Below are 115,343 nucleotides of genomic sequence, written 5' to 3'. Positions count from 1 at the left end.
AGGGCTTCGAAAATCACCAACGGCAAGCACAGCTGGACGATGGCGCCCAGGTTGCGTTGGGTGAAGCGGAAAGAGTCGCGCAATACGTCTAACGGATTCATCAAGTTCATCGCAGGCCTGAAAGCAAGGGCAACACTTTAACCGATCATCACTGGCGGTAAGCAAACGTAAACCTTGAGTAAAGACCATTGAAACAACTCGTAACACCCCCATAACTAGGACGGCGCCTGATTAAAGGCGACACCACGATTTCTACCGGCAATCTAACGAGGTCGCCATGAACAGCGAAGAGCAAACCCTGATCGATGGACTGTTTTCACGGTTGCAGCAAGCCGAAACGGACTCAGCCCCCCGCGACGCCCAGGCCGAAGCGCGGATCAAGGAGCACATGACTCGCCAACCGGCCGCTGGGTACTACATGACCCAGTCGATTTTGGTGCAGGAACACGCGCTCAAGAGTCTCGACGCGCAGAACAAACAGCAGGCGCAGCAGATCCAGCAATTGCAGGATGAGCTGCAACGGGCTAAATCAGCACAACCTGCGCCTTCGAGTGGCGGTGGGTTCTTGTCGAGCATCTTTGGCGGCGGCGGTTCCCGTGACCCGCAACCCGCCCAAAGTGCGCCGACGTCCTCCGGCGGTGGCTGGCGTGAACCGGCACGGCCGTCCTTTGGCCAGCCGGCGCCGCAGCAGAATTATCAGCAGCCGCAACAGGCGCCTGCCGCAGCGCCAGTGGGCAGCGGTTTCCTCGGCGGCGCGATGAAAACCGCTGCCGGCGTGGCCGGTGGTGTGTTGCTGGCCGAAGGTATCAGCAGCCTGTTCAACCACAACTCGCAACAACCGCAAGTGGTGGAAGAAATCATCCGCGAAGAGCCGGCGCCTGCCAGTGACAACGGCAACTGGGGCAATGATGACCAGAAGTTTGCCGGCAACGACAGTTGGGGCAGCAACAGCTCGGACAGCTTCGCCGACAGCGATTATTCCGACGACTCTTCCTCTTTCGGCGATGACGATTCTTTCGTCTGACGCATCTTGGCCGGGGCGCTTCGTCGCCCCGGTCTGATTTTTCCCGGCAACTCACTCGCGGCTGGCATACTGGCACCCTTTCCGGGCCCTGGCGCCTGGCTGTCATGAGGAAGTGCGGTGAAGAAAATTGCAGTGTTCGCCGATGTTCAGAACCTCTATTACACCGTCCGCCAGGCCTATGGTTGCCACTTCAACTACGCCGCTTTGTGGGCTGATATCAGCTCGCGCGGGCAGATCGTCGAGGCGTACGCGTATGCCATCGACCGTGGCGACAGCAAGCAGCAGCAATTCCAGCAGATCCTGCGCAACCTGGGCTTTACGGTAAAACTCAAGCCCTACATCCAGCGCAGCGACGGTTCGGCCAAGGGCGACTGGGACGTGGGCATCACCATCGACATCATGGACGCCGCCGACCACGTCGACGAAATCGTGCTGGCTTCCGGCGACGGTGATTTCGACATGTTGCTCGACCGCATCATCAATAAGCATGGCGTCGAAGCGGTGGCCTACGGCGTACCGGGGCTGACGGCCAACTCGCTGATACGCGCGGCCAGCCGCTACGTGCCGATCGAAGGCGCGCTGCTGCTCAAATAGAGCGCGGCGGCTTAATAAACAGTTAGACGGAGTGGGAACAGGTTTGGAACGTATAGCGGTCATCGACTTTGAAACCACCGGCATTACGCCGAACAGTCATTGCCGGGCCACGGAGATCGCCGTGGTCATCCTTGAGCGTGGCCAGATCGTGGACCGCTACCAGAGCCTGATGAACGCCGGCGTGCGCGTGCCGGGCTTTATCGAACAACTCACCGGCATCAGCAACGCCATGCTGCGCAGCGCGCCACCGGCCGAGCGGGTGATGAACGAAGTCAACGAATTCGTCGGCACCACGCCACTGATGGCGCACAACGCCGCGTTCGACCAGAAATTCTGGGACTACGAACTGGGCCTGATCCGCCGCACCCGCCTGCAAAAATTCGCCTGCTCTTTGCTACTGGCCCGCCGCCTCATGCCGGCCGCGCCCAACCACAAGCTCGGCACCCTCAACGCCTACGCGCAACTGCCCCACACGGGTAAGGCTCACCGGGCGATGGCGGATGCGGAAATGGCGGCCAACCTCACCGCCCATCTGGCCCAGGAACTGCGCCGTACGCACGGCTTGCGCGAACTGTCCCATGAGCTGCTGTGCACCTTGCAGAAAGTGCCGGCGGCGAAGATCAATGAGCACCTGAAGAAGCATCGCGGGTTCTGACCTCGCCACAAATCCGTGTGGGAGCGTGCTTTTGTGTTGAGCGGGCTTGCCCCGCGCTGGGCTGCGAAGCAGCCCCAATTAAGGGCGCCGCGTTCTTTCAGTTAGAACGGGGTATCAGGTTTTGGGGCTGCTCCGCAGCCCAGCGCGGGGCAAGCCCGCTCACCACAAAAAGCCCGCTCACCCCACGCTATCGCGGCTGCACACACTCCAACGCCCGATCCACCACCCCCTTCGCCATCTCCACCGCGCAATGCAGCAAATCCGCCGCATGGGCGAGGGCGTCTTCGAAACTCAGGTTGTCGTTCAGGGCGAAATGAGGTGCGTCCGGGGCGCAGGCTTTGAGGTAGTAGTCGATGGCTCGGCGGTTGAGCAGGGCATCTTCGCTGGGGAAGTTTGCTTGGGGATCAGTTGAGGTTGCTTTGACCATGTTGAATCTCCGGGACTTGTAACTCTCTCCTCCGCCAATTTCGGCTTGCACTTCCGGTCATCGAGGGATCGATGGCGTGGAGAAGACTAGTGGTGGAGTTCGCTCAGAACAAGACATCAAACGTCGCTCGGAAATGTCCTTCAAAAGAACGGGAAGTAGTGAGTCGGTTGACGCCATCGCAGGCTAGCCCGGCGCCCACAGTTGGAATGCATTACAAATGTGGGAGCCGGGCTTGCCCGCGATGGCGGCGGTTCAGCCACCATTTTTCCCATTCCCCTCCAACTGCCCCAACGGCACCCGCCGCTCTATCGCGCTCGACAAAATGATCGACGTCTTGCTGAACCCGAACTTCGCGATCCGGTTGATTAGATTCTCCAACTCCGGCATCGAGCCCACCGCCGCCTGCATGATCACGCACGGGTCACCGGTCACCCGATGGCATTCCGTCAGCTCAGGGATTTCCGCCAATGCGTCATAAACCTTCTGGCTCCCATGATTGGTCAGTCGCAGTTCAATCACGCACTGAATCGGCAAACCCACTTTCGATAAGTCCACCTTGGCTTGATACCCGGTGATCACGCCGCAGGCCTCCAGCTTGGCCACGCGCTCGGCCACGGCGGGGGCGGAGAGGTTTACCGTGCGGGCCAATTGCGCGTAGGACGCGCGGCCGTCTTCGAGCAGGGCGCTGAGGAGCATACGGTCGTATTTGTCCATGATAAGGCTCCAGTTGCGTGCGGCTTTCGAAAACACGGGTTATAGCGTTCATAACCATGCTTTGAAAAGTGTAACGGCGTTTTAAACAGGTTTTGTAACTTATGTTTAACGACCTGCTTTTTTAGAATAAGCCTCCTATCTCATGCCGCAGAGCTACCCAATGCCTGGCCCACGTCGCTTCCCCTTACCGTTGATCGCTGCCTTTTTTGCGTTGTATGTGATTTGGGGGTCCACCTATTTAGTGATTCGCATCGGCGTGGAGTACTGGCCGCCGCTGATGCTGGGCGGGATTCGTTTTCTGGTGGCGGGTGCGGCGATGTACGGGTTTTTGCGCTGGCGTGGAGCGCCGGCGCCGACGTGGGAGCAGTGGAAGGCGGCGGCCAAGATTGGCATTTTGCTGCTGACCTTCGGCAATGGCGCGGTGAGTGTGGCCGAGCACACTGGCGTGTCGTCCGGCGTGGCGGCACTGGCGGTGGCGACCGTACCGCTGTTCACGTTGTTGTGCGGTTATTTCTGGGGCGCGCGCAATACCCGGCTGGAATGGGCGGGCGTGATCTTGGGGATGATCGGCATCGCTATGCTCAATATGGGCAGCACGTTGCAATCGAGCCCGATGGGTGCTGCTTTGCTGCTGTTTGCTGCGGCGTCGTGGGCGTTTGGTTCGGTGTGGAGTCGGCGCCTGCCGTTGCCACCGGGAGCCATGGCCAGCGCTGCGGAAATGCTGGTGGCCGGCGTGACGCTGTTGATCGCCAGCGCGCTCACCGGCGAACGCCTGCAAGCCATGCCGCCGCTGGAAGGCTGGCTGGCCCTGGCGTACCTGGCCGTGTTCGGCTCGATCATCGCCTTCAACGCTTATATGTACCTGCTCAAGCACGTACGTCCCGCAGCGGCGACCAGTTATGCCTACGTCAACCCCGCAGTGGCGGTGTTGCTGGGGATCGTGTTTATCGGCGAGACCATCGGCCTGGAAGAAGCCTTGGCGATGTTGGTGATCATCAGCGCGGTGCTGCTGATCAGCTTGCCCCAGTGGCGAAAGCCCAAGCCGGAAATAAGGTAAACTGCGGCGCATTACGCCCTTGCGCTGAATTTTTCCTACGGTAAACACATGACTTTCGCCACCCTTGGCCTGATCGAACCCTTGCTGCGCGCCCTTGAGACGCTTGGCTACCAGACCCCGACGCCGGTGCAGGCGCAAGCCATTCCGGCGGTGCTGGCCGGTCGCGACCTGATGGCTGCGGCCCAGACCGGCACTGGCAAGACCGCCGGTTTTGCCGTGCCGCTGCTGCAACTGCTGACCACCGAAGGGCCGAAAGTCGCCGCCAACTCGGCGCGCGCGCTGATCCTGTGCCCGACCCGCGAGCTGGCCGAGCAGGTTCATGCCAGCGTCGCCGAGTACGCCCAACACCTGCCACTCACCACCTACGCGGTGTACGGCGGTGTGAGCATCAACCCGCAGATGATGAAGCTGCGCAAAGGTGTCGATATTCTGGTCGCCACGCCTGGCCGCCTGATCGACCTGTTCCGCCAGAACGCGCTGAAACTCAACCAGCTGCAAACCCTGGTGCTGGATGAAGCCGACCGCATGCTCGACCTGGGCTTCTCCGAAGAGCTGGCGAACATCTACCGCATGTTGCCGAAAAAGCGCCAGACCCTGCTGTTCTCCGCGACCTTTTCCGATGAGATCCGCCTGCTGGCCGGGCAGATGCTCAACGACCCGCTGACCATCGAAGTCAGCCCGCGCAACGTCGCCGCCAACACCGTGAAGCAGTGGGTGGTGCCGGTGGACAAGAAGCGCAAGTCGGAGCTGTTTGTGCACTTGATGCGCAAAGGCCGCTGGAAGCAGGTGCTGGTGTTCGCCAAGACCCGTAACGGCGTGGATGCGCTGGTGGATAAGTTGCAAGGCCTGGGCATCAACGCCGACGGTATCCACGGCGACAAACCACAAGCCACCCGCCAACGTGCGCTGGACCGCTTCAAGTCGAGTGAAGTGCAGATCCTGGTGGCCACCGACGTGGCGGCCCGTGGCCTGGACATCGAAGATTTGCCGCTGGTGGTCAACTTCGACCTGCCGATCGTGGCCGAGGATTACATCCACCGCATCGGTCGTACCGGGCGTGCGGGCAACACCGGCGAGGCGATTTCCCTGGTGTGTGCCGATGAAGTGAACATGCTGTCGGCGATCGAGATGCTCACGCGTCAGACCCTGACCCGCAAGATGGAGCCGGACTTCGAACCGGAGCACCGTGTGCCGGACACCGACGCCAGCGGGCAGGTGGTGAAGAAGCCGAAAAAACCGAAGAAGCCTAAAACGTCGGGGGGTGGCGGTAAGCGCAACCTGGGTAAGTGGGTGGACAGCGGGGATGCAGCGCCGGTGGAGCCTTCGATCAAGCCGGTGCGCAAGGTGCCGGTGTTCAATACTGGGCCGCGTAAGAAGAAGTGATTTTTCGGCGCTGCTGATGGCCTCATCGGGGGCAAGTCGAATCGTCGCACCGCCCCTCCCACATTTGACTGTATTCACACATCAAAATGTGGGAGCTGGCTTGCCTGCGATGCCGGCTCTGGATTCACCACACATCTCAGCGCTTAAGCCACTCCAACATCCCCCGCCCAGCCGCCCTTCCGCTGGCAAAGCATCCTGTCAGTAGGTAGCCCCCGGTCGGCGCTTCCCAATCCAGCATCTCCCCCGCACAAAACACCCCCGGCAACTGCTTGAGCATCAAGCGCTCATCCAGCGCCTCAAACGGCACCCCGCCCGCCGTACTGATTGCCTCATCCATTGGCCGTGTCTTCACCAGCGTCAACGGCAAGGCCTTGATATCCACCGCCAGTTGCACCGGGTCATTGAAGTGCTCGGCCGGTGCCAACTCACGCAACAGCGCGGCCTTCACCCCCTCCAACCCCAACTGACTGTGCAAATGCTTGCTCATCGAACGTGAACCCCGCGGCTTGGCCAAGGCGGCCTGGACCTTGTCCAGCGGCTTGCTCGGCAGCAAGTCGATATGCACGGTGGCCGAACCGTTGCGATTGATCGCCTCACGAATAGGCGCCGACAGTGCATAGATCAAACTGCCTTCGATACCGGTCGCCGTGACCACGCATTCGCCCAGCCGAGGCTTGTCATCCGCCAGCCCAATGGCAACGTTCTTCAGCGGCGCGCCGGCGAATTTGCTGACCATCAATTCGCTCCAGGCCGACACCTCGAAGCCGCAGTTGCTCGGTTGCAAGGGGGCGTAGGGCACGCCTTTGTCTTCCAGCAACTTGAGCCAGGCACCGTCGGAACCCAGGCGCGACCAACTGCCACCGCCCAACGCCAGCAGCACGGCGTCGCTGTGGACAACTTTATCGCCGTCCGGGCTGTGGATAAGTAAACCACCCTCTGCATTCCACCCCACCCAACGATGCCGGGTGTGGATAACCGCGCCTTGATCGCGCAGGCGCTTGAGCCAGGCGCGCAGCAGCGGGGCGGCTTTCATATCGGTCGGGAATACTCGGCCGGAGGTGCCGACGAAGGTCTCGATGCCCAGGCCGTGAATCCATTCGCACAACGCCTCGGCGCCAAACCCACGCAGCAGCGGCGCCATGTGCGGCGCACGTTCGGCATACCGCGACAAAAACGCCGGGTACGCCTCGGAGTGGGTGATGTTCATGCCGCCCACGCCGGCCAGCAGGAATTTGCGCCCCACCGAGGGCATGCCGTCGTACAGGTCCACGCGCACGCCCGCTTGGCTCAGGACTTCGGCAGCCATCAGCCCGGCAGGGCCGCCACCGATCAGGGTGACGTGGTGAGGTGAGGTCTGGGGCATGGGCAGGGCTTTGGTGGCTTGAATAGGCCGCGTATTCTACCCGACGACAGCGTGGCTGCCTGATCAAAAAACGTACACTTTCCTACAAGCCTTACGGCAGCTCGCTTTCAGAGGCTTACGCTCAAGTTATCCACAGGTGGTTCCACAGGCAATGTGGGTAACGCCCACGGTTCAGTGACAACCTGATGACGTCCACACCCGTTGCGCACTGTGGTGCAGGATGCCGTGGCGACGGGCCAGGGCGGGGCGGTCCTTGCTGTAGCCGCCGCCGATCACACCCATCACCGGAATATCGCGGCCCAGGCAGTGCCGCATCACGCTTTCGTCGCGGGCGGCGACGCCGGCGTCTGTCAGCTTGAGGTAACCGAGGGCGTCGTCCTTATGCACATCGACGCCGGCGTCGTAGAGCACCAGGTCCGGTTGATACAGCGGCAGCAGGTAGTTGAGCGCGTCGTCCACCACCTTGAGGTAGTCGGCATCGCCCATGCCCATGGGCAGCGGAATGTCCCAGTCGCTCTGGGCCTTGCGTGCGGGGAAGTTCTTTTCGCAGTGCAGCGACACGGTGATGGCATCCGGCGTGTCGTGGAGGATGCGCGCGGTGCCGTCGCCCTGGTGCACGTCGCAATCGAAGATCAGCACGCGGTTGACCCGGCCGCTGGCCAGCAGGTAATGGCTGATCACCGCCAGGTCATTGAAGATGCAAAAGCCCGCGGGGTAATCGTAATGGGCGTGGTGGGTGCCGCCCGCCAGGTGGCACGCCAGGCCGTGTTCCAGCGCCTGTTCTGCCGCGAGAATCGAGCCGCCGACCGCACGCACGGTGCGCCGGGCCAGGGCTTCGTTCCACGGCAGGCCGAGGCGGCGCTGGTCTTCGCGGGACAGTTCGCCACTCATGTAGCGTTCGATATACCCCGTGTCATGGGCCAGGGCCAGAATCTGCGCTGGGCACAGTTGCGGGCGCAGCAATTGGCTGTCCTCGGTCAGGCCACTGTCCACCAGGTGGTCGCGCAACAGGCGGAATTTGTCCATGGGGAACCGATGTTCCGCCGGGAACTCGGGGCTGTAGTCATCGTGGTAGATCAATGGCAAAGGCATGGGATTTTCTGACGGGAACCTGCGAGGGATCTTAACAGCGCGGTACACTCACGCACATGGCAAGGGAGGGGACCCATGGAGCCGATACTTGAATTGGAAAGTGCACGCCTGGTGCTGCGCCAATGGCGCGACAGCGACCTGCTGGAATTTGCACGCATGTGCGCCGACCCGCAGGTGATGCGCTATTTCCCGGCCACGTTGAGCCACCTGGAAAGCGCCGCCTTGATCGGCCGGATTCGCGGCCACTTCGCCGAATACGGCTTTGGCCTGTGGGCGTTACAGCGCAAGGACACGGGTGAATTCATCGGCCTCACCGGGCTGGCGAATGTCAGCTTTGAAACCGACTTTACCCCGGCGGTGGAAATCGGCTGGCGCCTGGCCCGCGAGCACTGGGGCCTGGGATACGCCAGCGAGGCGGCCTGGACGGCGTTGCGCTGTGGTTTCGACCGTTTGCAGTTGGACGAAATCGTCGCGTTCACCACCGAAGCCAATCTGCCATCACAAAAAGTCATGCAGGCCATCGGTATGCATTACGATCCCCTGGCAGATTTTGAACACCCCAAGGTCGCAGCCGATGACCCGCTGCGCCATCATGTTTTGTATCGCATCACCCGCGCCCAATGGTTGGACACGCTGCACGGATAGGCAGCCCGGAATGCCCCGTAGATTTTAGGAGTTGCTCTATGAGCCAAGTATTGGAAGATCTGGTGGACTTGCTGACCCTGGAGCCGATCGAGGAAAACCTCTTTCGCGGCCGCAGCCAGGACCTGGGCTTTCGCCAATTGTTTGGTGGCCAGGTGCTCGGCCAGTCGTTGTCGGCAGCCAGCCAGACCGTAGAAGAAGCGCGGCATGTGCATTCCCTGCACGGTTATTTCCTGCGCCCTGGCGACGCGAAGTTGCCGGTGGTGTACTCGGTGGACCGCGTGCGCGACGGTGGCAGTTTCAGTACGCGCCGCGTGACGGCGATCCAGAAGGGCCACCCGATCTTCACCTGCACCACTTCGTTCCAATACGACGAACAAGGCTTCGATCACCAGACCACCATGCCCGTAGTGGTCGGTCCGGAAAACTTGCCGTCGGAGCTGGAACTGACCCAGCAGCGGGCGCACCTGATCCCCGAGCACATGCGCGACAAGCTGCTGTGCCCCAAACCGATCGAAGTGCGCCCGGTGACCGAGAAAGACCCGTTCAACCCGCAGCCCTCCGACCCGGTCAAATACGTGTGGTTCCGCGCCGACGGCGCCCTGGCCGACACACCTGCGCTGCATAAGTACCTGCTGGCCTACGCCTCGGACTTCGGCCTGCTGACCACCTCCTTGCTGCCCCACGGCAAGACCGTGTGGCAGAAAGACATGCAAGTCGCCAGCCTCGACCACGCGTTGTGGTTCCATGCCGACCTGCGTGCCGATGATTGGCTGCTGTATGCCATGGACAGCCCGTGGGCCGGTAATTCCCGTGGGTTCTCCCGTGGCAGCGTGTACAACCGCGCCGGGCAATTGGTGGCCTCGGTGACGCAGGAAGGTTTGATTCGTCATCGCAAGGATTGGGCATGAGCCTGGCGGACGTCAGGCACTGGGTGTTCGACATGGACGGCACCCTCACGGTGGCCGTGCATGACTTTGCGGCCATTCGCGTGGCGCTGGAGATTCCACCCGAGGACGACATCCTCACTCACTTGGCGGCATTGCCGGCGGAGGTCGCGGCGGCCAAGCATGCCTGGCTGCTGGAGCATGAACGGGAGCTGGCGCAGGGTTCCGTCGCGGCTGAAGGTGCAGTGGAACTGGTGCGCGAGCTGGCCGGGCGTGGTGATCGCCTGGGTGTCCTGACCCGTAATGCGCGGGAATTGGCGCATATCACGCTGGAGGCGATTGGCCTGGCGGACTGCTTTGCCGTCGAGGATGTGCTGGGGCGTGAAGATGCGCCGCCGAAGCCGGACCCGGGTGGTTTGCTGAAACTGGCAGCGGCCTGGGACGTGGCGCCGAGCGAGATGGTGATGGTCGGCGATTATCGCTTTGACCTGGACTGTGGCCGGGCGGCGGGGGCGCGGACGGTGTTGGTGAACCTGCCGGAAAATCCCTGGCCTGAATTGGCGGATTGGCATGCCGAGGATTGTGCGGTGCTGCGCCGGATGATCCAGCCCATACGCTGACAATCAAATGTGGGAGGGGGCTTGCCCCCTCCCATATTTTTAATCCGATTTTGGCAGTTATTTCCCGAAGAGTACTTTCTGGCCTTCCGGCGACGTAAACATCCCATCCCCGTTGTGCCCCACCCCCGGCACCTCCACCAGCCTATGGCTCAACTGCGGATGCCGCTGCTTGAGGTAGTCAAAATAGTTGTGCCCGCGAATCAGGCGATACGCGCCCTGGGTCTCGGCGGCGCAGCTTTTATCCAGCGCGGGATGGTTCGGGTCGGTGTCCTGTTGGCCCAGCAGGTAGGTGATGTTGCGTGACACGTATGTGTTTTCAAGCTGCTCGGCGCGCTGACCTTTGGCGTAATCCGGCAGGTTTTGCATGCCGTATTTCCAGTCGTTGAAGCCGGGGCAACTGGCGGTGTCGAACTTCACCGGGCGCTGCGGGCTGAAGTAGGCGTAGGACGACGGGTTGGCCACCACGTAGCGCAGGCTGATGCCTTCGGTCTGCAGCATCGGGTGGTCGTGGCCCGTGAGGGCGAAACGCTGCACCACCTGGCCGCCGCCGGAGTGGCCGGCGACCACGATTTCTTTCAGCGCCGGGAACAATGTGCGGTTGCCCAGGTGCTTGATAATCTGGTCCAGCGCGCCGTAGGAACTGATTTGGCCCGGTCCGGTCGAGGGCTCGCCGGCCATCCAGTCGTTGCCCTTCCAACGCAGTACCGAGTGGCCCAGGTGGTTGCGCTTCACGTCGGACGCGTTGAGAAACTGCGGCGCGATCACCAGCGTGCTGGCAGTAAGCCCGGCTTGCTCGGCGGCATCTTCACCGCTTTGCAGGTAGGTCTGCGCGTTGCGCAGGCGGCCGTGCACGATGATCAAGGCGCGGGTGACCGTGGGCAGTGGCTGTCGCCAGTCCTGGCTCAAGCCCAGGCTGAGGTCGCCGGCCTCCAGGTGTAAACGATCGGGACTGACTTCTTTGACGCCATGCTCTTTTACGACAGGCTCGGCGGCCAAGGCGGAACAGGTGACTAGCGCACCCAGCAGCAATCCCAATCGTTTATTCATCTAGAGGCTCTTGGCGGCAAAGGTGTCGCATTGAGTGATCTGGCCCTGGGCGAAGCCGGTCTTGAACCAGCGCACGCGCTGCGCCGAGGTGCCGTGGGTAAACGAGTCCGGCACGACGCGCCCTTGACCCTGTTGCTGCAAGCGGTCATCGCCAATGGCGTTGGCCGCATTCAGTGCTTCCTCAATGTCACCGGGTTCCAGCCAGTTCAGGCGCTTTTGCGCACGGTTGGCCCACACCCCGGCGAAGCAGTCGGCTTGCAGCTCCTGGCGCACCAACAGGCCGCCGTCGCCTTGCATCTGGCGGCCTTGCTGGCGTGCGGCCTGGATCTTCGACGAAATGCCCAGCAGTGTCTGCACGTGGTGCCCGACTTCGTGGGCGATCACATAGGCCTGGGCGAAGTCGCCGGCGGCCTGGAAGCGTTGCGACATTTCCCGGAAGAAATCCAGGTCCAGGTACACCTGTTGGTCAGCCGGGCAATAGAACGGGCCACTGGCCGAGGTGGCGCCACCGCAGGCGGAGTTGACCCGGCCACGGAACAGAATCAGTTTCGGGTTCTTGTACGCCAGGCCGTTTTCCTTGAACACCTGGCCCCAGGTGTCCTCGGTATCGCCCAACACGGCCCGTACAAAATCGGCTTGTTCATCGTTGGCCGGAGGCGCCTGGCGCGATTGCGTGCTCACCGAGGGCGCCTGTTCCATCTGGCCGGTCAGTTGGCCGAGGATCTGCAACGGATCCTGGCCGGTCATCCAGCCGATGCCGACGATCAGCACAATCGCGGTCAGGCTCAAGCCTTTACCGCCCCCAAAGCGCATGCCGCCGCCACCCCCGCCACTGTCATCGCGGGCATCCACCACGTTGTCGCTGCGTCGGCCTTTTTTCCATAGCATGGGGCAATCCTCTTGATGAACGGTCCTACAGGGATGTTGGTTGAGTATGGCCGTTATTAGCGGCAATACCCTTCGCCGGTATCGACAATCAGGCAGTCCTTTTTATCCGCCAGCCATTTCAGCCCGGTGGCTTCACCGTCACCGGCGCGCAGCAGTTGTGGGCCGTCCGGACGGTTGAAGGCGATGCCGTCTTCATTGGCCTCACCTTTGAAGGTGCCGGCGTCATCGGCGTCGAGGCCGTATTGCATGGTGAGGAGGTAGTGACCACGGCCGATGCTGTCGTCCTTGGCGATGGTCAGGTACAGGCCTTCGACGCCGATCCACTTGCCCACCCATTTGTCGGTAGGCGGCGTTTGCGGCACGAGGGTCGCTTGTACGGACGCCGGTGCGGGTTTTGGCGCTTCCTTGGATTCCTGATTACAGGCAGCCAGCAGAGCAAGGGCAGACAGAATAAAAAACGTTTTTTTCATAGCGGCAAGGCCTTGGTTAAAAAGTGTACAGCGCGAGGGCAATCGTGCAGCGTTGGACTCGAATCCCGTGATTTAGTGCGCTGTTCGCCCGGTGTTTGGTTATGCTCTTGGGGCAGACTCCGGCCCGGCTGCTAGATTACCGGGTTGAGCGCTGCTTCGTTCAGTGCTCAGCGTTCAGCTCGCCACGCAAGAGAATCCAATGACTGTCAGTACCCCCCTTTCCGGCATCAACCATCCTTTCAAAGGCATTCTGCTGATTGTACTGGCGACGTTCCTGTTCTCCAGCCACGATGCCCTGTCCAAATACCTGGCCGGGTTCTACCCGATCGTGATGGTGGTGTGGGCGCGGTACCTGGTGCACACCTTGTTGATGGCCGGCATTTTCCTGCCGCAATCGGGGTTGCGCGTACTGCGCAGCAAACGGCCGGGGATGCAGGTGGTGCGGGCGCTGTGTCTGCTGGGCACCAGCTTGTTCTTCACGGCGGCGCTGCATTACATCCCCTTGGCTGAAGCCACGGCAGTGAACTTCCTGGCGCCCATCCTAGTGACGGCGCTGTCGGTGCCGCTGCTGGGTGAGCATGTGACACGCGGCCAATGGCTGGCGGTGATCTGTGGCTTTATCGGGGTGCTGGTGATCATCCATCCAGGCGGCGAACTTTTCACGCCGGCGGTGTTGTTGCCGCTGTGTTCGGCGCTGTTCTTCTGCTTTTACCAACTGCTCACGCGCATCTTGAGTAAGTTCGACACCCCCACCACCAGCAACTTCTTTGCCGGGCTGTGCAATACCTTGGTGATGAGCGCCATGGTGCCGTTCTTCTGGCAGATCCCCACGCTGTGGCATGGCGTGTTGATGCTGGCCCTGGGCACGTGCGGCATGACCGCGCACTTGATGCTGACCCAAGCGTTTCGCTTCGCGGCGCCGGCTTTGCTGGCGCCGTTCGGCTATTGCCAGATCGTGTTTGCGGGGTTGTTGGGCTGGCTGGTGTTCAACCATACCCCCGATGTGACCACGGTGGTCGGCATCGGGGTGATCTGCATGAGCGGGTTGGCCGCTGCCTGGCAGCAGCGGCGCAGATAGCTCAGACGGTTGCTCAGACGTCTACGGTAGGGATCTTGCGCGGCGCCATGAAGTACATCCAGGTCAGCGCAATGAAGTACATTGCCGGGATCAGGGTGAACAACACTGTGTAGTTGTTGTTCGTCACGGTGAGGATGTGGCCGACGATCTGGGTCATGAACATACCGCCGATGGCCGCGCACATGCCGCCGAAACCAAACACCGTACTCATCATGTGCTTGGGCGTGTAGTCCATCACCAGGCTCCAGATGTTGGCGGTCCAGGCCTGGTGCGCACCAATCGCCAGGGAGATGGCAAACACCGCGACCCACAGCTGGCTGGAACCGGCGGCCATGATCACGCCGACGATGCAGCAGGCAAACAGCAGCATCGACAGCAGGCGTGCCTTGATCGAGTTCATGCCTCGGCCGATCAGGAACGACGACAGAATCCCACCCCCCACGCTGCCGAAGTCGGCGGTCAGGTAAATGATGATCAGTGGGATACCCATCTGGGTCACGTTGATGCCCAGGTTGTATTGCTGGTTCAGGAACGGCGGCAGCCAATACAGGTAGAACCAGAACACCGGCGCGGTGAGGGCATACGCGATGGCGAAGGCCCAGGTGCCGCGCATCCGCAGGATACGGCTGAAGGGGACGCCCGGTTGTTCCGGCTCGACTTGCTGCTGCACGTAGTCCAATTCGGATTGTTTGACCGAAGGGTGGTCTTCCGGGTTGTAGTACTTCAAACCCCAGAACACCAGCCAGATCGCACCGAGCGAGGCCATGCACAGGAACGCCGCCTGCCAGCCCCACACATGCAGGATCAACGGCAGCAGCATCGGGGTCATCATCGCGCCGACGTTGGTACCGGCGTTGAAGATGCCGGTGGCCACGGCACGTTCACCCGCCGGGAACCACAACCGCGTGGTCTTGACGCACGCCGGGTAGTTGGCGGCTTCGGTCAACCCGAGGATAAAGCGGCAGACCATAAAGCCCACCGCCGAGGTGGCCAGGCCGTGGGCGCCGGTTGCGAGGCTCCACAGCAGTACGGCGAAGAAGAACACGCGTTTGACGCCGACCCGGTCGATCAGGCGGCCTTGCAGCACAAAGCCGACGGCGTAGCCGACCTGGAACCAGAAGTTGATGTTGGCGTAGTCCATCGCCGTCCAGCTCATCTCTTTGGCCAGGATCGGTTGCATCACGCCCAGTGCGGCGCGGTCGATGTAGTTGAGGGTGGTGGCGAAAAACACCAGGGCCAGCATGCCCCAGCGCGTTTTGCCCACGGCCAGGGCGCCGCGGATCTTGTCGCCGATGCCGGCGTGCGGGTTGCCCGGGCGGTCGGCCAGGACGGAGTTTTGCAGAGGCATGTGGTTGTACCCGTTTTTTGAAATTTTTATGGTGTGTTCTGGGTCTTTGTTACTGGATCGATGGTGCGCAGCGCTTAAAAAATCGTCAATTCGCCAAACAGGCATAGTGTTCGATAATCGCACCAAAAACTAACCGGTTCGTACATTTTAATTGCTGTCGACAGTTTAGCGGCCAATAATTTGCCGTAAATAAGACCAGTCTCAAATGCCGGGAGTCGCCCATGCAACGCTCTATTGCCACCGTTTCCTTGAGCGGAACCCTGCCGGAAAAACTCGAAGCCATCGCGGCCGCCGGGTTTGATGGCGTCGAAATCTTCGAAAACGATCTGCTGTATTACGATGGCAGCCCGCGTGAAGTTAGGCAGATGTGCGCCGACCTCGGCATTGCTATCACGTTGTTCCAGCCGTTCCGCGACTTTGAAGGTTGCCGCCGTGACCGCCTGGCGCGCAACCTCGAGCGTGCCGAGCGCAAGTTCGACCTGATGCAGGAGTTGGGCACCGACTTGGTGCTGGTGTGCAGCAATGCCTCGGCCGATTGCGTGGGCGATGAACGCATTCTACTGGATGACTTGAGCCTGCTGGCCGAACATGCTGGCCGCCGTGGCCTGCGTATCGGCTATGAAGCCTTGGCCTGGGGCAAGCATGTGAACACCTGGCAACAGGTGTGGAACCTGGTGCGTCAGGTCGATCACCCCAGCCTGGGCGTGTTGCTCGACAGCTTTCACACCCTGTCGCTCAAGGGCGACCCGAGCGCCATTGCCGACATCCCCGGCGACAAGATTTTCTTCGTGCAAATGGCCGACGCGCCGGTCCTGGCCATGGACGTCCTGGAGTGGAGCCGGCATTTTCGCTGCTTCCCCGGCCAAGGCGAATTCGACCTGGCGGGTTTCCTCGCACCGATCATCAAGAGTGGCTACACCGGGCCACTGTCCCTGGAGATTTTCAACGACGGCTTCCGCGCCGCGCCAACTCGGGCGAACGCAGCGGATGGCCTGCGCTCCTTGCTGTACCTGGAAGAGAAAACCCGCGAGCGCCTGAAACAGGAAGCGCCCGCGCAACCTGCCGAGATTCTGTTTGATACCCCGGCGGCCAGCGAATACGACGGCATCGAGTTCCTCGAGTTTGCCGTTGACGAAAGCCTCGGCGCCAAGCTCACTCATTGGTTGGAACGCCTGGGGTTCGTCAAGGCCGGGCAGCATCGCTCCAAGAGCGTGAGCCTGTTGCGCCAGGGCGATATCAACCTGATTCTCAACTGTGAACCCTATTCGTTTGCCCACAACTTTTTCGAAGCCCACGGGCCGTCGTTGTGCGCCACCGCGATTCGGGTCAAGGACAGCGCGAAGGCGCTGGAGCGGGCGGTGGCGTACAAGGGCCAGCCGTATCGCGGCCTGGTCGGGCCCAACGAGTTGGAGCTGGCGGCGGTGCGCGCGCCGGATGGCAGCCTGATTTACCTGGTGGACCCGAGCGAAGGCGGGCTGTACGACACCGACTTCAACCTGCAGCCCGCCGCTTCAACCAGCGGCGGCTTGTTGCGCATCGACCACATGGCCATGGCGTTGCCGGCCGACAGCCTCGACAGTTGGGTGCTGTTCTACAAGAGCCTGCTGGATTTCGAAGCCGACGACGAAGTGGTGCTGCCTGACCCTTACGGCTTGGTGAAAAGCCGCGCCCTGCGCAGCCGCTGCAGTTCGATCCGCCTGCCGCTGAATATCTCCGAGAACCGCAACACGGCCATTTCCCACGCACTGTCGAGCTATCGCGGCTCGGGCGTGCACCACATTGCCTTCGATTGCGCGGATATTTTCGCCGAAGTGCGCCGCGCCAAAGACGCGGGTGTGCCGCTGCTGGATATTCCGCTCAACTATTACGATGACCTGGCGGCGCGTTTCGATTTCGACGACGAATTCCTCAGCGAGCTGGCGTACTACAACGTGCTGTACGACCGCGACGCCCAAGGCGGTGAGTTATTTCACGTGTACACCGAGCCGTTTGAAGGGCGGTTTTTCTTCGAGATCATCCAGCGCAAGAACGGTTATGCCGGCTACGGCGCGGCCAACGTGGCGGTGCGCCTGGCGGCGATGGCCAAATCGCGCAGCGGTGCGGTGCGCCAGGCGCGTTTATAACGGCTGGCCGGGTGCTTCCTTCGGGAGGCCTCGCGGCCCATAATCAGCGCCTGCATAACACTGGCCGTGAGCGCACCATGACCTCCGAGGCACCCCGCAAGAGCCGGAAGAACAACCCGGAAAAGACCCGCGAAAACATACTCCAGGAAGCCATTGTCGAGTTTGTCCAGCAGGGCCTTTCCGGCGCTCGCGTGGATGCGATCGCCGAGCGCATCCACACCTCCAAACGCATGATCTATTACTACTTCGGCAGTAAGGAACAGTTGTACGTCGAGGTGCTGGAGAAGCTCTACGGTGACATCCGCAACACCGAAACCCGCATGAACCTCACCGCCCTGGAACCGCGTGATGCTATTCGGCGGCTGGTGGAGTTCACGTTTGATCACCACGACCAGAACGTGGATTTCGTGCGCATCGTCAGCATCGAAAATATCCACAATGCCGAATACGTGAAGCGTTCGGATTCGATCAAGGCGATGAACAGCAACATCCTCGAGGCGCTGGGTGCGACGTTGCGTCGTGGGGCCGAGATGGGCGTGTTTCGGGAAGGGTTGGAGCCGCTGGATGTGCACTTGCTGATCAATTCGTTCAGCTTTTACCGGGTGTCCAACCGCCATACGTTCAGTGAGATCTTTCAGATCGAACTGTCGGATGAGGCGATCAAGCAGCGGCACCGCGAGATGATTTGTGAGTCGGTGATGCGCTACTTGCAGGCCTGAGTACTCAGGTTGGAATGCAATCAAATGTGGGAGGGGGCTTGCCCCCGATTGCGGCAGGCCAGTTCCTGATAAGGTGGCTGATCCACCGCCATCGGGGGCAAGCCCCCTCCCACATTTTGCTCCGGTTTCTACCGTCAGGTATTCATGCTTTGGAAGTGCAGCAGCATCCGCTGTGCATCCGGCGCTTCTCCACTGAACAACTCAAACGCCTTCACCGCCTGAAACACCGCCATGTTGCCGCCATCCAGCGTGCGGCAACCCAAGGCGCGGGCGTCGCGCAGCAGTTGGGTTTCCAGCGGGAAGTACACGATTTCGGCGACCCATAATTCAGCCCGCAACAAGGACGCAGGCACCGGCGTGCCGGGCAACTTGGCCATGCCCATCGGTGTGGTGTTGACCAAACCATCGGCCTCGGCCATCGCATTTTCCAAGTGTGTGCCGACCTGCGCACGCCCCGTGCCGAAGCGCTGAGCCAGGTTATCCACAAGGTCGCGCGCTCGGCTGGCGTCCACATCGAAAACACTCAAGTGCTCCACGCCTTCCGCCAGCAGCGCATGGGCCACTGCTGCACCTGCACCGCCGGCGCCCATCTGCACCACGCGTTGGCGGGCGACGTCGTTCAAGTTGCGCCGAAACCCTTCGGCGAACCCAAGGCAATCGGTGTTGTGGCCGATGCGTTTGCCGTCCTTGAACACCACCGTGTTAACCGCGCCAATGCCCCGGGCTTCGTCGGACAATTCATCAAGCAATGGCAGGATTGCCTGCTTGCACGGGTAGGTGATGTTCAGCCCGGTAAAGTGCATGAGCTCGGCGGCCTCCAGCAAGTCGGGCAGGGCATTGATGTCCAGGCGCAGCGGTTCAAGGTCGATCAGGCGATACAGGTAGCGCAAACCTTGGGCATCGCCTTCCTGTTCATGCAGGGCAGGGGTGCGCGAGGCCTGGATGCCGCTGCCGATCAAGCCGGCGAGAATGCGCGGTTTCATCGGGCCGCCCCTTTGAGCAGGTGGCTGAAATGTTCCAGGGCCAGGTGGTAGCCATGGCTGCCGAACCCGGCAAGCACCGACTTGGCGATGGGCGATACGAAAGAGTGATGACGGAACGCCTCACGGGCATGCACGTTGGACAGGTGCACTTCGATCACCGGCACTTCGCTGGCGACCAGCGCATCGCGAATCGCCACCGACGTGTGCGTCCAGGCTGCCGGGTTGATCACAATACCGGCGCAACGGGCGCGGGCGCCGTGGATCCAGTCGAGTAATTCGCCTTCGTGGTTGGTCTGGCGAAATTCGATTTTCAGCCCGAGCTGTTCGGCGCTGCGGCCACACAGGGCAGCGACATCGGCCAGGGTTTCATGGCCATAGGTGGCGGGCTCACGGGTGCCGAGCAGGTTGAGGTTGGGGCCGTTGAGCACCAGCACGATGGGCGGCATAGGGAGGGTCTCCACAGTTATTGTTCGTTGTGGGGATAAAATGTACTGGTTAGTTAATTTGGTCAATTGATGGCAGCGGATCTGTTCGATTATCGAACTGTTAATCAGACCCTTCGCGCGCTGGAATCAGATTAGATATCAATTGAAAATCATTCTCGACAACGCTTAAGATGCCCGCCTGTTTCCTTAACATTCCAGGGAGTCGGTTTGTCGGACGTGGATCTCAAAGGCCTGTTTCTCAAGCACGCCGATACCTTGCGTGGGTATCTGGCACGCAAGGTACGGGACCCGCAGTTGGCCGCAGACCTGGTGCAGGAGAGCTTCCTGCGCCTGGCGGAAAAACCGGCCGGCGAGCGCATCGACAACTCCCAGGGCTATCTCTATCGAACGGCGAGCAATCTGCTGATCGACCATATTCGCCAGGAAGCACGGCGCAAGACAGACTCCGTGCCCCATGAGGCGCTGGCCGAGATTGAAGATGACGTGGCCGGGTTGGAGGCTCAGGCAATGGCGCAGCAACAGCGACAGGCATTGAAGCAGGCACTGGCGGAGTTGCCGGAACGTACCCAGCAGATTTTCCGTCTCAACCGCATCGAAGGCATGACCCACGCCCAGGTCGCCCGGCACCTGGACATTTCTGACAGTTCCGTGCAAAAGCACTTGGCCAAGGCGTTGGCCTACGTGATGCAGCGCTTGCAGGAAGGCGAGGTGGCGCCATCCGACGAATGAATTACCGAAAAATGCCAGGTCAGTCGTCACAGCGTTACATAACGAAAAATTCGAGATTCACACGTGAATAGCCAGGGTCCGCAACAGCACAGCATTACCGAGGCAGCCGCCGAGTGGGCGGTGCGCTTGCACGCCGGTGCCCTGACCGACCAGGAGCAGGCCGAGCTGCAGCATTGGATCGCCTGCGACAGCCGCCACGAAGCGGCCTTGCGCTTTGCCGAACAGACGTGGGCGGCATTGGGTGAGGTGTACAAGGATGAACCGCTGCAGCGTCAACGCCCGCCGGCGGCGACGCTGCCGGTGCGCCGGTCCAAGCGACGCAGGCCATGGCAACGTGCGGCGGCTGTCGCGCTGGTCGTGGTGGTGGCCGGTGTTGGCTGGGTGCGCGGGCCGGACGTGTTGTTGCGCCTGCAAGCCGACTACATCACCCAGAAAGGCGAGGTGCGCACCGTGCACCTGGCCGATGGCAGTACCGTAGAGCTGGATTCCGGCAGTGCCATTCGCCTGGACTACGACGGTGTGCAACGCCGTATCAGTCTGCTCCAGGGCTCGGCGATCTTTGATGTGGCGCCGAGGGTGGGCCAGGAAACCCGGCCGTTTGTGGTGCAGAGCGCCGGGGGGCAAACCCGTGCACTGGGCACGCGGTTTGTGGTGGCGCGCGAGGGCGATGGCCAGGCGTGGGTTGGGGTGCTGGAGCACAGTGTCGAGGTTTCCCTGCAAGCTATCCCGAAAAAAGGTCCGGCCGACAGGGTGCTTAAGGAGGGCCTGGCTGCACGCTACAACCTCCAGGAAGGCATCGTGCCCATCGACCAGCTCGATGTAGAGCGGGCCACCAGTTGGCGCCGCGGTGTGTTGATCTTTGATCGCCAGCCGCTGGCAAAGGTCATCGAGCAACTTAACCGCTACCGTCCTGGGCGTGTGGTGCTGGCGGATTCGGCGCTGGGGGATCGTGAGGTCAGCGGGGTGTTTCGGCTTGATATGCTCGACACTGCCCTTGGCATTCTCACCCAGGAGCTGCACGTGCAGCGTTTGGATCTGGCGGGCCTCAGCTTGATCTATTGATTGTCCTGTAGGTGTGGGCTGGACCTGTGGTGAGTTAGGCCTGCTCCCGCTGGCGGCCTGACAGCTGACCGCGATCCAAATGTGGGAGGGGGCTTGCCCCCGATAGCGGTGTGTCAGTCGATTCATCAGGTGACTGGTTCAGCGCCATCGAGGCATCGGTATCTACACCACCCTGGGTATAGCGCTGGACCTGTGGCGAGGGAGCTTGCTCCCGCCGGCGGCCTGACAGCTGACCATAATCTAACGGTTACCCCGCGATCCAAATGTGGGAGGGGGGCTTGCCCCCGATAGCGGTGTGTCAGTCAATTCATCAGGTGACTGATTCAGCGCCATCGGGGCCTCGGTATCTACACAATTCTGGCTATGGCGCTGGACCTGTGGCGAGGGAGCTTGCTCCCGCTGGCGGGCTGGTAGACGACCAGGATGTTGGATCAGACCGGGTACATATCCGTTATTTAGGTCACGGCCACTATGGGTTCCGCCCTTACGGCGGGTCACTTTTGGAAAAGGCCCAAAAGTAACCAAAAGGCCTTCGCCCCAACACTCGGCACCTCGCCTAGGCTCGGTGTGCCCGTAATCCGCCAGGGATTTGGGGGGCCGCCGCCACGCGCCATCCATGGCGCGGGGCGGCTAAACCGGCATCCCTGCCGGTTTACCCCCCAAATCCCTGTCGAATTACGGCCAGCGTGTTTGATGGGGCGCCTGAGATCAAAAGCACGATCAAGATCAAGAGCGGCTCGCTTCGCATCGTGGTTAGCGTTGGCGTGTCCGTATCTATGGCTATCGCCGGCAAGCCGGCTCAGTTTCCTGCTTGAACCCCTTCGTTAAAAAACTTTTGGAAAAGTCTTACTGACTTCCTGCGCTTCGCACGTCTTGCTAGGTGAGAAGCATTCGCATAAACAAAAAACGCTTAGCGCAGGGAACAATCGAAATGTCAGCACTCAACAAGGGGCGTATCACCGGTAGCCGGTTAGCCCTTTCCATTCACTTGGGCCTGTTCGCCGCAGTGGCGCCGGTGTATGCCGCGCAGCCTCAATCGGGCGCTACCCAACCTGCTGTGTTGACGTTCGATATCCCCGTGCAATCTCTCGGCAGTGCCGTGCTGGCCTTCGCCGACCAGGCTGGCTTGCAGGTGTTGTTTGACAGCCAGCGCCTGCAAGGCTTGAGCAGTACGGCGATCAAGGGCAGTTTCAGCGTGCAGGAAGGCCTGGGCCGTTTGCTCGGTGCCGCGCCGGTGGAGTATCGCTTTACCGGCGAGCGCCAGGTCACGCTCAACCGCGTCAGTGACGATCACGACGGCGCCATGACCGTGGGCACTACCACCATTACCGGTAACACCAATGGCCAGGCCAGCGATTGGGTGTACCAGACCCCAAAGTCCGTGGCAGTCATCAGCCGTGACATGATCGACAAGCGCCCACCCCGTCACGCGGCCGACATGCTGGAGGAAACTGCGGGGGTCTACACCGCCGTTGACCAACGCGACCCTGGTCTTTCCGTGAACATTCGCGGCGTTCAGGACTATGGCCGTGTGAACATGAACATCGACGGCATGCGCCAGAACTTCAACGTCAATGGGCACCAGCAGCGCAATGGCACCATGCTGATTGACCCGGAGTTCATTTCCAGCATCGAGATCGACAAGGGCAGCCAGTCGGGGCAGGGTGGGGCGGCCGTACTCGGCGGGATCGCCTCGTTCAAGACCCTGGAGGCCAGCGAGTTCCTCAAGGACGGTAAAGAGATCGGCGGACGTTTTCGCGCGGGCAGCGGTATCGGTGAGCTGGGCAACGGTACCTACTTCAATGGCAGTGGCGTGTTTGCCTTTGGTGATGAGCGCGGCGATGTGCTGCTCGGCTACAGCGAGCGCCATTTCGGCAACTACCGGGCCGGCACCCACAATGACCAGAACCTGGGCACCAATCTGCGGGCCAGGAAGTATGCCCCGGTCGCCTTCGACGACTGGTTGAACAGCGAAGTCGGTGATACCGGCAGCGTGACCCGGTCGCAGATCGTCAAGTTCGGCCTGAACCTGCCCAACGATCAGCGCGTGCAATTGAGCTACCTGGAAAGCGATACCGACAGCAATGACGCCTGGGGCTACATCAGTGATGATCTTCAGAGCAGCTATTACGTACGCACCGGCAAGAACAACCTCAACGCGAAAAACGCGGCGCTGGACTACAGCTACAGCCCGGATAACGCGCTGATCGATTTCAAGGCCAAGCTCTATTACGTCACCACCCAACTGGATCGTTCCAACGCCGGCAACCTCGCGTCCCTGAGTTCCGGCAACTATACGCCGGCATACACCGACCATTTCCAGACCGATACCTGGGGCCTGCAGGGCGAAAACACGGCGCGCTTCGACCTGGGCCGCGTGGGGCATCTGAGCTGGAACTATGGCCTGGAGATGTATCAGGACACCTTCAAGCCCAGTACCAACAAGATCGAGTCCACCAACACGATCAACTCCGGATCACTGCCCTACACCCCCAGTGCCGACCCGGAAGGCAAGCGCACCATCGCCAGTGTGTTCAATAACCTGCAATACGAATATGACGACTGGCTGACCGTGGATGCCGGGCTGCGTTACGACCGTTATCGGCTGGAGGGTGTCACCGGGATGACGCTGTGGAAGCGCGACCGGTTTTACACCAGTACGACGGGCGCGAAGCGTGTCGAGGACATTTTTGATATCGACCGTGAAGACGGACGGTTTTCGCCGACCTTCGGTATCGGCATCAAGCCTGGGGTCGACTGGCTGCAACTGTATACCCGCTGGGGCAAGGGCTGGCGCCCGCCGGCTGTCACTGAAACCTTTATGAGCGGCCGCCCCCACGGGGGTGGTTCGAATGAACGGGTATTCCCCAATCCTTACCTGAAGCCAGAGGAGTCTCGCGATTGGGAAGTGGGGATGAACGTGTTCAAGGAGTCGCTCTTTTTCAATGACGACCGACTGGGCATCAAGGTGGCGTACTTCGACACCAAGATTAAGAATTTCACCTTCCTCAATACCAGTGTGAGTTTGCCGGAGACGTCCGTTGGGGGTTTCAACGGGATCATGGCGTATACCAACAACCTCAATGACACGCGGTTCAGGGGCCTTGAGTACCAACTCAACTACGACATGGGGCGTGCGTATACCAACCTTAGTTACACGCACATGATCGGCAGCAACGAGTTCTGTTCGAAGAACTACTACCTGGGCGGGGCCAAGAAGGCCGGTCCCAGCACCACCGTTATCGAACGGTTTACCCGGCCCAACGGCACCATCGGTTTCCGCCCTGTGACCCGCTACGAATTGTTGGATGACGAGGCCGCCAATGCCAAGGAAAGCTGCGGCAAGATCATGGGCAACGCCACCTACACCCCTGCTGATCGCGCGTCGTTGACGTTGGGCGCGCGCTTTTTGGACAAGCGCCTGGATACCGGTGTGCGTGTTCGCTACAGCTCGGGTAACGGGGAAAACCTGGACAACCAGGGCTACAACCTGATCGACCAGGCCATGTGGCCCAAATACACCGTGTATGACGTCTACGCCAGTTACTGGATGACCGATCAATTGAACATCGCGTTGGCGTTGGAAAACGCCACGGACGAAGCGTATTTCGTCGCCATGGGCGATGCCAACAACCTCAGCCTGGCTCGCGGCCGGACCTTGAGCGGAATGCTCGAATACAAATTCTGATACCGGTGCCACGGCACCGCATCAACCACGGTTTTGCCCAGGGTTGGGTAAAAAGTGCGCAGCTGCGCATTGATCAATAGCGCTGTAATTATGAGGTTTAGTGATGACTATTTCTGTTAGCTACGAGTCGTACCTGGGCACTACTTCGCTGTCTGACTACCTGTCGGACTGGGCTCTTGGTTTTGCCACGGCAGGTCATGGCACTGGCGGCAACAACGGTGGTTTCAGCAACGGGACCTTCGCCGGTGACCAATACGCGTCCCATGGCGCCAACAACTCCGACTACGCGTTCATCGCCGACAGCGACACCAGCAACGGCCTGCACTACGTGTTCAATCCAACACTGCCGGCCAGCAGCAACTTGAACCACTACCTGTGGGGCGAACTGGATAACGTCGAGCTGGGCACCGGCCTGACCGGCGGCAGTGGCAGCGACTTCGACCTGAGTGCCTACAAAGTCGCCTTCAATGGCCTCGACCTGTCCGCCGCCGAAGGTGCAGGCCGCGTCGGCAACGATGTGCAGAGCGTGATCTACGGCTTGATCCAGGGCAACACCAGTGCACTGGAATCGGCACTCAACGAGCTGCTGGGCGCTATCGACCCGAGCCTGTCGACGGCCAACACCTTCGACGAGATCTCCGCCGGCCTCGCGGCCCACGCGGCGTCCTCGACCACCACCGACGTTGCACTGGTGGGCGTGCAGGACGTGGCCCAGGACTGGGCACTCGCGGCCTAAATCCGCTGCATGAAAAAAGCGAATGGAAGATCGCTCTCCCATTCGCCGCATGACACACCGCCGTTGCCCAAGCCTTCTAACTCTTCAGGCGACGGCGGTGCCGAATTCTGCGCAGCGTCGCATGGCCTGTCAACGCGACGACGCTGCCCGCTCAACCCTTTGAGAATCCCCAGATGCGCCACGCCGGCAACGAAACCCTGGCCGCCCTCACGGCCTATAAAAGTGGCTTCTTCAACATCGGCCTGTTCTCGGCGGTGATCAACCTGCTGATGCTCGCCCCGGCGCTGTACATGCTGCAGGTGTACGACCGGGTGCTAGCCTCGGGCAATCAGATGACCCTGTTGATGCTGACGCTGATGATCCTCGGCCTGTTCGGCCTGATGGGCGCATTGGAGTGGGTGCGCAGCCAGGTGGTGATTCGCCTCGGCACGCAGATGGACATGCGTTTGAACCAACGGGTGTACGACGCGGCGTTCGAAGCGCAACTCAAGGGCGGCACCCAGGCGGCCGGCCAGGCGCTGCATGACCTGACCACGCTGCGCCAGTTCGCCACCGGCCAGGCGTTGTTCGCGTTTTTCGATGCGCCGTGGTTTCCGGTGTACCTGTTGGTGATTTTCCTGTTTCACCCCTGGCTCGGCCTGCTGGCACTGGTCGGCGCGCTGCTGTTGATGACGCTGGCGTGGGTCAACCACCACGTCAGTCAGGCTCCGATGGCCCTGGCCAGCCAACTGTCCATCAGCGCCAGCCAGCAGGCCACGGCCAACCTGCGCAATGCCGACACCATCGAAGCCATGGGCATGCTCGGCACGTTGCGCGCACGCTGGTTCGGCCAGCATCAAGCGTTTTTGGCCCAGCAAAACCTGGCCAGTGAAAAGACCGCAGCCGTCAGCGCCTGGTCCAAGGGCGTGCGCCTCGCGTTGCAATCCCTGGTCCTGGGTTTGGGCGCGTTGCTGGCGGTGCAGGGCGATATTACGCCGGGGATGATGATTGCCGGCTCGATCCTGATGGGCCGGGTGTTGACCCCCATCGACCAACTGATCGGCGTGTGGAAGCAATGGGGCTCGGCGCGGCTGGCGTACGAACGCTTGTCGCAGATGCTGGAGGCCAACCCGGCGCGACCAGTCCCTATGAGCCTGTCGGTGCCTAAAGGCCAGCTGAGCGTCGAGCACATCAGCGCCTGTGCCCCCGGCAGCCGTCGGCCGGCGCTGGCCAACCTCGGTTTTAACCTGGCGGCAGGCGACGTGCTGGGCGTGATCGGGCCGTCGGGCTGCGGCAAATCCACCCTGGCGCGAATACTGGTGGGCGCCTGGGCGCCCCTGGCCGGCAAGGTGCGGCTGGACGGTGCCGACCTGGCCCTGTGGGACAAGCAGCAGTTAGGTCCGCACATCGGTTACCTGCCGCAAGACATTCAATTGTTCGCCGGCAGCATTGCGGAAAACATCGCACGCTTTGCCGAGGTCGACGCGGATAAAGTCCTCGCTGCTGCGCAAATGGCTGGCGTGCATGAATTGATCCTGCAACTGCCCCAAGGCTACGACACGCCATTGGGGGAGGGCGGCGCCGGCTTGTCCGGCGGCCAGAAGCAACGCGTTGCGCTGGCCCGTGCGCTGTACGGCCTGCCTGCGTTGATCGTGCTGGATGAACCCAACGCCAACCTCGACGAGGTGGGCGAGCACGCGCTGCTCCAAGCCATCGGCCAGCTCAAGCAACAGCGCCGTACCGTGATCCTGATCACCCACAAACCCAACGTGCTGAGCCTGACTGACCAGTTGCTGATCCTCAAGGACGGTCAATTGCAGGCGTTAGGCCCTACGGCGCGTGTGTTGGAGGCACGGCAGAAGCCCGCCGCGAGCAAGCCGGTATCGACCCTGAGCATGAGTTACCGCCTCGGTGAAGGAAAACAGGCATGAGCCAGAGCAAACCTGTGTTGGTCAGCGAGGCGCCGAACAACGTGCTGGCGCTGGATGACAAGAAATATTCGCGCATTGGCTGGCTGTTGGTGCTCGGTGGCTTTGCCGGTTTCCTTGGTTGGGCGGCGTTGGCGCCGTTGGACAAGGGCGTTGCGGTGTCGGGCAAGGTCATGGTCTCGGGCCATCGCAAGACCGTGCAACACCCGGCTGGAGGTATCGTCGAGCGCATTGACGTGCGCGACGGTGAGGTGGTCAGTGCCGGCCAGGTGCTGCTGCGCTTGAAGGAAACCCCATTGCGCGGGCAGATGCAGTCCCTGCGCAGCCAATACGTGGCGTCCCTGGCCAGCGAAGCGCGCTTGAGTGCCGAAAGTGAAGGGTTGTCGGCAATCACTTTTGCTCCCGAACTGCTCGACGATCCTGAAGCAGCGGCCACCCTGAACCTGCAACGGCAGCTGTTCAATAGCCGTGCCCAGGCCCTGGCTACCGAGCAACAAGGCCTGCGCGAAACCATCGCCGGCGCCGAGGCGCAGCTGCGCGGCACGCGGGATTCGCAAGCCAGCAAAGTCCAGCAACGTGCGGCGTTGAGTGAGCAACTGCAAGGCCTGCGCGCGTTGGCGCGTGACGGGTACATCCCACGCAACCGCCTGCTCGACAGCGAGCGCCTGTACTCGCAGGTCGATGGCGCCATCGCCGAGGACTATGGTCGTATCGGTCAGTTGCAGCGCCAGGTGCTCGAACTGCGGCTACGCATCCGTCAGCTCGGCGAAGACTTCCAGAAAGACCTGCGCGGCCAGTTGGCCGAGACCCGTACCCGCAGCGACGACCTGCGCAATCGACTGGCCTCGGCCGAGTTCGAATTGGCCAACAGCCTGGTGCGCGCCCCGGCGTCCGGTGTGGTGGTGGGGCTGGATGTGTACACCGAAGGCGGCGTAATCAAGCCCGGCCAGGCGTTGATGGACATCGTGCCCCAGGGCGAACCCTTGCTGGTGGAGGCGCGCGTGCCGGTGCAGATGGTCGACAAGGTGCATCCGGGCTTGCCGGTGGAGTTGCTGTTCTCGGCCTTCAATCAGGCCACCACGCCACGGGTGGCCGGTGAGGTCACACTGGTCTCGGCCGATCGCCAGGTCGATGAACGCACCGACGAGCCTTACTACACGCTGCGCGCCCAGGTCAGCGCGGCCGGCATGCAACAACTGGACGGCGTGCAGATACGTCCCGGCATGCCGGTGGAAACCTTCATCAAGACCGGTGAGCGCTCGATGCTCAACTACCTGTTCAAACCCCTGCTGGATCGCACCCATATGGCCCTGGTGGAAGAATGAAGGCGCTGCTGTTTACCCTGTTTTTCGGTTGTACCTCGGCGGCGCACGCCTTGGGTTTGCTGGATGCCTACGACTTGGCCCTGCGCAATGATCCGACTTTTCAGGCCGCTATCCAGGAGCGTGAAGCCGGTGAAGAACATCGCGTGATCGGGCGTGCGGCGTTGTTGCCGAACCTGTCATGGAGCTATAACAACTCGCGCAACGCGTCTGAAGTGACGGCGGGTGAGGTCACCAGCGACCGTGACTACCGCAGTTACGCGTCGACTCTGACCTTGCAGCAACCTTTGCTGGATTACGAAGCCTATGCGCGGTTTCGCCAGGGCACCGCCCAGGCGTTGATGGCCGACGAGCGCTTTCGCGGCAAGAGCCAGGAACTGGCAGTGCGGGTGCTCAATGCCTACAGCCAGGCCTTGCTGGCGCAAGAACGTATCGAGCTGAGCCGTGCGCAGAAACGCGCGTATGCCGAGCGCCTGCAACTCAATGATCGCCTGCTCAAGGGCGGTGAGGGGACGCGCACCGATGTGCTGGAAACCCAGGCGCGCCTGAGCTTGGCCCAGGCAGAAGAAATCGAATCCCTGGATGCTCAGGACAGCGCCCTGCGCGAGTTGGAAGCCATCGTCGGCCAGCCGCTGCAGATCGAAGAATTGGCACCATTGACGCGCCAATTCGACATCCCGCCCCTGCAGCCCAACCGTTTCGAGACCTGGCGCGACATGGCCATGGCCAATAACCCGGAGCTTAAATCCCAGCACCACGCCCTGGACGTAGCGTCCTATGAAGTGGAGCGCAAACGTGCAGGCCACCTGCCCAAGGTCAGCCTGTACGCCACCAGTCGCCAGACCCGTTCTGACTCGGAAAGCAGCTACAACCAACAGTACGACACCAACAGTGTCGGTATTCAGGTCAGCCTGCCACTGTTTGCCGGCGGTGGGGTGTCGGCCTCCACCCGCCAGGCGGCGAACCAGCTGTCCCAGGCCCAGTACGAGTTGGACGCGCAAACCTCGGCCACGCTGGTGGAGTTGCGCAAGCAGTTCAACCTCAATACCAGCGGCGCCGCCAAAGTGCGCGCCTATGAAATGGCCGTCAGCTCGGCCACTGCCTTGGTCGCCGCGACCCAGAAAAGCGTCACCGGCGGTGAGCGCGTCAACCTCGACGTGCTCGACGCCGAACAACAACTCTTCACCGCCCGCCGCGACCTGGCGAATGCGCGGCATGCGTATCTGCTGGCTCGGATTCAGTTGAAGTATTACGCGGGGTTGCTGAGCGAGCAGGACTTGCGGGCCTTGGCGGGGTATTTCCAGCCCTCGGCATGAGTGGTTACAACCCGGCATTCGCCGGGTTTTTTGTGCTTACTAGTCTGTGAAACAGCTTCGGGAAAATGGAGCCGGTTGTCGGGTGACAGGGGAAAACTGTTACCTGGCGGAAAATAACCTAACTGATGGGTTACGATGAGAGTAGGCGCTTACAAGGGATATGTGATTTCGGTGTTTATCAGGGATGAGCATTGCCCGCCCCATGTGCATGTCAGGGGGAAGGAGTGGGATGCGTGTTTTCGTTTCAGTTTTCTGGATGGTGAAGCAAATCGTAAAAGCCAAAGTCGTACCCTATAAACCGGTCACTGAGGCCGACGTCGAAAAGGCGATAGCCCGAGGGCGCAAGACACGGCACCTTTATGCCCGCGCCAGTTCTGTGCGTTATGAAGACAACTGCCTTTCCATCGGCTTCAGCGACGGCAGTCGCGTTTTACTGCCGGTGGCTGGCCTGCCCGAGTTCGCGGGGTTTTCCTTGGAGGACTTTGAGCAACTGGAAGTCGGCTTTGGCGGCAAGGCGCTGTGCTGTGAGGCCCGGGATTTGGATGTTTCGGTCACGGGCCTGATCGCCACCAGCAAACCGCTCATGGACCTAGCCACCAGTTTGGTTGCGTCGCGCAACGGTCGCAAAAGCAGCGCCGCCAAATCCGCCGCCGCCCGAGCCAATGGCAAGAAGGGCGGGCGGCCACGCAAGAAGGAACCTGAGGACGTTGAACTACCGCCGAGTCAGTAACACACCGGATTCCATATGGTGCGTCCACGGGAACTGGTCAAACATTGCGCACTTCGTAATCCGGTGCGTGTCATGCAATTGCGCGATGTTCGCCGCCAACGTCTCGGGGTTGCAGGAGATGTACAGGATGTTGTCGAAGCGCCGGGTCAGTTCGCAGGTGTCCGGGTCCATGCCGGCGCGCGGCGGGTCGACGAACACGCTGCCGAACTCATAGCTCTTCAAGTCGATACCGTGCAGGCGGCGGAACGGGCGCACTTCATTCAGCGCTTCGGTGAGTTCTTCGGCGGAGAGGCGCACCAGGGTGACGTTACCCACCGCGTTTTCATCGAGGTTGCTCAAGGCCGCATTCACCGAGGTCTTGCTGATCTCGGTCGCCAGCACCTTGCGTACACGTGTTGCCAGGGGCAGGGTGAAGTTGCCGTTGCCGCAATACAACTCGAGCAAATCGTCCGGGCGATCGCCCAGGGCGTCATAGGCCCAGTTGAGCATCTTCTGGTTCACCGTGCCGTTGGGCTGGGTGAAGGCGCCTTCGGGTTGGCGATAGCTGAACGTGCGGCCACCGACCTCGAGTTTTTCCACTACATAGTCGTGGCCGATCACATCGCGCTTGCCCTTGGAGCGGCCGATGATGCTGACGTTCAAGTCGGTGGCGAGCTTATTCGCGGCGGTGTGCCAATGCTCGTCCAGTGGGCGGTGATAGCACAGGGTGATCATCGCATCGCCGGCCAGGGTGGTCAGGAACTCCACCTGGAACAGCTTGTGGCTCAGGGCGGCGCTGGCTTGCCAGGCGGCCTTGAGCTGCGGCATCAATTGGTTGATGCGTTGGCTGGCGATGGGGAACTCGTCGATCAGGATCGGCGTGCGCTTGTCGTCCTGGGAAAACATCGCGTAGTGGCGCTCACCGCCTTCGCGCCACAGGCGGAACTCGGCGCGCAGGCGGAAGTTCTGCAGCGGCGAGTCGAAGACCTGTGGCTCTGGCGCGTCAAACGGTGCCAGCAGGTCACGCAAGCGCGTGACCTTGTCTTGCAGTTGAGCGGTGTAGCGTGCGGCGTCAAAAGTCATGCGTTGAACCAGCCCAGCTTGATTACAAACAGAATCGACAGAATCACCAATGCCGGGTTCAGCTCACGGTAGCGGCCCGAAAGCAGCTTGATGGCGGTCCAGGCGATGAAACCGAAGGCGATGCCGTTGGCGATGGAGTAAGTGAAAGGCATCGCCAGGGCGGTGACCACTACCGGCGCTGCAACCGTGATGTCGTCCCAGTCGATCTCGGCCAGGCCCTGGGTCATCAGCACGGCCACGAACAGCAGTGCCGGCGCAGTGGCGTAGGCCGGCACGCTGGCGGCCAGTGGCGAGAAGAACAACGCCAGCAGGAACAGGATCGCGACCACGATGGCGGTCAGGCCGGTACGGCCACCGGCGCTCACGCCCGCAGCGGACTCGATGTAGCTGGTGGTGGTCGAAGTGCCCAGCAGGGAGCCCGCCATGGCGGCGGTACTGTCGGCGATCAACGCACGGCCCATTTTCGGCATGTGACCGTCCTTGCCCATCAGGCCGGCGCGCTTGGCCACGCCGATCAAGGTGCCGGAGTTATCGAACAGGTCCACGAACAGGAAGGCGAAGATCACGCTGACCAGGCCGATATCCAGGGCGCCCTTGATATCCAGCTGCAGGAAGGTCGGGGCCAGGGACGGTGGTGCCGAGGTGATACCGATGAACGGGGTGAAGCCCAATACGATCGAGGCGATGGTCACCGCCAGGATGCCGATCAGCACCGCGCCGCGTACGGCCAGGGCTTCCAGCGCGACGATCAGCACGAAACCCAGGGTGGCCAGGATCGGCGCCGGTTGTTTCAGGTCGCCCAGGCCCACCATGGTGGCCGGGTTGCTCACCACGATCCCGGCGTTATGCAGGGCGATCAGCGCCAGGAACAGGCCGATACCGGCGGCAATCGCCGAGCGCAGGGGCAGGGGGATGGCGTTGATGATCCACTCACGAATGCGAAAGATCGACAGCAGGAAGAACAGCACCGCCGAGATAAACACCGCCCCCAGCGCAACCTGCCAGGTGTGGCCCATGTGCAGGACCACGGTGTAGGTAAAGAAGGCGTTGAGGCCCATGCCCGGCGCAAGAGCGATCGGGTAGTTGGCGATCAGGCCCATCACGGTCGAACCGATGGCGGCGGCCAGGCAGGTGGCGACGAATACCGCGCCTTTGTCCATGCCGGTCTCGCCGAGGATGCTCGGGTTCACGAACAGGATGTAGGCCATGGCCAGGAATGTCGTGATGCCCGCGAGGATCTCGGTGCGCACGTTGGTGTTGTGTGCCTTGAGTTGAAACAGCTTTTCCAGCATGCCTGCTCCCAGTGACGCTCTGTGGCGTCGTGATTTGTTGACCTCTAAGTCAAAGCACAAACTGCGCCAAGCGCCTGTGGTTTCAGAGAGGATCGGAAAAAGCGGCGCATCATACCAGCAGCCGAGGCCTTGAGGCATACTGCGCCGACGTTTAAACGAAGGTCATCCGCCGCATGAAAAACGCCAGCCCGTGGAGTCTAGCCCTGATCCCCTGTATCAGCCTGTTGCTCGGTGCAGCACCGGCGTGGGGCGCGACTGCACCGCCGTTGAGCGAAGTGCGTGTGTTCAAGGTTGAGTCGGCGCGTTGCACGGAAACCATTCCTGAGCGTGTGAGTACGACCCAGATGTGTACGCACCGTGGGCCGACTAAGGTTTCTGTCATGGAAGTCGGCCTGGGCAATAACCCGGTTGGCCTCTTCAATGGCGCGGTGTTGAACGGCCAGCGCACGCCGGTATGCCAGGTCGGCAACATCAGCGAGGCCTGCAGCGGGGCCGGCACGTTGATGGGCTACATCTATGTGTTTGACCTGAATGTGGAGGCCCAGGGCTGGTTCGAATACAGCAACGCCTCGATCAACCCCCCGCGAAACACCCTGAAAACCCTACTCAATATCCGCTGATCAATCTTCTTGAACGCTCAAAACCACGGGAAGTCGTACCCCTGAGACGGCGACTTTTCTAACGCCGCGGATGTACACCAACCCGTGAGGTGTTTATGAGCGCGACCCCCAATGGCGCGGCGGCCCAGCCGTTCGTCAGCCACCCGATACGCCTGCGCCTCAACGGCCAGGACCGCCAGTTGGACGTGTTGCCCTGGACCACGCTGTTGGACCTGCTGCGCGAGCAACTGGACCTGGTCGGCAGCAAAAAAGGCTGCGACCACGGCCAATGCGGCGCCTGCACCGTCTTGCGCGACGGCAAACGCGTCAACGCCTGCCTGACCCTCGCCGTCATGTGCGACGGCGCCGAATTGACCACCATCGAAGGCCTGGCCGACGGCGACGTGCTCCACCCGATGCAGCAAGCCTTTATCAAGCACGACGCCTTCCAGTGCGGTTACTGCACCCCCGGCCAGATCTGTTCCGCCGTCGGCCTGGTCAATGAAGGCCGTGCCCGCGACACCGCGCAGATCCAAGAGCTGATGAGCGGCAACCTCTGCCGCTGTGGTGCCTACAGCAATATCCGCGATGCCATCGTGGACGTCGTGGGAGGTGAGCAATGAACCCCTTCCATTACAGCAAACCGGCGGATGTACAGGAGGCGGTCCACCTCAGCAGCGCGGCATCGCGCTTTATTGCCGGTGGCACCAACCTGCTGGACTTGATGAAGGAAAACATCAGCCGCCCCGAGCACCTCATCGACATCACCGGCCTGCCGTTGCATGACATTCAGCAAACGGCCGAAGGCGGACTGCTGATCGGCGCCCTGGTGAGCAACGCCGACCTGGCCTGGCACCCGCTGATCGAACAGCGTTATCCATTGCTGTCGCAAGCCATCCTCGCGGGCGCCTCGCCGCAACTGCGCAACATGGCCAGTACCGGCGGCAACCTGTTGCAGCGCACCCGTTGCTACTACTTCTATGACGCCACCGTGCCCTGCAACAAACGTGAACCCGGCAGCGGTTGCCCGGCGCGAACCGGCTTGAATCGCATCCATGCGATCCTCGGCGCCAGTGAAGAGTGTGTCGCGACCCATCCGTCCGACATGTGCGTCGCGCTGGCTGCGCTGGAGGCGCGGGTGCATGTGGAAGGGCGTGGTGGTGCGCGGATCATCGAGTTTGCCGATTTCCATCGCCTGCCCGGTGACGCGCCGCAACGGGACAACCAATTGGCTGACGATGAGCTGATCACCGCGATCGAGCTGCCCGCCGATAACCTGGCGAGCCACAGTCACTACCTGAAAATCCGCGACCGCGCGTCTTATGCCTTCGCCCTGGTGTCCGTTGCCGCAGCGCTTGAACTGGACGGCGACCTCATCGTTGATGCACGCCTGGCCCTCGGCGGCGTGGCCCACAAACCCTGGCGTGACCGCGCCGTGGAAGCCGGCCTGATCGGCCAGGTCGTCAGCCGCGAAACCTTCAGCCACGCCGCCGATGCCCTGCTGCAAGACGCTGAGCCGCTTGCGCACAACGGCTTCAAGATCAAGCTGGCGCGCCGGGCGATCATTCGCGCCCTGAGCGACGCTGCTGTCGCAGGAGAACAGCCATGACCGCTATCGGCAAACCCTTGGACCGGGTGGACGGTCTGCTCAAAGTCACCGGCCAGGCACGTTATGCCGGGGAGTTTCCCGAGCATGGCCTGCTGCACGGTAGCGTGGTGTCCAGCACCGTCGCCAAGGGCCGTGTGCTGCGCATCGATGCTTCCAGGGCGCTGGCCCTGCCGGGCGTGGTGGAGGTTATCCATCACCTCAACCGGCCGAGGATCGCCAGCTACGACGACGCTTTCCAGGACGACGACGCCGCCGATGGCTCGCCGTTCCGCCCGCTATACAACGACCGCGTGCTGTACAGCGGCCAGCCCCTGGCCTTGGTGATCGCCGATAACCTGGAGCTGGCGCGGCATGCCGGTTCCCTGGTGGACATCGAGTACGAAACCGAAGCCTTCGAAACCGACCTGCTGGCCTTGCAGGAACAGGCCCATGCTTCGCCGCAAACCCCGCCGGCGCCGCGTGGCAACTTCCAGGCCGAGTGGGCCGGCGCCGCCGTCAGCCTGGATCTGCACTACAGCACGCCCATCGAACACCACAACCCGATGGAACCCCACGCCAGCACCGTGCTGTATCAACCCGATGGCACCTTGCATATCCATGACAAGACCCAGGGCCCACAGAATTGCCAGGCCTATGTGCAAAAAGTCTTTGGCCTGGATAAAAGCCAGGTGCGCATCTTCGCCGCGTTCGTCGGCGGCGCTTTTGGCTCCGGCTTGCGCCCGCAGTACCAGTTGCCGTTGGCCGTCATGGCCTCCCTGGCGCTCAAACGCTCGGTGCGCGTCACCCTGACCCGCCAACAGATGTTCACTTTCGGCTACCGCCCGCGCACCTTGCAGCGCTTGCAAATGGGCGCCGCCGCCAACGGACGCCTGCTGGCACTCGGACACACCGCTATCGGCCAGACCTCGCGCTTCGAGGATTTCAGCGAACATGTGGTGGAGTGGAGCGGCATGCTCTACCACTGCGATAACGTGCAACTGACCTACAAACTGGTGCCCCTGGATGTGTTCACGCCCATGGACATGCGCGCTCCCGGTGCCGCCCTTGGCGTGATCGGCCTGGAGTGCGCCATGGACGAAGTGGCCTGCGCGCTGGGGATCGACCCGGTGCAACTGCGGCTGATCAACTACGCCGAGCGCAACCAGAACGAAGACAAACCCTGGTCGAGCAAGGCCCTGCGCGAATGCTACAGCGAAGGTGCCGAGCGTTTCGGCTGGAGCCAGCGCAACCCGGAACCGCGCAGTATGCGCGACGGCCGCCAGTTGATCGGCTGGGGCATGGCCGGCGGGGTATGGGAGGCCATGCAGATGAAGGCCAGCGCCAAGGCGCGGATCGACGCGCAGGGCAAGCTGACGGTCAGCAGCGCCACCACCGATATCGGCACCGGCACTTACACGGTGATGACCCAGATCGCGGCCCAGGCCAGTGGTGTGGCGGTCGAGGACGTAGTGTTTATGCTGGGCGATTCGTCATTGCCCACCGCGCCGCTGCAGGGCGGATCGTTTACCGTGTCTTCTGTGGGGACCGCCGTACAGCAAGCCTGCGAGGCGCTGAATGCCAAGTTGCTGGAGATTGCCCGCCAGACTTACCCGGTCTTCAAGGACGCCGAATCCGTACGCTTCGAAGACGGCCAGTTGCATACGGGCGACGTGAGCGTTTCGTTGGCGCAGTTGGTCAAGGACAGTGGCGAAGACGCGCTGGACGTGCAGGTCGACAGCGAGCCCGACAAAAAACGCGAGGGCTACAGCACCGCCACCCATTCGGCGGTATTTGTCGAGGTGCAGGTGGATGAAGACCTGGGCACCATCAAGGTCCGTCGGGTGGTCAGCGCGATTGCCGCCGGGCGTGTGGTCAACCCGAAGATGGCGCGCAGCCAGATCCTTGGCGGTGTGGTGTGGGGTATCGGCATGGCCCTGCACGAAGAAACCCAGATCGACCATCAACTGGGGCGCTACATGAACCACAGCCTGGCCGAGTACCACCTCCCGGTAAACGCGGATATTGGCGAGATCGACGTGGTGTTTGTCGAGGAACATGACGAGATCGTCAACGCCCTGGGGTCCAAGGGGGTTGGTGAAATCGGTATTGTCGGCGTGGCAGCGGCGGTGGCGAATGCGATTTATCACGCCACCGGCAAACGGGTTCGGGAGTTTCCGATCACCTTGGATAAGGTGCTCTGACATGCTCTGGCAAGCACTGATTATCTAAAGGTGGGAGGGGGCTTGCCCCCGATGGGGGGTGTCAGTCAACGATGCTGTGACTGACATGGCGCTATCGGGGGCAAGCCCCCTCCCACATGGGTTATGCGGTGGTTTTTTGAGCGGGCTCTTCCACCGGCACATGCATGCGATCCCGATTCGCCAGGGTCGGGAACAGCTTGATCCACACCCCAGTCACCACCAGCGTCCCGATCCCGCCCATGACCACGGCGGGCACGGTGCCGAACCAGTGGGCGGTAATCCCGGATTCGAACTCGCCCAATTGGTTGGACGCGCCGATGAACAGGCCGTTGACGGCACTGACTCGCCCGCGCATTTCATCAGGTGTTTCCAACTGCACAAACGACGCGCGGATCACCATGCTGATCATGTCCGCCGCCCCCAGCACCACCAGCACCGCCAGGGAAAACCAGAACGACGTGGAGAGGCCGAAGGCAATGGTTGCCACGCCGAACACGCCCACGGCAGTGAACATCACACGGCCTACATGGCGATCCACCGAGAACCGCGCCAACCACAGCGACATCAACAACGCTCCCACGGCCGGCGCCGACCGCAGCAGACCCAGGCCCCAGGCACCCGTCAGCAGGATGTCCTTGGCGAACACCGGCAGCAACGCGGTGGCGCCGCCCAGCAGCACGGCGAACAGGTCGAGGGAGATGGCGCCGAGGATGTCCGGGCGACTGCGGATAAACCGGATGCCGGCCAACAGCGAATCCAGGGTGGCCTTGCCTTTGTTGAGCGGCGTCTGGCGTGCGGGCAGGTTGAGGGTCAGCACGCAGGCAATGAGGTACAGCACCACCGTGGGGCCATACACCCACACGCTGCCAAACGCGTAGAGCAAACCGCCGAGCGCCGGCGCGACGATGGTTGCCAACTGCTGGGCCGACTGCGACGACGCCACGGCCCGTGGGAACAACGCGCTGGGCACGATGCTTGGCAACATGGCCTGGGTGGTGGGCATTTCAAACGAGCGCGCGGCGCCGAGCAGAAAGGCGAGGATAAAGATCATCTCGCGGGTCACGTTGCCGGTCAGGCCGCCAATCGCCAGGCTCAGGGCTATCAGCGCCTGCACGGTCTGGCAGATGGCCGCGACCTTGCGCCGCTCATAGCGATCGGCCACGTGCCCGGTGTGCAACATGAACAGCACGCGCGGCACGAATTCCACCAGGCCAACCAACCCCAGGTCCAGCACATTGCCGGTCAGTTGGTAGAGGTTCCAGCCGATGGCCACGGTGAGCATCTGGAAGCCGCTGGCGGTAAAGATGCGCGCCAGCCAGAACGCGATGAAAGGGCGGTGATGACGCAACAGCAACGCGGGTTCACTAGGCATCGGGGCTTCAGGTCAGGGCTGGAGGAGGGCCGAGATTATCATTAAGTTGTAACAGATAGTTGCAACAACTGAGCTGAGGCAGTCTGTCACGCGGCAAAAGACCACACAGTTCATTCCTGAAAATGGGACTACTCTTTTAGCAATGCTTGATCCAGATCAATGCCCGCCCGGGCATTGACCTGGCGGCCTCAGGGCCAGATTCCCTACGCGATGGTTAAAAAAAGAAACGAATTGAAATTCGCCAGACTCCATATCCGTGGGGGCAGTGGGTGCAGGCTTCCGCCAGCAGCCGGTATTACCTGACAGAGGAAGACTTATGTTCGGTTTGGAGGCGCTAGATCTCGCCCGAATTCAATTTGCGTTCACCATCTCTTTCCACATCCTGTTCCCGGCGATCACCATCGGCCTGGCCAGTTACCTCGCGGTGCTGGAAGGCTTGTGGCTCAAGACCCGTAACGACACCTACCGTGACCTCTACCATTTCTGGTCGAAGATCTTTGCCGTCAACTTCGGCATGGGTGTGGTCTCCGGCCTGGTCATGGCTTACCAGTTCGGCACCAACTGGAGCCGCTTCTCGGACTTCGCCGGCGCGGTCACCGGGCCGCTTCTGACGTATGAAGTGCTCACGGCCTTCTTCCTTGAGGCCGGTTTCCTCGGCGTAATGCTGTTCGGCTGGAATAAGGTCGGGCGCAACCTGCACTTCTTCTCCACCGTGATGGTGGCCGTCGGGACGCTGATTTCCACGTTTTGGATCCTCTCGTCCAACAGCTGGATGCAGACGCCCCAGGGCTTTGAAATCATTGATGGCCGGGTGATTCCGACCGATTGGTTTGCCGTCGTCTTCAACCCGTCGTTCCCCTATCGCCTGGCGCACATGGCCACCGCAGCCTTTGTAGCCACCGCGTTCTTCGTCGGCTCCTCGGCGGCCTGGCACTTGTTGCGCGGCAAGGACAACCCGGCGATCCGTAAAATGCTCTCGATGGCGATGTGGATGGCCTTGATCGTCGCGCCTATCCAGGCGGTGATCGGCGACTTCCATGGCCTTAACACCTTGAAGCATCAGCCGGCGAAAATCGCTGCGATTGAAGGTCACTGGGAAAACATCGGCAACGAACCCACGCCGCTGATCCTGTTTGGCTGGCCCGACATGAAGGCCGAAAAAACCAAGTACGCGGTGGAAATCCCCTATCTGGGTAGCCTGATCCTGACCCATTCCCTGGACAAACAGGTGCCGGCGCTCAAGGAGTTCCCGCCTGAGGACCGCCCAAATTCGACCATCGTGTTCTGGTCGTTCCGGGTCATGGTCGGCCTGGGCTTCCTGATGATCTTCACCGGCCTGTTCAGCCTCTGGCTGCGCCGGGGCGACAAAATGTACACGTCCAAACCGTTCCTGTACCTGGCGTTGTGGATGGGCCCGTCCGGCCTGATCGCGATTCTCGCCGGCTGGTTCACCACCGAGATCGGCCGCCAGCCGTGGGTGGTCTACGGGCTGATGCGCACGGCGGACGCTTCTTCCGGGCATAGCCTGGCGCAGATGACGATCACCCTGGTGTTGTTCGTGGTGGTGTACTTCGCGCTGTTCGGTGCGGGGCTGGGCTACATGATGCGCCTGGTGCGCAAAGGGCCCCAGACCCACGAAGGCAGCGAACCTACCCACGGTGGCCCTGGCCAGAAACGCACGCCGGCTCGTCCGTTGTCTGCAGCCGATGACGGTGCCGACGACGATCACGCGCACATCCAGCACAAGGGGAATTGAGATGGGTATTGATCTTCCGCTGATCTGGGCCGTGATCATCATCTTCGGCATCATGATGTACGTGGTCATGGACGGCTTCGACCTGGGTATCGGCATCCTCTTCCCGTTTATCCCGGGCAAGACCGACCGTGACGTGATGATGAACACCGTGGCGCCGGTCTGGGACGGTAACGAAACCTGGCTGGTACTCGGCGGCGCGGCGTTGTTCGGCGCGTTCCCGCTGGCCTATTCGGTGGTGTTGTCGGCGCTGTACCTGCCGTTGATCCTGATGCTGATCGGCTTGATCTTCCGTGGCGTAGCGTTCGAGTTCCGCTTCAAGGCCAAGGACCATAAACGTCACCTGTGGGACAAGGCGTTCATCGGCGGCTCGCTGGCCGCGACGTTCTTCCAGGGCGTGGCGTTGGGGGCGTTTATCGATGGCATCCCGGTGGTCAACCGTCAGTTCGCCGGCGGTTCGCTGGACTGGGCCACGCCGTTCACGATGTTCTGCGGCGTGGCGCTGATCGTGGCCTATGCGTTGCTCGGCTGCACCTGGCTGATCATGAAGACCGAAGGCCCGCTTCAGGAAAAGATGCACAACCTCGCGCGGCCGTTGGCCTTCGTGGTGTTGGCGGTCATCGGCATCGTGAGTATCTGGACGCCACTGACGCACCCGGAAATCGCCTCGCGCTGGTTCACGCTGCCGAACCTGTTCTGGTTCCTGCCGGTGCCGATCCTGGTGCTGGTGACCATGTACGGGCTGATCCGCGCCGTGGCGCGTAATGCGCACTACACACCGTTCCTGCTGACGCTGGTGCTGATTTTCCTGGGCTACAGCGGTTTGGGCATCAGCCTGTGGCCGAACATCATTCCGCCCTCAGTGTCGATCTGGGACGCTGCCGCGCCGCCGCAAAGCCAGGGCTTCATGCTGGTGGGCACGTTATTCATCATTCCGTTCATCCTGGGCTACACCTTCTGGAGCTACTACGTGTTCCGCGGCAAGGTCACCCACGAAGACGGTTATCACTAGGAGGGTCGTTCCATGTCCGGCAAACCTTCGTTGCACGAGATTGAACAGGCCGAGAAACAGCCGCTGTGGCGGCGCCTGGGGTGGCTGGCGATGATCTGGACCGGCAGCGTGCTGGCCCTGTTCGTCGTGGCCAGCCTGATGCGCATGTTCATGAATGCGGCCGGCCTGACGACCCACTGACATCCCGATCCGGGCCTCGCGGCCCGGATTTTCAACCCTGCTTTTCGCAAGAGAAGCAGGGTTTTTTTATTTGCGCGCTTTGAGGACCACGAATTTTGGCGTGGTGGCGACTTGCTCGACACCCCGGAACAAGCGCGCGAGCTTGGTGTGGTAACCCAGATGACGGTTGCCGACTATATAGAGGGCGCCGCCTACCACCAGGGCGTCCCGTGCCTGTTGGAACATGCGCCAGGCAAGGAAGTCACCGACCACTTGTTGCTGATGGAAGGGCGGGTTGCACAGCACCACGTCCAGCGAGTCGGGCGCCTGCCCTGCCAGGCCATCGCCGGCGCGTATGACCGCCTCGCGCTGGCCGAGGGCGGCGTGCCAGTTTTCCTGCGCCGATTGCACGGCCATGTAGGATTCATCCACCAAGGTGTAGTGCGCCTCGGGGTTCTGCAGCGCGCTGGCAATCGCCAGTATGCCGTTGCCGCAGCCCAGGTCTGCCACGCGGGCACTGCCCAGGTTCTTCGGCAGGTGTGGCAGGAACGCGCGGGTGCCGATGTCCAGGCTTTCGCGACAGAACACATTGGCGTGGTTCAGCAATTCAATGGCCGGTGCGTCCACGGTGTAGCGGGTGGGGTAGGGCGAGACGGCAACGGGGCGGTCTTCAACGGAGGCGATCAGCAAACGCGCCTTTTTTACCGCAAGCGACGCTTGCATCGGCCCGATGTAACGCTCCAGCAATTCGCCCGCCGCCCGTGGCAAGTGCTTGATCATCGCCCCGGCGATGACTTCGGCACCCGGTGCCAGTTGGCCTTGCAAGCGAATCAGTTGTTCTTCCAACAAGGCCAGGGTTTTCGGAACGCGGATCAGCACGCGATCGAAAGGCCCGACCAGGGTCTGATTGGCGGGAATGAACGGCACGGCGTTAAACGTCTTGCCGTTGCGCACCAGGTTTTTCTCCAGGCCCTGGGCCGCGAGGAACGAGTCGCCGCTGGAGGTGACCTGCACCTTGCCTTCGAGACTGGCGGCCAGGGCGCCAAAGCTGTCATTGAGGACCAACACGCGGGTGCTGGCGTTCGGCGTTTGATCGGCCAAATGGCTCAGCAGGTATTCGTCGGCGGCGTCGAAGGCTTGCAGCGGATCGTTATGTTGCTCTGGCTGGCGGATCAGATCGAGCTGGGCGAAAGGGCTTTCGAGCAGGGGCATGGCGGGACAGGCTCTGGGTAAACGATGGGTGTTCGGCAGTCATGGGCCGAACCGTCTGAGCGAACGTCGAGCGGCACCTGGGGGGCTGCTCATCACTCAGAACCGGGCGTAAATGTTACGTTTTTTTCAGAGCGATTACATGCGGTGTTTCTGCCACGGTTAGAACAGCCCCGCTTTGGAGGCACAGAGCACGGCGGCAATCTTGTTATTGACCCCCAGTTTCTTGAACGTACTGCTGATGTGAAACCCCACCGTACGCTCCGACAGACAAAGGATGGTAGCGATATCCGACGCTGTCTTGCCCATGGCGGACCACTTGAGAATTTCAGTTTCCCGTGGCGTCAGCTTACTCGGTGGCAGGGCGCTGGGTTTACCGGCGTATTTTTGCGCCACGACGGCATGCATGGCATGGCACAGCCACAAGACGTGGCCCGCCTTTTCATACAACTCTACCGGGCTTACATCGTCGGTGCCACGGCTCAGGGTCAGCATGCTGAACACACCCTGGAAATCATGCACGGCCTGGGTCCATGCCACGTTCACATTTAAGGTTTGGGCCAAGGACCATAGGCTGGGTGCATCTTTAAATAAGGTTCCCTCCCAGACGACGGGTAATACACATCGCTTGCAGTGTTTAACAACGGGATCTACATCGAAGTAGCGCGCTTGGTTATAGACGGTCGTCCATTCTTTCGGATAGTTGGTGAATTCAATCGGATTGGTTTGGTTTTCGGATACCTGCGAGCTCATTTTGAAGGAACAATATTGGAAGCCGAGTTCATACGTTTGGTTGATAACCATCTCAAATACACTGGTGATCTCGTTCTCGCCTTCCAGTTTGGGGAGTCTAGTGTTGCGCCAGTTAAGCATTGGTAACTCTCCATGGGTTTTCTCTGACTTGGGGTACGTCCTGGACCCCCAACGCTGTACGCCAGTGAGTGTAGGACAGGGCCTACATTGCGAAAGGAAATTTTTGTTCTTGCGCGGCAGGGTTTAAGGTTTTTTCACTGGATGTTTAGTAAGCCTCAAAAAGGCGTCATTTAGTTTCTTACGGTTTTTTAGTGGGTTGGGCACGCTGTAATGCTCAACTAACAGTATGTTTGTGACGTTTTGATACACGCTAATAGCGAAATGTTTTGGGGTTGGTATTAAATTGCCACTGTTCTGTGGGTTTACGATGCCACTACCAACCATAGGTGTTTCCACAGGCGACTTTGAGGGACACTAGGGCACCTGTAGAACGGAGCCCCCCATGACGGCCAGTGCTGAGAAATTTACCCGCCAGACCTTGCTCGATGTGCAATCGCTGACCCCCAGCCTGTTTACGCTGCGCACCACCCGCGACCCAGGCTTTCGTTTTACCGCCGGCCAGTTCGTGCGCCTGGGTGTGACCAAGGCGGATGGCAGCACCGTATGGCGCGCCTATTCCTTGGTGTCTTCGCCGTTTGATGAGCACCTGGATTTCTTCTCGATCGTCGTCCCGGAGGGTGAGTTCACCAGTGAACTTAGCCGCCTGAGAGTGGGCGATACCTTGATGGTGGAGCGCCAGGCCACGGGGTTCCTGACCTTGAATCGCTTCGTCGATGGTCGCGACTTATGGCTGTTGGGCACCGGTACTGGCGTGGCGCCGTTCCTGTCGATCCTGCAGGACTTCGAAGTCTGGGAGAAATTCGAGCGCATCATCCTCGTCTACAGCGCGCGCGAAGCCAGGGAGTTGGCTTATCAGTCGCTGATCAAGGCACTGGGCGAGCGCGAGTACCTGGCTGAGCATGCGCATAAGCTCACCTACATCCCTATCGTCACCCGTGAGCAACATCCGGGCGCGCTGAATGGGCGTATTACCACGTTGATCGAAAATGGCGAGCTGGAACGCGCGGCCGGCGTCGAACTGACCCCGGAACATTCCCGCGTGCTGATTTGCGGTAACCCGCAGATGGTCGATGACACGCGCCAGTTGCTCAAACAGCGCGACATGAATCTGAGCTTGAGCCGCCGCCCTGGCCAGGTGGCCGTGGAAAACTACTGGTAATTAAAAAGGCGCCTCAAGCAGGCTAATGTCAGTCAGTTAAGGGTGAGCACCGTACCTGTGGCGAGGGAGCTTGCTCCCGCTGGGTCGCGAAGCGGCCCCAGCTCTTTGTTTCAAAAGACTGGGACTGCTGCGCAGTCCAGCGGGAGCAAGCTCCCTCGCCACAGGTTACTGTTCGCTCTTGCTGCTTCTTAACTGACTGGCATTAGCCTCAAGCAGGCGCCTTTTTTCCAAGCCTGTACTTACGGAAGCGGCTTGTCATTCTGCGCCTTGAGCAGATCGCGGATCTCACCCAGCAATACTTCTTCCTTGGTCGGCGTTGGTGGCAGGCTAGGCGCTACCGCCTCTTCACGCTTCAGACGGTTGATCGCCTTGACCCCCATGAAGATCGCAAACGCGACGATCACAAAGTCGATCACGCTCTGGATGAACTTGCCGTATGCCAGCACCACCGCAGGCACATCGCCCTGCGCCGCCTTGAGCGTGATCGCCAGGTCGCCGAAGTCCACGCCACCGATCAACAGACCAATGGGCGGCATCACCACGTCGCCTACAAACGAAGAAACAATTTTGCCGAAGGCTGCGCCGATGATGATACCGACGGCCATGTCGACCACATTACCTTTGACCGCGAAGGCCTTGAACTCACTGATCACGCCCATAGGTTATTCCTTGTTACAGATGAGAAGGGTGGCACTTAGTGTAAGTCAGTCGTAGCGGGCTTGCCTGACACAACCGCTAACACTGTTAGCTTTAATCGACACATTAAATCGCAAATAGTTTGCAAAGTGCCACCAATCGCGCGCGAAATACGCGTGGCATCAGTGGCTTACCAGATTATTTTATTAATCGGGTTGGTATGGCTTTTCTATTTATCTTCTGGCGCTCGGGTCACTAGCCTCTGGCAAGCACAACTGAATGTGCACTAAAAAAACCAGAGGAAACCCTGATGAAAACCCCAATGACCCGCGGGCCTGTTGCAGCGCGAACCGCGCTGGTACTGGTGACCGCCAGCCTGCTTTCCCTCTCAGTGCAAGCCGCTAACCTGACCCGCGATAATGGTGCCGCTGTCGGCGACAACCAGAACTCGCAGACCGCCGGCGCTAATGGCCCGGTGCTGCTGCAAGACGTGCAGCTTATTCAAAAGCTGCAACGCTTTGACCGCGAGCGCATCCCCGAGCGCGTGGTACATGCCCGTGGCACCGGCGCCCACGGCACCTTCACCGTCACTGACAGCCTCAGCGACCTGACCAAGGCCAAGGTATTCGCAGCCGGCGAAGCCACCCCGGTGTTTGTGCGCTTCTCCGCCGTGGTCCACGGCAACCACTCCCCGGAAACCCTGCGTGACCCACGCGGCTTCGCCACCAAGTTCTACACCGCCGATGGCAACTGGGACCTGGTCGGCAACAACTTCCCGACGTTCTTTATCCGTGATGCCATCAAGTTCCCGGACATGGTCCACGCCTTCAAGCCTGACCCGCGCACCAACCTGGATGACGATTCCCGTCGCTTCGATTTCTTCTCCCACGTACCCGAGTCCACCCGTACGCTCACCGAGCTGTATTCCGACTCCGGCACCCCGGCCAGCTACCGGGAGATGGACGGCAACGGCGTGCACGCCTACAAGCTGATCAACGCCAAGGGCGAGGTGCACTACGTCAAGTTCCACTGGAAGAGCCTGCAAGGCATCAAGAATCTTGATCCCAAGCAAGTCACCGAAGTGCAGGGGCGTGACTACAGCCACATGACCAACGACCTGGTCACCCATATCAACAAGGGCGACTTCCCCAAGTGGGACCTGTACGTGCAGGTGCTCAAGCCTGAAGACCTGGCCAAGTTCGACTTCGACCCGCTGGACGCCACCAAGATCTGGCCTAATGTGCCCGAGCGCAAAGTTGGACAGATGGTGTTGAACCGTAACCCGGCCAACGTCTTCCAGGAAACCGAGCAGGTGGCCATGGCCCCGGCCAACCTGGTGCCGGGCATCGAGCCGTCGGAAGACCGCCTGCTGCAAGGCCGCGTGTTCTCCTACGCCGACACCCAGATGTACCGCCTGGGCGCCAACGCCCTGCAACTGCCGATCAACGCGCCACGGGTGACCGTCAACAACGGTAACCAGGACGGTGCACTCAATACTGGCAAGACCACCAGCGGCGTGAACTACCAGCCAAGCCGCCTGGAACCTCGCGAAGAGCCACAGACCGCGCGTTACAGCCAGTCGGCGCTGTCGGGCAGCACCCAACAAGCGAAGATCCAGCGCGAGCAGAACTTCAAGCAGGCCGGTGACCTGTATCGCTCTTACAGCCCCAAAGAGCGTCAGGACCTGATCGATAACTTCGGCGGCTCCCTGGCCACCACGGATGACGAAAGCAAGCACATCATCCTGTCGTTCCTCTATAAGGCCGACCCGGAATACGGCACTGGCGTGACCAAAGTCGCCAAAGGTGACCTGGCGCGCGTGAAAGCGCTGGCTGAAAAACTGACTGACTGATCCGTTGGTTGCGGTCGACGCCCATGCCTGGGCGTCGACCCTTGCAGGAGAACACCTCATGCGTATCTCTATCGGTTTGCTGATGGCCATGCTGGCCTTTGTCGCCCAGGCCGAGTCCCCTGACCCGGTGGCGCTCAAGGCCCAGCTGCAGGACTACTATTTCGACGCTGCCCGGCGGGGCGATATCGACATGCTCAATACCTTTATCGACTCCGGCTACAGCCTCAACACTCAGGACGATAAGGGCTACACCGCGCTGATCCTCGCCGCCTACCACGGGCAGGGCCCGTTCGTGGAGCGCCTGCTCAGCGCCGGCGCCGACGCCTGCGTGCAGGATAAACGTGGTAATACCGCACTGATGGGGGCGATTTTCAAAGGCGAACTGAAGATTGCCCAGCGCCTGCTCGCCACCGACTGCAACCCCGACCAGCGCAACGGCGCCGGGCAGACCGCGGCCATGTACGCCGGGCTGTTCAAGCGTGTCGAGTTGCTGGACGAACTCAAAGCCAAGGGCGCGGACCTCAATGCTGAAGACCCGATCGGCAACAGTGCTTCACGATTGGCCAGCGGTGAAATCCGGACCCCGGCGCCGCGCTGAGCTATCATCGCGGTTTTTCAGTTGGAGGTTCTCAAATGGCAAAGGCCAAGCGCATGTACGGCTGCACGGAGTGCGGCGCGACCTTTCCCAAGTGGGCCGGCCAGTGCACCGAATGCGGCGCGTGGAACACCCTGACTGAAACCATGATCGAAAGCGGCGGCGCGGCGGCTCCCACCGGCCGTGCCGGCTGGACCGGCCAGCAGGCGCAGATCAAGACCCTGGCCGAAGTCAGCGTCGAAGAAATCCCGCGCTTCTCCACAGCCTCCGGTGAGCTTGACCGCGTGTTGGGCGGCGGCCTGGTGGACGGCTCGGTGGTGCTGATCGGCGGTGACCCTGGTATCGGCAAGTCGACCATCCTGTTGCAGACGCTGTGCAGCATCGCCAGCCGCATGCCGGCGCTGTATGTCACGGGCGAAGAATCCCAGCAACAAGTCGCTATGCGCGCCCGCCGCCTGGGCTTGCCTCAGGACCAACTGCGGGTGATGACCGAAACCTGCATCGAAAGCATCATCGCCACGGCCCGGATCGAAAAACCCAAGGTCATGGTGATCGACTCGATCCAGACGATTTTCACCGAGCAACTGCAATCGGCGCCGGGCGGTGTATCCCAGGTGCGTGAGAGCGCCGCGCTGTTGGTGCGGTATGCCAAGCAGAGCGGCACGGCGATCTTCCTGGTCGGCCATGTGACCAAAGAGGGCGCATTGGCCGGGCCACGCGTGCTGGAGCATATGGTCGACACCGTGCTGTATTTCGAAGGTGAATCCGATGGCCGCCTGCGTTTGCTGCGAGCGGTAAAGAACCGGTTCGGCGCGGTGAATGAGTTGGGCGTGTTCGCCATGACTGACCGCGGATTGAAAGAAGTCTCCAACCCGTCGGCGATTTTTCTGACCCGCGCCCAGGAAGAAGTCCCAGGCAGTGTGGTGATGGCGACGTGGGAAGGTACTCGCCCGATGCTGGTGGAAGTGCAGGCGTTGGTGGATGACAGCCATCTGGCCAACCCGCGCCGCGTGACGCTGGGCCTGGATCAGAACCGGTTGGCGATGCTGCTGGCGGTGCTGCACCGTCACGGTGGTATTCCGACCCACGACCAGGATGTGTTCCTTAACGTAGTGGGCGGGGTCAAGGTATTGGAAACCGCCTCCGACCTGGCGTTGATGGCGGCTGTGATGTCGAGCTTGCGCAATCGGCCTTTGCCTCACGACCTGCTGGTGTTTGGCGAAGTCGGGCTGTCGGGCGAAGTTCGCCCGGTGCCAAGCGGCCAGGAGCGCCTCAAGGAAGCAGCCAAGCACGGCTTCAAGCGCGCCATCGTGCCCAAGGGTAATGCGCCGAAGGAGTCGCCGCCGGGGATACAGATTATTGGGGTGACGCGCTTGGAGCAGGCGTTGGATGCACTTTTCGAGTAGATCAAGGATGGATGCAATGCAACGATCGAGTAGGTGGGGCGTAATCGCCTTGTTTATCGTCTTGGCCGGGTTGCCTGCGATGGCATGGGCCGACGCGGCCAAGCTGCCGGCCGGTTACCGCCTGGCCCAAAAACTGGTGACGCAAGACGGCAGCGTCTTGCAGGTACTCGAAGATCAACGCATCAGCGCCCAGATGCACAAGGACAGTTGGGGCAGTGGCCTGGATGAGGATTCGTTCGACGAACCCGGTGACCTGGTAGAAAACCCGCTGCTCGGAGCCCAGGTGCGATTGCTGTCGGCGTCGGGGGATTTAGTCGCGCACGACGACCTCGGTTATCCTTTGGCCGAGGTCAAGAAAGCCCCGCTCAAAGGCCTGCCGGACGCGGTGTATTTTCTGATCATTGATCAAACCGCGCCAATGGGGAGTTACAGTGGCCCGGCGACTCAACTGCTGCTGCCGGCCAAGCAAAAACTTGAGCCTATGAGTTACAAGGACGCTGACGGCAAGGTCAAAACGCTGACCTTGGCCCAGACCGGCAAGGCCGCGTGGCGGGTTGCATCGGCGGTCAAAGGTGGCGCGGATGAGCTGCTGCAAGTTTCTTCATTTATGGACGGTGATGGCGAGGATGATTTTGCCACCCGCTACCAAACCTATCGTTTTGTGGATGGGCAGTGGCAGGTCGCGGTGAGCCAGAAAGCGGGTTACTGGGACACGGAAAGCGACTTCCCCACGCGTACGGCATTTCCCTGAACGGTCGTTTTTCCCGTGAGAGAACCGCTACCAGAAGAGCATTTTCAACGCCAAGGCAACGACGACGACATTGAAAGCGCTCTCCATCCACTTATCGCCTTTCTGTAGAGCAAACTTGGCGCCCGCATTGGCGCCCACCAGCGTGCCTATGATCAGGCAACATCCGTACTGCCAATTAATGATGCCGCTGATACCGAATATTATTAACGATCCCACTGAGAGGATGAGACCTCCGACTTTCCGAGTACCCATTGACTCACTGATCGTTTTTTTAAAAAAAATAATATACAAATAAGTTGATAACTTGGCTTGTCCGCCAAATAAACCGCCAATCATGCCCACGGGAACAAACAGTACATAGCCGCAAAAGCGCCTGAGCGATGAGGGTGTAGCCTTCGGCGAATGAGGCTTCCTGATGAGTGAAAGTGCCACCAAGAGTAGCGTCAGGCCGCCAATGATTTTATGCAGCAGCGCGGGGTCTATTTGCACGAGCAGACTTGCACCGATCAAGGCGCCCGCCAACCCAAGTGCCGCCGCGGGGGCCGCTAGCCTGTAATCCACTTTTCCACTGTTATGAAAGTGCCTCAAGCCGGCGAACATAGTGCCTACCGAAGCCAGGCGAGCGGTCGCTATCGAAGACTGAGGAGGTATGCCAAGCCAGATCATCACTGGAACGGTTAGAAATACACTGCCTCCCGTATTGGTTCCGATAAAACCCGTTATAACACCCAACAGCACCAATCCAGCGCCTGTCAGCCATTCATGCTCAACCATAATGGGGGTTCATACCTCCAGCAAAGCACCCAGCTCTCGCTCTAGCTCTTCCTGGTCGCCCAGATTCAACTCGATCAGCCGCCGCAAGTGGCTGATCGACTCCAGATCGATGTCTTTGCACACAAAACCCAGTTGCCCATGATCCTCATGAGTGAGCTTCACTTGCATCTTTATATGCGCCTTGGGGTCCAGGCGTATGTCGACATCGAACGGCAGCGCCTTATTGCCCTTCCAGTCTTCGGGCCGTTGCACCAACAGGCCCTTCAGCGACAAATCTACTAATTGCACTGGCCATTCGTGCCCGTTTTGCCGAAGTTCGGTCTTGGCATCAAAGGCGATCCGGCGAAAACGACGGCGGTCAGACGGCTGCTCGGTCATGGTGAAACCCTCTGTGGTTAGAAGGATTGTAGCCCTGCGCCATCTTCGGGCCGTTATTTCTGCTTTTTTTGCCCCTAGAAGGCTCTAGACCAACGTAGGGGGGTGGCCTTTAAGGCCAGTAGCGCTAAACTCCGGATGGCTGTCCTTTCTGTCCACCCTGGCTGGAATATAAAAATGAAAAATAATAATAGCCTACTACGCCACCTACCCTGGCTGGTGCTGGCAATTGTAGGAGCGTGCGCCCTAGGCGTAGTGGCCTTGCGCCGCGGCGAGGCGATCAACGCCTTGTGGATTGTGGTCGCGGCTGTGGCCATCTACCTGGTTGCGTACCGTTACTACAGTTTGTTCATCGCTAACAATGTGATGCAACTCGACCCACGGCGGGCCACCCCCGCAGTGCTCAACAACGACGGTCTGGACTATGTGCCGACCAACAAACACATCCTATTCGGTCACCACTTTGCCGCGATTGCCGGTGCAGGCCCGCTGGTCGGCCCGGTGCTTGCGGCGCAAATGGGCTATCTGCCCGGCACGCTCTGGCTGATTGCCGGCGTGGTCCTGGCCGGTGCGGTGCAGGACTTCATGATCCTGTTTCTGTCCACGCGTCGTAACGGCCGTTCCCTGGGGGATATGGTTCGCGAAGAGATGGGTCGCATCCCCGGCACCATCGCGCTGTTTGGCTGCTTCCTGATCATGATCATCATCCTCGCGGTGCTGGCGCTGATCGTGGTCAAGGCCCTGGCCGAGAGCCCGTGGGGCATCTTCACCGTGATGGCGACCATCCCGATCGCGATGTTCATGGGCATCTACATGCGCTACATCCGCCCGGGCCGCATCGGTGAAATCTCGATCATTGGCGTGCTGTTGCTGCTGGGTTCGATCTGGCTGGGTGGGCAGATTGCTGCTGATCCGGTGTGGGCCAAGGCCTTCACCTTCACCGGGATCCAGATCACCTGGATGCTGATCGGCTACGGTTTCGTTGCAGCGGTACTGCCGGTGTGGCTGATCCTTGCACCGCGTGACTACCTCTCCACCTTCCTGAAAATCGGCACCATCATCGCGCTGGCCATCGGCATCCTGGTGACCATGCCCGACCTGAAAATGCCGGCACTGACCCAGTTCATCGACGGCACCGGCCCGGTGTGGAAGGGCGGCTTGTTCCCGTTCCTGTTCATCACCATCGCCTGCGGCGCGGTCTCGGGTTTCCACGCGCTGATTTCTTCGGGCACTACGCCCAAGTTGTTGGCCAGCGAAAGCCATGCCCGCTACATCGGTTATGGCGGCATGTTGATGGAGTCGTTCGTGGCCATCATGGCGATGGTTGCCGCTTCGGTGATCGAGCCTGGCGTTTACTTCGCCATGAACAGCCCGGCCGCTATTGTCGGTACCGACGTGGTGACCGTGGCGCAAACCGTCAGCAGCTGGGGTTTTGCAATTACCCCTGAAGCCCTGTCGGCCGTGGCCCATGACATCGGTGAAACCACCATCCTGGCGCGTGCCGGCGGTGCACCGACCCTGGCGGTGGGTATCGCGCAGATCCTGCACAGCGTACTGCCGGGTGAAAACACCATGGCGTTCTGGTACCACTTTGCGATCCTGTTCGAAGCGCTGTTCATCCTGACCGCCGTCGACGCCGGTACCCGTGCCGGTCGCTTCATGCTGCAGGACTTGCTGGGCTCCTTCGTGCCCGCGCTGAAACGCACCGAGTCATGGACCGCCAACCTGATCGCGACCGCCGGTTGCGTGGCCATGTGGGGTTACCTGCTGTACCAAGGCGTGATCGACCCACTGGGCGGCATCAACACCTTGTGGCCGCTGTTCGGTATCTCCAACCAGATGCTGGCGGGTATCGCGCTGATGCTGGCGACCGTTGTGCTGATCAAAATGAAACGCCAACGCTACATCTGGGTGACCATGCTGCCGGCCGTCTGGCTGCTGATCTGCACCACCACCGCGGGCTTCATCAAGCTGTTCGACGCCAACCCGGCGATCGGCTTCCTGTCGCTGGCCAAGAAGTACAGCGATGCGTTGGCCAATGGTCAGATCCTGGCCCCGGCCAAGAACATCGACCAGATGCAGCACGTGATCTGGAACGCTTACACCAACGCAACGCTGACGGCGCTGTTCCTGTTCGTGGTATTCAGCATCCTGTTCTATGCGCTCAAGGTCGGCGTCGCCGCCTGGGGCAACAAAGAACGTACGGATAAAGAAGCCCCGTTCCAGGCTGTTCCGGACGCGTGATCGAGGATTGCAACCATGTTCAATGACATCAGTCGCCTCGGTAAATACCTCGGTCAGGCCGCGCGCCTGATGGTCGGCATGCCCGACTACGACACCTACGTCGAGCATATGCAAACCAAACACCCGGACAAACCGATGATGGACTACAAGGCGTTCTTCCGGGAACGCCAAGAGGCCCGTTACGGCGGCAAGGGTGGGCCCAAGTGCTGCTGACTCGGTAACCTGGGCTAGCAGTGGTTTATTGTGGGAGGGGGCTTGCCCCCGATAGCGATGTGTCAGTGACATACCAGTGCCTGACACACTGCTATCGGGGGCAAGCCCCCTCCCACATTTGTTTTTGTATTCCTCCAAGGAGAATATTTTGTCCTCTCCCATTCCAGTAACCATCCTCAGCGGCTTCCTCGGGGCCGGCAAGACCACCTTGCTGCGCCACCTGCTCAAGGCCGAGCATGGCCTTAAAATCGCCGTGATCGAAAACGAATTCAGTGACGCCGGTATCGACACCCAGCTCTTGGGCGCCGAACCGGTGCAAGTCATGACCCTGTCCAACGGCTGCGTGTGCTGCACCATCCACACCGACCTGACCAAAGCCCTGTACCTGCTGCTCGAGCGTCTGGACAGCGGCGAGATCGCCTTCGACCGCCTGGTGATCGAGTGCACCGGCCTCGCTGACCCGGCCCCCGTGGCCCAGACCTTTTTCATCGACGAGGAATTGCGCGAGCGCTACATCCTCGATGGCATCATCACCTTGGTGGACGCCGCCCACGCTGAACATCACCTGACCCAGACCATTGCCCAGGCCCAGATCGGTTTTGCCGACCGCCTGCTGGTGAGCAAACGCGACCTGGTGGATGACGCCACCTTCGATGCGCTCAGCGAACGCCTCACGCGCATCAACCGCCGTGCGCCGATACGCGTGGTGGACCATGGCATCATTGACTTGGCTGAACTGCTCGATGTGCGCGGTTTCAACCTCAACGCCGGCATGAGCCTGCGCCCGGTGAGCGCCGCGCCGTCCGTCGACCGTATTTCCAGCCTGGTGCTGCGTACCGAGGAACCGCTGGATATCGACCGGCTCAGTGAGTTCATGAACGAACTGCTGGAAGACCATGGCAAGCAATTGCTGCGTTACAAGGGCGTGTTGAACATCGCCGGGGAAGACCGGCGCATGGTGTTCCAGGGTGTGCTTAAGCTCTACGGTTTCGATTGGGATACCGAGTGGGCCGAAGGCGAGGCACGGGAGAGTGTGATTGTGTTTATTGCCGACGAATTGCCGGAAGACAAGATTCGCGACGGCTTTGCAAAGGTCTACCAATCCTGAATTGAAATACGATCAAAATGTGGGAGCGCATTCCAAACTGAAATTGGCATAAAAAAGCCCGGCTCTTCAGCCGGGCTTCTTATTCAAGCAACTGCAATCAAGCGCCGTACACCGGCAGCTTCTTGCAGATGGCCTTGACCTTCTCACGCACCGCGTCGATCACGGCTTCGTTGTTCAGGTCAGCCAGGATGTCGCAGATCCAGCCAGCCAGTTCCTTGCACTCTGCTTCCTTGAAGCCGCGAGTGGTCACCGCCGGGGTGCCGAAGCGCAGGCCCGAAGTCACGAACGGCGAACGTGGGTCGTTCGGCACGGAGTTCTTGTTCACGGTGATGAAGGCTTTGCCCAGGGCAGCGTCAGCATCTTTACCGGAAATGTCCTGCTTGATCAGCGACAGCAGGAACAGGTGGTTCTCAGTACCGCCGGACACCACGTCAAAGCCGCGCTCGATAAACACGCTGGCCATGGTCTGGGCGTTTTTCACCACTTGTTGCTGGTAAGTCTTGAACTCAGGCTGCAGCGCTTCCTTGAAGCAGATCGCTTTGGCGGCGATGACGTGCTCCAGCGGGCCACCTTGGGCGCCAGGGAATACGGCGGAGTTCAGCTTCTTCTCGATCTCGGCGTTGGCGCGTGCCAGGATCAGGCCGCCACGTGGACCGCGCAGGGTCTTGTGGGTAGTCGTGGTCACTACGTCAGCGTAAGGCACCGGGTTCGGGTAGACGCCAGCGGCGACCAGACCGGCTACGTGAGCCATGTCAACGAACAGGTACGCGCCCACCTTGTCGGCGATGGCGCGGAAGCGTGGGAAATCCAGGATCTGCGAGTAGGCAGAGAAACCGGCCACGATCATTTTTGGCTTGTGCTCGACCGCCAGGCGCTCGACTTCGTCGTAGTCGATCAGGCCGTTGGCATCGATACCGTATTGAACGGCGTTGTACAGCTTGCCGGAGGACGAAACGCTGGCGCCGTGGGTCAGGTGACCGCCGTGGGCCAGGCTCATGCCCAGGATGGTGTCGCCGCCTTGCAGCAGGGCCAGGTACACGGCGCTGTTGGCTTGGGAACCGGCGTGCGGCTGGACGTTGGCGTAATCGGCGCCGAACAGTTCTTTTGCACGGTCGATGGCCAACTGCTCAACCACGTCGACGTACTCGCAACCACCGTAGTAGCGCTTGCCTGGGTAGCCTTCGGCGTACTTGTTGGTCAGAACCGAACCTTGAGCCTCCATCACCGCAGGGCTGGTGTAGTTTTCCGAAGCGATCAGCTCAATGTGCTCTTCCTGGCGCACGGCTTCTTGCTCCATGGCGGCGAAGAGATCGGCGTCGTACTTGGCAATAGTCAAATCACGGCTGAACATGGCGGTCCTCAAGGATCGGGGGCAGAAAAGGAGGGCATTCTAACCCAATGGGTTTTAGATGGCATATGAAAGGACATCATGTCGCGGACAAGCGGGGCTCATCTGGGATAGGCGGTGGCTGTGAGTGCCTAATCGGGGGCAAGCCCCCTCCCACAGTTGAATGTGTTCACAGATCAGAATGTGGGAGGGGGCTTGCCCCCGATTAGGCCAGTAGCCTCACCGCAGAATTTCAGTCGAACATGAACAGCGCATCATTGCTGAACTGCGCCTCGAACCGATTCGCCGGCATCGGCCGCCCGAACAAGTAGCCCTGCACCTCGTCACACCCATGCTCACGCAGGAAGTCCAGCTGCTCATGGGTTTCCACGCCCTCGGCGATCACGGCCAGGTTCAGGCTGTGGGCCATGGCGATAATCGCGCGGGCGATCTGCGCGTCCTGTTCGCCGGACGGTAGGCCGTCGACGAAGGTGCGGTCGATCTTCAACACATCGATGGGGAATTGCTTGAGGTAGTTGAGCGACGAATAACCCGTGCCGAAGTCGTCGACCGCAATGCTCAGGCCCAGGTTTTTCAGGCTGTCGAGGATATGCAGGGCTTCGTTGACTTCGCGCATCAGGATACTTTCGGTCAGCTCCAGCTCCAGGCACGCCGGCGGCAGGCCGGTGTCCTTGAGAATGGTGGCGATGCGCGTGCCTAACTGCCCGTCGGAGAACTGTCGGGCGGAGATGTTCACCGAGACTTTCGGCACGCGGACCTTGTTCTGGTGCCAGGTCTTGAGCTGGCGACAGGCTTCGCTGATCACCCAGTCGCCCACGTCCACCACCAGGCCCAATTCTTCCAGCACCGGGATGAAATCCCCCGGCGGCACCAGGCCACGTCGCGGATGACGCCAGCGCAGCAAGGCTTCGGCGCCGGTCAGGCGTTTGCCGTCGCCGCTGAACTGCGGTTGGTAATAGAGCACGAATTCGTTCTGGTCCAGGGCGTGGCGCAGGTCGCTTTCCAGCTCCAGGCGCTCCAGGGCGCTGGCGTTCATGTCCGCCTGGTAGAACTGGAAATTGTTCTTGCCGCGTTCCTTGGCGTGATACATCGCGGTGTCGGCGTTTTTCATCAGTTGACTCAGCTCGTTGCCGTCCTGCGGGCTGAGGGCGATGCCGATACTGGCCGTCACAAAGAACTCGCGGCCTTCCAGTACGAACGGTTTCACCAGGCTGGCGAGGATCTGCTCGGCCACATGGATCGCACGGTTGAGCGCCATTTCGCGGCTGATCCGCGGTTGCAGGAGCAAGGTGAACTCGTCGCCACCCATGCGCGCCACGGTATCGTCTTCGGCCACGCAGCCCAGCAGGCGCGTGGCCATTTCCTTGAGCATGCGGTCGCCGGCGGCGTGGCCCAGGGAGTCGTTGATCGGCTTGAAGCGGTCGAGGTCGAGGAACATCAACACCACCCACGACTTCTGCCGTTCGGCCGACTGCAACGCAGTGTGCAGGCGGTCCTGGAACAGCGTGCGGTTAGGCAGGTGGGTCAGGGCGTCGTAGTAGGCCAGGCGGTGGATGCGCTGCTCGCTGGCCTTGCGCTCGCTGATATCACTGAAGAAGCACACATAGCTGGCCAGGTCGCCTTCGTCGTCGAACACGGCGGTAATGCCGACCCAGGCCGGGTAATGCTCGCCGTTGCGGCGCTTGAGCCACACTTCGCCTTCCCAGGTGCTGTGCTGGTGCAACTGTTTGAGCACGTAGCGCAGGTGGGCTTCCTGCTGTTCGTCGACGGTGAGCATGTTCGGCAACTGGTCGAGTACATCGCTGACCGCATAGCCGCTGACCCGGCTGAACGCCTCGTTGGCTTGCACGATGTAACCGGCGGGGTCGGTGATCAGGATCGCCGAGGTGGAGTGTTCGAAGACCGTGGCCGCCATGCGCAGGTCTTTCTCGGCACGGCGTTGCTGGCTGATATCGCGGCCCACGCCAAGTATGCCTTCGAAGGCGCCGTGTTCGTCCCACACCAGCACCAGGCGTAACTCGATCGGCACTTTGCGACCGTCAGCGCGTAGGCAGTCGAACAGGAACAGTTGGGTTTGAATCTCATCGCGCAGCTTATTCAGTGCTTCGATATCGCCCAAGGCGCGGCTGACCTGTTCCACCAGGCTATAAATGCCGGTCAGTTGCTGCGGGTTGGCGATGATCGACTGCCAGCCGTTCTTGAACACCCAATCCACGTCATAGCCCAGCACGGCGTTGACCGAAGGGCTGATGTAATTGAGGGCCAACTGGCTGTCGGTGGAGCAGATCACGTCGCTGATGCTTTCGGCGAGCATGCGGTAGCGCTGTTCGCTGTCGCGCAGGGATTCGCTGGCTTCGATCTGATCGGTGATGTCCTTGGCCACGCCGATGATGCGGGTGATCTGCGCAGACTTGTCGCGGGCCAGGGCCTGTTCGCGTATGTCAAAACGCCGCCATTGGTTGTTGCGATGGCGAAAGCGCAACTGGCATTGCAATTGGGTGGTGTAGCCGACCTGGCGTTGTTGCTGGCGCAAGTCGTGGTAGTGCTCGGCGTCCTCGGGGTGCAGCAGGATTTCCCAGAAGTATTCGCCCATTTGCTGCAGTTCGGCTTTGTTATAGCCGAGGGTGTGGCCCAAATGGTGGTTGCTGAAAATCATGCGCTGGCTGATCACGTCCTGCACGTACAGGTGATCGGGGACGGTGCGCACCACGTCCGACCAGAAGCTCTCGCGCTCCACCAACGACAACTCGATCAGTTTGCGGCTGGTGATATCACTGATGCTGAGAATCACGGCCTTGGAGTCGTCCTGCTGCTCCGGCAGGCGCATCACCAGCCACAGGTACTGCTCGTTACCGGCCACGTCCTTGAGCTGGATTTCCAGCTCCAACTGGTGCTGTTGGGTCAGCACGGCTTCGAGGATCTGGTAGCCGATGGAGGTGGCGTTGCGCGGGCAGTCATCGATCAGGCGTTCCCAGGCCTCCTCGCAAGAGCCCACGTTGAGCAGGCGCACCGCCACTTGGTTGACCTCGGTGATGCGCAGTTCCTTGAGCAGTTGCTGACGCTCATCGGGGTTGTCCTGCAGCCAGGCGTGCAGTTGCTCGCGAGTCTCCAGTGGGGTCCTTTGGAAGAAGGCGTTCAGGCCTGACAGGTCAAGCACGCACAGGGCCACGCCGGTGCCTTCGAAAATATCCTGGTAGCGTCGCCGCCCTTCATGCACCTGGCGCTGGCGACGGCGCATGTTCAGCAGCACGATTACCGGGATCAGAGAGAAGGCCAGGCCCAGCAGGCATTTGCCGATGAACGCCGGCAGCAGTTGTTCCAGCACGGCGGTGCGGTCGAACAACCCGCGCAGCTGCCAGTCGCTTTTGCTCAGGGGCGTGACCAGTACGCTTTTATTCAGTTCGTCCGGGGTGAGGGCGGACGTCCACTGCGCCGGCATACCACTGTCGCGGCTGATGACGCGGTGGTTGAGGCGATTCTCGATGGCCCACATGGGGCGCAGGCCCTGGCCGTCCTGGCGTGTGAGGTTTGCCAGGTAATTGGGCGACAGGCGCAGCGCCCAGTAAACCCTCGAGCCACCGCTGGGCTGGTGCAGCAATAAATAGATGAGGGTGCCGTCGTTGCTGTTGCTCAGGTAGTAGGACTGGCCGTGGCTGCGCTGCACCAACTCCTCGAGCAAGGCGCTGTCCTGGCTGTCACTGGCGCTGTCACTGATCACCGCGCCGCTGGGGGCGAGCAGGGCGAGGCTGCGCAGCTCCGGCAGCGAGCGCTGCAGGGTGCGCATCAACGCCTGTTGCTGTTCGCTGTCGCGCGGTGGTTCGATCATCGGCAGCAGGTTCAGGGCGATTTTTGCGCTCAGGGCCATGTTCAGGCTGATCTGTTCAGCCAGGTCGGCGCTGTAGTCGATGGTGTATTGCTGCTGGTTTTTCTGGTTTTGCTGCAGCTGGTCCAGCAGTTGCCAGAACAATAAGGCGAGCAGCATGAGGACGAGCGTCGCCAATGCGCCTTTGAGGGTGCCGTGCAGGGGCGCTCCCGGCGCAATATGAGCGGCGCGCAGGGGAGTTGGCGGCGTGACTTTGGACAAGCTGTGATCCTGCGGTTTGGCTGGACTGGCGCGCGACGTGCACTATAAGCCGGACGCCCGGAGGGCGGCTAGCATGCCTTGACTTGTGGCAAAGTGCCAGCCCCGCTTGGCGGGGACTAAAGCGCGCTGCCGGTATGGATCAGGCTGTCTGCCAGCCGGGTCAGGATCGCCAGCGTGAAGAGGCTGATCACCACAGAGGCTGCGCGGTTGATGGTGTGGGGCGTCAACCAGGCGTATCCGCCTTGTTTGATGCGGGCACCGAACAGTACCCAGGTGCAGCCCACCGGTATCACCACCAGCGTGAATTGTGCGACGAACTGCACAAACAGGTTCAAGTCGGCAAACGTCTGCATCGGGACGATGAACGAGACGATCAGCAATCCCTTGGGGTTAATCAGCGTCAGCAAAAAGAAATGCAGTTTGGATACGCGTGCTGCAGGCGCGGAGTGGAGTGTTTCGTCGGGATTGCACCACAGCAGGTAGGAAGTCCTGATCAAATAACAGACCGAAGCGAACTGCACGAGCTTGAGCCCCCATGGCGCGCTGTCGCCCAGATGGCTGAGCAGGTAGCCCCAAAAGGATATTTGCACCAGGTACGCCAGGCATTCCAGCAGGCTCAGTGGCCAGGCGCGCCTGAACCCGGTGAGTAATCCCGAGCGCAATAGCAATGTGTTGGTGGGCCCCGGCATTAACAGCAGCAACGCGAGTGCAGACATGACGCTGAGCATGAAGGTTGTTTCCTGAAACCGCTGAGGGGGGGGATGGTCGGCTAATCTAACAGATAGATTTCGATACGCTCGGTCACTTAGGTTAACCTTGAGGATTCGCAATGCTATGTACCGCGCCATGACGCTACGTAGGCCTGTTCTCACTTTTTCATGAGGTCCACATTTTGGCTCAATACGTCTTCACCATGCATCGGCTGGGTAAAGTTGTCCCTCCGAAGCGGGAAATCCTGAAAAATATTTCGTTGTCCTTTTTCCCAGGCGCCAAGATCGGCGTGCTCGGCCTCAACGGTTCGGGTAAGTCCACGCTGCTGAAAATCATGGCCGGCGTCGACACTGAGTTCGAAGGCGAAGCCCGCCCAATGCCCGACCTGAACATCGGCTACCTGCCACAGGAACCCATCCTGGATCCGACCAAGACCGTACGTGAAGTGGTCGAAGAGGCCGTCAGCGTCATCAAGGACGCCCAGGCGCGCCTGGATGAAGTCTATGCCGCCTACGCCGAACCGGATGCCGACTTCGACAAGCTGGCAGCGGAACAGGCCAAGCTTGAAGCCATCCTGCAGGCCGGCGACGGTCACAACCTGGAGCGTCAGCTGGAAGTCGCCGCCGACGCGCTGCGCCTGCCGGCCTGGGACGCCAAGGTCGAATTCCTGTCGGGGGGTGAAAAACGTCGTGTGGCCCTGTGCCGCCTGCTGCTGTCGGCCCCCGACATGCTGCTGCTCGATGAGCCTACCAACCACTTGGACGCCGATTCCGTCGCCTGGCTGGAACATTTCCTTCACGACTTCCCGGGCACCGTGGTTGCGATCACGCACGACCGGTACTTCCTGGACAACGTTGCCGGTTGGATCCTCGAGCTTGACCGCGGCGCCGGTATCCCTTACGAGGGCAACTACTCCGGTTGGCTGGAAGCCAAGTCCGACCGTCTGGCTGCCGAATCCAAGCAACAATCGGCGCATGAAAAAGCCATGAAGGAAGAACTGGAGTGGGTGCGCAAAGGCGCCAAGGCCCGCCAGTCCAAATCCAAGGCACGCCTGCAACGCTTCGAAGAAATGCAATCGCAGGAATTCCAAAAGCGCAGCGAGACCAACGAGATCTACATCCCGGCCGGCCCGCGCCTGGGTGACAAGGTCATCGAATTCAAGAACGTTTCCAAAGGCTATGGCGACCGCGTGTTGATCGACAATCTGTCGTTCTCCATGCCAAAAGGCGCGATCGTCGGCGTTATTGGTGGTAACGGTGCGGGTAAATCCACCCTGTTCCGCATGCTGATGGGTAAGGAAACGCCGGATTCAGGCACTATCGAAGTCGGCGAAACCGTGCAGCTCGCCTGTGTGGACCAGAGCCGTGAAGACTTGGACGGCAGCAAGACAGTGTTCCAGCAGATTTCCGAAGGTTCCGACCAGATCCGTATCGGCAACTATGAAATCCCGTCGCGTACCTATGTCGGCCGTTTCAACTTCAAGGGCGGCGACCAGCAGAAGTTCGTCAAGGACCTGTCCGGTGGTGAGCGCGGTCGCTTGCACCTGGCCCTGACCCTGAAAGAGGGCGGCAACGTGCTGCTGCTCGACGAACCGTCCAACGACCTCGACGTTGAAACCCTGCGTTCCCTGGAAGAAGCCCTGCTGGACTTCCCGGGCGCCGCCATTGTGATCTCTCACGATCGGTGGTTCCTTGACCGCGTCGCGACCCACATCCTGGCGTACGAAGACGACTCCCAAGCGGTGTTCTTCGAAGGTAACTACACCGAGTACGAAGCGGACCGTAAAAAGCGTTTGGGCGAAGCCGCTGCCCAGCCGCACCGTGTACGCCACAAAAAACTCGCCTGATCTGGGTGAGTGGTGTGAAAGAGCGGAGCCTTCGGGCTCCGCTTTTTTTTCGTCTTTTCTGGAAGACCGAGGTGGATTCATTCGCGAGCAAGCCCGCTCCCACATGTGATCGCATTCCAACGTTGGAACCCTATCAAATGTGGGAGCGGGCTTGCTCGCGAAGGCGGTTTAACTATTGGTGCGTACCCTGAGTTGAAATCCCTTTTTTGGTGCGATAAAGCGCGTTTATTTATATCCAATGCACCATTTAAATTCACAAAGGCGACATTTTGCGCTTTTCAGGTGCGATTCGAGTTGCTAAGGTCCGGCTCAATCTCATTTAAAAACAATCAATCTGCCGAGACTTTTCATGATCGAATCCGTGGAATCTTTCCTTGCCCGCCTCAAGAAACGCGACCCTGACCAGCCAGAATTCCACCAGGCCGTAGAAGAAGTCCTACGTAGTCTGTGGCCTTTTCTTGAAGCCAACCCCCACTACCTGACCTCGGGCATCCTCGAACGCCTCTGCGAGCCGGAACGCGCGATCACCTTTCGGGTGTCTTGGGTGGATGATCACGGCAAGGTCCAGGTCAATCGCGGTTTCCGTATCCAGATGAACAGCGCCATTGGCCCGTACAAAGGCGGCCTGCGCTTCCACCCATCGGTGAACCTGGGCGTGTTGAAGTTCCTCGCCTTCGAGCAAACCTTCAAGAATTCCCTGACCTCACTGCCGATGGGCGGCGGCAAAGGCGGCTCCGACTTCGACCCCAAGGGCAAGAGCGACGCCGAAGTCATGCGCTTTTGCCAGGCGTTCATGAGCGAGCTGTACCGGCATATCGGCGCAGATGTGGACGTACCGGCCGGCGATATCGGTGTGGGCGCGCGCGAGATCGGCTTTTTGTTCGGCCAGTACAAACGCTTGAGCAACCAGTTCACCTCCGTGCTGACCGGCAAGGGCATGACCTACGGCGGCAGCCTGATTCGGCCCGAAGCCACGGGTTTCGGCTGCGTGTACTTCGCCGAAGAAATGCTCAAGCGCAATGGCCAGCAGGTGGAAGGCAAGCGCGTGGCGGTATCCGGCTCCGGCAACGTCGCGCAGTACGCGGCGCGTAAGGTCATGGACCTGGGTGGCAAAGTGATTTCCCTCTCCGACTCCGAAGGCACCCTGTACGCCGAAAGCGGTTTGACCGAGGAGCAATGGTCAGCCCTGCTGGCGTTGAAAAACGTCCAGCGTGGTCGCATCAGCGAATTGGCCGCGCGTTACGGCCTGGAATTCCGCGCCGGTAAAACCCCGTGGGAATTGGCCTGTGATATCGCGCTGCCTTGCGCCACCCAGAACGAACTCGACGCCGAAGCCGCCCGCACCCTGCTGCGCAACGGTTGCCTCTGCGTGGCCGAAGGCGCCAACATGCCGACTACGTTGGAGGCTGTGGATATCTTTATCGACGCGGGCATTCTGTTCGCGCCCGGCAAAGCATCCAACGCCGGCGGCGTGGCCGTGAGTGGCCTGGAAATGTCGCAGAACGCCATGCGCCTGCTATGGACCGCTGGCGAAGTGGACAGCAAGCTGCACAACATCATGCAATCGATCCACCATGCCTGCGTGCACTACGGTGAGGAAAACGGCCGGGTCAACTACGTCAAAGGCGCGAACATCGCGGGCTTTGTGAAAGTCGCTGACGCGATGTTGGCCCAAGGCATCGTCTAAACCTCGGGCTCGATGCGCAGCACTTCGATCAACTGATCGCCGACGGGGCGCTGCCACAGCACCTCGTCGCCCACCTGAGCGCCCAGCAATGCGCGGCCCAGGGGTGAGCCCCAGTTGATCAAACCGGCGTTGGCATCGGCCTGGTCTTCGCCAACCAACTGGATGCGCTGCTGCTCGTCCTGTTCGTTGGCGAAGGTCACCCAACTGCCGATCTGCACCTTGTCGGTGGAGGTGGCCGGTGCCACGACCTGGGCGCTTTGCAGCCGCTGGTTGAAGTAACGCAAATCCCGTTCAAGGTCAGCCTGGCGCTGTTTATCGCCCTTGGCGGATTCGATGCTGTATGCGTGCTGCAACTGCGCAACCTTGGCCTGCAACTGCGCCAGCCCTTGCGCGGTGAGGCGGTTGGGCTGCTCACTGACCTGGCGCTCCACCGGCTGGTCGGCCAGGGCGGCGGCGTTGTCTTCGTTTACAAAAGCTCGGCTCATGACGTTCTCCCTCTATGGAGCTTGGGCCATGGTCGCCGCGCTTTAGTTTCGATGGATGTCTGAAAACGACCTATTGCAAACGATAGGCCCGGGCTGCGTCGCGGTCTTTCTCGTGCTGCCAGGCGCGGTCGCGGTCGTCCCAGTGATTGTCTTTGTAGTCACGCAGCTCTTCATTCTCACGCATGGCTTTGCACTGGCGAAAACCATCTTCCCAGCCTTCGGCGTATTCGCGGTTTTTGAGATAACGCGGCACGTTCTTGCGAAACTCCCCGCTGATGACGCCAGCCGCTTGGCGACCACTGCTGCAGCCATCGTCAAAACCATCGGCAAATGCCGGTGGGTAACCTTTGGCCAGTAAATCCTGATGGGTCGATTGGCAACCCGACAGCCCCACCCACACACACAGCAATACCGCAGACCGCCACATGGCGTACTCCCTGGCCGTTTCACGGCTGATAGGGAGAGTCTAGAAGGGGATTTGTCGAGGAGGTGTGAAAGGCGCGTGAGAAAGGTGTTGTGAGCGTGCCGCACAGTGCTTTCAGCTCAACACCAAACTAAATGTGGGAGGGGGCTTGCTCCCGATGGCGGTATGTCAGTTACTGGATACTTAACTGACACACCGCCATCGGGAGCAAGCCCCCTCCCACATTGGATCTTCGCCGGGTCTTACCGATCAGTAGTGATACCACTTCACTTCAAGCATCACTTCATTCACCGGCGTTGATAAATGGCTGTACTCGCGCTGTGCACTCAGGCGCAGGCCCAGGTTGCGGGACAATTCCCACTGCTGGTTCAGGCTGATGCTGCGCCGCACTTCGCCGTTGGTGAAGAAGTCCCCTTTGGCTTCCAGGCTCAGGTTGCCCAGCGGATTCTTCCACAGCACGCCGGTGTTGAACCCGGCCGCCGGGGAGATGGCTTCGTTGAAGTCGTTGTTGTGTTCCACGCGTACGGTGCCAAGGGCGAAGCCGAGCATGTCGTCGCGCAGTTGCCAGGTGCCGCCGGCGCCGCCGTTGACGTGGGCGACCAGGGTTTCGTCGTCGTGCTTGCCCGGTACTCGCTCCAGGCCGCCGGTGACTTGCCATGACCACGGCTGCAACAGGGCGTTGCGCGGGGTCAGGGAGCGGATGGTGGCCAGGTCCAGTTGCTGCAGTTGCCAGTGGTTGCCTTCGTACTGGCGCAGTTTCATTTGCAGGATTTCGATCTGCGCGCCCAGCGGGAAGCCTTCGGCGTTGTCGTTGAGGTCATGGTAGGCCATGCGCAGGCCGTATTCGCCAAAGGCTTTGTCGCCACGGGTGCCGATGCCGGCTTGCCAGGTGCGCGATTCGTGACCGTTTTCCGGCAGGCCTGGGGGCGTGATCTTCAGGTCAGGCGCGGGGTTCTGGTTGATGGCGCGCAGCAGTTCGAAGCTGCGTTGGGAGCGTTCGGTGTCGCGTTCCAAGCCATTCGCGCGGTAGCGGCCGAGGCGGTAGGCGGCGTCGATGATCAGGGCCTGGCGTTCGCGGGGCAGGGCTTTGAAAGCCGGCTCCTGCAGTTGCTTCTGGTCGTCGCTGACCTTCAATACCCATTGTTGCTCGTCGCTGTCCAACGGCTTGGCGCGTTCCAGCAACTCGCGTTCACGGGAGGGGCGATAGTCGATTTTCTCGACCAGGCCGGCGTCCTTCACGGCTTTTACCGTGTCGGTGGGGATGGCGGTCAGCGGGAATTGTTCGGTCAGGCGCAGGCCGGGGCGGGCCACTTGCAGCAGTTCCAGCAGGCGATAGGAGCAGTTTTCGTCGAAGAAGAAGTAGTCGAACTGGATCTGCTTGAGTTCCCACACGTGCTCGACCATGCGCTCGGTCTCGACCTGGGTGAGGTTGAGGCGATATTCCCACAGGTCGCGGTTTTCGAGGCTGCGGTATTCCGACAACTTCTCCTGATAAGGCACCAGCGCGAACAGGCCGGGATAACCGCCCATCAGGCCTTTCCAGGCGTAGAGGATGCTGTTGTCGGAGCCTTCGATGTAGGCGCCGAAGTTGATCGCGTAGCTGAGCAAGGCGGTGTTGTTGCTTTGCACGTCGGCCTGGTCGATGCGCAGCAGGGTGTGACCGAACATCGACGACGGGCTGTTGAGGTAGGCCGCCGGGAAGATCATCACCGCGCTGTGGGGCGCAACGTCCTTGAACCACTGCTTGAATTCTTTGCAGTCGACAGCGGGCAGGTCGGCCAGGTGCAACTGGTCCTTGAGCCAGCGGGTGCGCGCGGGGTAAACGCATTGGGCGTGTTTTTCACCCAGGCTGGCCGGGGCGTAGAGGGCGTCGACCGTGGCCTTGAGTTCGGCGTCCGGGTGGTGGGCGCCGTCAGCGGCGAGGAAAAACTTTTTGTCGCTGACATAGCTGCGCCAGCCACTGATTTTTCCGGCTTCGTAGTGGCCCAAAGACAACCAGAAAGGGTCGTTGGCCAGTTGCTGCAAACGTTGATCATCGAGGTGCGGGGCCGCATGCAGCGGGGCGCAGGCGAAGAGAGCCAGGCAAGCGAGGCGTTTGAGCATGGGGGCTACTTAAGTCGGAATAAAAAAAAGACCCAAGGGGGACAGGTCGAAAAAATAAAACCCGCGCCTCGAAAGACGCGGGCGGATCGAGCTTAAGCCTGGGTAGCGTATTTCGCCAGACGGGCATCGCTTTTCAGTACAGCAATGGTGTTGTTGTGCACGTCGTCAGCGGTCACGTCAGCCTTGCTGAAGATCTGCTGGAAGTGCTCGTGGGTCACGGCAGCAAAGTGCTCGCGATCTTCAGGCGCAACGCCCAGTACCACAGCGTAGGTGGTCAGCGCTTCGCCGTTACCCTTGGCCATGTCTTCGGACAGCTCGTTCATCATGCCATTCATGGCAATCCACGATTTGCCGCCGTAAGTCAGGGCGCTGTTGGTGCTGCAACCGTTGGTGCCCGAGGTCATGCCGAAGGTGGCGTTACCCGAAGTACCGTTGGTGGTGGAAGCCAGGAAGTGAGCTGGAGTACCGCGCTGGCCTTCGAACAACATGTTGCCCCAACCGCAGTTCGGGCCACCTGGTGCTTCTGCCATTGCATTGAGGGAGACGACGGTGAAGAGAGTACCGAGAAGGATCCGTTTCATAGCTTTGTTCTCTATTGTGTGCAAACCAATGGACAAGGGTTCAGGCACTTCATAGCGCCCTAGGGATCGGTTATTAGTCCAACCCGCGCAGTTTGGAGTTTAGGCACGTTCCAAGGGTTCCGTGTGTTTTTATAAAACAATTCGCGATGTCGCGTTTTTTTTGCAGGACGCATCCCGCGTCTACGGCTTTCCCTCAAGCGCGCCTTGCCAGAGCGCGTAAGCGGGAGCCAGAATGCCGTCATCTGCCCCGCCTGATGTAAGGAAGCCCGATGCCTGATCCTGTTGCTGCCAGCTTGCGTCTAGCGCCCGAAGCGCTGACTCGCCCTTTCTCCGCTGAACAGTTCAGCTTCTCGACCACCAATGATTTGGAGCCCTTTCGCGGTGTGCTTGGCCAGGAACGTGCGGTTGAAGCCTTGCAGTTCGGTGTGGCCATGCCACGCCCTGGTTACAACGTGTTTGTCATGGGCGAGCCGGGTACCGGCCGCTTTTCGTTCGTCAAACGCTACCTGAAGGCCGAAGGCAAGCGCCTGCAGACCCCGGCGGACTGGGTCTATGTGAACAATTTCGATGAGCCTCGCGAACCGCGTGCCCTGGAATTACCGGGCGGCGGCGCAGCGGCGTTCATCAGCGATATCAACGGCCTGGTCGACAACCTGGTGGCCACTTTCCCGGCGGTCTTCGAGCACCCGACGTATCAACAACGCAAAAGCGCCATCGACCGTGCGTTCAACCAGCGCTACGACAAGGCGCTGGACGTGATCGAACGCCTGGCCCTGGAAAAGGACGTGGCGCTGTACCGTGACAGCACCAACATCGCGTTCACGCCGATGCTCGACGGCAAGGCGCTGGACGAGGCCGAGTTCTCGCAGTTGCCGGAAGCCGACCGTGAGCGTTTCCACACGGATATTTCCGAGCTGGAAGAGCGCCTCAACGAAGAACTGGCCAGCCTGCCGCAGTGGAAGCGTGAGTCCAACAACCAACTGCGCCAGTTCAACGAAGAAACCATCACCCTGGCCCTGCAGCCATTGCTCGCACCGCTGTCGGAAAAGTACGCGGAAAATGCGGCTGTCTGCGGTTACCTGCAAGCCATGCAGGTGTACCTGCTCAAGACCGTGGTCGAGCAATTGGTCGACGACGCCAAGACCGACGCCCAGGCGCGCAAGCTGCTTGAAGAACAGTACTGCCCGAGCCTGGTGGTCGGCCATCCGGTCAACGGTGGCGCACCGGTGGTGTTTGAACCGCACCCGACCTACGACAACCTGTTCGGCCGTATCGAGTACAGCACCGACCAGGGCGCGCTCTACACCACTTATCGTCAGTTGCGCCCAGGTGCGCTGCACCGTGCCAACGGCGGTTTCCTGATTCTTGAAGCCGAAAAAATGCTCAGTGAGCCGTTTGTCTGGGACGCCCTCAAGCGCTCCCTGCAGTCGCGCAAGCTGAAGATGGAATCGCCATTGGGCGAGCTGGGCCGCCTGGCCACCGTGACCCTCAACCCGCAGATGATCCCGTTGCAGGTCAAGGTCATCATCATCGGCTCCCGCCAGCTGTACTACGCGTTGCAGGACGCGGACCCAGACTTCCAGGAGATGTTCCGGGTGCTGGTGGACTTCGACGAAGACATCCCGATGGTCGACGAAAGCCTGGAGCAGTTCGCCCAGTTGCTCAAAACCCGCACCTCGGAAGAAGGCATGGCGCCGCTGACCTCGGATGCGGTGGCACGGCTGGCCACTTACAGCGCACGCTTGGCGGAACACCAGGGGCGCTTGTCGGCGCGCATTGGGGACTTGTTCCAGCTGGTCAGCGAGGCGGATTTCATTCGCCACCTGGCGGGTGACGAGATGACCGACGCCGGCCATATCGAGCGCGCACTCAAGGCCAAGGCCACGCGCACTGGGCGAGTCTCGGCGCGGATTCTCGACGACATGCTCGCCGGGGTCATCCTGATCGACACCGCCGGTGCGGCGGTGGGCAAGTGCAACGGGCTGACGGTGCTGGAAGTCGGTGACTCGGCCTTTGGCGTGCCGGCGCGGATTTCCGCCACGGTGTACCCCGGCGGCAGCGGTATTGTCGACATCGAGCGTGAGGTCAACCTCGGCCAGCCGATTCACTCCAAGGGCGTGATGATCCTCACCGGCTATCTGGGCAGCCGTTATGCGCAGGAATTCCCGCTGGCGATCTCCGCGAGCATCGCGCTGGAGCAGTCCTACGGCTACGTGGACGGCGACAGTGCGTCCCTCGGCGAGGCGTGCACCTTGATTTCGGCCTTGTCGAAAACCCCGCTCAAGCAGTGCTTTGCCATCACCGGTTCCATCAATCAGTTTGGTGAAGTGCAGGCGGTGGGCGGGGTCAACGAGAAGATCGAAGGCTTCTTCCGCCTGTGTGAAGCGCGCGGTTTGACCGGGGAGCAGGGCGCGATCATTCCCCAGGCCAACGTCGCCACGCTGATGCTCGATGAGAAGGTGCTGCAGGCCGTGCGTGCCGGGCAGTTCCATATCTATGCGGTGCGCCAGGCGGATGAGGCATTGAGCCTGCTGGTGGGCGAGGATGCCGGTGAGCCGGATGCAGAAGGTCAGTTCCCGGAAGGCACGGTCAATGCGCGCGTGGTAGAGCGTCTGCGGGCAATTGCCGAGATGATCAGCGAAGAGGACTTGAAAGAAGCGGAGAAAGAGTTGGCACAACAGGCGCTGGCGGAAGCCAAGCCGACTTGACCTGTGTAGTGAGCGGGCTTGCCCCGCGCTGGGCTGCAAAGCAGCCCTAATAGGACCGCTGCGCAGTGTCCGACAGGTTGCGTCGTTTGGGTTCGGGGCCGCTGCGCAGCCCAGCGCGGGGCAAGCCCGCTCACTACGGAGGGTGTCTTAGCCAAAAAATTGACTGGGGTCTGTAGAGCTAACGCCCGTTGGTCTCTACAACCTTGGTTTGTCGTGGTTTTCTTCTATTCTGAGCTCAAGGGATATCCACAGGAGTCGCTGGATAGAAACAGCCTCGCCCCAGGCGCAGGTTGAACACCGATCTACCGAGGGCCGCCGCCATGTCGCGCAACCTCTGCCTCACCCGCCAGTGCTTTGGCCTGGTCACCCGTATTGAATGTTCCATTCGCCCTCTTGCGGGGGATAACGGGATGTGGACCTTGTTGTTTGCCGCCGGAATGACCGGTGAACAGCCGTCCACCATCAAGTCCCAAGGCCCGTTTCCAGGGCCTTTCGTCGCGGAAAATATTCTCGAATCCATCGTGGACAGCCTGACCCTGCACGGCTATGAGCTGGCGGGCGATCCGCAGATCTGGTGCCTGCACATGCAGGCCCATCTGCGCCAACTCAACGGTGGGCATGACCAACTGGCCCTGTAGGCGCCGGTTACTTGCTCTCGGGCTTGTCCAGTTTGACTTCGAAGCCGTATTGCACGGTGCTCAGGTCGGTGCGCTGGTAACTTTCCAGGGTCGTCGGCTGGCCGTAGAAGTAATGCACGTCAAACATCGCCGTACCGTACTCCTCGGCGCGGTGGCTCACACCGAGGATTTCCTTGAGGTAGTTGCCGCTGGCGTCCTTGGCGTAGAAGCGCCAGCTGTCGGCGGGGAATTCCTTTTGGTCGACGACCAGCGCGTTGTCCTTGAGCGACAGTCCTTTAGGCAGCTTGGCCACGTCTATCTCGGCTTTCTCGATGGTCGCCAGGAACAGCGGAATCGAGCCCACCACATACGCCGGGTTTTCCGGAAACAGGTTGAGATCGTAGGTGAGGGTGCCGCGCGCCGGGTTCAGTTCGAAGGCCTCGGTCGGTAATTCGATCGGCTCGCCGCGTTCGCCTTTTTCGTCGGCAGTGAAGAAGGTCACCGGTGATTCGCTGCTGTTGCGCTCGCTGCCCACCATGTCGTCGTTGAAGGTGAAAGGGTGGTCAAACACGATGTGCGCCGCACTGGCGTCTTCGACCGACTGGCTGATGGTGACGCTGTTTTTCAACTGCTCTTCGGTCATGCTCGCGTCTTTGAGCCAACTGGCGGCACCGTCGTCATACACGGTGACCGGCATCGGCAAGGCCTGTACGGTTTGTTGCAGGCTGTTCTTGCCGAAACGCAGCACCGGCAGGTCGAGGTCCTTGCGGGTGCGGGTAGCGGTGGAGAAATCCAGTACGTTGACCTGCAGGTTGTCGATCACACCATTGAAATACACCTTGGCGTAATGGCTGCTCTGCTTGTGTTCGAAGGCTTTTTGTTCATCGGTAAGCTGTTTTTCGAATGCCTCCGACCAGGCCTTCTGCTTTTGCATCTCGGCCAGTTGTTTCTCGTAGAACGCCACCTGCGCGCTGCTTTCATTGATCGAGCCGGAGCGCGTGAGGAATTGCCCGGTGCTGTCCCGTGCCTGTACCAGCAGCGGGTTGGGCGATTCATCGCCGACTTCCGGCGCCAACGCTTGGCTGTTGGTCAGCTCGATCTCGGCGTAGTTTTTCTCCAGGAGCAGCAGCTTGAGGGTGATATTGCCTTCGGTACGCGTGTGGCCCACGTCCTTTTTCGACAGGTCAAACGTCAACACCTTGCCCGGCGCGATCACTTCGACCGTGCCCTTTAGGTTGATGGGTTGGGGCTGGCTCTTGTTTTCCGTCTCGATGCCGTCGATGAACGGGTAGGTCACCGTCAGGTCATCCGGGTTGGTCAAGTTGGAGCTGCTGGGGCTCAGTTGGATGCCGGGATCGGTTTCCGACCATTCCGGCTGGAAGGGGATGACCTTGTTGTTGCTCAAGGTGACCGACTGCCATTCCAGGCCATGGGGGAAGGGGAACTGGTCAGACGTATTGAACGTGAACGGGAAGACCGGTTGCAAGTCCGTCAAATAGTCGGAATGGGAGGTCTTGCGCAGCACGAACAGGCCATTGATGTAGGTGTCCACCAGCGCCTGGGGCGTGGGGTAGTGCTTGAGCAGTGCCAAGCTGTCTTCGCCGTATTCGGCTTCGATGGGCTTGGTGGCGAGCTTGGCCTGAGCCCGTTCCAGTAACAGCAACGAACCGCCCAGATCGGCGATGGCGTCGCGCAGCTTGGGGTCCTGGATGCTGTCGAGGGACTGTTCGAACTTGGCGGTTTTCTCTTCGAGGGTCGCCTGCTTCTGCTCGTCGCTGGGGGAGCAGCCGCCGGCCAGCAGCAATGCCGCGCACAGGCCGATACTGGCCAAAGGGGATCGCACATCCATCATCTGAGTTTTTCCTGTCCGACGTCATCGAGCCGATTTATTGGGCTCGACACTAGCAGAAAAATTCCCTTACAGATGCCGCCCACGTCAGTTTTCTCGTGGTGACAGGTGTCTTGTGGCGGCTGGTATACTCGCCGCCATTTCTAGCCAAGCTGTGTGAGATCCAATGGAACGCTTTATCGAAAATGCTATGTACGCCTCGCGCTGGCTACTGGCGCCGATCTATTTCGGCTTGTCCCTGGGGTTGTTGGCGCTGGCGCTGAAATTCTTCCAGGAAGTGATTCACCTGCTGCCGAGCGTGTTCTCGATGGCCGAGTCCGAGTTGATCCTGGTGCTGCTGTCGTTGATCGACATGGCCCTGGTCGGTGGCTTGCTGGTGATGGTGATGATCTCCGGCTACGAGAACTTCGTCTCGCAGCTGGATATCGATGACAACAAAGAGAAACTCAACTGGCTGGGCACCATGGACTCTTCGTCGCTGAAGATGAAAGTGGCGGCGTCCATCGTGGCGATTTCGTCCATCCACTTGCTGCGCATCTTCATGGACGCCAAGAACGTCGATCCGCAGCACTTGATGTGGTACGTGATCATTCACATGACCTTCGTGGTCTCGGCGTTTGCCATGGGGTACCTGGACAAAGTCACCAAGCACTGATGCCCTGCGCTGGCCTTACTCCTCCACGAAGTAGTAAGGCTGGCGATTGATCGACATCTGCTTGATCACCTTGACCGGGGTGTTCAGGTCATCGGTATGGTCCAGCAATGCAACGTTGCCGGGCTTGGCACTGAGGTAGTTGTGCAACTGCGCCTCGGTTTGCAGGATCGGCAAATAGGCCAGCAGGTAAAACACGCTGGCCCCGGCGATGCGCTCGTTAGGCCGGAACAACACCACCTCCCTGCCTTCGTCTTTCAATGCCTGCACCTGGCTGATCACCGGTATAAACGAGTGGTGCGCGTCGGCTTTGGGCGCGAACCAGAAGGCCGCAATCAGGTAGCAACCGACGGCCAGGGTGAACACGCTGCCCACCAGGGTTCTGTGATGGGTGTGCAGTGCGGGTTTGTGAGTTTTCAGCCAGTCCAGCAATACCCGTGCGTATTCCGCAGCCAGTACGGCGGCGGCCGGAGTGAGTGCCATCAGGTACACGGTGCGTTTGCTCGATGCCAGGGTCAGCAGGGTGAACTGCGCCACCAGCCAGACACTGAAGAACAGGTGGTAGCGGTTGCGCATCAGGCTTTTACGGAAATGCCACAGGCCCAGGTAGACCAGGATGTTCCAGGGCAGGAACGCTTCGGGCAACTTGGCGATGTAGTAGTAGAACGGCTCGTAGTGTCCGGCCTCGACAAACGAGCCGCTGAACCGGCCGACGCTGTTGGTCAACACCACTTCGGCCACGGCCTGCAGCCCGCCGCGTTGGAACAGGAAACCCAACCAAATCACCAGCGGCACCAACGCCAATAAGGTAAACAGCGCAGGCTTGAGCCAATCGCCAATGCGCAGGCGCTTGTCCATCAGGCTGGTGATGGCCAGGTACACAAAAATCACAATGCCCGGCATCGCCAGGCCCAGCACGCCTTTGCTGAGCGTGGCGATCACCATCCCTGCAGTAAACAGTGCCCATGCGCCCGCGCTGGAGCCTTCACGATCGGGCCGCACGGCCTGGTAGAACGCCAGCAACGCGGTGGTCACGCCGAGGGTAAGCAGCGAGTCTTCACCCACGCCGCGCACATTGCCCCAGTAGCTGGCCATGGTCGCCAGGATCAAGGCCGCACTGAACGCCAGCGTCTGCGGTCGCCCGAACCTGCGCAGCATGCCATACAGCAGCATCACGCTGAACAACCCGGCAAACGCCGACGCCAGGCGCACGGCCCAGGTGGTGCCGCCGAACAGGCGAATCGCCCCGGCATCGATCCACAGGCTCAGGGGCGGTTTTTCCAGGAAGGGCTCACGGAATAACTGAGGAACAACCCAGTTATTGTCCAGGTGCATGGCCATGGCGATGCCGGCCACGCGGGCTTCGGTGGAGCCTTGCAGCTCATGGTTACCGAGGGCAAAGAAGAACAACAGACCTGCAAGCAGGAGTAATAAAGGAGCGGGGCGCGTCATGGGTTGTGGCTACCGAGGCGGGGGACCGCTCGGGGGAGTGGTCATTGCAATGGGCTAGTATCCGTCGGCGTTTCTGAATATTTCGTGAACGAATGTGGGTTTTTTGTAAGGTCGGTCACGGCGCCATCAAGCTGGGCAGTGCGGCTTTACCTTCCGGCGTCAGCACTGGCTCCAGTTGCTCCCAGGTGAAGCTCAGCTCGTTGTCACAACCATCGCCCTGGGCGGGCGTCGACAGTTGCAGCCCTTGGGTGTTGAAGCTCAAGTCGAACGTGGAATAACTGGTCACGGCCGGGCACCCCTCGTCCGTGGTGGTCTGCCTGGTCAGCCAGGTGCTGAAAGCGGGCGGCAGTTTGACCTGACCCGAGTAGGGCGTGTCCCATTGCTCATGGCCGCCCAACCACGTCCAGGGGTCGACCTTTTCACCGGTTTGCAGGTTCCAACTGTGCAGGCCCCAACTGATGCCCCCGCGCCCGTAGCCCGCCGACCAGCGATAGAAACGCACGGTGATCCAGTGCGATGACCAGTAGAACGGCTCCACCGCGATCTCACTGGTGGTGGTGCCGCCGCTCTGGTCCAGTGAGTTGCGCCGCTCCCTGTAGAAGTCGGCCTGGCCGTATGGATTGATAGCCATACGTGCGAGATCCCGGTTGATCTTATCGATGGCTTCCCCGTCGCCCTCGAGTTTCAGGATGACCTGCCCGCCTTGGGTCTTCACCTGATAAGCGTGTTCGGCGAAGGTCTTCTTCTCGACCTTCACCGCTGGCGGCGTCGCCTCCAGCGGGTTGTTGTAGGTGTCGCTGGCGCAACTGTCCGTGTCTGCACGCTTGAGCATCAGTACCAGGCTTTTGCCGCCCAAGGCTTTGCTCCAGGTGCCGGTCAACGTATCGCTTTGCGGGTCGTCCAACTGCCAGAAACCGGTTTGGCCTTCTTCCACCCAGGGCTCGCTGGCGTTGGCTTGGGTCAGTTGAATGGGCGTAAGAATCCGTTGGTAGTAATAACTGCCATTGGCGCCGTGGGCACCGTTGAAACAGACGGTGATCGCGGATTTACCCAAGGTGCCCGTCCAGACACCGGCCAGGTCGGCGGCGGTTGCGAGCAGAGGGGCGCAGGCGAGGGCGAGAGCGGCGAGTGGCTTGAACACGGGTATCGGACTTCCGGTTGTCTGATAGAGGAGAGCAGGGTAATCGCAAGTGTGGGGGGATTCCAGGCGGACAGCAAAAAGCCGAGTCGCTGAATGCGCCTCGGCTTTTTCGTTACTGGAATGTTTGCGTGTCTTGGGTGAGGACCAGCACTCGCTCGACCAACAGCTCGCCCAGCACGACCAGTTGCTGGGTGGCCAGCAGCTTGTGACGGTGGGCGCCCTCGAGTTCGAAGGCCAGGTCGGTGGTCATGGCGTTGAGTGAGGCGAGGGTTTCGCTGGCTTGTATCAGCAGGGTTTCGGAGGTGACGTCCGGAGCGATGGTGAAGAGGGTTGCGGAGGGGGGATTGGGGGTGATCTTTTTCATGATGAAGCTCCCACACTGTTTAAGGAGCTACCGCCCCCTGCTGTCAAACAGGAATGGGTGGCAGCTGTACGCGGGTTGACAGACCGGAAGTGTAGGAACCCGGCGCACCCGAAGATGCCCCACGCACAGCCGCCATGAACAAAACGGAACGCGTCAAGCATGCCGTCTTATCAAGGGGTGTGAAAGGTTACACTTTTCGGCCTGTCAAAGCCGGTCGCTGATGAGGAGCGACGGGAGGAAGTTAGCGTTGTGGCGTGGGTTGCGCCAGTTCATCAAGGGCGCGATAGCTTGAAGGAAAATTCTGAAGGTCCGTCCTGTCGGGCTTTCCAAACCTCAGAAACAACAAAACCCGCGCAAGGCGGGTTTTGTCGATGCTTCGAATTGGGCCGGGGTAATCTGAACAGGTTTCTCAATATGCTGAATTATAAAGAAATTTACGTTTAGATTTTTTTCTTGGAATACTATTTGGAATACCTATTCAAGAAGTTTGGCAGAATGCCTGGCCCCTCAGGGATTATGAAATCGACGGATTTCCGATTTCGGCTAGGTACTCCCCTGCATCCGCTTCTGCTGTGATTAAGAGCTCTAATACTTGTGCTCGTTTCAGATTGTGCTTTTCGGTTAGCTCATCCAACTGCAGGATGACTTTTCTCGACAGCATGACGTTGCACTGCTTCTTATCCCCTGCACGCTCATTGAACTGCTTACGATTCCATCGATTCTTGATTTTCTGAACGATGGCTTTCCGTTCGTTGTGACCATGAGCAGCTTTGTCGAAGTATATGAGCAGCTCGTTATGGTTGCCGATCGCTTGACGTCCCCTAAATATAGATTTGTCGTTCTTTTCTAGCCATTCCCATGCACACCTGCATCGTTTGGTGCCTTCTTTTTTGTCCTCAAACCACTCGAAATCACGGTCTTGCGCCCTGTGTTCTAACCAATCGAGGCGTAGGTGATCGATTTCGTCCACTTTTTTGGCGATATCGATATCCCATAGGTCAAGCATGCCGATGAGAAGATTTTTTCCGGTGAGGTGAACCAGGCCCCGAGGCAATCCGTGAGGAGGCCGTAAATCGGTGATGGCTTCAATGCGAGGAAGGAGCCATAGAAATTGTCGCTCATGCCCCTCAATCCATTTCAGATATTCGTTTGGAACCAAGAACCGATCTTTCTCCGAGTTAATCCTTTCTAGAAGGCTGGTTTTTCTTCTTAGAAAATGGGAGAGGGTTTCTCTCATCGCACTGCCGTTGCAAGTGGCGGTATCGAAGTCGGCTTCTTTGTATTGATACAGCCAGAGCCACAGCCAGATGTCGCTGCGATGATCGTGACGACGGTCTTGGAGCAGCCTGCTCAACTCGTCGACCTCCTCGTCTTCAGCGCGAACAGCCATCGGTTATCTCCTTTAAGTTAAGAAATTCGTAAATTTATCGCCATCACGGCTCGATGATCAATTTTATTCTAATCCGGTTTTATGAAGATTCTATAGATATTCTAACTAAATACTATGTTAATTCTATTGTGATTCTAGGAATTATTTTTTATAAAATTGATAGGTTTTATTGGCTATTTACAGCGTTTTATTGAATTCAATACCCTATGGTGAAGCCGTTTTTCTAGGTTTCTTCAGATTATTAAGGGTTTAGGCTTTTTTTGGCCCTGGGTTGTGAGCGTTCATGCCGTATCAGGACGACCAGCCCAGGTTAATCATCGTGGCAGGGACCATTTCGTTTTTTTGCGCCTGCTTGATTGGTGAGGGTGGGTACCTACGCTCTGTAAAATTCAAGGTTTATCACTTCAGATGGTCAAGGATGGAGTGCGGAGTGACGGTCACCTGTTGGTTTATTCGCGCGAACCATGTGTGAGTGACCAAGCTTCAAGCAGCACTGATGAGCCACCGTCAAGGCGCGTTTTTTATTACTGCTCTTGCCAATCCTCTGAGCGAACAAGAGGATCCCGTTCATGAGAATCATCCGCCTGAAAGACGTCATCAATTCGACCGGCCTGGCCCGGTCTACCATCTATAAATACATCGACGAAGGTACTTTCCCCAAATCAGTCTCGCTGGGGGAGCGTTGCGTTGGTTGGGTCGAAGGAGAAGTGCACGAATGGATCTTGGCCAGGATCGAGGAACGCGACCTAGCCGAATGAACTGTCGCGTTAGCGGAGTGGGAGAACCCACATAAAGGCCATGATCGGAGTGGATCCGATCATGGCCTTTATGCCGGTACGGTGCTGACGTCTTGATAGGGAATCGGCGGCTTTGCTTTCTAGCGCTGTCAGCGCTGACTCATTTCGGTAGCAGCGCGATTTCTTAATTCGATAATTTTTTGCCAGAGTAAAAAATTATAAAAAATAGGAAGCTCAGCTGGTAGGGCCAACGATTTACCTCCGTGGTTCTTGGAGCCGTCTTTCTCGGTGCGGGTAATATGCTTTAAGCAACCATGCTGATGCTCACCTCCACGGGTTAACCAACCATGGTGGCGTAAGGGCATTGCCAAAGGTAACGGTTAAAAACTACTCAAGGTGCGGAGGTTATGAATCTCAACCAAAGAGTAGTAGCCATGCTTCGCCATCCCGGTAACAAAAACCTTCATCAGTTTCACGCTGACACCTTCGAGGGACTACCAGTAATGGTCGAGAAGGGTCCCTTTATCCGTGAATATCTGATTGATTTGAAGCGCACTATCGACCTTGCGATAGAGCAATATCCTAGGGTGCTAGCGTTCAGGGTTGACCTGCGTCTTCCTTCTAGCACCGAGTTGGACGACCACGTCTTCACCAATGTATTGATCAGCAGGTTCATCGCTTCATTTAAAGCAAAAATTCAGTACAACCGCGAAAAGGCTAGAGAGCACAGCAGGCGCGCGCATCCGTCTAAGGTTCGATATGTCTGGACAAGGGAGCAGGGGCAGCGCGGTCTACCTCATTACCACCTTCTGATTTTGCTCAATCGCGACGCTTTTTACTCGGTTGGTCGTATCCATTCTGAGAAGACAAATATTTTCCGCCGTATGAACGAGGCCTGGGCGAGCGCGTTGCGGTTACCGGTCGATCAAGTTGATGGGTTAGTCGAGGTGCCAGTGAATGCAACCTATCGAATGGATCGAAATGCTCCTTCAGATGAGAGTGTGCTTCCTGCTCTTTTCCGCCGCTCCAGCTATCTCTGTAAGTCAGTTACAAAGGTGTTCGGATGCGGTCAGCATGGATTTGGTTGTAGCAATGGATGAGTACCACGGAGTTTTTCAGTCGTGGTGCCGTATCCATTCGACTGGCGATCCAAGGGGTACTGCTGTAGATCGTTGATCGTCTTATGCCATGCAAGATGTGATAATTGGTGACGATAAAACACTGAATCATCGCGCCAAGGCAACGGTTGCTTTGGTTGCTGCCCTGAACACGGAATCCCATGGCCATCAAGAAAACTGCTCTCTATTCATCCCTTTGGGCCAGTTGCGACGAATTACGCGGCGGTATGGATGCTTCCCAGTACAAGGATTACGTCCTGACCCTGCTGTTCATGAAATACGTGTCCGACAAATTCAAAGGTGACCCTTATGGCATGATCTTGGTGCCGGAGGGGGCTAGCTTTGATGACATGGTGGAGCTAAAGGGCAGCAAGAATATCGGCGAAGACATCAACACCATCATTGGTCGACTTGCCGAGGAGAACGACCTCAAGGGAGTGATCGATGTCGCCGACTTCAACGATGAAGACAAACTCGGCAAAGATAAGGAAATGATCGATAGGCTTTCTAAGCTAGTCGGCATTTTCGAAGGGCTCGACATGTCCAGCAATCGCGCCGACGGTGACGATCTGCTGGGTGACGCATACGAATATCTGATGCGACACTTCGCGACCGAATCGGGCAAGAGCAAGGGCCAGTTCTACACTCCTTCGGAGGTTTCTCAGATTGTTGCCAAAGTGATCGGTATTAGTCATGACACGCCGCAAGACGCCAGCGTCTATGACCCGGCTTGTGGGTCGGGCTCGCTACTGCTTAAAGCTAGTGATGAAGCGCCTCGTGGTCTGTCGATTTTCGGTCAGGAGATGGATAACGCCACCGCGGCCTTGGCGCGCATGAACATGATTTTGCACAACAATGCTACCGGCAAAATCTGGAAAGGTAATACCCTGTCAGATCCGCACTGGAAGGACCCAATAGGCCAGCTCAAACTATTTGATTTTGCGGTGGCTAACCCGCCTTTCTCCAACAAAAACTGGACAAACGGCATAAACCCTACAGAGGATCTGTTTGGTCGCTTCAACTGGGGTATACCTCCTGAGAAAAACGGCGACTACGCCTTCCTGTTACATATCCTCAAATCTTTGAAAAGTACCGGCAAGGGGGCGGTGATTTTACCCCACGGCGTGCTATTCCGTGGCAATGCTGAGGCACGAATTCGTGAGAACCTAGTCAAGCAAGGTTACATCACGGGCATCATCGGCCTGCCGCCCAACCTTTTCTACGGTACAGGAATCCCCGCGTGCATCATCGTGATGGACAAGGAGCAGGCTAAGCAATCCACTGGGATCTTTATGATTGATGCCAGCAAGGGCTTTAAGAAGGACGGCAACAAGAACCGTCTGCGCGATCAGGACATTCACAAAGTTGTCGATGTGTTCACCAAGCAGCTGCAAGTTTCGCGTTACAGCCGCATGGTGCCGCTCGCCGAGATTGCCGGTCAGGACTACAACCTGAACATCCCCCGTTATATCGACGCTAGCGAGCCGGAAGACCTACATGATCTCTCTGCCCACCTATATGGTGGTATTCCCAGTGCTGATGTCGATGCTCTGGAGCATTACTGGCAGGTGTTCCCCAGCCTCCGTGAGGCTCTGTTCAAACCCGGGCGTCCTGGTTATTGCGATGCTTTGGTGGACGCCAATCAGGTCAAGAGCACCATTCTTGCCCATCCTGAGTTCTCCACTTTTGCCAAGCGTAGCCTTGCGCCCTTCCAGAGTTGGAGGGTCAGCAGCAATCTACGTAGTATCCGACTTGGAGATAAACCCAAGACCGTAATCCATCGCATCTCTGAGGACTTGCTGGAGCGTTACAGTGCAATCCCGCTTTTGAGCAAATACGACATTTACCAAATTCTCATGGACTACTGGGCCGAGACGATGCAGGACGATGTCTACGTGCTGGTGCAGGACGATTGGTCTGCCGGCAAGATTTTGCGTGAGTTAGTAGTCAAGAAGGGCGAAAAACTTAAGGAAGCGCCGGATCTAATCATCGGCAAGAGTAAGTACAAGGCTGAGCTGATACCACCTGCTCTGATCAGCATGCGCTTCTTCCCGCAAAAGGTGGCGCGTATCCGCCAACTGCAAGCTGATTACGACAGCGCGAGCCAGGAACTGGAAAGCTTCGTTGAAGAACACTGCGGTGATGAGGGGGTGCTCAATGAGGCGCTCAACGATAAGGACCGGATCACTAAATCAAGCGTGAGCGCACGGCAGAGGTTGGCCACAGACCCGGATGAAGTTGCAGTGCTCAAGCAAGTGAAGAAGCTATTCGATGCTGAGGCTGACGCAAAGAGTGCCCTTAAAGTCGAGACAGATGCTCTGGATAAGTGCGTGTTTCGCCAATATTCAGCGCTCATTCCGTGCGATATCCAAGCCTTGTTGATCGAGGATAAATGGCTAGCCAGCCTGCAGGCTGGTATCGAGGCCGAGATCGAGCGGGTTACCCAGCAACTGGCCAATCGTGTGCGTGAGTTAGAGCAGCGTTATGCGAGTGCCTTGCCGGAGCTGACTGCCGATGTCGAAAGTCTGAGTAAGCGGGTTGTTGGGCATCTTCGTGCAATGGGATTGGAGGTATGAGCAAACGGGATGAAGATGTAAAAGCTAGTCCCCAGTACTCTGTGGATAAACAATCAAACGAAGAGTTGCAGTGTTTGAGTGGTTGGCAATACGTTCAGTTAGGCAAGTTCGTTGACTTGATTTCAGGTCATCACGTGATGGCCTGCTATTGCAATAATCAGGGTGTTGGCACGCCATACTTGACGGGGCCTGCTGATTTCCCGGATGGCGTAATACAGTTGACTAAGTATACGACTCGACCGAGTGCTATTTGTGATGAGGGCGATATTCTTGTTACGGTAAAAGGATCGGGTGTTGGTTCTTTAGCGCTGGCGGATAAGAAATATTGCATAAGTCGGCAGCTTATGGCTGTTCGTGTGCGTAGCTGGGACGCTCGGTTTGTTTATCAATTAATATCAAGCAAGCGAGATTTTTTCAGTGGTGCAGCTACAGGTTTGATACCTGGACTGTCTAGGGGGGATATTTTAGAAAAAATTATTCATGTTCCTGTCGATCCTGAAGAACAAGTTGCCATTGCTAATGCTCTGTCCGATGTTGATTCCCTGATCAGTAGCTTAGAAAGCCTGATCACCAAAAAACAGGCCATCAAAACTGCCACCGTGCAGCAACTGCTTACCGGTCGCACACGGTTGCCGCAATTCGCTAACTACTCCAACGGTCGACCCAAAGAGATGAGACAAACGGAGTTGGGGAGAATCCCAGAAGATTGGGTAATTAAATCATTTAAGGATTGTGTGTCTTCTACACAGCTTGGTGGGAATTATGCTAACAATGAGTCGGAAAACCAAAAACCATTAATAAAAATGGGTAATTTGGGAAGGGGGAGAATTGTTCTTGATAAGTTGGAGTATGTTGTTGGGGCGGTTGCTGAAAGGGATCGTTTGCGCTCTGGAGATGTGATTTTTAATACTAGAAATACTTTGGAGTTGGTTGGGAAGGTTGCTATTTGGAGAGGTGAGTTGCCGCGGGCGTATTTTAATTCTAACTTGATGCGGATTTGCTTTGATTCGTCCGTGGTTTCAAGTGGTGAATTTATGAATGCGTTGTTAAATACGGAATTTTTTATTAGTGCTTTGGCGAGTATTGCCACGGGCACAACAAGTGTCGCAGCTATTTATACGCGTGATTTAATGGGGCTGATGCTCGCGCTACCGTTGCCTGATGAGCAGGTAGCAATCGCGAATGTACTTTCGGATATTGAGGCAGAAATCCAATCTCTTGAACTTCGTCTCATTAAAACCCGCGACATTAAACAAGGAATGATGTATGAATTGCTGACCGGCAGGAATAGGTTGGCATGAGGAAGGCAGTTATCCCGTCTGTGTTAAGGCGTAGAGATTCGATCAGTTGCTGATTGCTGATTGCTGATTGCTGACGCTGGGCAGCTACCAGCGTGGCTTTGACTAGAAATGGGCAAAGATGACCCGGTAGGCAGAAGACTTGAGCGATTTCTGCGGGCTACTGGATCATCATGTCGAGCTATGGAGCTAGTAAATTTTTTTGCGTGCGATTTTGCTGATCACCCTACTGGGCGGGCTGTGAGATCATCTACCAACATTGGCCAGCAGGCTTTTACCCCAGAGACTTTATACTGCCGCGTTGGCCTAATTTTCTGGGCGTTTTAGAGTGACCTTTGAACGTGATGGCTAGTTGTAGCTGACTTAGGCAGCAGCTCTTCATCTACTAAAGTGTAGGAATCGGATTTTGTAAGGAAATCTTGCATGAGTAATGTAGGCCAGCGTGAACGCGTCACTCAGCAACGTGTCGCCCGTTTTTTCCAGGACCAACTCGGCTGGCACCATCTTGGAGACTGGCATACGCGTGAAGGTAACCGCAATATTGAGTCAGGTCTGCTGAGTCGATGGTTACAGGAGCGCGGCATTAGCGACGCATTGATTATACGTGTTTTGCGTCAGCTGGATGTGGCCGCTGCGTTGGGTGAAGGCAAGAATCTGTATGACGCTAACAAGGCGGTTTATCAGCTATTGCGCTATGGCGTGAAAGATAAAGAAGGAGCTGGTGAGCAGAACAAAACTGTTTGGTTGATTGACTGGCAAAATCCCGAGGCTAATTACTTCGCTATCGCTGAAGAAGTATCGATCAAGGGCGAGAATAAGAAGCGCCCGGACATTGTGCTTTATGTGAATGGCATTGCTCTAGGTGTGATTGAGCTGAAGCGCTCCTCAGTCTCAGTCTCCGAAGGTATCAGGCAGAACCTGGACAATCAGAAGAAAGACTTCATACGCAATTTCTTCAGCACCCAGCAGCTGGTTATGGCTGGAAACGACACTCAAGGGCTGCGCTACGGCTCTATCGAAACGCCAGAAAAATACTACCTGGAATGGAAAGAGTCACCCACGACAGAGTCTTCCGGTTACTTGCTCGATGACCACCTAGCTTGCATGTGCAGTAAACAGCGCTTTCTACAGATTATCCATGATTTCATTGTGTTTGATGCCGGTACCAAGAAGACCTGCCGGCATAACCAATTTTTCGGTATCGAGGCGAGCAAGCCATTTTTAACTCGACGTGAGGGCGGGATCATTTGGCACACTCAGGGCTCCGGCAAGAGCTTGACCATGGTCTGGCTGGCCAAGTGGATTCGGGAAAATATTCAGAATTCACGCGTGCTGATTATCACCGATCGTACTGAGTTGGATGAGCAAATTGAGAAGGTTTTCTATGGTGTTGACGAGGAAATACTGCGTAGCAAAAGCGGTGCTGATCTGCTCGATACGCTGAATACGCCCGTACCTTGGCTGGTGTGTTCGTTGGTGCACAAGTTTGGTCGCCAGGACGAGTCCGAGAGAGAAGACTCGGCCAACGCTTTTATTGAGGAGCTGCGTAACAGCTTGCCTAAAGACTTTCGTGTCAAAGGCGATCTTTATGTGTTCGTTGACGAATGCCATCGTACTCAGTCCGGAAAGCTGCACGAGGCGATGAAGGAAATTTTGCCGGAAGCCATGTTTATCGGTTTCACTGGCACACCGTTGATGAAGAAGGACAAGAAAAAGTCGATCGAGATTTTTGGCCCCTTCATTCATACCTACAAATTCGACGAAGCGGTGGCCGATGGAGTGGTGCTTGATTTGCGCTATGAGGCGCGGGATATCGACCAGCGTGTGACTTCACAGAAGAAGGTGGATGAGTGGTTTGAGGCCAAGACACGAGGCCTGTCGAACCTTGGCAAAACACAGCTCAAGCAGAAATGGGGCTCGATGCAGAAACTGTTGTCAAGCAAGTCGAGGCTGGAGCAGATCGTCAACGACATCATGCTTGATATGGATACACGGCCGCGCCTTATGGATGGCCGGGGTAACGCCATTTTGGTGTGTGCCAGCGTTTATCAGGCGTGCAAGGTCTATGAGTTGTTCAGTGAGACAGACCTTGCTGGAAAGTGCGCCATTGTCACAAGCTACAAGCCGATAGCCTCCGAGATCAAGGGGGAAGAGACTGGCGAAGGGTTGACAGAAAAACTGGCCAAATACGAGATCTACCGGCGCATGTTGGCGAACTACTTTGACCAACCCGCCGAGCAAGCAGCCAAACGCGTTGAAGAGTTCGAAAAGCAAGTCAAACAGCGCTTCATTAATGAACCAGGACAAATGCGCCTGCTGATCGTGGTCGACAAGTTGCTTACGGGTTTTGATGCGCCGCCGGCCACCTACTTGTACATTGATAAGCAGATGACCGATCACAGCCTGTTCCAGGCAATTTGCCGGGTCAATCGCCTGGATGGTGATGACAAGGAGTACGGTTACATCATCGACTACAAGGATCTGTTTCGCTCCCTGGATAAGGCCATTACTGACTACACCGCCGGCGCTTTTGACCAGTATGACAAGGAGGATGTCGCCGGGCTGTTGAAAGATCGCTTGGTTCAGGGGCGGGAGGATCTGGATAACGCCCTAGAGGCCGTACGCGCACTCTGTGAGCCGGTAATGGCGCCGCGCAACATACAGGATTACAGACACTATTTTTGCGGTGTTTCTGGAGAGAACAAAGACGACCTGCCTGAGAAGGAGGCCTTGCGACTGGCGCTTTATCAGTTCGTGGCAAAGCTATTACGTGCCTGGGCCAATCTAGCCAACGAGATGTTTGAGGCTGGTTACAATCAGGCCCAAGAAGATGCAATCCGTGCTGATGTAATCCATTTTGAAAGGGTTCGTGATGAAGTGAAGCTCGCCAGTGGTGATTTGGTTGAGATGAAGCGATACGAACCAGCGATGCGTAAGCTGATGGATATGTATGTCAGGGCGGATGATAGTGAAATACTGATGGACTTTGAAGAGTTAGGGTTGATTGAATTGGTGGTGGAGAAGGGCGCTGCTGCTTTGGAGGATGTCTCTGAAGAACTGAGTAGAGATCCCGATGCCATGGCCGAAACCATCGAAAATAACGTACGTAAAACCATCATTGATGAAAACCCAGTTAACCCCAAGTACTATGGGCAAATGTCTGTTTTGCTTGATGAGTTGATCGAGTTGCGTAGGCAGAAGGCATTGAATTATCAAGATTATCTGGAGCAAATTCGAGACTTAGCGCGCAAGGTGATAAATCCTGGAAATAACAGACAACATCGGTATCCAGGTTCAATTGATACGTCGGCAAAGCGTGCACTGTATGACAACCTTGGCCGGGATGAGGTGCTAGCTACTCGTATAGATACCGCCGTACGACATACCAAGAAAGCTGATTGGGTCGGTGACCGATTTAAAGAGCGAGAACTGACCAATGCGGTCCGTGAGGAAAGTGCAGGTTATAACGTTGATATTCCTAATCTCATGGAGCTGATCAAGGCTCAAAAGGATTACCGCTGATGGAAGTGGTTCAGATCGGTAGCCTTGTGGTTGAACTCCATCGTAAGGCGATCAAGAACCTGCATATTAGTGTTTTGCCGCCAGAGGGCAGGGTGCGTGTCTCAGCGCCTGAGCATCTATCCGATACGGCCTTACGTACTGCAGTGATCCACCGACTAGCCTGGATTCGTAGGCAGCAGAGGGACTTCACCACGCAACCTCGGCAGACTGAGCGTAAGATGGTCTCTGGTGAAACCCATTATCTATGGGGGCGCCGCTACCGGTTGGACGTAATTGAACGTGCAGGTAAAACGGAAATTAAACTGAGTAAGACTAGAATACGATTTTTCATACGTCCGGAAGCAGGCTTGGAATCTCGTATCCGAATACTCAACGAGTGGTACCGCTGCCAGCTTAAAGAGCGAGTGCAGGTGTTGATCGGAGGCTGGCAGGAGAAATTGGGAGTGGTTCCTAGTTTCTGGGGTGTGAAAAAGATGAAAACTAAGTGGGGTAGCTGCAATACTCAAGCTAAGCGCATCTGGTTAAACCTCGAGCTCTCTAAAAAGTCTCCTGAGTGTTTAGAGTTTATACTAGTACATGAATTGGTTCATTTGCTGGAGCGGCATCATAATCACCGATTTTCAAAACTGATCGATGGGTATTTGCCACGCTGGCGAGAGAGTAGGGCCCTGCTGAATTCCTCTCCTTTGGTTTACGACAAGTGGGCGTATTAATAGCTACTAAAAATAAAGTTTGATAGAGAGAGTAGGAAGATTTTTCGCTTCCTACTCAATTTTTCCACCTGTGATTAGATAGTTTCAGTCTTTGAAATTGTATCGGTCTAGTTGGTCAGGGGGGCGAAAGACGCAGCAGCTTGATTAATAATAATACTAATAAGTGGTGAGTTAAGGGGCTAAAAGAATTTTTTGTTCAATCCCAAGAGTATCATGCCCTTGTCGAAACAAAGCGGCACGCTTTCGCAGCTACCACCCGCTTTCTTTACGCCTTGTTCCTCTACGACCGGCAGATACTTCGGTAAATCTTTATCTTCTATCTCTTTACCATCAATCGAGCAGTTAAATGTCGCAGTCGGCATGCACACCACTTCAGGTAGAGAGGTGGATGGCTCAGCGGGGGCTGATTTTGTAGGAGTATTAAAATATTTGCCTCCAAACCCAGGCCCGATTCCGTTTTTGTAAGAAACAGGATTTCCGTTGGTGTCGGTTCCCAAATACCACCCGAATGTGTAGTGATAGCTCCCCCCAGGTGCATTGCCAGCAAAACTTCCACTATTCGAGCAGATTCCTTGATCGTCGCACATCGCGTTTTGTTGGCTGCTGATGCTCTCAACACGCTTTTGCCCCTCTTTGTCCGTGTAGATGTTACTAATCCGGACCGGGGTATTTGGAACACGGCAATCCCACTCTTTAAGCCCGTAGTACTGGTCTATTCGAATTAGAGTACATGCTGCCACATCGTCTTGTGCCTGTGCCGCGCTGCCAAGGATCATCAAAAAAGGGAGTAGGGCAAGTGTAGAGCGTTTCATGGAGGTGCCTTTGTATTAGAAGTAAAAATCAGCGAAGTCTTGATGCATCTCCGAGGGAGCTGCGTTGTCTCAGAGACTCGCTGGGTGCGTAGCTCTTCTCGATACTACCAAAACGGTAGTATCGGGCGATAGACAAGCAATCACGATGCCTTTTTTGGTAAATGGGCGTGTGCATGTCAGTCTTGGGAAAGCGCATAAAACAGGCGCGCGTGCAGGCGGGCTTATCGCAAGAGCGATTGGGGTTGGACGCAGGGCTGGATGAGATGTCTGCGAGTACTCGCATGAACCGCTATGAGCTGGGAAAGCGGGTTCCAGCTCCTGATTTTGTCGAGCGTTTGAGCAAGGTGCTCAACGTACCGGCAGCATTTTTTTATGCCGTTGAGGATGATGAGGCTGAGTTGCTCGCCAAATTTCATAAGCTTGATACGCTCGGGCGCGTGGAGCTGATGAGTAAGCTTGATGAGCTGCTTGTCGCTGGGCCTTCAAACTAATTTTGCATGTGCCTTGCCTCGGCCTTCTTAGTGATGAGTTCAAATATCAGGCAAGAGAGCACTACAGCGATCAGCAATGGCCAAAAGCGCGCCAATATGAACACAAGCAAAACGGCCAATACACAGCTGGCCAGTATTCCGAAAAACACAAAAAGTAGACCGATAAAGCGTATTACGTTCATCGCGATTTCCTTCAGGAATCAAGCTGCTTGAGCTTAGAGTGCTCAAGCAGCGGTGGTGGAGAACAGCGTTAGGCTACCAATCGAAGAGCTGCGTCGAGTGCCCGTTGTTTGATGACAGCACCTTGGCCAAACCAAGCCGTGTCCATGCGGTACTCATTGCTGCGTGCCCGGCGCTCATGATCGACGTACTCGGTGACTGAGTTGAGCAAACCCCAGGCGGTGCCCTTGGCCGCTTCCAGATCGGCGCCTCGGCCGTGCCCTTCATACATGCTCAGCACTTTGTTTAAGGCGCGCTCATTTGAGAGACCCGTATGCTCAGTCTTACCGGTCTGTGCCTCACACAACACACTGCGCAGATATGCCTTGGCCTCATGGTCTTTTACGGGGCGGGCAGCGAGTGTGCGCATGCGGTACATGAAGTCGTCCCATTGCGAGACGGTAATACCCAGTTGCTGTTTGACGGTGCGAGGATCGAAGCGCGTGCTGTGTGGCACCTTGATCGCCTGGCTGGCGCCATTGATGGCAATCGTCAGTGTGTTGTTGCAAACCACGCGAATGGTGGTCGGCGTTGCGGTGGTGGCGAGTGTGCCGTCGCAGGAGGTGGCCAGCAGCAAGTAGCCATTCACCACGTCATTGCCTTTGAGCGCTGTCGATTGCCCGGTGCGCGCCAGCGCCCAGAGCTTGCGGCCACCTTTCAGCACTCCAGCGGTTTCCAGCTCATAGCCTGAGCGCTCGCTCAGATCTCGGTAAAACTCCAGCACCTCACGGGGCTGGACCACTTGGTAACGCTGTGACACGACGGACAGTGGGGCTTTGGTGTCAGAACGAAACAGCACCTTCTGTTCCGGGAAGGAGTGAATGCTGCCCATATGGCCAATAGCATCCGATTTGAAGTGAACCGGACTTTCCTGAATCTTCCAATCCATCCCGGCTTCACGTTGCCAGACTTCCAGCGGTTGTTTTTCGGTGAGACGACTGCCCAGGCCATGCCAGGGAGTCGTGCCGGTGTAAGCCATGTGTTCGATTTGATGAGCCATGTTGACGATTCCTTAGGGTGCAAGCCGGCATAAATGCTGCGCATCGCGCAGCACTTTCCGAACGTGATTAATGAGTGAGGTGAAATAGTTTAGGCTGGTAGGTTGAAGCGGTGATCGCAGAGCAAGCAGAGGTTGTGGGCGAGTACGTAACGATCTAGCGAGTCACCCAGTTGAGCGCCGAGCGCACAGCCGCTGGCACTGCCAGCTAGGCCACCGAGGATTGCGCCTGATACCGAGCCGAGGGTGATGCCGACAGGCCCGGCGACAGCGCCGATTAGCGCCCCTGCCTGACAGCCAGCAAGTGCTGCGCTGGCGCCACGAGCAGCGCCGCCGAGGGTGCCAATGGCTGCGCCAATTTTCATTGCGTGATGGAAAGAAGCAACTTTGGGGGAGTGACAGCGCGGGCAATGCAGTGACATGGTTCGAAGCTCCATGGTGGGATGTCAAAGCAGTGATGTGTGGTTGAGATTTTTTCGAATCAAATATGCGTCCGGTACGGCAGTAAACGACTCAGCGCAGCTACCAGGGAGGCTGCCCTTGCACGGAGCTCATCTACAAGATGTGTGTTTTGCCTAAGAGGTGAGTCATGGCCATTGCGGTCAGTGTTTGATACAACTACCCTGCTCATAACCGAATCATTGAACATCGACGCGCATCAGTGATAGCCAGCTCAACGACAAAAAATAATGGAGTTTTTTGATGCACTGGAAAGCTTGGCTAATCGAGCCCAGAACAAGAGCCTCAATGAATTTGTTACTTACCATTTTTATCGGATTACTATCTAGTATCTTAGCTACCCAAATAATGCCCCAGGGGCAGCTAGACTGGACGTTGATATATACAGCATCTGCGTTCTGGGCGTTAATCGTTGCCGCAGTAATGCTTTTAGGATTCCAATGGTATTGCATAGGATTTGATGAGGATGTATCCAAATTCGGTGATGCGGCGCATTGCATAGCTTACATTCGGAAGGCTCAACTCGAAGGTGCCGCGAGTCATATACGCAAGAACCCCGAACAAGCAATGCTGATGGATGCAAAAGAACTCCTTAAGAGAATGGGGATCAAATGAAAGTACTTGTGTCGAAAGAATTCCAGGAAAAGGCAGAGCGACCAGAAAACCACATTCGCTTTTCCGTCAAAAAAATGATTTCCACTTTAGAAAACCTAAATCCACCAGACTTGGAAAGAGGTGGAAACGTTCAGCGTGCGCGTGGTGTAAGCGAAGAAATATATGTGACTAGGATAGATAGCTTCCGTGTGTTCTTTACGCGCCAAAATGACAAGCTTGTGCTGCTTGATGCTGAATGGTGTAGTTAACCATGCGCTAACATCATCAACTCGAACAAGGAGTTTGACTTCGCCCCTTTTGCTTGTCTGACCTGAATATTTGCCATCTGCCAATGGCTGCCGTTCACAACGGCAGTTTTCCGCCAGAAGCGGATAGTGGTGAACTGGCCGCTAGTGCCCAGGATGGACATTCACTGATGCTTTCCAGGCGTCCTGACGTACGCCATCAGATATGCAGATTTTCAGTCCTTCTTGGAAACAAGCATTTTACTACGAGCGTCCTGCACCGGATTTGCCAACGCGAAACATACTTCATAGGCTCCTGCAGTCGATACACATAGCAATGCAGCCTGCATGTGCGCAGTCTCGGAGAGGAGAGCACGCACTACTGTCCGATCACACCGAGCGGCTTCATGTAACTGCTGAGTAGGAGCATCTTGCAGTCGAGCGTACAAGGGACTGAGGTTGGTCGCATGCGGAGATTCTAGGAGTTCCGAGTTAGCAGAGCCTGTTCGCCTTTTGGAGTCATTAGCAAACGGCAGAGGCCTGGGGTACTCTGCAGTGGGTGGCAATGGGCTACCTTTAGCGTGTGTTTGCCAAGCAGCGACTATCGCTGCGCTTAGGAGGAGCGATGAGCATAAAAGGGAACGGGAAAAAGATACCGCTAAACGTCTATTTGCTGAAAGAAAACAATGGAATCCTGTGGGGCGATAGAGACGTAATTGCTAGCCCAATAGGAGCAGGCGGTAAACCCCAGAAAATTCAGACGGAAAAGCACCCCCTCGGCCCCGAAGGGATTTACGGTACTCTCTTCATTCGGAAGCCGATACTTGAAACTACACCTGATTGGCTTGAGTTCATTGCCCAAGGGTTGAATGAGAGCGTAAAGACTAAGAGTTGGACAAATAAAAGCGTATCTGCTCTTCTCATAGTTACTCATAATTCAAGACAGTTTGCGGTCGCCTTTGGACATGGGCGGCACATGATTGAGCCGCGGTTGATTGAAGATAGATTCGGCATAAGGGTTGTGCTAAATAGCGTTTCGCCAGACAGAATTGCGTCAATTGATCGGCAGACTTTTGATGCGTCGCCAAGAATAAGCCGGACGCAAACTATAAAGGCATCCTCAGTCTCTGATTACATGATTAATGCTGAGCAGGATCTGCTGAGGGGGTTGGTAGGCTTTACAAAGCCTGAATACTCTGATGTTCTTGGGCCATTGATCGCGGGTATAGACTCCTTTAAGGCTTCAGTTCCTGCTGAACTAGCAGGGCTAGAAAAGTTTTTTACGGCGGTACTAGATAGATCTGCTTCGAAGGATTATTTGGCCCGAAGTCTCGATGGTCATAATAGCGAGTTCTCGTGGGTCGAGAATCTACTTCCTGTAAAGGACAAAAATGTTATTGAAGAACTGGAGGCGCAACTTTGGAGTGCGCTGAGATCTTCCGAAAAAAGCAATATGTGGCTTGCAATTCCCGATATTATTGACTGGAGTAACGTGGCCGGATTTTCCTATCGGGCAGAAGCCGAGGGCTCGGATATACAGGAAATTTTGGATCTTGAAAATTTTCTCGACACTTTTCGACGTGATGCGACGTTAGATACTGTTAAACGTCGTGATATTTATATGATTTACACTGATGGGCGGGTACCTGCGAGATTTAGTGCCTTCAAGTGCATATATGCTGAGATAAAGCATAAGGCTAAGTTATTTATCTTGCATGCTGGAAGCTGGTTTGGCGTAGAAGCCTCTTTCCAAGCATCTGTTGAGAAGTACTACTCTAATCTTGATAAGAAAATTTTCGCTGTCCCTTTTGTGGAATACGATCACTCCGGTGAAGGAGAATACAATGAGTACGTATGTGCTCAGGCGTCTTCCACTCATGCGATGCTTGATCGGCAGCTAATTAGATTTGGCGGTAGCTATGACAAGATTGAGGTATGTGATATTTATAAAAAGCAAGGTGATGGCGAAAGAGGGGAGTTTATCCACGTAAAGAGAGGACGAGGCTCTTCTAATCTTAGTCATTTATTTGCGCAAGGCTTAGTTGCTTCTACGCTTTTAGTTCGTGAGTCTGAATTCGTTAGGGATGTAAATAAGCAGCTAGCAAAACAAGGCTTTCCTGCACTGTCAGAGAAGTTTGAAGCTAAAGGAAATGACATCGTATATGCAATAGTTGATGGCGAAAACTCCATATGTCTAGATATCCCATTCTTTAGCAAAGTAACGCTTCAAAATTGCGGGAAAACTATAACTTCATACGGATACGGGATTAAACTCCTGCACATCCCTGAATCTGCAGCATACCGTATTAAGGTTGCTCAGAAGGAAGCAACAAAGAAGCTTAAAAAGAAAGCGACGAGTACTGTTAAAACCAAAGTTAAAAAAGGCACAGCAGGAAAAAGTACTAAAAATCCATCAGGCAGAATTAGAAGTGGAGCGAAATCAAGCGGAATCGCCCCAACGCCTAGATAAATTAATAACGTCGTGGGCTCTGGTTCTGGATGGCTGGATTACGAGCCTCGGTTTAAAGTGCTCAAAGCCGATGTTCGGCTTGTTTGGTACAGAAGTACGAATCGTAGGTAGCCCCGCAAGGAGATATCAGTGACCTCTGGGTTTATTCGCCTACTAGTTCGAGCTTTCTCAAGCAAATATCGAAGCGCACCAGATTTCGGCTCTTAGGATGGAAAGGCGCAGATCACCGCTGGAGCAGAGGGTGTAGGTGATCATGCGCGCGGGTGGGTCATGGCTTGTGAATTTACGCAGTGATAGCTAACACTCGATTGTCCACTTCTGATTGCTGCCTTTGGCCAACGGCATCTCTGTGTTGGAAGTCGCCGTGGGGTCATCGTATCGCAACAACTTTTTTATCTCTATTTTCTCGGATAGCTGACACCGACAGGTTTCCGGTAGCAGCTTCCTGGATATGGTCACTCCACCAGGCCATCATTGGGCGTCTGCGGTCGATGTACTCCGCTCGGTTATAAGCACTACGCACCTCATCTTTATCGACGTGGGCAAGTGCTACCTCGATCAACTCCGGGTCCCAGCCATGCTCGTTGAGGATGGTACTAGCCATTGATCGCATGCCATGACTTACCAGGCGCCCTTCGAAGCCCATTCGCTTTAGGGCCATGTTGGCGGTCTGGCTGTTGCAGTGGGTGCGAGGATCTCGGTCTGCCGGGAACACGTACTCTCGATACCCACTGTAGGGTTTCATAACTTCTAGAATCGCCAAAGCCTGCTCTGTGAGCGGAATAATGTGTATTCGACGTTTCTTCATGCGCTCAGCCGGTATCGTCCAGATCTTCTTCTCGAAGTCGATATCATCCCAGCGCGATGTGGCCGCCTCGGCTGGCCGAGTCATGGTGTGAAGTTGCCACTCAATCAGGCAGCGCGTAGTTCTTTTGATGCTGGCGTTGGCAACTGTCACCATGAGCTCCTTCAGCTCATCGGGCGCAAGGGCCGCCATGTTTGTCTTTTTGGGTTTTTTGAAGACAGAACGGATTCCGGTCAGCGGGTTCGCGTGAATCAATCCCGAGTTGACACCGTAGGTCATGATTTCATTGAGTCGCTGGGTTAAGCGTTTAACAGTTTCGAGACTGCCCTTCGTTTCAAGGGGGCGAAGTAAAGTGATGACCTTAGGAGCGCTGATAGCTGATATTGGGGTCGTGCCCAGGTTAGGGAAAACGTGCAGCGTGAGGGAGCGCCAAATATCCTCGGCATAAGCTGGAGTGACTGAATCCTTTTTGAGCTTGAACCACTCTGTCGAGATATTTTCGAAGGTGTGTTCCGTTGCTGCTTTTTTTGCGTGCCGCTCGGCGTCGCGCTTCTCTTTAGGGTCCAGCCCTTGGGCAACGAGCTCTCTCGCTTCCACCGTTCTCTTGCGTGCTTGAGCCAGGCTGATCTCAGGAAAGGTACCCAATCCCATATTTATCCGCTTTTTCGTCTCGGGATGGATGTAGTTGAAATTCCACAGCTTAGAGCCATTAATTCTCACTCGCATCTGAAGGCCATTGCCATCCGTGAGGATATAGTCCTTTTCCTTGGCTTTTGCGGCTTTCACTTTTAGGTCTGAAAGGCGCGTGGCTTGGGCCCCCATGGTGTATTCCAGTGCTATTTATGTATTCCAAAAAATAGCAGGTGAGAGCCTGGAATACCACTTGGAATACACGAAATCGTAGATGGTCTCGGGCGTTGATGGATGCTCTAGGACGCTAAGCCCTTGTATTCACTGGATTTCAGGCACAAAAAAAGACGTCCGTGGACGTCTTTAGATGTTGAAGTGGTGGAGCCGGGGGGATTTGAACCCCCGTCCGCCAGTACTCCGCTGTCGGTACTACATGCGTAGCCGTTTCTATTAAGTTAACCCTCAGCGACCCGAAGGGCAGGGTGCTTTGGGCGAGTTGTGTAAGTTTTAGCCGCTTCGTCCACAACGTACTGCACGGCGATTCTGTTCTATATGACAATCACTTTGGGTTTACAGACATCCCCTGGTGATTGCTGGACCCGAAGGTACCAGAAGCTCAGGGCTAAGGCTGCTTACGCAGCGAGAGCGAATTCCTGGCCGTAGTTTTCGTCATTGGCAACTATAAGAAGTTGCAACAGTGGATTTACGAGTTCTGTTACCAACTCGGCATGCACCTAAAGTTTCGCGACCGGCGTCGAATCCTAAACGGCCCCGTGCTTGTAACTCGTTGTTTCTTAGTGAGTGACAAGCCTGTGCAGTGTACGCCAAACGGTCACGGAAGGCCAACCCGAAGGTTTGCCTTCCGCGACGGAGCAGCCTATTGACCGCCTTTTTCGCTGTTCTGCAGGTCTTGCAGTGCCTTCGAGGTGATCTCGATGCACTTTTTGTCATCGCCTGCGGCGTGGGCCGCTTTGGCCTGGGAGACGGCGGTGTCGATCTCGCCGCTTTTACCGCTGGTGTCAGTGGCGAGCAGCGCTTTACCGTTGTTGATTTTGTCCAGATTGATTTTGCACAGATCGGGCTCGCCCGCAGCGAACACAGGCGAAGCCAACATCGCAGCGGTAACGAACAAGCCAGCAAGAGCGGAACGCTTCATAGGGTATCTCCTTGCGCAAAGGGGCTCGACGCTGCTGGCGTTGAACGGCTGCCAGCGACATCACGGATGAGCCTCGTTTGTCGAGGCCTATGCAGATGACTGCGCCGGCGCGCAGGGGTTCTGTTTTTTTGCAGGATCATTTTTGCTGGATCAGTGTGCGCGGGCCTGGGTGACACGGTCCACCAGGTAGACCAAGCCGTGATAATCAATGCCGCCATGCTGGCTCAGGCCGATCTCGCAGGTGCGGCTGGTGGAGATGCCTTCGCTGCAATATTGCACCGCGTCCTTGAGCGTGCGCAGTGAGTGGGCGTTGAGCTCCGGCGTGGTGAAGCCTTTGTCGCCGGCAAAACCGCAGCAATGAATGCCCTCCGGGATGACCACGGTGTTGGAGCAGCGTCGGGCCAGGTCGATCAGGGCCTGGCTTTCGCCCAGGTGCTGGGTGCTGCAGGTGACGTGCACGGCGATCGGCGCTTCCTGGGGCGTGAAGTCGAGGCGATCCATCAGGTGGGTGCGGATAAAACGCACGGGGTCGTAAAGATCCAGGCGGGTTTCGCCCAGGTCCTGTACCAGGCGCAGGGTGCAGGGGCTGGTGTCGCAGTAGATCGGATCGAGCCCTCCACGGCTGGCGTGCAGCAGCGCGCCGATCAGTTCCTGGCGCTTGTGTTCGGCCTGTTCGGCATAGCCTTTGGAGGCGAAAGGCTGGCCGCAGCACAGGCTGTCCTGATTGTCGGGAAACACGACTTGGTAACCGGCTTTTTCCAACAGATTGCGGGTTTTGTCATACAGCGACATCTGTTCCTTATCCCCCGCCGCCGGGCCCATGGTGCGTGACACGCAGGCGGCCAGGTAGACCACACGTGGCCGCTCGTCCGTCACGGCCGGGCTGAAGCGAATGGCTTTTTCCGGCTGCGGCATGGCAGGGGTCCATTGCGGAATCTGTCCCTTGGACAGCTTGGTCACGCTGGCCGACAGCTTCGCCAGGCGAGGCGCGCCCAGCAGCATGCGCGCGCCATTGGCCACATGCAGCGTAAAGCGCGCGCCTTGCAGTGCAGTGGCGAAATGAGTGGCGAGCCATTCGGCCGTTTTCGTACGGTCGGCGTCGCGGCTGCGCAGTTTTTTCACCAGGTCGCCGGTATTGATTCCCACGGGGCAGCGTTGGGCGCACAGGCCGGTGGCAGCGCAGGTGTCGATGCCCTGGTAGTGATAGGCGGCTTCCAGCTCAGTGGTGTCGACACCGGCGCGTTTTTTTGCCTGGATATCGCGCCAGATCACGATGCGTTGGCGTGGGCTCAGGGTCAGGCCTTTCGACGGGCACACTGGCTCGCAGAAGCCGCATTCGATGCACTTATCCACAAGCTCATCGGCGGCGGGCAGCGGCTTGAGGTGCTTGAGGTGAATGTGTGGGTCTTCGCTGAGCACCACGTCCGGATTGAGGATGCCGTTGGGGTCGAGTAGCCGCTTGAGTTGCCACATCAATTGATAGGCGTCGCTGCCCCATTCCAGCTCGACAAACGGCGCCATATTGCGGCCGGTGCCGTGTTCGGCTTTCAACGAGCCCCCAAACTCCACCGCCACCAATTGCGCCACGTCGTCCATGAACGCTTGGTAGCGTGTGACTTCTTCCGCGCTGTTGAAGCCTTGAGTGAACACGAAGTGCAGATTGCCTTCCAGTGCGTGTCCGAAAAGTATCGCTTCGTCGTAGTGATGTTTGTCGAACAGTTCGATCAAGCGGTTGACGCCGATTGCCAGTTGCTCAACCGGGAAGGTCACGTCCTCGATGATCACGGTGGTGCCGGTTTTGCGCACGGCACCGACGGCCGGGAAGGTGTCTTTGCGGATTGCCCACAGGCGGGCGTTTTCCACGGGGTCTTCGGTGAAATCGACCTGCTTCTCTACCGGGAATTGGGCCAGGGAGGCCATGATCAGCGCCAGTTGCTCATGCAGCAAGGGCGACGACGCCGCGCGGGATTCGATCAACAGGGCGCAGGCAGTTTCCGATAGCTGCTGTACGAACGCGGGCATGCCCGGCTTGTTCTGTACCGAGCGCAGGCTGCGACGGTCCAGTAACTCGACGGCCGAGACCGGTTGGGTTTTAAGGACGCTCACTGCGTTGCAGCAGGTCTCGACGTCCGGAAACACAATCAACGCCGATGCTTTGTTCGGGTGATCGATCACGGTGTCGTAGGTGACCGCGCTGATAAAACCAAGAGTGCCCTCGGAGCCCACTAGCAGGTGGCTGAGGATATCCAGTGGCTCATCAAAATCCACCAAGGCGTTGAGTGACAGGCCGGTGGTATTTTTCAGACGGTATTTGTGGCGTATTTTTGCCGCCAGCTCAGCATTCGCCCGGGTTTCGCGGCCCAGTGTCGCCAGGCGTTCAAGCAGCGGCCCGTGCTGTTCACGAAACGCCTTAACGCTGGCCGCGTCTTCGGTGTCCACGCGACTGCCGTCAGCCAGTACGAGGCGAATCCCGGCCAAGGTGTTATAGGTATTCTGCGCCGTGCCGCAGCACATGCCGCTGGCGTTATTGGCGACGATGCCGCCGATTTTGCAGGCGTTGATCGACGCCGGGTCCGGCCCGATCTTGCGCCCGAACGGTGCCAGCCACGCATTCGCCTGAGCGCCGATGACACCGGGCTGCAGGCGGATTTGTGTGCCTTGCCCACGGATTTCGCGGCCGTTCCAGTTGTCGCCCAGTACGATCAGCACTGAATCGCTGATGGCTTGCCCGGACAGGCTGGTGCCCGCAGCGCGGAAGGTTACCGGTACGCGGTCGCGCTGAGCGAGTTGCAGCAGCGTAACGACTTCGTCCTCCGATTCCACGCGGATCACCAACTGTGGGATCAGTCGGTAAAAGCTGGCGTCGGTGCCGAAAGCGAGGGTGGAAAGCGCGTCGTCGAAACGCCGATCTTTCGGGATCAAGTGTGCGACGTCGCTCAGGAAAGCAGCAGGCAGGCTCATCGGTCCTCCAGAAATAGCTGACGCCGGAATCGTATCCGGCGTCGATTCTTACCCTATTGCGTGCAGGTCTCAGTGCACCAGCATACCGGTGAACCAGTAGGCCTGGGCCAGGGTGATCAGCCCGACGATCGTGGCAAAGAACAGGCTGTGCTTGAGGGTAAAGCGGAACAGGTCGGATTCCTTGCCTACCAAGCCAGTGGCGGCGCACGCCACGGCGATCGATTGAGGCGAGATCATTTTGCCGGTGACGCCGCCGCTGGTATTCGCCGCGACCAGCAGCGTGTCGTTCACGCCGATCTGATGCGCGGTGGTGGCCTGCAGCGAGCTGAACAGGGCGTTGGACGAGGTATCAGAACCTGTCAGGAAAACGCCCAGCCACCCGAGGAAAGGCGAGAAGAACGGGAAGGCTGCACCGGTGCCGGCCAATACCAGCGCCATGGTCGACGACATGCCGGAGTAATTGGTGACGAATGCGAACGCCAACACCATGCCAATGGACAGGATGGGCCAGCGAAGTTCATAGAAGGTCTCTTTTAAAGTGGTAAGACCAGTTTTAATGTTGATCTTAAGCACCAGCATAGAGATCAATGCAGAGAAGAAAATCGCGGTGCCGGTCGCGGAAATCGGGTCCAGCTTGAACACAGCCGGGATCGCGGTGGGGTTGGTCACGATGGGTGCGACCTTGATCACCATTTGGTCCAAGTGCGGAATCGCGAAGTTGAACACCCAGCTGTACATCGAGCCGCCGGCGGCGAACATCGCCTTGAACGGTTTGAGCGTCCAGATCGTCACCAGCACGGTAAGGATCAGGAACGGTGACCAAGCCTTGAAAATCTGCACCAGGCTGTAGGGCGAGACAACCGTGTTGCGTGGCAGGCCGAAACCGCCGGCACTGGCGGTGACTGCCGCGCTGGAAGTGGCGCCGGCAATCTGTGCGCCAGCGGTGCGCTTGGGTTGCCACACTTTCAGGAACAGGGTCAGGGAAATCAGGCTGGCAAGGGCCGAGGTGATATCCGGCAGTTCAGGGCCGATGAAGTTGGACGTGAAGTACTGGGTGATGGCAAAGCTCAAGCCCGCTACCAGCGCCGCCGGCCAGGTTTCACGCACGCCGCGCAGGCCGTCCATCATGAACACCAGCCAGAACGGTACGAACAGCGACAGCAGCGGCAGTTGGCGGCCCGTCATGGCGCCGATCTTGAACGCATCAATGCCGGTCACTTGACCCGCAACGATGATCGGGATACCCAATGCGCCAAAGGCCACCGGTGCGGTGTTGGCAATCAGGCACAGACCCGCGGCGTACAGCGGGTTGAAACCGAGGCCGACCAGCAGTGCGGCGGTGATTGCCACGGGGGCGCCGAAACCGGCCGCACCTTCCAGGAAGGCGCCGAAACAGAAGCCGATCAGCAGCACTTGCAGGCGCTGGTCGTCAGTGATCGACAGCACCGAGCTGCGAATGATCTCGAACTGGCCGCTCTTGACCGTGAGTTTGTAGAGGAACACCGCGGCGACAATGATCCACGCGATAGGCCACAGGCCGTAGGCAAAGCCATAACCGGCGGCGGCCAGTGCCATGTCCACCGGCATCTTAAAGGCAAAGATCGCCACTAGGATCGACAGCGCCAAGGTGATGCTGCCGGCCACGTGGCCTTTGAGGCGAAACACGGCCAGGGCCAGGAAGAAGAATACGATCGGAATGACGGCCGCTAATGCGGACAGGCCGAGGCTGCCGAGCGGGCTGTAGAGCTGTTGCCAGGTTTGCATATGGGGTGGCCCCTGATTGTTGTTGTTTGGTCAGCTTGGATAATTGGTAATACCAATTTACAATCGCTGTGGGCTAGGTTAAAAGGCTTCAGGGCGGTGTGTCAATTTGCCGCTCGCGAAACTTTGGTCGTAGGTGGGTGGGCGACGGATCTGAGCGGATAAATCGAAGGCGTTCTGATAGGTGCTGCTAGTGCGGCGATAGGCCAGAATAGAGGGCCCGGCGAGTGGTCGGGATGGTGGAGAGTGAGTTATGGGGTTTGATCAGGTGCGTCAGCGCCGTTTGTCCGACGATATCGTCGAGCAGCTTGAGGGCATGATCCTTGAGGGCACGCTGAAGTCGGGCGAGCGCTTGCCCGCCGAGCGCGCTTTGGCTGAGCAGTTTGGTGTGTCGCGTCCGTCTTTGCGGGAGGCAATCCAGAAATTGGCGGCCAAAGGTTTGCTCGTCAGTCGTCAGGGGGGTGGTAACTACGTGGCGGAGTCCTTGGGCTCCACGTTCAGTGATCCGCTGCTCCACCTGTTGGAGAATAATCCCGAGGTCCAGCGTGATCTTCTGGAGTTCCGCCAGACCCTTGAAGCCTCTTGCGCCTATTACGCGGCGCTACGTGCCACCGAGGTCGATCGCGAACGACTTACGGCGGCTTTCGAAGCGCTCCAAGACTGCTACACCCGCTCCGATGAAGTGAGCCGAGCTGAAGAGGGGGCGGCGGATGCCAGGTTTCACTTGGCTATCGCCGAAGCCAGCCACAATGCCGTGTTGCTGCACACCATTCGCGGTCTGTTCGACCTGCTGAAGCGTAACGTGGTGACCAACATCGGGGGGATGTATCAACAGCGTACGGAAACCCGCGACATGCTGATCAGTCAGCACAGGGATTTGTACCTGGCGATTATCGAAGGGCGTGCCGAGCAGGCGCGGGAAGTTTCAACGCGTCATCTGCTGTATGTGCAGGAAGTGTTGGAGGAGGTTCGTCAGGAGGTTCAGCGCGTGGCGCGTGCGGAGCGGCGCAAGGGCCTGTAGCCGAGGGAGGCTCCCAGGGCTACAGGTTTGCAAGGATCAGTCTTCCTTGCCCTTGTTGCGCACGGCGCGATGCAGCTCGCGATTGGAATCGCGCTCGCGCTCGGTATCACGCTTGTCGTATTCCTTCTTGCCTTTGCCCAGCGCGATCTCGCATTTGACCAGGTGCTTGCTCCAGTACCAGGACAGGCAGATACAGGCATAGCCTTTCTGCTGTACGGCGGCGGCAAGCTTTTCCAGTTCGCGTGCATTGAGCAGCAGCTTGCGCGTGCGCACCGGGTCAGCAATCACGTGGGTGCTCGCGGTAGTCAGCGGGGTGATGTGACTGCCCAGCAGCCATGCCTCGCCATCTTTGAGCAGCACATAGCTGTCGACCAGTTGCAGCTTGCTGGCGCGCAGACTCTTTACTTCCCAGCCGGCCAGGACCAGACCAGCCTCGAACCGATGTTCGATGAAGTAATCGTGTCGCGCCTTTTTATTTTGCGCGATGGTCCCTGTGGGGTGTTTCTTTTGTTTAGCCATAGGGGCGGCATTATAGGGAGTTGCGAGCGTGTCGGCTACGGTCAACCTGCGTGCTTGAGCGTGTTCGACGAATCCCGGACAATGCGGGCAGTTCTCTGGTTTTTTTCTTTCGCGGATCGGGCTGTTCTTTCGCGATGTTTGCCGCTCAGCTGTGGAAATAACGCACACATGACGACGCATATTCAACGTTCAGCGCTGCTGCCTTATCCGGCTCAGGCGCTCTATGACCTGGTCAACGACGTGGCGCGTTACCCGGAATTCCTGCCGTGGTGCTCGAAGGCCGAGGTGCTGGAAAGCGGTGATGAGTACATGGTCGCCAGTGTTGGGGTCGCGAAAGGCGGCCTTAGCCAGCACTTTGTGACGCGTAATGCGCTGGTGCCTGGGAAATCCATCGAAATGAATCTGCAGGAAGGCCCGTTCACCCAGCTGCATGGGGTGTGGGTATTCAAGGCGCTGACGGATAAGGCCTGCAAAATCAGCCTTGACCTTTCCTTTGATTACGCCGGGCCTATCGTGCGAGCAACGCTGGGCCCCTTGTTCAATCAGGCAGCTAATACGCTGGTGGATGCATTTTGCCAGCGGGCCAAACAACTGCATGGTTGAGATTGAAGTGGTGTATGCGGCCGTGGATCGCCAGGTTCTGCTGGCGATGAAGGTGGTGGCGGGCACCAGCCTGCGCGCGGCGGTGCGGGCGTCAGGTATCGCAGCGCAGTTTCCTGAGCTGGATCTTGCTGGCTGCCCTTTGGGCATATTCGGCAAGGTGGTTGCGGATGCTGAGGTGCGTGCCGTGCAAGCAGGTGATCGTATTGAGATTTACCGGCCGTTGCTGGCGGACCCAAAAGAGGTGCGCCGACTGCGCGCGGCCAAGGCTGCGCGGGCTAAACAGCAGGGCTCATAGGCTCGCCAAATGGCACGCAACAAAAAGCCCGGCGTGCCGGGCTTTTTGTTGAGCGACGCAAACTTACTGCGGGCTGGTGTCCAGAGGCTGTGGTGTCGGGACGGGAACTGTTTCCACGCCGTCGACGTCTTTCTGGATCTTGTCGAGCAGGGAGCCTGGCTTGGCCGGTACTTCCGACTTCTGCTTTTCACCTTCCTGCGCAGGCGCGGTCACGTTAGTGCCGTTATCCTTGCCGAGCAGGGCTTCATCACGACTCACGCCGGGCATGAAGTCGCCGGACAGGCTGACAAGCTGGTCGTTGCCATTGAAGATGACACTGACGCGCTCCTGTTGGCGTTCACCGCCACCTGGCTGCAGGCTGTAGAGGTAATCCCAGCGATCGGCATGGAAAGTGTCGGTCAGCAGGGGGTTACCCATGATAAACCGTACTTGCCGTCGGGTCATTCCGGGGCGTAACTGGTCTATCATGTCCTGCGTGACGACATTGCCCTGCTGGATGTCGATTTTGTAAACCCCGGGGAATGAACAACCGGCGAGTGCGAGCAGTCCCACAAAGGTGAAACTGGTTAGCAAGAGCTTGGTGTTTTGCATCGGTGGGCGACTTCCACTATCTTGGCTGGGACAACGTAAACGCCGATCATACCCGTATTAAGAGAAGCTGCGAAGCAGCATCCGCGAGAAAGCTAACCATGGTTGAAAATAGCGAACTACGCAAAGCCGGTCTTAAAGTGACTCTGCCACGAGTCAAGATTCTACAAATGCTCGATTCTGCTGAGCAGCGCCACATGAGTGCCGAGGATGTTTACAAGGCGCTGATGGAGTCTAACGAGGACGTCGGCCTGGCCACGGTTTACCGTGTGCTGACCCAGTTTGAAGCCGCAGGGCTGGTGGTTCGTCATAATTTCGACGGCGGTCATGCAGTGTTCGAATTGGCTGACGGTGGTCATCACGACCATATGGTTGACCTGGATACCAATGAGGTTATCGAGTTCACCAGCCCGGAAATCGAGGCGCTTCAGCATAAGATTGCCGAGGAGCATGGCTTCGATTTGGTCGACCATAATCTGGTTCTGTACATCCGTAAGAAAAAGTAAAAATCGCTGCAGATTCGCTCTGCAAAACGATTGAAGGCGACCTTAGGGTCGCCTTCGTGCTTTCTATAAGCCGGAAAGATGAGCGAAAGCGCTCTGCTCAGGCTTTCGCAGCCACGACCATTTTTTTCGCGTGTGCCAGGGACTCCTTGGTCAAATCAATGCCGCCAAGCATGCGCGCCACTTCCTCCACACGTTCCGACTTGTTCAGCTTGGACACGGCTGTGTGCGTTGCATCACTGCCGCGTACCTTGTGCACAAACAGATGTTGATGCCCCTGGGCGGCCACTTGTGGCAAGTGAGTGACCGTCAGTACCTGGCCCCGATCCCCGAGGCGTCGTAATAATTGGCCAACAATCTCCGCTGTCGGCCCGCCAATCCCCACGTCAACTTCGTCGAACACCAGTGTCGGTACCCGAGAGGTTTGCGCGGTAATCACCTGGATCGCCAGGCTGATCCGAGACAGCTCACCGCCGGAGGCCACTTTTGCCAATGCTTTGAGCGGCTGCCCAGGGTTGGCGCTGACCAGCAGTTCAACCTGTTCCAGGCCATGTGGCTGCAATTCGTTACTGGTGCTGGCGTGCAGTTCAATGGTGAAGCGCCCGCCAGGCATGCCCAGGCGTTGGATCTCCAGCTCCACTGCGCTGGCCAGGCCGGTTGCTGCCTGGTGGCGCAGGTCGCTCAGTTCGCGTGCTTTTTCCTGGTAGTGGCGGGCGAAGGACGCGAGCTCGTCACCTAGGCGCTCGATGGATTCGTCGTTGGCATTCAGGGTCTCGATTTCATCCAGCAACTTTTGCTGCATCGTCGCCACTTCGGTGGGCTGGATTCGATGTTTGCGCGCCAGGGTATAGATGGTGTCCAGGCGTTCTTCTATTTCCTGCAGGCGTGCCGGGTCGGCATCGAAGTGATCCAGGAAGCGGTTCAATTCGCCGACGGCTTCTTCTACTTGGATCTGTGCGCTGGTGAGCAAGGTCGTGGCCTCGCTCAGGGAACCGGAGGCGTTGTTCACGCTGGACAGGCGATTGAGACTGGCGGTCAGCGCGTTGAGTACGTTACCGGAGTCGCTCTCGCTGCATTGCTCCACCACCTGGCGGCAAATGCCCAGCAGAGTTTCTGCGTTGGTGAGGTTCTTGTGTTCCTGCTCGAGTTGCTCCAGTTCAGTCTCGCCCAGGCCCAGGCTTTCCAGCTCTTCGAGCTGATAGCTGAGTAGCTGGTGGCGAGCGCGTTGTTCGTCTCCGGAATTGGAGAGTCGCTCCAGTTCCTGGCGCGTTTGGCGCCAGCGCTGGGCGGCAAGTTGCACCTGGCGGGCAAGGTCTGTCGCACCGGCGTATTCGTCGAGCAGGCGGCGATGAGTGTCGGTTTTCAGCAGCGACTGGTGTTCATGCTGGCTGTGGATATCGATCAGCAGTTCGCCCAGGGCTTTCAAGTCGCCCAGTGGGCAGGGGGTGCCGTTGATATAGCCGCGTGAGCGGCCTTCCGCAGTAATGACCCGGCGCAGGATGCACGGGCCTTCATTATTAAGGTCGCGCTCTGCCAGCCAGGCCTCGGCCTCGGGAATATCCGCCAGGTCGAAAGTGGCCAGGATATCGGCCTTGTCCGCGCCGGGGCGCACCACGCCGCTGTCGGCACGGTCCCCAAGGGTCAAGCCCAGGGCGTCGAGCATGATCGACTTGCCGGCGCCGGTTTCGCCTGTGATTACGCTCATCCCGCGATCCAGTTCGAGATCCAGGTGTTCAACGATGGCGTAGTTATGTACGGACAGGTGCACGAGCATGACGGCCGCTCCCAGGCTTTAGGTCTGGTTATTTATACAGTGTTTTGTTCGGGGCTGACAATCCTGATGATTAGCTCGATTTGCTTGGATGAACGCTTTTTTTAGCGCGATGAGGAATGTATAGGCAGGAATTGATCCCGGTCATAGGAAAGACTTTTGGTAACGCCCGCGCCCTTGAACCTGAAAATTGTGGCCCCATATACCGGAACAGAAGCGCGAGTTGAGTTCGCGCATGATTTTGAAAGGAGAAAACTATGGCTGACGAACAGACGCAGGATACGCAAACTCCAGACGCCAATTCGGCTGTCGGCGATGAGCTGGCAACTCGTGTGCAGGTGCTCGAAGAGCAATTGGCCGCTGCGCAGGACCAGTCTTTGCGTGTTGCCGCCGATCTGCAGAACGTCCGCCGCCGTGCCGAGCAGGATGTAGAGAAGGCTCACAAATTCGCACTGGAAAAATTCGCCAGTGACTTGCTGCCGATCATCGACAGCCTGGAGCGTGGTCTTGAGTTGTCCAACCCGGATGACGAAAACATCCGCCCGATGCGCGAAGGGATCGAGCTGACCCTGAAAATGTTCCAGGACACCCTGAAGCGTTACCAGTTGGAAGCCATTGATCCAGTCGGCGGCGAACCGTTCAACGCTGAGCATCACCAAGCCATGGCCATGCAGGAAAGCCATGATCTGGAGCCTAACAGTGTGTTGAAGGTGTTCCAGAAGGGTTATCAGCTCAACGGTCGCTTGCTGCGTCCGGCGATGGTGGTGGTGAGCAAAGCACCTGCACCGGTTTCGCCTTCTATTGATGAGCAGGCTTGAAATACGCCGTAAGGCCCCCATCTATAAGTCAAGCGTTTAAGTGCTACCGCAGTTAGCCACCACTGCTGCGGCATCCAAATTCAAGTTTCGGGAGAGTAAATCATGGGCAAAATTATCGGTATCGACCTGGGGACCACCAACTCCTGCGTCTCCGTCATGGAAAACGGCAAAGCCAAAGTTATCGAAAACGCCGAAGGCGCGCGTACTACGCCGTCGATCATCGCTTACGCAAATGATGGCGAGATCCTCGTTGGTCAATCGGCCAAGCGTCAGGCTGTCACCAACCCGCACAACACCCTGTACGCGGTAAAGCGTCTGATCGGTCGTAAGTTCGACGAAGAAGTCGTACAGAAAGACATCAAGATGGTGCCTTACAAAATCGCCAAGGCTGACAACGGTGATGCCTGGGTTGAAGTAAATGGCAACAAGATGTCTGCACCGCAGATTTCGGCTGAAGTCCTGAAAAAGATGAAGAAAACCGCCGAAGACTACCTCGGCGAAACCGTCACCGAAGCGGTCATCACCGTTCCGGCCTATTTCAACGACAGCCAGCGCCAGGCAACCAAAGACGCCGGCCGCATCGCGGGTCTGGACGTTAAACGCATCATCAACGAACCCACCGCAGCTGCTCTGGCTTACGGTATGGACAAGGCCAAGGGCGACCACACTGTGATCGTTTATGACCTGGGTGGCGGTACGTTCGACGTCTCGGTCATCGAGATCGCTGAAGTTGACGGTGAGCACCAATTCGAAGTGTTGGCCACCAACGGTGACACCTTCCTGGGTGGTGAAGACTTTGACATTCGTCTGATCGACTACCTCGTTGACGAATTCAAGAAAGAAAGCGGCATGAACCTCAAGGGTGACCCGCTGGCCATGCAGCGCCTGAAAGAGGCGGCTGAGAAAGCCAAGATCGAGCTGTCCTCGAGCATGTCGACCGACGTGAACCTGCCGTACATCACTGCAGATGCCACCGGTCCTAAGCACTTGAACGTGAAGATCTCTCGCGCCAAGTTGGAAGCACTGGTTGAAGACCTGGTTCAGCGCACCATCGAACCTTGCCGCATTGCGCTGAAAGACGCCGGTATCGACGTAGGTTCCATCAACGACGTGATCCTGGTGGGCGGTCAAACCCGTATGCCACTGGTGCAGCAGAAAGTTACCGAGTTCTTCGGCAAGGAAGCACGTAAAGACGTGAACCCGGACGAAGCGGTTGCCATGGGTGCTGCCATCCAAGGCGCGGTATTGGCCGGTGACGTGAAAGACGTGCTGCTGCTGGACGTCAGCCCGCTGACCCTGGGTATCGAAACCATGGGCGGCGTGATGACTGCGCTGATCGAGAAAAACACCACGATTCCTACCAAGAAATCCCAAGTGTTCTCGACTGCCGACGACAACCAAGGCGCGGTGACCATTCACGTGCTGCAAGGTGAGCGTAAGCAAGCGGCGCAGAACAAGTCCCTGGGCAAGTTCGACTTGGCTGAGATTCCACCAGCACCGCGTGGCGTGCCACAAATTGAAGTGACCTTCGACATCGACGCCAACGGTATCCTGCACGTCGGCGCGAAAGACAAGGCAACTGGCAAAGAGCAGAAGATCACCATCAAGGCCAACTCCGGTCTGTCTGATGAAGAAATTCAACAGATGATTCGTGATGCTGAAGCCAACGCTGATGCGGATGCCAAGTTTGCCGAGCTGGCTGGCGCCCGTAACCAGGGTGATGCACTGGTTCACTCGACGCGCAAAATGGTCGCTGATGCTGGCGATAAAGTGACTGCTGAAGAGAAGGCCGCTATCGAAGCTGCCGTAGTTGCCCTGGAAGCCGCCGTCAAAGGTGACGACAAGGCCGCTATCGAAGCCAAGATCGAAGAGCTGTCGAAAGTTTCTGCACCTGTCGCCCAGAAAATGTATGCCGAACAAGGTCAGCCAGCTGATGGTGCCGCGCAACAGGCAGAGCCTGAAGCCAAGCACGACGACGTTGTCGATGCCGAGTTCGAAGAAGTCAAAGACCAGAAGTAAGTTGGTCGCCCGGTTGACCGCTATCAAGCGGTGACTGGTAGGATGTCGCCGCGCGGGAGCTTGCTCCCGCGTTGGCGTGTCTGGGGTATGCGAATTTTTACAGCATGCGACAAGGTTCGGATGCTGGCGGTACGATCGGGAATGCTCCTGCTTTCCGAGTAAGAAGTACCGCATTTTGGCCGGGTCCCTGGCTAAAAGTAGTAATGACCAGGATCGTTGAATTGACGTGAGTTGGGTCCGGGCCTGTATTGGGGCTCAACGAGTTTGGCAGGGCTCAGGAGGGTCTGGCCGAACGTCCTTAAGAGTGCAAAGACTTATGGCAAAGCGTGACTATTACGAAGTGTTGGGTGTGGAGCGCGGCTCCAGCGAGGCGGACCTGAAGAAGGCCTACCGTCGCCTGGCGATGAAGCATCACCCGGACCGTAATCCGGATAGCAAAGAATCCGAAGAAATGTTCAAAGAGGCCAATGAGGCCTACGAATGCCTGTCTGATCCCAACAAGCGTGCGGCCTACGACCAGTACGGTCACGCAGGGGTCGACCCGAGCATGGGCGGTGGCGGTGCCGGGTTTGGCGGCCAGAACTTCTCCGATATTTTCGGTGACGTGTTCAGCGACTTCTTCGGCGGTGGCCGGGGTGGTCAGCGGGGCGGCGCCCAGCGTGGCAGTGATTTGCGCTACACCTTGGAGTTGAACCTGGAAGAAGCCGTGCGCGGCACCAGCGTCAATATCCGTGTGCCGACGCTGGTCAACTGCAAGCCGTGCGATGGTTCGGGTGCCAAGAAAGGCTCCTCGCCGATCACTTGCCCGACGTGTGGCGGTATCGGCCAGGTCCGCATGCAGCAGGGCTTCTTCTCGGTGCAGCAGACCTGCCCGCGTTGCCATGGCCAGGGCAAGATCATTTCCGACCCGTGCGACTCCTGCCACGGCGAAGGTCGTGTCGAAGAGTACAAGACGCTGTCGGTAAAAGTGCCTGCGGGTGTGGATACCGGCGACCGTATTCGCCTGTCGGGCGAAGGCGAGGCGGGTACTCAAGGTGGCCCTACGGGCGATCTGTATGTGGTGATCAATGTGCGCGAGCACTCGATCTTCCAGCGCGACGGCAAGCACCTGTTCTGTGAAGTGCCAATCAGTTTTGTTGATGCGGCGCTGGGTGGCGAGTTGGAGATTCCGACCCTTGATGGTCGTGTCAAACTCAAGATCCCTGAAGGCACGCAGACCGGCAAACAGTTCCGTATCCGTGGCAAAGGCGTTGCGCCGGTGCGCGGCGGTGGTGCTGGCGACCTGATGTGCCGCGTTGCCGTTGAGACGCCAGTCAATCTGGGGCGTCGTCAGCGCGAATTGCTGGAAGAGTTCCGCAGCTCGCTGGAAGGCGATGACTCCCACTCGCCGAAAACCACGGGCTTTTTCGATGGCGTGAAGCGCTTCTTCGGCGACCTGTAAGGAGTTGGGTATGCGACGTATAGCCGTAATGGGCGCTGCCGGGCGCATGGGCAAGACGCTGGTCGAGGCGGTGCAGCAGCGCTCGCCGGCCTCCGGGCTGACCGCAGCGATCGTTCGTCCCGGCAGCACATTGATCGGTGCGGATGCGGGTGAGTTGGCTTCGCTGGGGCGTATCGGTGTTTCGTTGTCCGGCAACCTGGAGCAGGTGGCTGACGAATTCGACGTGCTGATCGATTTCACTCTGCCGGACGTCATGCTGAAAAACCTGGCTTTCTGCCGCAAGGCGGGCAAGGCGATGGTGATCGGCACCACCGGTTTGACGCTTGAGCAGAAGCAGTTGCTGGCGGAGGCGGGCAAGGACATTCCGATCGTCTTCGCGGCCAACTTCAGTGTGGGTGTGAACCTGTCGCTCAAGCTGTTGGATCTGGCGGCGCGCGTGCTGGGGGATGAGGCGGATATCGAAATCATCGAGACTCATCACCGTCACAAGATCGACGCGCCGTCGGGTACCGCGTTGCGCATGGGTGAAGCGATCGCCGATGCGCTCGGTCGCGACTTGTCGAAAGTGGCGGTGTACGGCCGTGAAGGCCATACCGGTGCGCGTGCGCGTGACACCATTGGTTTTGCAACCGTGCGCGGTGGCGATGTGGTGGGTGATCACACCGTATTGTTCGCCACCGAGGGCGAGCGCCTGGAAATCACGCACAAGGCGTCCAGCCGCATGACGTTTGCCAAGGGGGCGGTACGTGCTGCGCTCTGGCTGGAAGGTCGTGCGGCGGGCCTTTATGACATGCGTGACGTGCTGGATCTGCACTAATCAGTAGCTAAAACAGGGGCCCAAGCTTATGCTTAGGCCCCGTTTTTACCCGCTAAGCGACGTCCTGTCGCATTCCCCTGCCTTTAAGGCTCATTAGCGGTGGACCAAAAAAGCCTTTTTCTGTAAGCTACAGCTTTAGTGTGTCCACTAAAAGCGCGCAGAATAATTCAGTGAAGAAGCGGGGTGACGTGTCCATACGTCACTCCGCTTTTTTACAACCTGCGATCGCCCTTTCAGGCTTTATTTACGGGAGGTCTTCTTGACTAAGCCAGCCATACTCGCCCTTGCTGATGGCAGCATTTTTCGCGGCGAAGCCATTGGAGCCGACGGTCAAACCGTTGGAGAGGTGGTGTTTAACACTGCCATGACCGGCTATCAGGAAATCCTTACCGATCCTTCCTACGCCCAACAGATCGTTACCCTGACCTATCCGCACATCGGCAACACCGGTACGACACCGGAAGATGTCGAGTCTGATCGTGTCTGGTCGGCCGGTCTGGTGATTCGTGACCTGCCGCTGGTTGCGAGCAACTGGCGTAACACGATGTCGCTGTCCGATTACCTGAAAGCCAACAACGTTGTGGCGATCGCCGGTATCGATACGCGTCGCCTGACACGCATCCTGCGTGAGAAAGGCTCGCAGAACGGCTGCATCATGGTCGGTGACAATATTTCCGAAGAGGCGGCGATTGCCGCAGCCCAAGGCTTCCCTGGCCTGAAGGGCATGGACCTGGCGAAAGTCGTCAGCGTCAAAGAGAAGTACGAGTGGCGCTCCACTGTCTGGGACTTGAAGACCGATAGCCACGCGACCATCGATGCGGCCGAGTTGCCTTACCACGTGGTCGCCTACGACTACGGCGTCAAGTACAACATCCTGCGCATGCTGGTCGAGCGCGGTTGCCGCGTGACCGTGGTGCCGGCGCAAACCCCGGCCAGCGACGTGCTCGCCCTGCAGCCGGACGGTGTGTTCCTGTCCAACGGCCCGGGTGACCCTGAGCCTTGCGACTACGCTATCCAGGCGATCAGAGAAGTGCTGGAGACCGAGATTCCGGTATTCGGTATCTGCCTCGGCCACCAGCTGCTGGCCCTGGCCTCTGGCGCCAAGACCCTGAAAATGGGGCACGGCCATCACGGTGCCAACCACCCTGTGCAAGACCTGGACACCGGCATTGTGATGATCACCAGCCAGAACCACGGTTTTGCGGTGGATGAAGCGACCCTGCCGAGCAACGTTCGCGCGATTCACAAGTCGCTGTTCGACGGTTCCCTGCAGGGCATCGAGCGCACCGACAAGAGCGCGTTCAGCTTCCAGGGCCACCCTGAAGCCAGCCCGGGCCCGAACGACGTAGCGCCGCTGTTCGACCGTTTCATCAATGAGATGGCCAAGCGACGCTGACTGAGCGGCTTGCGGGCGGCCCCGAGCTTCGGTGGCCCCCGCAGGCTCATCAAAGATTGTTCAAGACGGCTTGCCGACTGACCTGCGGATTTGAGTGACAAACCCATGCCAAAACGTACAGACATAAAAAGCATCCTGATTCTCGGCGCTGGCCCGATCGTGATCGGCCAGGCCTGCGAATTCGACTACTCCGGCGCCCAGGCCTGTAAAGCCCTGCGCGAAGAGGGTTACCGCGTCATCCTGGTGAACTCTAACCCGGCCACCATCATGACCGACCCGGACATGGCCGACGCCACCTACATCGAGCCGATCAAGTGGCAGACCGTTGCCAAGATCATCGAGAAAGAACGTCCGGACGCACTGCTGCCAACCATGGGTGGCCAGACCGCCCTGAACTGCGCATTGGACCTGGAGCGCGAAGGCGTCCTGGAAAAATTTGGCGTAGAGATGATCGGCGCCAATGCCGACACCATCGACAAGGCTGAAGACCGTTCGCGTTTCGACAAGGCCATGAAGTCCATCGGCCTTGATTGCCCGCGTTCCGGTATCGCCCACAGCATGGAAGAGGCCAATTCTGTCCTGGAACGCTTGGGCTTCCCGTGCATCATCCGTCCGTCCTTCACCATGGGCGGCACGGGCGGCGGTATTGCCTACAACCGTGAAGAATTCGAAGAAATCTGCGCCCGTGGCCTGGACTTGTCTCCGACCAAAGAGCTGCTGATCGACGAATCCCTGATTGGCTGGAAAGAATATGAGATGGAAGTTGTCCGCGATAAGAAGGACAACTGCATCATCGTTTGCTCTATCGAAAACTTTGACCCGATGGGCGTGCACACCGGTGACTCGATCACTGTTGCTCCGGCACAGACCCTGACGGACAAGGAATACCAGATCATGCGTAACGCCTCCTTGGCGGTGCTGCGTGAGATTGGCGTGGAAACCGGTGGCTCCAACGTCCAGTTCGGCATCTGCCCGGACACTGGCCGCATGGTTGTGATCGAAATGAACCCGCGTGTATCGCGTTCTTCGGCGCTGGCATCGAAAGCTACCGGCTTTCCGATTGCGCGTATCGCTGCCAAGCTGGCGATCGGTTACACATTGGACGAGCTGCAGAACGAAATTACGGGCGGCGCAACGCCGGCGTCCTTCGAGCCGTCGATCGACTACGTCGTCACCAAGCTGCCACGCTTCGCTTTCGAGAAATTCCCGAAAGCCGACGCCCGCCTGACCACTCAGATGAAGTCAGTCGGTGAAGTCATGGCT

Annotated in this window: 100 protein-coding genes, 1 other RNA gene and 1 pseudogene (2 of these 102 cut by a window edge); 60 read left to right on the top strand and 42 right to left on the bottom strand. The window is 58.5% G+C overall.

Annotated elements, in window-relative coordinates; translation table 11 throughout:
- Positions 1–101, bottom strand: the 5' end (the start) of a protein-coding gene (locus tag QCBJ_RS04625) for a YciC family protein (RefSeq protein WP_015886035.1). It extends 559 nt beyond the left edge of the window; 101 of the gene's 660 nt are visible here — the first part of the coding sequence; it begins with the start codon at positions 99–101; its stop codon lies beyond the left edge, outside the window.
- Between the two features lie 176 nt (positions 102–277).
- Here QCBJ_RS04625 and QCBJ_RS04620 point away from each other — a divergent pair, with 176 nt between their 5' ends.
- From QCBJ_RS04620 to QCBJ_RS04610, 3 genes are all read left to right on the top strand, one after another.
- Positions 278–1,024: a DUF2076 domain-containing protein gene (locus QCBJ_RS04620; RefSeq protein WP_046036582.1), complete on the top strand. Its 747-nt coding sequence runs from the start codon at positions 278–280 to the stop codon at positions 1,022–1,024.
- 117 nt (positions 1,025–1,141) lie between these two features.
- A complete protein-coding gene (locus QCBJ_RS04615; protein ID WP_015886033.1) occupies positions 1,142–1,618 on the top strand; it encodes an NYN domain-containing protein in 477 nt (158 codons plus the stop codon).
- 43 nt (positions 1,619–1,661) lie between these two features.
- Positions 1,662–2,273, top strand: coding sequence for a PolC-type DNA polymerase III (locus QCBJ_RS04610; RefSeq protein ID WP_046036583.1), 612 nt, complete (start codon positions 1,662–1,664; stop codon positions 2,271–2,273).
- Between the two features lie 187 nt (positions 2,274–2,460).
- On the opposite strand, the gene QCBJ_RS04605 is transcribed toward QCBJ_RS04610, so the two are convergent.
- Both QCBJ_RS04605 and QCBJ_RS04600 read right to left on the bottom strand, forming a co-directional pair.
- A complete protein-coding gene (locus QCBJ_RS04605; RefSeq protein WP_102060226.1) occupies positions 2,461–2,700 on the bottom strand; it encodes a DUF3077 domain-containing protein in 240 nt (79 codons plus the stop codon).
- A 252-nt stretch (positions 2,701–2,952) separates the two neighbouring features.
- Positions 2,953–3,414, bottom strand: coding sequence for an Lrp/AsnC family transcriptional regulator (locus QCBJ_RS04600; RefSeq protein WP_046036585.1), 462 nt, complete (start codon positions 3,412–3,414; stop codon positions 2,953–2,955).
- A 160-nt stretch (positions 3,415–3,574) separates the two neighbouring features.
- Here QCBJ_RS04600 and yedA point away from each other — a divergent pair, with 160 nt between their 5' ends.
- Both yedA and QCBJ_RS04590 read left to right on the top strand, forming a co-directional pair.
- Positions 3,575–4,471, top strand: coding sequence for a drug/metabolite exporter YedA (gene yedA / locus QCBJ_RS04595; RefSeq protein WP_015886027.1), 897 nt, complete (start codon positions 3,575–3,577; stop codon positions 4,469–4,471).
- A 48-nt stretch (positions 4,472–4,519) separates the two neighbouring features.
- Positions 4,520–5,854, top strand: a complete 1,335-nt coding sequence (locus QCBJ_RS04590) for a DEAD/DEAH box helicase (RefSeq protein ID WP_102060225.1) — start codon at positions 4,520–4,522, stop codon at positions 5,852–5,854.
- A gap of 136 nt (positions 5,855–5,990) precedes the next feature.
- On the opposite strand, the gene QCBJ_RS04585 is transcribed toward QCBJ_RS04590, so the two are convergent.
- Positions 5,991–7,217 carry a TIGR03862 family flavoprotein gene (locus tag QCBJ_RS04585; protein ID WP_102060224.1) on the bottom strand — a complete coding sequence of 409 codons (1,227 nt, stop codon included), beginning with the start codon at positions 7,215–7,217 and terminating at the stop codon, positions 5,991–5,993.
- 171 nt (positions 7,218–7,388) lie between these two features.
- Complete coding sequence (locus QCBJ_RS04580) at positions 7,389–8,309, bottom strand: histone deacetylase (protein WP_015886024.1); 921 nt, start codon at positions 8,307–8,309, stop codon at positions 7,389–7,391.
- A 75-nt stretch (positions 8,310–8,384) separates the two neighbouring features.
- Here QCBJ_RS04580 and QCBJ_RS04575 point away from each other — a divergent pair, with 75 nt between their 5' ends.
- From QCBJ_RS04575 to QCBJ_RS04565, 3 genes are read left to right on the top strand one after another with little or no spacing between them, the layout of a single operon-like run.
- Positions 8,385–8,954, top strand: a complete 570-nt coding sequence (locus tag QCBJ_RS04575) for a GNAT family N-acetyltransferase (protein ID WP_015886023.1) — start codon at positions 8,385–8,387, stop codon at positions 8,952–8,954.
- Positions 8,955–8,992: 38 nt separating this feature from the next.
- Positions 8,993–9,862: an acyl-CoA thioesterase II gene (gene tesB, locus QCBJ_RS04570; protein WP_015886022.1), complete on the top strand. Its 870-nt coding sequence runs from the start codon at positions 8,993–8,995 to the stop codon at positions 9,860–9,862.
- Entirely contained in the window at positions 9,859–10,458 is a 600-nt protein-coding gene (locus QCBJ_RS04565; RefSeq protein WP_093544242.1) for an HAD family hydrolase, read from the top strand. The genes tesB and QCBJ_RS04565 overlap by 4 nt, the downstream gene beginning before the upstream one ends.
- Before the next feature lie 57 nt (positions 10,459–10,515).
- Here QCBJ_RS04565 and QCBJ_RS04560 read toward each other — a convergent pair whose 3' ends face one another.
- Genes QCBJ_RS04560 through QCBJ_RS04550 form a run of 3 tightly spaced genes read right to left on the bottom strand, consistent with a single transcriptional unit; the run spans position 10,516 to position 12,863 of the window.
- The gene (locus QCBJ_RS04560) at positions 10,516–11,505 is read right to left on the bottom strand and encodes a hypothetical protein (protein ID WP_102060223.1); all 990 of its coding nucleotides are present in this window, start codon (positions 11,503–11,505) and stop codon (positions 10,516–10,518) included.
- The gene (locus QCBJ_RS04555) at positions 11,506–12,393 is read right to left on the bottom strand and encodes a neutral zinc metallopeptidase (protein WP_015886019.1); all 888 of its coding nucleotides are present in this window, start codon (positions 12,391–12,393) and stop codon (positions 11,506–11,508) included.
- Between the two features lie 56 nt (positions 12,394–12,449).
- Positions 12,450–12,863 carry a lipoprotein gene (locus QCBJ_RS04550; RefSeq protein WP_102060222.1) on the bottom strand — a complete coding sequence of 138 codons (414 nt, stop codon included), beginning with the start codon at positions 12,861–12,863 and terminating at the stop codon, positions 12,450–12,452.
- Between the two features lie 199 nt (positions 12,864–13,062).
- Between QCBJ_RS04550 and QCBJ_RS04545 the strand changes: the two genes are divergently transcribed.
- Complete coding sequence (locus tag QCBJ_RS04545; RefSeq protein ID WP_046036589.1) at positions 13,063–13,941, top strand: DMT family transporter; 879 nt, start codon at positions 13,063–13,065, stop codon at positions 13,939–13,941.
- Positions 13,942–13,954: 13 nt separating this feature from the next.
- Here QCBJ_RS04545 and QCBJ_RS04540 read toward each other — a convergent pair whose 3' ends face one another.
- Positions 13,955–15,289, bottom strand: coding sequence for an MFS transporter (locus tag QCBJ_RS04540; protein ID WP_015886016.1), 1,335 nt, complete (start codon positions 15,287–15,289; stop codon positions 13,955–13,957).
- Between the two features lie 221 nt (positions 15,290–15,510).
- Between QCBJ_RS04540 and quiC the strand changes: the two genes are divergently transcribed.
- Positions 15,511–17,412 (top strand): 3-dehydroshikimate dehydratase QuiC, encoded by a 1,902-nt coding sequence (gene quiC / locus QCBJ_RS04535; RefSeq protein WP_015886015.1) that lies wholly within the window; start codon positions 15,511–15,513, stop codon positions 17,410–17,412.
- Positions 17,413–17,489: 77 nt separating this feature from the next.
- Positions 17,490–18,131 carry a TetR/AcrR family transcriptional regulator gene (locus tag QCBJ_RS04530; protein ID WP_043205941.1) on the top strand — a complete coding sequence of 214 codons (642 nt, stop codon included), beginning with the start codon at positions 17,490–17,492 and terminating at the stop codon, positions 18,129–18,131.
- A gap of 134 nt (positions 18,132–18,265) precedes the next feature.
- Here QCBJ_RS04530 and QCBJ_RS04525 read toward each other — a convergent pair whose 3' ends face one another.
- Both QCBJ_RS04525 and aroQ read right to left on the bottom strand, forming a co-directional pair.
- Positions 18,266–19,114: a shikimate dehydrogenase gene (locus QCBJ_RS04525; protein ID WP_102060221.1), complete on the bottom strand. Its 849-nt coding sequence runs from the start codon at positions 19,112–19,114 to the stop codon at positions 18,266–18,268.
- Positions 19,111–19,560 carry a type II 3-dehydroquinate dehydratase gene (gene aroQ, locus QCBJ_RS04520; RefSeq protein WP_015886012.1) on the bottom strand — a complete coding sequence of 150 codons (450 nt, stop codon included), beginning with the start codon at positions 19,558–19,560 and terminating at the stop codon, positions 19,111–19,113. Before aroQ ends, QCBJ_RS04525 begins: the two co-directional genes overlap by 4 nt.
- A gap of 207 nt (positions 19,561–19,767) precedes the next feature.
- On the opposite strand from aroQ, the gene QCBJ_RS04515 reads away from it, so the two are divergent.
- The 9 genes and pseudogenes from QCBJ_RS04515 (at position 19,768) to QCBJ_RS04470 (ending at position 31,050) form a co-directional block, all read left to right on the top strand.
- A complete protein-coding gene (locus QCBJ_RS04515) occupies positions 19,768–20,289 on the top strand; it encodes an RNA polymerase sigma factor (RefSeq protein ID WP_015886011.1) in 522 nt (173 codons plus the stop codon).
- A gap of 63 nt (positions 20,290–20,352) precedes the next feature.
- Entirely contained in the window at positions 20,353–21,351 is a 999-nt protein-coding gene (locus QCBJ_RS04510) for a FecR family protein (protein WP_102060220.1), read from the top strand.
- Positions 21,352–22,282: 931 nt separating this feature from the next.
- The gene (locus QCBJ_RS04500; RefSeq protein WP_093544256.1) at positions 22,283–25,039 is read left to right on the top strand and encodes a TonB-dependent receptor; all 2,757 of its coding nucleotides are present in this window, start codon (positions 22,283–22,285) and stop codon (positions 25,037–25,039) included.
- Positions 25,040–25,142: 103 nt separating this feature from the next.
- On the top strand, positions 25,143–25,775 hold the full coding sequence (locus QCBJ_RS04495; protein ID WP_015886008.1) for a heme acquisition protein HasA: 633 nt from the start codon (positions 25,143–25,145) through the stop codon (positions 25,773–25,775).
- 173 nt (positions 25,776–25,948) lie between these two features.
- Complete coding sequence (locus tag QCBJ_RS04490) at positions 25,949–27,685, top strand: type I secretion system permease/ATPase (RefSeq protein ID WP_102060219.1); 1,737 nt, start codon at positions 25,949–25,951, stop codon at positions 27,683–27,685.
- Entirely contained in the window at positions 27,682–29,007 is a 1,326-nt protein-coding gene (locus tag QCBJ_RS04485) for an HlyD family type I secretion periplasmic adaptor subunit (RefSeq protein WP_102060218.1), read from the top strand. Before QCBJ_RS04490 ends, QCBJ_RS04485 begins: the two co-directional genes overlap by 4 nt.
- Positions 29,004–30,320 (top strand): TolC family outer membrane protein, encoded by a 1,317-nt coding sequence (locus QCBJ_RS04480; RefSeq protein ID WP_015886005.1) that lies wholly within the window; start codon positions 29,004–29,006, stop codon positions 30,318–30,320. Before QCBJ_RS04485 ends, QCBJ_RS04480 begins: the two co-directional genes overlap by 4 nt.
- Positions 30,321–30,455: 135 nt before the next feature.
- Positions 30,456–30,584: pseudogene (locus QCBJ_RS04475) on the top strand (DUF4160 domain-containing protein); the annotation flags it as partial.
- Positions 30,577–31,050 (top strand): DUF2442 domain-containing protein, encoded by a 474-nt coding sequence (locus QCBJ_RS04470; RefSeq protein ID WP_102060217.1) that lies wholly within the window; start codon positions 30,577–30,579, stop codon positions 31,048–31,050. The pseudogene QCBJ_RS04475 and the gene QCBJ_RS04470, both read left to right, overlap by 8 nt.
- Here the strand turns inward: QCBJ_RS04470 and trmA are convergent.
- Together trmA and QCBJ_RS04460 are read right to left on the bottom strand one after the other, a co-directional pair.
- Positions 31,033–32,112: a tRNA (uridine(54)-C5)-methyltransferase TrmA gene (gene trmA / locus QCBJ_RS04465; RefSeq protein WP_102060216.1), complete on the bottom strand. Its 1,080-nt coding sequence runs from the start codon at positions 32,110–32,112 to the stop codon at positions 31,033–31,035. The genes QCBJ_RS04470 and trmA overlap by 18 nt on opposite strands.
- Positions 32,109–33,404, bottom strand: a complete 1,296-nt coding sequence (locus QCBJ_RS04460) for an NCS2 family permease (RefSeq protein WP_015886001.1) — start codon at positions 33,402–33,404, stop codon at positions 32,109–32,111. Before QCBJ_RS04460 ends, trmA begins: the two co-directional genes overlap by 4 nt.
- A gap of 173 nt (positions 33,405–33,577) precedes the next feature.
- Between QCBJ_RS04460 and QCBJ_RS04455 the strand changes: the two genes are divergently transcribed.
- The 4 genes from QCBJ_RS04455 (at position 33,578) to QCBJ_RS04440 (ending at position 37,792) form a co-directional block, all read left to right on the top strand.
- A complete protein-coding gene (locus QCBJ_RS04455; protein ID WP_102060215.1) occupies positions 33,578–34,024 on the top strand; it encodes a DUF4879 domain-containing protein in 447 nt (148 codons plus the stop codon).
- A gap of 95 nt (positions 34,025–34,119) precedes the next feature.
- Positions 34,120–34,626, top strand: a complete 507-nt coding sequence (locus QCBJ_RS04450) for a (2Fe-2S)-binding protein (protein ID WP_102060214.1) — start codon at positions 34,120–34,122, stop codon at positions 34,624–34,626.
- Entirely contained in the window at positions 34,623–35,612 is a 990-nt protein-coding gene (locus tag QCBJ_RS04445) for a xanthine dehydrogenase family protein subunit M (RefSeq protein ID WP_015885998.1), read from the top strand. The genes QCBJ_RS04450 and QCBJ_RS04445 overlap by 4 nt, the downstream gene beginning before the upstream one ends.
- Positions 35,609–37,792, top strand: a complete 2,184-nt coding sequence (locus QCBJ_RS04440) for a xanthine dehydrogenase family protein molybdopterin-binding subunit (RefSeq protein ID WP_102060213.1) — start codon at positions 35,609–35,611, stop codon at positions 37,790–37,792. Before QCBJ_RS04445 ends, QCBJ_RS04440 begins: the two co-directional genes overlap by 4 nt.
- A gap of 121 nt (positions 37,793–37,913) precedes the next feature.
- Here the strand turns inward: QCBJ_RS04440 and QCBJ_RS04435 are convergent, their stop codons facing one another.
- Positions 37,914–39,164: an MFS transporter gene (locus QCBJ_RS04435; RefSeq protein ID WP_102060212.1), complete on the bottom strand. Its 1,251-nt coding sequence runs from the start codon at positions 39,162–39,164 to the stop codon at positions 37,914–37,916.
- Between the two features lie 316 nt (positions 39,165–39,480).
- Here QCBJ_RS04435 and QCBJ_RS04430 point away from each other — a divergent pair, with 316 nt between their 5' ends.
- From QCBJ_RS04430 to QCBJ_RS04420, 3 genes are read left to right on the top strand one after another with little or no spacing between them, the layout of a single operon-like run.
- Positions 39,481–40,920, top strand: coding sequence for a cytochrome ubiquinol oxidase subunit I (locus tag QCBJ_RS04430; RefSeq protein ID WP_015885995.1), 1,440 nt, complete (start codon positions 39,481–39,483; stop codon positions 40,918–40,920).
- A 1-nt stretch (position 40,921) separates the two neighbouring features.
- The gene (gene cydB / locus QCBJ_RS04425; RefSeq protein WP_015885994.1) at positions 40,922–41,929 is read left to right on the top strand and encodes a cytochrome d ubiquinol oxidase subunit II; all 1,008 of its coding nucleotides are present in this window, start codon (positions 40,922–40,924) and stop codon (positions 41,927–41,929) included.
- 12 nt (positions 41,930–41,941) lie between these two features.
- A complete protein-coding gene (locus QCBJ_RS04420) occupies positions 41,942–42,109 on the top strand; it encodes a DUF2474 domain-containing protein (protein ID WP_010206690.1) in 168 nt (55 codons plus the stop codon).
- A gap of 66 nt (positions 42,110–42,175) precedes the next feature.
- Here QCBJ_RS04420 and QCBJ_RS04415 read toward each other — a convergent pair whose 3' ends face one another.
- Positions 42,176–43,300: a class I SAM-dependent methyltransferase gene (locus tag QCBJ_RS04415; protein ID WP_102060211.1), complete on the bottom strand. Its 1,125-nt coding sequence runs from the start codon at positions 43,298–43,300 to the stop codon at positions 42,176–42,178.
- Positions 43,301–43,459: 159 nt separating this feature from the next.
- Complete coding sequence (locus QCBJ_RS04410; RefSeq protein WP_015885992.1) at positions 43,460–44,170, bottom strand: LuxR family transcriptional regulator; 711 nt, start codon at positions 44,168–44,170, stop codon at positions 43,460–43,462.
- 382 nt (positions 44,171–44,552) lie between these two features.
- Here QCBJ_RS04410 and QCBJ_RS04405 point away from each other — a divergent pair, with 382 nt between their 5' ends.
- The gene (locus tag QCBJ_RS04405) at positions 44,553–45,329 is read left to right on the top strand and encodes a ferredoxin--NADP reductase (RefSeq protein WP_046034265.1); all 777 of its coding nucleotides are present in this window, start codon (positions 44,553–44,555) and stop codon (positions 45,327–45,329) included.
- Between the two features lie 239 nt (positions 45,330–45,568).
- On the opposite strand, the gene mscL is transcribed toward QCBJ_RS04405, so the two are convergent.
- Positions 45,569–45,988: a large-conductance mechanosensitive channel protein MscL gene (gene mscL, locus QCBJ_RS04400; protein WP_015885990.1), complete on the bottom strand. Its 420-nt coding sequence runs from the start codon at positions 45,986–45,988 to the stop codon at positions 45,569–45,571.
- A 287-nt stretch (positions 45,989–46,275) separates the two neighbouring features.
- Between mscL and katB the strand changes: the two genes are divergently transcribed.
- From katB to QCBJ_RS04380, 4 genes are read left to right on the top strand one after another with little or no spacing between them, the layout of a single operon-like run.
- Positions 46,276–47,817 carry a catalase KatB gene (gene katB / locus QCBJ_RS04395; RefSeq protein ID WP_102060210.1) on the top strand — a complete coding sequence of 514 codons (1,542 nt, stop codon included), beginning with the start codon at positions 46,276–46,278 and terminating at the stop codon, positions 47,815–47,817.
- Between the two features lie 58 nt (positions 47,818–47,875).
- The gene (locus QCBJ_RS04390; protein ID WP_015885988.1) at positions 47,876–48,415 is read left to right on the top strand and encodes an ankyrin repeat domain-containing protein; all 540 of its coding nucleotides are present in this window, start codon (positions 47,876–47,878) and stop codon (positions 48,413–48,415) included.
- A gap of 35 nt (positions 48,416–48,450) precedes the next feature.
- Complete coding sequence (gene radA / locus QCBJ_RS04385) at positions 48,451–49,818, top strand: DNA repair protein RadA (RefSeq protein ID WP_003235145.1); 1,368 nt, start codon at positions 48,451–48,453, stop codon at positions 49,816–49,818.
- 16 nt (positions 49,819–49,834) lie between these two features.
- On the top strand, positions 49,835–50,569 hold the full coding sequence (locus tag QCBJ_RS04380; RefSeq protein WP_102060209.1) for a hypothetical protein: 735 nt from the start codon (positions 49,835–49,837) through the stop codon (positions 50,567–50,569).
- Positions 50,570–50,596: 27 nt separating this feature from the next.
- Here QCBJ_RS04380 and QCBJ_RS04375 read toward each other — a convergent pair whose 3' ends face one another.
- Together QCBJ_RS04375 and QCBJ_RS04370 are read right to left on the bottom strand one after the other, a co-directional pair.
- Positions 50,597–51,343, bottom strand: coding sequence for a sulfite exporter TauE/SafE family protein (locus QCBJ_RS04375; RefSeq protein WP_015885986.1), 747 nt, complete (start codon positions 51,341–51,343; stop codon positions 50,597–50,599).
- 9 nt (positions 51,344–51,352) lie between these two features.
- The gene (locus tag QCBJ_RS04370; protein WP_093544294.1) at positions 51,353–51,721 is read right to left on the bottom strand and encodes a PilZ domain-containing protein; all 369 of its coding nucleotides are present in this window, start codon (positions 51,719–51,721) and stop codon (positions 51,353–51,355) included.
- Between the two features lie 174 nt (positions 51,722–51,895).
- On the opposite strand from QCBJ_RS04370, the gene QCBJ_RS04365 reads away from it, so the two are divergent.
- From QCBJ_RS04365 to yjiA, 3 genes are all read left to right on the top strand, one after another.
- A complete protein-coding gene (locus QCBJ_RS04365) occupies positions 51,896–53,962 on the top strand; it encodes a carbon starvation CstA family protein (RefSeq protein ID WP_015885984.1) in 2,067 nt (688 codons plus the stop codon).
- A 15-nt stretch (positions 53,963–53,977) separates the two neighbouring features.
- The gene (locus tag QCBJ_RS04360) at positions 53,978–54,175 is read left to right on the top strand and encodes a YbdD/YjiX family protein (RefSeq protein ID WP_003176208.1); all 198 of its coding nucleotides are present in this window, start codon (positions 53,978–53,980) and stop codon (positions 54,173–54,175) included.
- Between the two features lie 148 nt (positions 54,176–54,323).
- A complete protein-coding gene (gene yjiA / locus QCBJ_RS04355) occupies positions 54,324–55,283 on the top strand; it encodes a GTPase (protein ID WP_102060208.1) in 960 nt (319 codons plus the stop codon).
- Positions 55,284–55,380: 97 nt separating this feature from the next.
- Here the strand turns inward: yjiA and glyA are convergent, their stop codons facing one another.
- From glyA to QCBJ_RS04340, 3 genes are all read right to left on the bottom strand, one after another.
- Entirely contained in the window at positions 55,381–56,634 is a 1,254-nt protein-coding gene (gene glyA, locus QCBJ_RS04350) for a serine hydroxymethyltransferase (protein ID WP_015885982.1), read from the bottom strand.
- A 229-nt stretch (positions 56,635–56,863) separates the two neighbouring features.
- Positions 56,864–60,715 (bottom strand): bifunctional diguanylate cyclase/phosphodiesterase, encoded by a 3,852-nt coding sequence (locus QCBJ_RS04345; protein ID WP_102060207.1) that lies wholly within the window; start codon positions 60,713–60,715, stop codon positions 56,864–56,866.
- Between the two features lie 116 nt (positions 60,716–60,831).
- A complete protein-coding gene (locus tag QCBJ_RS04340) occupies positions 60,832–61,443 on the bottom strand; it encodes a LysE family translocator (RefSeq protein ID WP_102060206.1) in 612 nt (203 codons plus the stop codon).
- Positions 61,444–61,607: 164 nt separating this feature from the next.
- Here QCBJ_RS04340 and ettA point away from each other — a divergent pair, with 164 nt between their 5' ends.
- Positions 61,608–63,272 (top strand): energy-dependent translational throttle protein EttA, encoded by a 1,665-nt coding sequence (ettA, locus tag QCBJ_RS04335; protein WP_015885979.1) that lies wholly within the window; start codon positions 61,608–61,610, stop codon positions 63,270–63,272.
- Positions 63,273–63,621: 349 nt separating this feature from the next.
- Positions 63,622–64,959, top strand: coding sequence for an NADP-specific glutamate dehydrogenase (gdhA, locus tag QCBJ_RS04330; protein ID WP_102060205.1), 1,338 nt, complete (start codon positions 63,622–63,624; stop codon positions 64,957–64,959).
- Here the strand turns inward: gdhA and QCBJ_RS04325 are convergent.
- From QCBJ_RS04325 to QCBJ_RS04310, 4 genes are all read right to left on the bottom strand, one after another.
- A complete protein-coding gene (locus tag QCBJ_RS04325) occupies positions 64,956–65,444 on the bottom strand; it encodes a GreA/GreB family elongation factor (RefSeq protein ID WP_102060204.1) in 489 nt (162 codons plus the stop codon). The genes gdhA and QCBJ_RS04325 overlap by 4 nt on opposite strands.
- 70 nt (positions 65,445–65,514) lie before the next feature.
- Positions 65,515–65,871 (bottom strand): hypothetical protein, encoded by a 357-nt coding sequence (locus QCBJ_RS04320; protein ID WP_102060203.1) that lies wholly within the window; start codon positions 65,869–65,871, stop codon positions 65,515–65,517.
- A gap of 246 nt (positions 65,872–66,117) precedes the next feature.
- A complete protein-coding gene (locus QCBJ_RS04315) occupies positions 66,118–67,971 on the bottom strand; it encodes a DUF4105 domain-containing protein (protein ID WP_093544309.1) in 1,854 nt (617 codons plus the stop codon).
- Positions 67,972–68,063: 92 nt separating this feature from the next.
- On the bottom strand, positions 68,064–68,552 hold the full coding sequence (locus tag QCBJ_RS04310; protein WP_015885974.1) for a DUF3015 domain-containing protein: 489 nt from the start codon (positions 68,550–68,552) through the stop codon (positions 68,064–68,066).
- Positions 68,553–68,821: 269 nt separating this feature from the next.
- Between QCBJ_RS04310 and QCBJ_RS04305 the strand changes: the two genes are divergently transcribed.
- Both QCBJ_RS04305 and QCBJ_RS04300 read left to right on the top strand, forming a co-directional pair.
- Positions 68,822–71,260 (top strand): Lon protease family protein, encoded by a 2,439-nt coding sequence (locus tag QCBJ_RS04305; RefSeq protein ID WP_015885973.1) that lies wholly within the window; start codon positions 68,822–68,824, stop codon positions 71,258–71,260.
- 320 nt (positions 71,261–71,580) lie between these two features.
- Positions 71,581–71,898: a hypothetical protein gene (locus QCBJ_RS04300; protein ID WP_015885972.1), complete on the top strand. Its 318-nt coding sequence runs from the start codon at positions 71,581–71,583 to the stop codon at positions 71,896–71,898.
- Positions 71,899–71,905: 7 nt separating this feature from the next.
- On the opposite strand, the gene QCBJ_RS04295 is transcribed toward QCBJ_RS04300, so the two are convergent.
- Positions 71,906–73,729: a hypothetical protein gene (locus QCBJ_RS04295; RefSeq protein WP_102060202.1), complete on the bottom strand. Its 1,824-nt coding sequence runs from the start codon at positions 73,727–73,729 to the stop codon at positions 71,906–71,908.
- Positions 73,730–73,892: 163 nt separating this feature from the next.
- Here QCBJ_RS04295 and QCBJ_RS04290 point away from each other — a divergent pair, with 163 nt between their 5' ends.
- Positions 73,893–74,381 carry a TIGR00645 family protein gene (locus tag QCBJ_RS04290; protein WP_010206662.1) on the top strand — a complete coding sequence of 163 codons (489 nt, stop codon included), beginning with the start codon at positions 73,893–73,895 and terminating at the stop codon, positions 74,379–74,381.
- A gap of 15 nt (positions 74,382–74,396) precedes the next feature.
- Here QCBJ_RS04290 and QCBJ_RS04285 read toward each other — a convergent pair whose 3' ends face one another.
- The 4 genes from QCBJ_RS04285 to QCBJ_RS04270 all read right to left on the bottom strand — a co-directional run bounded on the left by QCBJ_RS04285 (position 74,397) and on the right by QCBJ_RS04270 (position 78,725).
- On the bottom strand, positions 74,397–75,830 hold the full coding sequence (locus QCBJ_RS04285) for a glycosyltransferase family 39 protein (protein ID WP_102060201.1): 1,434 nt from the start codon (positions 75,828–75,830) through the stop codon (positions 74,397–74,399).
- Positions 75,831–75,945: 115 nt separating this feature from the next.
- Entirely contained in the window at positions 75,946–76,971 is a 1,026-nt protein-coding gene (locus QCBJ_RS04280; protein ID WP_102060200.1) for a hypothetical protein, read from the bottom strand.
- A 112-nt stretch (positions 76,972–77,083) separates the two neighbouring features.
- Positions 77,084–77,335, bottom strand: coding sequence for a DUF6124 family protein (locus tag QCBJ_RS04275; RefSeq protein WP_102060199.1), 252 nt, complete (start codon positions 77,333–77,335; stop codon positions 77,084–77,086).
- A gap of 514 nt (positions 77,336–77,849) precedes the next feature.
- Complete coding sequence (locus QCBJ_RS04270) at positions 77,850–78,725, bottom strand: hypothetical protein (protein WP_102060198.1); 876 nt, start codon at positions 78,723–78,725, stop codon at positions 77,850–77,852.
- Between the two features lie 569 nt (positions 78,726–79,294).
- On the opposite strand from QCBJ_RS04270, the gene QCBJ_RS04265 reads away from it, so the two are divergent.
- From QCBJ_RS04265 to QCBJ_RS04240, 6 genes are all read left to right on the top strand, one after another.
- Entirely contained in the window at positions 79,295–79,483 is a 189-nt protein-coding gene (locus QCBJ_RS04265; RefSeq protein WP_102060197.1) for an AlpA family transcriptional regulator, read from the top strand.
- Positions 79,484–79,869: 386 nt separating this feature from the next.
- Positions 79,870–80,562: an inovirus Gp2 family protein gene (locus QCBJ_RS04260; protein ID WP_256581455.1), complete on the top strand. Its 693-nt coding sequence runs from the start codon at positions 79,870–79,872 to the stop codon at positions 80,560–80,562.
- Positions 80,563–80,741: 179 nt separating this feature from the next.
- Positions 80,742–83,156, top strand: a complete 2,415-nt coding sequence (locus tag QCBJ_RS04255) for a type I restriction-modification system subunit M (RefSeq protein WP_102060195.1) — start codon at positions 80,742–80,744, stop codon at positions 83,154–83,156.
- Positions 83,153–84,457 carry a restriction endonuclease subunit S gene (locus QCBJ_RS04250; RefSeq protein WP_102060194.1) on the top strand — a complete coding sequence of 435 codons (1,305 nt, stop codon included), beginning with the start codon at positions 83,153–83,155 and terminating at the stop codon, positions 84,455–84,457. The genes QCBJ_RS04255 and QCBJ_RS04250 overlap by 4 nt, the downstream gene beginning before the upstream one ends.
- Before the next feature lie 420 nt (positions 84,458–84,877).
- The gene (locus tag QCBJ_RS04245; RefSeq protein ID WP_102060193.1) at positions 84,878–87,976 is read left to right on the top strand and encodes a type I restriction endonuclease subunit R; all 3,099 of its coding nucleotides are present in this window, start codon (positions 84,878–84,880) and stop codon (positions 87,974–87,976) included.
- Complete coding sequence (locus QCBJ_RS04240; protein ID WP_102060192.1) at positions 87,976–88,689, top strand: M48 family metallopeptidase; 714 nt, start codon at positions 87,976–87,978, stop codon at positions 88,687–88,689. The genes QCBJ_RS04245 and QCBJ_RS04240 overlap by 1 nt, the downstream gene beginning before the upstream one ends.
- 179 nt (positions 88,690–88,868) lie before the next feature.
- On the opposite strand, the gene QCBJ_RS30000 is transcribed toward QCBJ_RS04240, so the two are convergent.
- A complete protein-coding gene (locus QCBJ_RS30000; protein ID WP_145994220.1) occupies positions 88,869–89,501 on the bottom strand; it encodes a hypothetical protein in 633 nt (210 codons plus the stop codon).
- Between the two features lie 161 nt (positions 89,502–89,662).
- On the opposite strand from QCBJ_RS30000, the gene QCBJ_RS04235 reads away from it, so the two are divergent.
- Positions 89,663–89,992 (top strand): helix-turn-helix domain-containing protein, encoded by a 330-nt coding sequence (locus QCBJ_RS04235; RefSeq protein WP_371916650.1) that lies wholly within the window; start codon positions 89,663–89,665, stop codon positions 89,990–89,992.
- 250 nt (positions 89,993–90,242) lie between these two features.
- Here QCBJ_RS04235 and QCBJ_RS04225 read toward each other — a convergent pair whose 3' ends face one another.
- Together QCBJ_RS04225 and QCBJ_RS30300 are read right to left on the bottom strand one after the other, a co-directional pair.
- Positions 90,243–91,211, bottom strand: a complete 969-nt coding sequence (locus tag QCBJ_RS04225; RefSeq protein ID WP_102060190.1) for a DUF932 domain-containing protein — start codon at positions 91,209–91,211, stop codon at positions 90,243–90,245.
- Positions 91,212–91,300: 89 nt separating this feature from the next.
- The gene (locus QCBJ_RS30300; RefSeq protein ID WP_102060189.1) at positions 91,301–91,630 is read right to left on the bottom strand and encodes a hypothetical protein; all 330 of its coding nucleotides are present in this window, start codon (positions 91,628–91,630) and stop codon (positions 91,301–91,303) included.
- A gap of 325 nt (positions 91,631–91,955) precedes the next feature.
- Between QCBJ_RS30300 and QCBJ_RS04215 the strand changes: the two genes are divergently transcribed.
- The 3 genes from QCBJ_RS04215 to QCBJ_RS04210 all read left to right on the top strand — a co-directional run bounded on the left by QCBJ_RS04215 (position 91,956) and on the right by QCBJ_RS04210 (position 94,976).
- Complete coding sequence (locus QCBJ_RS04215) at positions 91,956–92,282, top strand: hypothetical protein (RefSeq protein WP_145994219.1); 327 nt, start codon at positions 91,956–91,958, stop codon at positions 92,280–92,282.
- Positions 92,279–92,530 (top strand): hypothetical protein, encoded by a 252-nt coding sequence (locus QCBJ_RS29995; protein ID WP_145994218.1) that lies wholly within the window; start codon positions 92,279–92,281, stop codon positions 92,528–92,530. Before QCBJ_RS04215 ends, QCBJ_RS29995 begins: the two co-directional genes overlap by 4 nt.
- A gap of 601 nt (positions 92,531–93,131) precedes the next feature.
- Complete coding sequence (locus QCBJ_RS04210; RefSeq protein ID WP_102060187.1) at positions 93,132–94,976, top strand: DUF6119 family protein; 1,845 nt, start codon at positions 93,132–93,134, stop codon at positions 94,974–94,976.
- 370 nt (positions 94,977–95,346) lie between these two features.
- On the opposite strand, the gene QCBJ_RS04205 is transcribed toward QCBJ_RS04210, so the two are convergent.
- From QCBJ_RS04205 to QCBJ_RS04185, 5 genes are all read right to left on the bottom strand, one after another.
- Positions 95,347–96,603, bottom strand: a complete 1,257-nt coding sequence (locus tag QCBJ_RS04205; RefSeq protein WP_102060186.1) for an integrase domain-containing protein — start codon at positions 96,601–96,603, stop codon at positions 95,347–95,349.
- 184 nt (positions 96,604–96,787) lie between these two features.
- Positions 96,788–97,184: a transfer-messenger RNA gene (ssrA, locus tag QCBJ_RS04200) on the bottom strand.
- Positions 97,185–97,288: 104 nt separating this feature from the next.
- Entirely contained in the window at positions 97,289–97,567 is a 279-nt protein-coding gene (locus QCBJ_RS04195) for a hypothetical protein (protein ID WP_034107093.1), read from the bottom strand.
- 150 nt (positions 97,568–97,717) lie between these two features.
- Entirely contained in the window at positions 97,718–100,528 is a 2,811-nt protein-coding gene (locus QCBJ_RS04190) for an FAD-binding and (Fe-S)-binding domain-containing protein (RefSeq protein WP_102060185.1), read from the bottom strand.
- A 69-nt stretch (positions 100,529–100,597) separates the two neighbouring features.
- A complete protein-coding gene (locus QCBJ_RS04185; RefSeq protein WP_015885938.1) occupies positions 100,598–102,292 on the bottom strand; it encodes a lactate permease LctP family transporter in 1,695 nt (564 codons plus the stop codon).
- Between the two features lie 250 nt (positions 102,293–102,542).
- Between QCBJ_RS04185 and QCBJ_RS04180 the strand changes: the two genes are divergently transcribed.
- Positions 102,543–103,310: an FCD domain-containing protein gene (locus tag QCBJ_RS04180; protein WP_015885937.1), complete on the top strand. Its 768-nt coding sequence runs from the start codon at positions 102,543–102,545 to the stop codon at positions 103,308–103,310.
- A gap of 36 nt (positions 103,311–103,346) precedes the next feature.
- On the opposite strand, the gene smpB is transcribed toward QCBJ_RS04180, so the two are convergent.
- Positions 103,347–103,829: an SsrA-binding protein SmpB gene (smpB, locus tag QCBJ_RS04175; protein WP_003235073.1), complete on the bottom strand. Its 483-nt coding sequence runs from the start codon at positions 103,827–103,829 to the stop codon at positions 103,347–103,349.
- Between the two features lie 168 nt (positions 103,830–103,997).
- Here smpB and QCBJ_RS04170 point away from each other — a divergent pair, with 168 nt between their 5' ends.
- Both QCBJ_RS04170 and QCBJ_RS04165 read left to right on the top strand, forming a co-directional pair.
- Entirely contained in the window at positions 103,998–104,432 is a 435-nt protein-coding gene (locus tag QCBJ_RS04170; RefSeq protein WP_015885936.1) for a type II toxin-antitoxin system RatA family toxin, read from the top strand.
- Positions 104,425–104,727: an RnfH family protein gene (locus tag QCBJ_RS04165; RefSeq protein ID WP_102060184.1), complete on the top strand. Its 303-nt coding sequence runs from the start codon at positions 104,425–104,427 to the stop codon at positions 104,725–104,727. Before QCBJ_RS04170 ends, QCBJ_RS04165 begins: the two co-directional genes overlap by 8 nt.
- A gap of 63 nt (positions 104,728–104,790) precedes the next feature.
- Here QCBJ_RS04165 and QCBJ_RS04160 read toward each other — a convergent pair whose 3' ends face one another.
- A complete protein-coding gene (locus QCBJ_RS04160) occupies positions 104,791–105,318 on the bottom strand; it encodes an outer membrane protein assembly factor BamE (RefSeq protein ID WP_015885934.1) in 528 nt (175 codons plus the stop codon).
- 98 nt (positions 105,319–105,416) lie between these two features.
- Here QCBJ_RS04160 and fur point away from each other — a divergent pair, with 98 nt between their 5' ends.
- Positions 105,417–105,821, top strand: coding sequence for a ferric iron uptake transcriptional regulator (fur, locus tag QCBJ_RS04155; protein WP_003194220.1), 405 nt, complete (start codon positions 105,417–105,419; stop codon positions 105,819–105,821).
- A gap of 97 nt (positions 105,822–105,918) precedes the next feature.
- On the opposite strand, the gene recN is transcribed toward fur, so the two are convergent.
- On the bottom strand, positions 105,919–107,592 hold the full coding sequence (gene recN, locus QCBJ_RS04150; protein ID WP_046034280.1) for a DNA repair protein RecN: 1,674 nt from the start codon (positions 107,590–107,592) through the stop codon (positions 105,919–105,921).
- Between the two features lie 254 nt (positions 107,593–107,846).
- Between recN and grpE the strand changes: the two genes are divergently transcribed.
- From grpE to carB, 6 genes are all read left to right on the top strand, one after another.
- The gene (gene grpE / locus QCBJ_RS04145; protein WP_015885932.1) at positions 107,847–108,407 is read left to right on the top strand and encodes a nucleotide exchange factor GrpE; all 561 of its coding nucleotides are present in this window, start codon (positions 107,847–107,849) and stop codon (positions 108,405–108,407) included.
- A 102-nt stretch (positions 108,408–108,509) separates the two neighbouring features.
- Positions 108,510–110,426 (top strand): molecular chaperone DnaK, encoded by a 1,917-nt coding sequence (gene dnaK / locus QCBJ_RS04140; protein ID WP_015885931.1) that lies wholly within the window; start codon positions 108,510–108,512, stop codon positions 110,424–110,426.
- Between the two features lie 316 nt (positions 110,427–110,742).
- A complete protein-coding gene (dnaJ, locus tag QCBJ_RS04135; RefSeq protein WP_015885930.1) occupies positions 110,743–111,867 on the top strand; it encodes a molecular chaperone DnaJ in 1,125 nt (374 codons plus the stop codon).
- 10 nt (positions 111,868–111,877) lie between these two features.
- Positions 111,878–112,684: a 4-hydroxy-tetrahydrodipicolinate reductase gene (gene dapB / locus QCBJ_RS04130; protein WP_064053115.1), complete on the top strand. Its 807-nt coding sequence runs from the start codon at positions 111,878–111,880 to the stop codon at positions 112,682–112,684.
- Positions 112,685–112,943: 259 nt separating this feature from the next.
- Positions 112,944–114,080 carry a glutamine-hydrolyzing carbamoyl-phosphate synthase small subunit gene (gene carA, locus QCBJ_RS04125; RefSeq protein WP_102060183.1) on the top strand — a complete coding sequence of 379 codons (1,137 nt, stop codon included), beginning with the start codon at positions 112,944–112,946 and terminating at the stop codon, positions 114,078–114,080.
- A 105-nt stretch (positions 114,081–114,185) separates the two neighbouring features.
- Positions 114,186–115,343, top strand: the beginning of a protein-coding gene (gene carB, locus QCBJ_RS04120; protein ID WP_015885927.1) for a carbamoyl-phosphate synthase large subunit. Its footprint extends 2,064 nt past the window's final position; only the first 1,158 of its 3,222 coding nucleotides appear in the window; the start codon lies at positions 114,186–114,188; its stop codon lies off the right edge, out of view.

The organism is Pseudomonas sp. QC2 (assembly GCF_002859085.1).
Lineage (GTDB): Bacteria > Pseudomonadota > Gammaproteobacteria > Pseudomonadales > Pseudomonadaceae > Aquipseudomonas > Aquipseudomonas petroselini.
The sequence above is the reverse complement of the archived record's forward strand: the minus strand, read 5'-3'. Positions and strand labels throughout refer to the sequence as shown.

Bases quoted from the DNA above. Each gene is read 5' to 3' on its own strand.
- QCBJ_RS04240 (WP_102060192.1), top strand. From the start codon at position 87,976: ATGGAAGTGGTTCAGATCGGTAGCCTTGTGGTTGAACTCCATCGTAAG.
- QCBJ_RS30000 (WP_145994220.1), bottom strand. From the start codon at position 89,501: ATGAAACGCTCTACACTTGCCCTACTCCCTTTTTTGATGATCCTTGGC.
- QCBJ_RS04295 (WP_102060202.1), bottom strand. From the start codon at position 73,729: ATGATGGATGTGCGATCCCCTTTGGCCAGTATCGGCCTGTGCGCGGCA.
- QCBJ_RS04545 (WP_046036589.1), top strand. From the start codon at position 13,063: ATGACTGTCAGTACCCCCCTTTCCGGCATCAACCATCCTTTCAAAGGC.
- QCBJ_RS04440 (WP_102060213.1), top strand. From the start codon at position 35,609: ATGACCGCTATCGGCAAACCCTTGGACCGGGTGGACGGTCTGCTCAAA.
- QCBJ_RS04305 (WP_015885973.1), top strand. From the start codon at position 68,822: ATGCCTGATCCTGTTGCTGCCAGCTTGCGTCTAGCGCCCGAAGCGCTG.
- QCBJ_RS04225 (WP_102060190.1), bottom strand. From the start codon at position 91,211: ATGGCTCATCAAATCGAACACATGGCTTACACCGGCACGACTCCCTGG.
- QCBJ_RS04265 (WP_102060197.1), top strand. From the start codon at position 79,295: ATGAGAATCATCCGCCTGAAAGACGTCATCAATTCGACCGGCCTGGCC.
- gdhA (WP_102060205.1), top strand. From the start codon at position 63,622: ATGATCGAATCCGTGGAATCTTTCCTTGCCCGCCTCAAGAAACGCGAC.
- QCBJ_RS04565 (WP_093544242.1), top strand. From the start codon at position 9,859: ATGAGCCTGGCGGACGTCAGGCACTGGGTGTTCGACATGGACGGCACC.
- dapB (WP_064053115.1), top strand. From the start codon at position 111,878: ATGCGACGTATAGCCGTAATGGGCGCTGCCGGGCGCATGGGCAAGACG.
- yedA (WP_015886027.1), top strand. From the start codon at position 3,575: ATGCCTGGCCCACGTCGCTTCCCCTTACCGTTGATCGCTGCCTTTTTT.
- QCBJ_RS04340 (WP_102060206.1), bottom strand. From the start codon at position 61,443: ATGCTCAGCGTCATGTCTGCACTCGCGTTGCTGCTGTTAATGCCGGGG.
- QCBJ_RS04285 (WP_102060201.1), bottom strand. From the start codon at position 75,830: ATGACGCGCCCCGCTCCTTTATTACTCCTGCTTGCAGGTCTGTTGTTC.
- QCBJ_RS04490 (WP_102060219.1), top strand. From the start codon at position 25,949: ATGCGCCACGCCGGCAACGAAACCCTGGCCGCCCTCACGGCCTATAAA.
- QCBJ_RS04260 (WP_256581455.1), top strand. From the start codon at position 79,870: ATGAATCTCAACCAAAGAGTAGTAGCCATGCTTCGCCATCCCGGTAAC.
- QCBJ_RS04435 (WP_102060212.1), bottom strand. From the start codon at position 39,164: ATGCCTAGTGAACCCGCGTTGCTGTTGCGTCATCACCGCCCTTTCATC.
- QCBJ_RS04470 (WP_102060217.1), top strand. From the start codon at position 30,577: ATGGTGAAGCAAATCGTAAAAGCCAAAGTCGTACCCTATAAACCGGTC.
- QCBJ_RS04165 (WP_102060184.1), top strand. From the start codon at position 104,425: ATGGTTGAGATTGAAGTGGTGTATGCGGCCGTGGATCGCCAGGTTCTG.
- QCBJ_RS04620 (WP_046036582.1), top strand. From the start codon at position 278: ATGAACAGCGAAGAGCAAACCCTGATCGATGGACTGTTTTCACGGTTG.
- QCBJ_RS04555 (WP_015886019.1), bottom strand. From the start codon at position 12,393: ATGCTATGGAAAAAAGGCCGACGCAGCGACAACGTGGTGGATGCCCGC.
- QCBJ_RS04525 (WP_102060221.1), bottom strand. From the start codon at position 19,114: ATGAAACCGCGCATTCTCGCCGGCTTGATCGGCAGCGGCATCCAGGCC.
- QCBJ_RS04455 (WP_102060215.1), top strand. From the start codon at position 33,578: ATGAAAAACGCCAGCCCGTGGAGTCTAGCCCTGATCCCCTGTATCAGC.
- QCBJ_RS04205 (WP_102060186.1), bottom strand. From the start codon at position 96,603: ATGGGGGCCCAAGCCACGCGCCTTTCAGACCTAAAAGTGAAAGCCGCA.
- smpB (WP_003235073.1), bottom strand. From the start codon at position 103,829: ATGGCTAAACAAAAGAAACACCCCACAGGGACCATCGCGCAAAATAAA.
- QCBJ_RS04250 (WP_102060194.1), top strand. From the start codon at position 83,153: ATGAGCAAACGGGATGAAGATGTAAAAGCTAGTCCCCAGTACTCTGTG.
- fur (WP_003194220.1), top strand. From the start codon at position 105,417: ATGGTTGAAAATAGCGAACTACGCAAAGCCGGTCTTAAAGTGACTCTG.
- QCBJ_RS04300 (WP_015885972.1), top strand. From the start codon at position 71,581: ATGTCGCGCAACCTCTGCCTCACCCGCCAGTGCTTTGGCCTGGTCACC.
- QCBJ_RS04275 (WP_102060199.1), bottom strand. From the start codon at position 77,335: ATGAAAAAGATCACCCCCAATCCCCCCTCCGCAACCCTCTTCACCATC.
- recN (WP_046034280.1), bottom strand. From the start codon at position 107,592: ATGCTCGTGCACCTGTCCGTACATAACTACGCCATCGTTGAACACCTG.
- QCBJ_RS04550 (WP_102060222.1), bottom strand. From the start codon at position 12,863: ATGAAAAAAACGTTTTTTATTCTGTCTGCCCTTGCTCTGCTGGCTGCC.
- aroQ (WP_015886012.1), bottom strand. From the start codon at position 19,560: ATGCCGCCCATCGTGCTGGTGCTCAACGGCCCCAACCTCAACCTGCTC.
- mscL (WP_015885990.1), bottom strand. From the start codon at position 45,988: ATGGGCGTGATCAGTGAGTTCAAGGCCTTCGCGGTCAAAGGTAATGTG.
- QCBJ_RS04315 (WP_093544309.1), bottom strand. From the start codon at position 67,971: ATGCTCAAACGCCTCGCTTGCCTGGCTCTCTTCGCCTGCGCCCCGCTG.
- QCBJ_RS04195 (WP_034107093.1), bottom strand. From the start codon at position 97,567: ATGAAGCGTTCCGCTCTTGCTGGCTTGTTCGTTACCGCTGCGATGTTG.
- QCBJ_RS04360 (WP_003176208.1), top strand. From the start codon at position 53,978: ATGTTCAATGACATCAGTCGCCTCGGTAAATACCTCGGTCAGGCCGCG.
- QCBJ_RS04325 (WP_102060204.1), bottom strand. From the start codon at position 65,444: ATGAGCCGAGCTTTTGTAAACGAAGACAACGCCGCCGCCCTGGCCGAC.
- QCBJ_RS04380 (WP_102060209.1), top strand. From the start codon at position 49,835: ATGCAACGATCGAGTAGGTGGGGCGTAATCGCCTTGTTTATCGTCTTG.
- katB (WP_102060210.1), top strand. From the start codon at position 46,276: ATGAAAACCCCAATGACCCGCGGGCCTGTTGCAGCGCGAACCGCGCTG.
- QCBJ_RS04590 (WP_102060225.1), top strand. From the start codon at position 4,520: ATGACTTTCGCCACCCTTGGCCTGATCGAACCCTTGCTGCGCGCCCTT.
- QCBJ_RS04530 (WP_043205941.1), top strand. From the start codon at position 17,490: ATGACCTCCGAGGCACCCCGCAAGAGCCGGAAGAACAACCCGGAAAAG.
- QCBJ_RS04540 (WP_015886016.1), bottom strand. From the start codon at position 15,289: ATGCCTCTGCAAAACTCCGTCCTGGCCGACCGCCCGGGCAACCCGCAC.
- QCBJ_RS04320 (WP_102060203.1), bottom strand. From the start codon at position 65,871: ATGTGGCGGTCTGCGGTATTGCTGTGTGTGTGGGTGGGGCTGTCGGGT.
- dnaK (WP_015885931.1), top strand. From the start codon at position 108,510: ATGGGCAAAATTATCGGTATCGACCTGGGGACCACCAACTCCTGCGTC.
- quiC (WP_015886015.1), top strand. From the start codon at position 15,511: ATGCAACGCTCTATTGCCACCGTTTCCTTGAGCGGAACCCTGCCGGAA.
- QCBJ_RS04235 (WP_371916650.1), top strand. From the start codon at position 89,663: ATGGGCGTGTGCATGTCAGTCTTGGGAAAGCGCATAAAACAGGCGCGC.
- QCBJ_RS04430 (WP_015885995.1), top strand. From the start codon at position 39,481: ATGTTCGGTTTGGAGGCGCTAGATCTCGCCCGAATTCAATTTGCGTTC.
- QCBJ_RS29995 (WP_145994218.1), top strand. From the start codon at position 92,279: ATGAAAGTACTTGTGTCGAAAGAATTCCAGGAAAAGGCAGAGCGACCA.
- QCBJ_RS04575 (WP_015886023.1), top strand. From the start codon at position 8,385: ATGGAGCCGATACTTGAATTGGAAAGTGCACGCCTGGTGCTGCGCCAA.
- QCBJ_RS04600 (WP_046036585.1), bottom strand. From the start codon at position 3,414: ATGGACAAATACGACCGTATGCTCCTCAGCGCCCTGCTCGAAGACGGC.
- QCBJ_RS04170 (WP_015885936.1), top strand. From the start codon at position 103,998: ATGACGACGCATATTCAACGTTCAGCGCTGCTGCCTTATCCGGCTCAG.
- QCBJ_RS04365 (WP_015885984.1), top strand. From the start codon at position 51,896: ATGAAAAATAATAATAGCCTACTACGCCACCTACCCTGGCTGGTGCTG.
- glyA (WP_015885982.1), bottom strand. From the start codon at position 56,634: ATGTTCAGCCGTGATTTGACTATTGCCAAGTACGACGCCGATCTCTTC.
- QCBJ_RS04485 (WP_102060218.1), top strand. From the start codon at position 27,682: ATGAGCCAGAGCAAACCTGTGTTGGTCAGCGAGGCGCCGAACAACGTG.
- QCBJ_RS04215 (WP_145994219.1), top strand. From the start codon at position 91,956: ATGAATTTGTTACTTACCATTTTTATCGGATTACTATCTAGTATCTTA.
- QCBJ_RS04580 (WP_015886024.1), bottom strand. From the start codon at position 8,309: ATGCCTTTGCCATTGATCTACCACGATGACTACAGCCCCGAGTTCCCG.
- QCBJ_RS04180 (WP_015885937.1), top strand. From the start codon at position 102,543: ATGGGGTTTGATCAGGTGCGTCAGCGCCGTTTGTCCGACGATATCGTC.
- grpE (WP_015885932.1), top strand. From the start codon at position 107,847: ATGGCTGACGAACAGACGCAGGATACGCAAACTCCAGACGCCAATTCG.
- QCBJ_RS04415 (WP_102060211.1), bottom strand. From the start codon at position 43,300: ATGCCCCTGCTCGAAAGCCCTTTCGCCCAGCTCGATCTGATCCGCCAG.
- QCBJ_RS04255 (WP_102060195.1), top strand. From the start codon at position 80,742: ATGGCCATCAAGAAAACTGCTCTCTATTCATCCCTTTGGGCCAGTTGC.
- QCBJ_RS04370 (WP_093544294.1), bottom strand. From the start codon at position 51,721: ATGACCGAGCAGCCGTCTGACCGCCGTCGTTTTCGCCGGATCGCCTTT.
- QCBJ_RS04405 (WP_046034265.1), top strand. From the start codon at position 44,553: ATGACGGCCAGTGCTGAGAAATTTACCCGCCAGACCTTGCTCGATGTG.
- QCBJ_RS04210 (WP_102060187.1), top strand. From the start codon at position 93,132: ATGAGCATAAAAGGGAACGGGAAAAAGATACCGCTAAACGTCTATTTG.
- dnaJ (WP_015885930.1), top strand. From the start codon at position 110,743: ATGGCAAAGCGTGACTATTACGAAGTGTTGGGTGTGGAGCGCGGCTCC.
- QCBJ_RS30300 (WP_102060189.1), bottom strand. From the start codon at position 91,630: ATGTCACTGCATTGCCCGCGCTGTCACTCCCCCAAAGTTGCTTCTTTC.
- QCBJ_RS04390 (WP_015885988.1), top strand. From the start codon at position 47,876: ATGCGTATCTCTATCGGTTTGCTGATGGCCATGCTGGCCTTTGTCGCC.
- QCBJ_RS04185 (WP_015885938.1), bottom strand. From the start codon at position 102,292: ATGCAAACCTGGCAACAGCTCTACAGCCCGCTCGGCAGCCTCGGCCTG.
- QCBJ_RS04480 (WP_015886005.1), top strand. From the start codon at position 29,004: ATGAAGGCGCTGCTGTTTACCCTGTTTTTCGGTTGTACCTCGGCGGCG.
- QCBJ_RS04450 (WP_102060214.1), top strand. From the start codon at position 34,120: ATGAGCGCGACCCCCAATGGCGCGGCGGCCCAGCCGTTCGTCAGCCAC.
- QCBJ_RS04160 (WP_015885934.1), bottom strand. From the start codon at position 105,318: ATGCAAAACACCAAGCTCTTGCTAACCAGTTTCACCTTTGTGGGACTG.
- QCBJ_RS04310 (WP_015885974.1), bottom strand. From the start codon at position 68,552: ATGAAACGGATCCTTCTCGGTACTCTCTTCACCGTCGTCTCCCTCAAT.
- radA (WP_003235145.1), top strand. From the start codon at position 48,451: ATGGCAAAGGCCAAGCGCATGTACGGCTGCACGGAGTGCGGCGCGACC.
- QCBJ_RS04460 (WP_015886001.1), bottom strand. From the start codon at position 33,404: ATGCTGGAAAAGCTGTTTCAACTCAAGGCACACAACACCAACGTGCGC.
- QCBJ_RS04445 (WP_015885998.1), top strand. From the start codon at position 34,623: ATGAACCCCTTCCATTACAGCAAACCGGCGGATGTACAGGAGGCGGTC.
- QCBJ_RS04245 (WP_102060193.1), top strand. From the start codon at position 84,878: ATGAGTAATGTAGGCCAGCGTGAACGCGTCACTCAGCAACGTGTCGCC.
- QCBJ_RS04375 (WP_015885986.1), bottom strand. From the start codon at position 51,343: ATGGTTGAGCATGAATGGCTGACAGGCGCTGGATTGGTGCTGTTGGGT.
- trmA (WP_102060216.1), bottom strand. From the start codon at position 32,112: ATGACTTTTGACGCCGCACGCTACACCGCTCAACTGCAAGACAAGGTC.
- QCBJ_RS04605 (WP_102060226.1), bottom strand. From the start codon at position 2,700: ATGGTCAAAGCAACCTCAACTGATCCCCAAGCAAACTTCCCCAGCGAA.
- QCBJ_RS04500 (WP_093544256.1), top strand. From the start codon at position 22,283: ATGTCAGCACTCAACAAGGGGCGTATCACCGGTAGCCGGTTAGCCCTT.
- QCBJ_RS04190 (WP_102060185.1), bottom strand. From the start codon at position 100,528: ATGAGCCTGCCTGCTGCTTTCCTGAGCGACGTCGCACACTTGATCCCG.
- QCBJ_RS04585 (WP_102060224.1), bottom strand. From the start codon at position 7,217: ATGCCCCAGACCTCACCTCACCACGTCACCCTGATCGGTGGCGGCCCT.
- QCBJ_RS04270 (WP_102060198.1), bottom strand. From the start codon at position 78,725: ATGGCTGTTCGCGCTGAAGACGAGGAGGTCGACGAGTTGAGCAGGCTG.
- QCBJ_RS04560 (WP_102060223.1), bottom strand. From the start codon at position 11,505: ATGAATAAACGATTGGGATTGCTGCTGGGTGCGCTAGTCACCTGTTCC.
- tesB (WP_015886022.1), top strand. From the start codon at position 8,993: ATGAGCCAAGTATTGGAAGATCTGGTGGACTTGCTGACCCTGGAGCCG.
- QCBJ_RS04420 (WP_010206690.1), top strand. From the start codon at position 41,942: ATGTCCGGCAAACCTTCGTTGCACGAGATTGAACAGGCCGAGAAACAG.
- QCBJ_RS04410 (WP_015885992.1), bottom strand. From the start codon at position 44,170: ATGCTTAACTGGCGCAACACTAGACTCCCCAAACTGGAAGGCGAGAAC.
- QCBJ_RS04495 (WP_015886008.1), top strand. From the start codon at position 25,143: ATGACTATTTCTGTTAGCTACGAGTCGTACCTGGGCACTACTTCGCTG.
- QCBJ_RS04290 (WP_010206662.1), top strand. From the start codon at position 73,893: ATGGAACGCTTTATCGAAAATGCTATGTACGCCTCGCGCTGGCTACTG.
- cydB (WP_015885994.1), top strand. From the start codon at position 40,922: ATGGGTATTGATCTTCCGCTGATCTGGGCCGTGATCATCATCTTCGGC.